Raw genomic sequence first — 115,343 nt, forward strand, 5'->3', positions numbered from 1 at the left:
CCGCGCCAGGACCCGCGCTCGCCCTATGCCGGGGTGATCTCGAAATTCTGCGCCAACCGCCTGGCGGACAGCCCCCATACCGTGTTCGGCGACGGGCGGCAAAGCCGCGACTTCATCTATGTCGCCGATATCGTCGAGGGGCTGGTCCGCGCCCGCGCCCATGCCCGGGATCAGGGCGGCGCCAGCGTCTTCAACCTGTGCACCGGGGCCGGGACGACGCTGACCGGCCTGGCCGCCGAGATCGACAGCGTGGCCGGTCGCGGCACAACCCCGATCCAGCACGCCGAGCCGCGTTCGGGCGATATCCGCATGTCACTGGGCAACCCGTCGCTGGCCGCGCGCGAACTGGGCTTTCACGCCCGGACCGATATCCGCACCGGGCTGGGGATGCTTTGGGCATCGTTGGCCGGTGCGGAATGCGCCTGAGATAAACCGGGCCAATCGGCCCCGCCGAGTTCTTGTTGTTTGCCCCTCGGGTTTTGAGGGTGGTGCGTTGGTTTTCTTTCAATCCCCTCAACGAACAGGAATGCTCCATGCTGACCAGAATTGCCCCCATCGGGACCTATCGTGTCTTCAAGCCGGTCCGCGACCTGCAACAGCGCAACCTTGCCCGGCTGAACGTGGCGCGCAACTATGGCTATGTTCATTCGGCCGCCGAGGCCTTGCAGCAGGCCCGGTTCATGACCGGCGACATTGACAGCATCCCGAAAAAGCTGTTCCCGATGATCGCCACCGTCGACGCCGATGCGCCTCGTCTTGCGGCCCGGCATTTCCGGCCGGACGTCTATCTGGTCGAGATTTCATCGCGCAAGGCGTTCAAGGATGCTTCGGGATGGTATCTTCAGGCCAACCTGCTCAAGGACAAGAAACACGATGCCGAGGTGGTCAATATCACCAACAGGCCGCTGAAGGACTATATGAAGCAGATCACCGACCTGCTGGGTGCGGACCGGGTTTGCTTCGTCACCCATATCAATGCGGTCGGCACGAACGGCGAGACCCTGCCGTTCCGTTCCTCGCTGATCGAGGCGGTCACCAAAATCGCCGCTGATCTTGACGTCCCGGTGATCGACCCGACCGAACTTTTGGAAAGCCACGCTCAGCGCAATCTGCTGGACCGGGATGGCGAGGACCTGAACCACTATCACGCCGATGCCACGGCCATCATCGGCGATTTCTACCTTCAGAAACTGAAGGCTCTTGGCTGGTCCAAGGCCACTGCCGCCTGATCCGTTCCGGCGCCGGCCGCTTTGGACGCCGGCGCCGCCCGCAGGCTTTCGCCGATATGAACTGAACCGGAACTGACTGATGATATTGAATGAATTTCTGGCCGCGACCGATGCTGCCACCAAAAAGCCGTCCACCAACACGGCATCGGAGGAATAAATGGCCAAGCTTGTAATTCTGCTCATGCCCTGGGGGCGCGTCGGCAGCAACATGGTCAATGGCATCGTGCAGCGTTCCAAGGCCATGAAGGTCTGGAACGAACCGCTTACCGGCGTGCAGACCCGCGTCATCGGCGCGGGCGGGACGCTGGCCGATGTCTGGCCGGCGCAAGAGGAATGGTTGATGGAAAACATCCTGACGGCCGAAACCGACATCTTCCTCAACGTCGCGGCCAACTCGGTCGCCGATGCCGCAGCGTTCCGCGAGACCGTGCGTCCGCTGGCCCCGGTCCATCTGGTCCTTGACCGCCGCGACGATCTGGCAACGGCGCTTTCGTCGCTGCGGACCGAAGAATGGGTGCGCGAAGGCATCGCCATGGGGGAACAGCGCAACTGGTCGATCCCCAGCGGACAATCGGTCAATTTCCGTCCGAATATCGACGCATCGAAGCTGAAGGCGGCGATCGCGATCATCCGGCAGGGCCGCGACAATATCGCGACCATTACCGAAGGCTATGATACGGCGCGCTATTCCTATGAGGAACTCGTCTCGGACATGGCGGGTGTGGTCGGCGACATGTTGCAGCGCAGCGGCATTCCGCCCTATCCGTTCAAGGCCGGGACCGAGAAATTCGGCGCAGGGTCGCTTTCCAAGATGGTCAGCAATCCGCAGGAAATCATGGACACCGCCAATGAACTGGGCGTCGAATCCGAACTGACGGTCTGACGCGGCCGCATCCCGGATCGCTTCCGCCGGGTCGAAAAGACTGGCGCAAGGCTGCGGGTCCTGTGGCCCGGCCTTGCGCTATTCCACGCGATCACGATCCTGGCGCCGCAGGCGTTCGCATTCGGCCCGCAGCGCGTCGCGTTCAGCCTCGATGGCGCGCAGGTCGGCAAGGCGGACCGACCGCGCGGCCTGCTCTGCCGCCTTCAGCGCCGCCGCCCGCAAGGGGGCGCCATGGCGATGGCAAGCCAGTTGCGCCAGCGCCAGCGCCCAGGTCCATGCCACGCCCCGCGCCGGTGTTGCCATATGTTCGGCCAAGGCCAGATTGGCCGTCCGGATGCGGGCCCGCGCCTCGGGCTCGTGATACAGCGCCCGCAGCGCCTGACCCAGCGCAGCCGCATCCGGTCGCGCCATGATCAAGGGCTTCTGAATATCCCCCAGCAGCGGCACCAATGGATGCGCAACGGGCAGGATCACCGCCAGCCCGCGACGGATCGCCAGCGCGGCGACGCGGCGTGCCATGCCCGAACCGTCAAGACATAGCAGCGCATCCGTTTCGGCAAGGAAAGCCGCGATCTGCGCCTGCGTCAGACCGGGCGTGATCGGGCAAAGCGCCAGATCCGGCAAGCCCGCCTCTGCCCCAGCCTCTGCCCGCGCGGCGGCAAGCAGCGCCGTGACGGTATCGCTGTCGGTATCATCCGGCATCACCACCCCAACGCGATGCAGCGGGGGGGGAACGGCGGCGGGGGTCTCGGCGTCGAACGCCGTCGGGTCCCAAAGCACAGCCATATTCCCCGCCGCTGTGCGCACATGGCGCAACGCCCCGGCCCGGCCCAAAGCCCCATCGGCAAAAGCCAGATTGTGATCGGACGGCACATGCAGCCCCGGCCGCAGCGTCAGCGTCGCCGCCGACCAGCGCGCCCTGGCGGCGTCGAAATCTTCCTGCGTCAGCGCCGCGCCGCTCACCCAATCAGCCAGCGCATCGAATGCCTGCGGGGTCTCGAAGTGGATATTGTCGAAAACCTGACCATTCAGAACCGCATCCGCCAGCGCCTCGGCCTTGCCGGTCCACGCCACGGCACTGACGTCGTACTTGCCGCGCAGAAGATGGCGCAGCGCCGCGATCTCTTCGGTCGTGACCTCGCTGTCATGCACCAGCGCCATGCGGCGCACCGCCCCTTGCGAAATGTCATCCGAGACGCTGCGCATGTCGTTCAGCCGATGGTCCGAGCCAAAAGGGATTGCGACGCCATATGCGCCGCGAAGCGGCAGGTCCCCCCAGATCCCCAGATAAAACAACGCATTTTCCGGGATCAGGCCCAGCTTGGTCCCGGTCGGAACCGGGGCCATTTCACCGCTCAGCAGCCGCCGCCGCGCAAGCGCGTCCCGGTAATTCCCGGCAGTCACCGCCGCGCTGCCCTGCGGAAACAGGCCAAAGCCGTTCAGCGGCGCGCCGAAGGCCCAGGCCCCCGGACCCAGCACCGTTTCCGCCAGTTCCTTGAACGCGGCAAAGGAATAGCTGGCCAGATGATAGCGGTTCATGGTCTGACCGCCGCCGTAATAATAGGGGTCGTTGGGACAGCTGACGACCAGACTGCCATCGGCAGCCAGTCGCGATCTGCACAATTCAAGAAAGCGGCACGGATCATGCAGATGCTCGATGGTTTCGGCGCTGATAATCAGGTCAAAATCCTCGGCCACCTCCTCAAGGTAGCGGATTGCATCGGCGCAAATGAACTCGACCTGCGCCTTCCCCTGATCCGCCAAACGGGTCCTTGCCGCGGAAATTGCATCCGCCGCGATATCGACCCCGACCACCCGCTCTGCCCCCCAGTTACTGATCAGCGCAGTGCCCAGACCTTCGCCGCAGGCAATGTCAAGGACACGCTTGCCCGCCACCGCACCGCGCAGCGGGAGATATCGCAGGCTGTGAATCGCAAACTCTGTCGGGCTGTAGGGCAGTGAAAGATTGAGACGTTCCAAAATCGTTTCCTATGTCGTGTCGCGTCTGGCAGGGGCGCGCGCTGCATGCAGCGTTCTTATTGGCTTGTCGCGCAACAATCCATTGAAGGCTCCGACCATGCGACCGACGGAAAACAGTTCCCGCACATATTTTCGACCCTCGACCTTGGCCGCATGGCGCCATTCAGCGTCGTCCAGAGCGCGCAGCACGGCGTCGGCCAGCCTGTCCTCTGACTGGTCGCCAACCAGAAAACCGGTGACGCCGTCGATCATCGCCTCGCCGCAACCACCTACGTCAAAGGCCACCGGGACGGCACCGGCCGCCTGTGCCTCGAGAAGGACATTCGGAAGACCCTCTGACCTCGACGACAGAACAAACACATCCAGAAGCGGCAGCCGACGATAAAGATCGTCTACATGACCCGGGAAATGCACCTGCCCATCAATTTCCAGATCCCGACACATCTGGCGCGTCACCTCCAAAAGTGCGCCCTCGCCAAAAAGAACGAAATGAACATCCTGCCTTGTCTCGAATACACGCCGGGCCATTTTAATCCAAATATCCGGACGCTTGACATCTTCGAAGCGAAAGGCGGTGCCGACAATCGGCGAAGCACTGGGGAATTCCAAGATCGGACCTCAAGGCATCGAGGAATTTCCTGTCCCGCCGCATGAGTGGGTTCAGATCGAGACCGTTCCGGATCACTTCGATTTTTCCCGGATCAATGCCGGCCCAACTTGCATAATCCTCGGCTACGGTGGCGCTGACCGCAATCATGCGGACCTCAGGTCGCTCCAGCAAGCTGCGATAGGCCGCCGCCCACCCTTCCATTCCCAATGCTGCATAAACACTGGAGGGTCGCTGGTTGTGACAGTGCAAAATGATGTTCGGAACGCCTGCAAGCACCGCCGCGAAGCCTCCGGCCAGGTTCGGCATATCCAAGGTCAGATAAACCGTGTGGGGACGTCGCTCCACCAGAAAATCGTGAATGGCTTGCGCCTTTCTTGAAAGATTTGGCGGCAGCCATGTGAAAGGTTCGCGCAGGGATGCCGACAGATCCAGGATCTGGATATCTTTCCGATCAAGACCGGTCATCGGCAGATAGAACAGGGGATCCCGGCCAGATTTCCCCTCAACCTCATAGATTGCCATTTCAATCCGCTTTCCCTTGGCCTTCACGCCACGAAAGATCGTGGCGGCGATCCTTTCGGCGCCGCCGCCTGCCAATGAAGGCGCGATCATGACGGCGCCTTCCCGGTTCTCAAGGGACGGCGCAGGAAAGGAGCTCAAAACATGCTGGAACACGGATCCGGGGCTATTCACGCCTGTAAGGCGATCCACATCCATTGGAAAACCCGGTGAATCCGCGCGTGCCTGAAAAAACGTTTCTACGGCCTTCAAGGCTTCTCTTGCCCGTTCGTTATGGGGATAGTCCGACAATGCATGGATCGCCGAAGCACGCTCTCCCCATACGCCGCTGCGGTAGGCAAGCAGGCCGAGTTCGAGACGCCGCTTTTCATCGTCCGGATGATCTTCAACATACCGGGCCAATATTCCATATGCATCGTTCCATCGCCGGTCCAGCTTTGCCTTGTGGAACTTCTTTAGGGCCGCATATCTATCTCGTATATCATTGACGCAGGGCGGCAGCGCAATATCTGGCGATTCATCGGACAGTTCTGCAAGCGCCTCGACAGCCTTCACCTGTAGTCTGACATCCACCTCTGCCCCATCTTCGGACATCTGAAGCAATGAGATGGCCGCACGCTTTCGTATATCGGGATCGGTATTGTCTGACAGCAATCGGCGATAAAAGAATTGACTCGTGCCGAACTGCGGGGCTACAGATAAGGCGAATTCATCGGCGTGCCGGGAGCTTCTGGTTTTCAGATCCTCATATCTTGCCCGGGCTTCCTGAAGGGTCGGTTCCGAAGACAAAACTGTTTCGTCCTTGATGCCATTCATGAGAGCGACATGAGAATGTCGAAGACCGTCAGGGAACCGGCCGCCTCCGCTTCTCGGGCGGTCAAGTCGGTCATCCTATCCCGCGATGCGACGCAAGTGGGAGGCATGAGCAAAAGAGATGCTCCGTGTCTGGCAGGCAGCTTTTCGGCTGCAACCTTACCGCAAGTTCAGTTTCCATGCCACCATTGGTTGCAATCATGACGGTTTTCCGGCGCGACATCCCCGATCCGCGATGTCACCCACAAGGACGGCGCAGATCTGCAATTCGCCCCGGTCGCAGGCGGGCTGGCCGCATGGTTGGCGGGATTCACGGCCTCGGTCACGGCCAAGCCGCAGGAGGCGGGCCATCCTGAAAATCTTCACCTTTCTGCGCAAGATTGCCGGAAAGATGGTCGAACTGGTCCGCGCGCTGAAGCGCGGGATCGATGAGGTTGTCGAAAGCGCCACGGATGTCGTGACGCGTATCGTCCGGCGCTGCGGCAAGAGTTCCTGCAGCAACTGCAAGAGCGGGAAAACGCCATCAACAACAGCGATCTGTCGGGAGCTCTGCGGCGGCGGGAACTGGTCAGGCAGCAGGGAACGGGTGCGCTGAGGGATAGCGCCGCGCGGCAAGATGTCCGGGTAACGTGGATGAAGACATCATGAGCGCGGGGCGTTACGCGTCGCAGGGCATTGGAAATGGCTCCGGCAGAAGCCTCTCAGCTGGATGCCGCGCAGGTGTTGGACATTGTGGCGGGTGGTGATCCATCGGCCATTCCAGGCCCGCAAAACAGGTCTGTCAATCGCTCATTGGGCAGCCAAAGGCGGGCGCCCTTGATGACGCGCTGTCCCGTCACGCCGCCCAAGGTGCCGCCAAGGCAAATGCAAGACGCAGGTCGTGCTGGATCATGACAAACAAGAACATCGACGCAATTCTTTCGTGCAACGGGCCATTTTCCCCGCATGATGACGTCCCGCCCGGACCCGTCATTTTCCCGGGAAACACGCATCTCGCGCGTCATTCGGCGGGCGTTTCATGCATGATCCTGCACGCGCTTGTCGCGGGGATGGGCTGCGCATAGCATGGTGGCGCAGATTTCAGCCAAAGGGACCGCCGCCATGCTGTCACCCAGTGGAAAAACCGTCGCGCGGGTCGGCGACAAGGTCACCTGCCCCTGGCACGGCCCGAATGTCATCGTCGAGGGCGCGCGCAGCACCATCGACGGCCGCCCCATCGCGCGGGTCGGCGACAAATGCGCCTGCGGCTGCATCATCATCGAAGGCGAAACAAGGGCGCTGCTGGACGGCCGCCCGGTGGCTCACATCGGATCGAAACTGATCAGCGGCGGCATGATCGTCGAAAGCATGGGCAGCGCCTCGTTCGGCTAGATGCTCAGCCTTTCAGTTTGCTGACCAGATTGGCCGCACGGCGCAACGCGGTCAGGGCGGCGCCAATGGCGATGACCCACAGCGCGGCGGTCAGGATTTCACCACGCCAGCCCCAGAGCGGCGCCAGCACCGACAGGACCGCCGCCCCGGTGACCAGCGCCATGCGGTGCTGCTTGGCCATCGGCCCGGAAAAATCCGCTCCCACCCCGCAATTCACCCCCAATTCGCGCGTATAGGCGGTCAGAAAGGCAAAGCCGACCGCCGCCCAGCCAAGCGCGGGTTCGCCCACGCCCAATGCCACGCCGATCAGGATCAGCCCGTCCGACACGCGGTCGGGGAATTCGTTCCAGAACGGGCCATCCGGCGCACCGCGCCCGGCCTCGACCGCGACCATGCCGTCGAACAGGTTGCACAGCAGCCGCGCCTGCACGAACAGCGTGGCCAGCAGCAGCAAAATCACCCGCCCCGCCCCGGTGGCGCCACCCGCCGCCCAGAAGGCCAGCCCCGCGACCAGCGCCGCCGCCATACCGATCATGGAAATCTGATTCGGCGTGACCTGCGTCGCGGCCAGCCTGCGCGTCGCCCAAGCCGCCCATCCGGTCTGGCGGCTGGCAAGGGGGCGGCGGTTTTCGGTCGGGTTCATCGGCTTCTCCACAGGGCAAGGCTGTAGCTGGTGGCATAGATCGCGGTGACGGTCAGCGGCAGGGCGATGGTCGCGACGATTTCGGGCGTGCCGGCGATGCGGTGCAGCGTGATCAGCACGACCAGCGACAACAGAACCGCCAGCAGGGGCGGCAGGACCAGCCCCGCCCGACCCGGCAGGCGGGTCGAGAGGGTTTCCATCATGCGCTTCATCACCAGCGTCAGCAGCGCCGACAGCGCGCCCTGCACCAGCCCGGCGACCAGCGGCGCAGGCAGGGCATGGGCGCGGTTGGCAAAGACCGCCCATCCGCCCATGCCCAGAAAGGCCACCGCCATATGCAGCGCGGAACTGCGCAGGGGGCGGGTCGCGCTCATCCCCAGAAATAGCGGGTGATGTGGAAAAAGATCGGCGCTGAATAGACCACCGAATCCAGCCGGTCGATGAAACCGCCATGGCCCGCGATGGCATGGCCCCAGTCCTTGACGCCGCGGTCACGCTTGATCGCGGACATGACCAGCCCGCCGAAAAAGCCCATGATCGTGATGATGAATGCCATCAGCGCCGCCTGAGGGATCGAAAACGGCGTCATCCACCACAGCGCCGCGCCGATCGCCGTGGCCGACAGGCTGCCGCCAACGAACCCCTCGACGGTTTTCGAAGGCGACAGGTTCGGCGCGATCTTGCGTTTGCCGATCAGCTTGCCCCAGACATATTGCAGCACGTCCGACAGTTGCACGACGACGACCAGAAAGGCGATCAGCAAGACATTGCGCCCCTCGAACCCGTCGATCTTCAGCGTCAGCAGGGCGGGGACGTGGGACGCGCAAAAGACGCAGATCATCAGCGCCCATTGCACCTCGGCCACGCGGACAAGGTAGTTGCGGGTTTCGCCGCGCAGCGCCGACACCATCGGCAGCAGCAAAAAGACATAGACCGGGATGAAGATGGCAAACAGCCCATACCATTCGATCCAGATCAGGTAATATTGCACCGGCAGGACGACGAAAAAGGCCGCGACCAGCGACCAGTGATCGGCGCGCACGGCATTGGTCAGGGTCAGGAATTCGCGCAGCGCGGCGAATGAACAGATCCCGAACAGTAGCACCACCCCGGTCTTGCCGCCCAGCAAAGCCAGCGCCAGCAGCAGCACCATCGCCCACCACGACCGGATGCGGTCGTTCAGGTTTTCGATCGTCGCATTCTGCCCGTCCGGCGAATAGCGCCATGCCAGCATCGAGCCGATGGCCGTCGCCACGACCAAAAGCCCCCCGGCGGCCGGGATCACCATCAACAGATCGCCATTCGCCTGATCCATCATCCGGCCTCCGCAGGGTTGGGGCGCAGCGCCAGCAGCGCGTCGCGGGAACGGGCCAGAAAATCGTCCCGACTTTCGCCGGGTTCCAGCCGCAGCGGTGCGCCAAAGATCGTCTTGCACATGATCGGCACGGGAATGATTTCACCCTTGGGCATGACGCGGTTCAGGTTCTCGATCCAGACCGGGACCATATCGATATCGGGGCGCTGCGTGGCCAGATGATACAGGCCCGTCTTGAAGGGCAGCAGGATGTCGTCGGTCAGGTTGCGCGTGCCTTCGGGGAACAGGATCAGCGACTGGCCCTGATCCAGCGCCCCGGCCATCTGGGCAATCGGGTCGGTGTCGCGGTTTTCGCGGTCGCGCTGGATCAGCACGGCGTTGAAGACATCGCGCCCGACAAAGCCCTTGATCCCCCGACCGCCCCAGTAATCGGCCGCAGCGACAGGGCGCGTGCGGCGGCGCTGCTGGTCGGACAGGACCGACCATATCAGGATGAAATCGCCGTTGCTGTTGTGATTGGCGAAATAGATGCGCTGGCCGCCATAGGGTTCGATCCCGCGCCATTCGGCCTGAACGGCCGTGATCAGCCGCGCGAATGTGCGGATCGCCGTGCCGGTGATCCCTGCCGCCAGCCGCCGCAGCGGATTGGCGCGCGCCTGCGTGACTGATGGTCCTGTCGCCTTGTCCATCCCGATCCGATCACCCTGCCCGATTGCGGTTTGCGCGATCATGCAAGGGTTTTTACCGTGGATTCAAGGGCCGGGCGCCGCACAAGGCCCGCGCCGCCGCGTCAGCTACAGCACAGCGCCGATCCGCCATGGCACGAATTCGGCATCGCCATAGCCGAATTCCTCGGATTTGGTGCGTGCGCCCGACGCCGTATCCAGCAGCTTGTGATAGATTTCCTGCCCCATTTCAGGCAGCGATATCGTACCCTCGACCACCTTGCCGCAGTCGATATCCATATCCGCCTGCATCGCGTGCCACAGCGCCGAATTCGACGCGAGTTTCAGCGAAGGCGCGGGATGGGCGCCAAAGCACGACCCCCGCCCCGTGGTGAAGGCGATCAGGTTCGCGCCCGAGGCCACCTGCCCCGTCGCCGCGACCGGATCATAGCCGGGGCTGTCCATATAGACGAAACCGGGTGTGCGGATCGGCTCGCCATAGCCATAAACCCCCGCGACCGGCGCCAACCCGCCCTTGGCCACGGCGCCAAGCGATTTTTCCAGAATGGTGGTGATGCCGCCGCGCTTGTTGCCGGGGCTGGGGTTGTTGTCCAGACTGGCGCCGTTCTGGCTGGTATAGCGTTCCCACCAGCCGATCATCGCCCGCAGCTTGTCGCCGTCGGCATCGCTGGCCCGCGCGATCAGCAGATGTTCGGCGCCATAGATTTCCGGCGTTTCCGACAGGATCGAGGTCCCCCCACCCGCCACCAGCAGGTCCGAGGCAACCCCAAGCGCCGGGTTCGCCGTGATCCCCGAAAACCCGTCCGACCCGCCGCATTGCATCCCGAGCGTCAGGCCCGAAACCGGAACGGTCTGGCGGGTGTCGCGATTGGCGGCTTCGGCGATACCTTCCAGAATCTCCAGCGCACGGGCAACGGCCGCCGCCGAACCGCCGACATCCTGAATGTTGAAACTGGCATGGCGTTCGCGGGTCCAGTCGTCGCGCTGATACAGGGTGAGCTGGTTCACCTCGCAGCCCAGACCGACCAGCATGACACCGCCGAAATTGACGTGATCGCGGTAGCCCTTCAGGACGCGGACCAGCAGCTCGAACCCCTCGCCGCCGGTGGCGATGCCGCAGCCCTGATCATGGACGATGGGCACGAAGCCGTCGACATTCGGAAAACGCGGCAGCAGCCGGTCATTCGCCGCCCGCGCAATCGCGTTGCACACGGTCGAGGAACAGTTGACCGAGGCGATGACCCCGATGAAATTCCGCGTCCCGACCCGGCCATCCTTGCGCAAAATGCCCTGAAAATTGCGGCGATCCGGCGGGGGCGGCAGTTGGCCACGGCTTTGCGCGGGGCCAAGGCCATGCGGGCTCATCCCGGCGTTCTGGGTATGGACATGTTCGCCCGCGCGGATGGGCGCGGTCGCCTGCCCCATCACCTGCCCGTATTTGACGATGGCATCGCCGGGGGCGTGGTCGCGCAGCGCGAATTTATGCCCGGCGGGGATATCGTCCGCCAGCGTCACGCCAAGCTGCGTGTCGCCTGCATTCAGCAGGGTCAGCGCGATGCCGACGCTGTCGGTGTCGCCCAGAAGCAGGGCGGAAGGGGGCTGGCTCATGGCGCGGGATCCTTGGCGCTTTGGCTGATGGCGTGAAGTTTCGGGGCCTGATCGGGCGACAACCCGGCCCAATACAGAAAGGCGGTGATGCGGTGATCGACCTTAGAGGCGTGGTTTTGCGCGATATCCGACAGCCGGTGGTCCAGAAACGGGTTGTCGAACCGTTCCAGCGTCACCGTCAGATAGTCGCGGGCCTGATCGCCCATGCCGCGCCGCGCGAAACCGGGCAGGACCTCGGTTTCCATGATATCCAGCAGCGCCGCGCGCAGCGGGCCGGACATCGCCTGACGCACATAGGTTTCCTGTGCGCCCGCGCGCTGCCACAGGTCGATCAGCGTGCTATGGCCAAGGTTCAGGATATGCAGCTTCAGCCGCTGCACCGGCTCCAGATCGGGGACGATCTGGATGGCCGGATGGGTGACCGGCAGTTCCAGCCCCGGCTGCGCGGCGATGGCCCACAGCCCATAGGGTTCGGCCACGGCACCCGCCGGGCGGATTTCTTCGGAGACGATGCGATCAACCAGCGAATTCGCCCAGATATGGGCGTCCAGAAACGCCGGATCCTCGCCCTGCGCCACGGCGATCTGACGCACACGGGCGCGCAGCTTGTCGCCATTGCCGGGCACGAGTTCCGTGGGCAAGACGACCAGCGGACCGCCACCCGCGACATGGCGCGCGCGCATCAGGTGAAACAGCTTGGCCGGATAGCTTTGCGCCGGGTCGGGATGGGGCAGGTCATCGGCAGGCTGCGGATCAAAGCCGCGATCTGCGGTGTTCGACACGATCCACCGCGCCTCATGCACGAAAATTCGCTGCAATTCCGCGTAATCGCCATCATAGCCAAGGCCGCGCCTGACGACCTGCACCCATTCCTGACGGTCGACGGGCTGGCCGTTTTCGATGCCGCGCACGCGCACCGGATAGCCGCCGGGCGCGGACAACGCATCCAGCCTGCCGCGCCGCGCGGGATCGGATGTCGATTGCACCACCGTCACCGCAGGCGCCGCGCCTACAGGCGTGCCGGTCTGGAAATAGGCAAGGGCATGGGCTTGCAGAAAGCGGCTGGTGCCGAACTGGATGATGGGGGTCTGCATGGCTGAATCCTTGGGGTTGCCCCGCCCGGTCTGCGGGCGAGGCGGTGGGCATCAGGCTTCGATCAGCGCGATCATCCGCTCCAGCCGCTGCATCGCCAGCCAGCCGTCGCGGATCTGCGGCGCCGCATCGCTGTCGCCGCGCATGGTCGCCGCGACATCCAGCAGCAGGGCGTGATAGCCCTTGTGATCCTCGTTCGCGGCGGCGGTGAAGTTCGGCGTCCAAATAAGGCTGTCACAGGCCGGGTCCAGCACCGCGCGGGCGTCATCGGCCTTGAAGGGCGGATTGCGGTGCCATGCGACGTTGATGATGTTTTCAACCTCGACCCGGTTATGGTCTCCCATGATCTGGACATATTCCATCGGCGTGCCGCGCGACTGCACGGTGCCCATGATGATATTGCCGATCACGCCGTTTTCGCATTCGAAATTCATGTGCAGCAGCATCTTGCCCGCATCGGGAACATTCTTGCGTAGCCGCAGATCGGCGAATTCCGAACCCGCGAACCATGTGATCAGGTCCATGTAATGGACGCAGTGGTGCAGGTAGAAACCGGTATAATCGACTTCGCCCGCGAAATAGGTCGGCGCGGTCATATAGCTGCCGTGAATGCCCAGAACCTGCCCGAAATCGCCGCCATCAAGGATATTTTTCGCGATCTTGTTGCCGGTCGAATAGCGTTTCATGAAACCGACGGTGACCGGCACCTTGGCGGCTTCGGATGCCAGCATCAGCTCCTTGGCCTGTGCGGCGGTCGCGGCCGAGGGCTTTTCCATGAAGACGGGCAGACCGCGACGCAGCGACGACAGGGTGGCGCGGAAATGGATTTCCGGGCCGACCGCCATGCCGACCGCGTCGATATCGGCATTGGCGATCATCTCGTCGTAATCCGAATAGACGGCCTTGGCGCCGAACTGGCGCGCGGCATTCTGTGCCGCCGCCTCGTCACGGTCGCAGACCGCCGCGATGTCAAAGCCGCTGCGCGCCAGTTGCGGCATCAGCATCCAGGTTGCGTGGCGGCCGCAGCCGATCCAGCCGATCTTGATCGTCATCAGTGGTTGACCTCTGCAAAGGTAAGAGCCGAGCGGATCAGGGCCAGACCCGCGCGCAGCTTGTCGTCTTCGTCTTCGTGGGGGGCGCGCCAATGCGCGATGGGCAGGGCGATGCGGTCGTCTTCGCGCCGGAACGGTTCCAGCGAGACCGGCCCGGCATAGCCGACATCGGCCAGCGCGCGCATGATCGCGGTCCAGTCCATATTGCCGGTGCCGGGGAAACCGCGATGGTTTTCATTGGCCTGAAAATGCACCAGCCGGTCGCCCGCCGCACGGATGGCGTCGGGGATCGAGCGTTCCTCCATATTCATATGGAAGGTGTCCAGCATGACGCCCAGACCGGGCGAATTCACCGCATCGACGATTTCATTCGCCTGGCTGGTGGTGTTGACGATATCGGTTTCGAACCGGTTCAGCGGCTCCAGCCCGAACACCTGCCCGGCGGATGCGGCCAGAGGCGCGACCTCGGCCAGCCCGTCGATGGTGCGTTTCGCCCGCGTCGCGATCTGATCGGCGGTCCATGGGTAGGGCGGGCGGCCCGCGAAAACCAAAGGTTCGCCATAGAGCGGCCCGCCGATGATTTTCGCGCCGACTTTATCCGCCGCCTCGACGCAGAATTTCAGATAGTCAAGACCGCCCCGACGGTTCGCCACATCCTCGCTGGCGATCGAGCGTTGCAGGTTCACCCGCGCGGCCAGAACCACCTCCAGACCTTCGCCTTCGCAGATGCGACGGACCTCTGCCGGGTCCAGATCATCCTCGGGTTCGGGGACCAGAAGCTCGATGAAATCGAAACCCAACTGCTTGGTTTTCTTCAAACAGGGCAGCGCGGCATTTGTGAAGGGCCGGATATATTGCATCGAAATGATGCCAACAGGATTTTTCACGTTCTTCCCTCGGGGATTGGGGCTGCCGTCCGGGTGGGCGGCAGCGGAAATTGGGTCAGCCCTTGACGGCGCCTTGGGTCAGCCCGCCGACAAGGCGGCGCTGCACGATCAGGAACAGGATGGTTGCAGGCAGCGCGCCGACGATGCCGCCGGCGGTCAGCAGCCCCCATTGCACCTGATATTCGCCGATCATGGTCTGCACGGCGACGGTGATCGGGCGCACGTTCTGCCCGCCCAAGGTCAGCGCATACAGATATTCGTTCCATGCGGTGATGAAGATATAGATGCCCGTCGCAATGATCCCCGGCGCACACAGCGGCAGGATCACCTTGCGCATCGCCTGCAGGCGCGAACAGCCGTCCGTCATCGCCGCCTCGTCCAGCGATTTCGGGATGCCGTTGATATAGCTGGTCATCATCCAGACCGAAAACGGGATTGCGATGGTCGAATTCGCGACGATCAGCGCAAAATGCGTGTCCAGCAGGCCCAACTGCCGCATCAGCACGAACAAGGGCAGGATCAGCAAGACCAGCGGGAACATGTTGATCAGCAGGAATTGCAGCAACAGCACCTTTTTGAAACGGAACTCGAACCGCGAAAAGCTGTAGGCGGCGGTCACCGACAGGGTCAGGCCGACGACCACCGTGCCCGCCGCGATGATGAAGCTGTCCAGCATGTTGCGGGCAAAGCCGACATTGGCGAACAGGCGTTCGTAATTGCTCCACACCAGATCAAAGATCGACGGGCCGCGGGTGAACAGCTCTGATTCCGCGGTCAGAGAGGTCAGCAGCATCCACAGATAGGGCCCGAGCGTGAAGGCCAGAATCGCCAGCATCGGCAGATCGACGGTCAGCACCCGGTTCAGGGTCGATTTGCGTCCCAAGGCCATTATTGCACCGCCTTTGCCGAGCGTTTCAGATACAGGATCACGATGCCCAGCAGCATCAGCGTGAAGGTCATCGCCAAGGCCGAGCCATAGCCGAAATTCAGGTTCGTCCGCGCCTCAAGGAAGGAATAGAGCGGCAGGGTATAGGTCGAATAACCGGGGCCACCGCCGGTCATGACAAAGATCACATCCATCGAATTCGCGACCCAGATGGTGCGCAGCAGGATCGCGGTGAACAGCACCCCGGAAATCCCCGGCAGGGTGATATGCCAGAACTGCCGCCACGGCGTCGCACCATCCAGCGAAGCGGCCTCGTAATAGCTTTGCGGGATGGATTGCAGGCCGGCCAGAATCATCACCGCAAAGAAGGGAAAGCCCTGCCAGGTCAGCGTCAGGATGATCGCGTAAAGCGCGGTATCAGGGTTCGCCAGCCACGGGATCGAGGTTTCCAGAATCCCGATCCGCAACAGCAGGTCGTTCAGGATCCCATAGTTGCTGTCGTAGATCCACGCCCACATCAGCGCGATCACGACCGAGGGCAGCGCCCAGGGGATGATGATCAGCGCCCGCGCCAATGGCCGCCACGGAAAGGACTGGTTCAGCAGCAGCGCGGTCGCCAGCCCCAGCAGCGCCTGCGCGGGCACGGTGATGACGATCCACAGCACCGTGTGGCGCAGGGAAATCCAGAACACCTCATCCTGAAAGATGTTGAAATAGTTCTGCAATCCGACCCAGTCGAAATTCTTGGGGCGGAACAGAACATAGTTGTGCAGGCTCATCCATGCGGTCTGGATCATCGGGAAAAAGACGATGGCCAGCGTGACCAGAACGGCGGGCGACAACAGGGCCAATGGCATGACCTGCCGCCACAGCGCGGCGCGTCTGCCTGAGGTGGGACCCTCTTGCTCGGGGACGGAGGTGGTTGTCATCGGGCAAAACTCTCTTGGCCCTGCGCGGACGCGTCCGACAGGAAATTTCGGTCAAGGCGGGGATGGGCCGGGGTGTGGCGCCCGGCCCGTCAGGGGTCAGTCGTCGGTGAACAGCTTGGCAATCGCCTCGTTCATCTGTTGGGCGGTGATCTGCCCCAGCAGGGCGCGCTGCATGTTCGCGGGCCAGACGGTGTTGACGAATTCCGGCGTGTTCGACGATGCGGGCAGCAGATGCGCGAATGGCAGCGATGCCTGCGTCGCCTCGACAAAGCGCGGCTCATGGCCCTGCCATGCGGCGGTGTCGGATTGCGTTACCGGCAACTGCCCGGTCGCGGTGTTGAACAGCGCGTTGTTTTCCGCCGTGGACAGAAAGGAAATCCATTTCCACGCCGCTTCCTTGTCCGACGCATTCGACAGCACCGCCGTCGATTCATCGCCAAAGGTCGTCCAGCGCCCGCCGCCGCATTCCGGCACGGTGGTCGCCGCAACCTTGTCGCCCAGCACCTCGACCAGATCGTTCGAGGAACCGACATGGTGGATGGTCATCGCGGTCACGCCGGTCTTGAAGGCGCCGATGATTTCCTGAAACCCGTCATTCGGGGCCGAAGGCGGGAACACCTTGTCCGTCTGGAACAGGTCGATGACGAATTGCGTGCCCGCGACACCCGCGTCCGAGGTCAGGCTGGCGTCCAGCGCGACGCCGGTGCGGCCAAGGGTAAAGCTGCCCCAATGTTCATGGCCCGACTTGCCGCCCCGGAAGCCGAAACCATAGGTGTCGATCTTGCCATCGCCATTGGTGTCGCGGGTCAGCTTGATCGCCGCATCGCGGAGTTCATCGCAGGTCTGGGGCGGGTTCAGGCCCAGTTCCTGAAACATATCGGCGCGGTAATACAGATACAGCGCAACATATTGAACCGGCAGGAAATATTGATTTCCATCCTCGGCACGGGTCAGGTCGAACAGGTTCGGCAGGATGTCATCCTTGCCCTGCCATGCGGCGATCCGGTCGTCCAGCGGCTCCAGCGCCTCCATCTCCAGCAGGCGGGGCAGCGCGAACATTTTCAGCATGGCCGCATCAGGGGCATTGCCGCCCACGATCGAGGTATAGAGGTTGTCGTAATAGCTGTTCCACGGCACGTTCATCGCGTCGATCTTGATGCCGGGGTTTTCGGCCTCGAATTTCGCGACCAGATCGCCCATCGGGTTTTCCGGATTGTCGAAGTGATACCAGAACTTCACCGTGCTGTCGGCACTGGCAAGCCCCGGCGCAAGCCCGGCAAGAAGCGCAAGGGCGCTGATCGTTCTTTTCATGTTCTCTCCTCCCTGGATCGAATGGGTCTTGGTCTGTGGCTCAGGTCATGACGCGAAAGGCGTCGCCTGCGCGGCGATAGGCATCGACGGATTGCGGCAGCCACAGGCTCATCTGCATGAAGCCGTGGACGACCCCCGCGATCCGGTCGAAACGGTCCTTGCGGCCCAATGCGTGCAGGCGCGCGGCAAAGCGTTCGCTGTCGGAACACAAGGGGTCGATTTCGGCGGCGTTCAGATACAGCGGCGGCAGGGCCGCCAGCGCCGCATCGGATGCGCGGGCGGGCGTCAGGCAGGGATCGGCCAGCCGGTCGGCATCCGCGCCCGTATAGAAATCCCAGTAACGGCGCATCTTGTCGCGCGTCAGGCCGGGACCATCGGCCACGGCGCGATAGCTGGGGCTGTCGAAATCGGCGTCATAGACGCCGTAAAACAGCAACCCCGATTGCGGCAGGTCGCGCCCGTCCAACCGCAGCATCATCGCGACGGCCAGATTGGCACCCGCGCTGTCGCCCGACACCGACCAGATGCGGCCCGGCAGAATGGCGTCACGCCCCGCCCAGACGGTCAGGCAGTCGTCCAGCCCCGCCGGATAGCGATGTTCCGGGGCCAGACGGTAATCGAATGTCACCACCGCCGCGCCCGTCGCCTGCGCCAGCCAGCGCGCGGCCCCGTCATGCGTCGCGGCCGAACAAAAGCTGAAACCGCCGCCATGCACATAGAGAATCGCCTGCGCACGGCTGTCATCCTGCGGGATATGGACATAGGCGCGGCGCCCGTCAGGGGTTTCTACGATCAACTCGCGCGCCATCGCCGGGCCGCCCCGGTTCCAACGCCGGTTCGCGGCCTCGGCCACGGCACGGCCTTCGGCGGGGGGCAGCAGGGTCGGGTCGGGCTGCGGGCCGTCCTCGGTCGCCAGCCGGTCCAGAACGGCGCGCATTTCGGGGGCCAGTGTCGCGGCGGCGTTCATGGTTCGGAACTTTCACCGGCCGCGAAAACCTCGGGGCCGAAATCGACGATAGTGGCGATATGATGCGACAGCGCCCGCGTCAGCCCATCGGCATCGCGCGCCGCGACCGATTCCAGAATCGACAGGTGGCGGTCGGCGGTGTCCTGCAGATTGCGGCTTTCGGGTTCGCTGTTCAGGATCTTGAAGCGCTGCGTGTGCAGCAGGCAGCGAAACAGCACGGGTTCGACAACCGGGGTCGCGGCGGCTTCGAACAGGCGCAGGTGAAAGCCCCGGTCATATTCCATCAGCGTATATTCATCGCCCTGCAGCGCCGCCAGACGCATCGACTGCATCAGCGTTTCCAGATCGGGCAGCAGGCTGTCGTCGCGCGATTCGATGACGCGAATCGCGGCGCGGCATTCGATATCGCGACGGATGCACAGCAATTCCTGGGCATCATCAGGATTGGCGGCGGCAACATGGGTGTCGCGGCGGGCGCGGCGCGTGACCAGACCGTCTTCGGACAGACGCATCAGCGCCTCGCGAATCGTGCCCTGCGCACAGCTGAAACGCTGCGCCAGATCCAGTTCGCGCAAGGCCGCGCCGGGCGCCAGCGTGCCCAGCACGATATCGCGCCGCAGGGCGTGTTCGGCCGTTTCGCTGCGGCTGCGCTGCCGTCTTGGACCAAGGGTTTCCGCCAGGCTCATCACCACTCCATCATGCGCTGTCATTCGCGCTTGCATTATTGATAATCACTGTATTATTGATAATGTCAAGATTATTGATAATACCAGCGCGCCACCGTTTCAGACAGCGGCGCAGTCACGGGAGGGGGGACGATGGCGCAGATCAGCCTGGACAGGATTTTCAAGCGTTATGGCGCGGTGCAGACCATTCACGGCGTCGACCTGGATATCGGGAATGGCGAATTCGTGGCCTTTGTCGGGCCGTCGGGCTGCGGCAAATCGACGATGCTGCGCATGATCGCGGGGCTGGAGGAAATCAGCGACGGCCGCCTGACCATCGGCGACAGGGTGGTCAACGACATCGAACCCAAGGGCCGCGACGTGGCCATGGTCTTTCAGGATTACGCGCTTTACCCGCATATGACCGTTGCCCAGAATATCGGTTTCGGGCTGAAGATGCGCGGCGAATCCCCCGCCGTCATCGCCGAAAAAGTGGCCGAGGCCGCGCGCATCCTGCAGTTGGACGAGCTGCTGGACCGTCGCCCCGGCCAGTTGTCGGGCGGTCAGCGCCAGCGCGTCGCCATGGGTCGCGCCATCGTCCGCAAGCCCAAGGTTTTCCTGTTCGACGAACCGCTGTCGAACCTCGATGCCAAGCTACGCGTCGAAATGCGCACCCAGATCAAGCGATTGCACCGGATGCTGCGCACCACGACCATCTATGTCACGCACGATCAGGTCGAGGCGATGACGCTGGCCGACCGCGTCGTCGTGCTGCGCAAGGGCGAAATCATCCAGCACGGCAAGCCGCTGGACCTGTATGAACGGCCGAACTGCCGCTTTGTCGCGGAATTCATCGGCTCGCCGCAGATGAACATCCTGACCGGGCGGGCTGTATCCTCGGATCGCGGTGCGGCGGTCGAATTCGACGGCGGGGCGATTGCGCTGAACCAGTTGATCGCCCCCGCAGGCGCCGCGATCGACATCGGGTTGCGCCCCGAACATCTGCTGCCCTGCCCCGAGGATCAGGCCGATTTCATCGTCGATGTCGATGTGCTGGAGGAACTGGGTTCCGACACGCTGGCGATCTGTTTTCTGAACGGGCGCGAACTGACCGTGCGCATCCCGGCCGAAGAAAGCCGCGACCTGCCTGTCCGCCTGCCCCTGCGATCTGAACGCAAACACCTGCATCTGTTCGACGCAGCCAGCGGCGCGCGGCTGGATTTCGTGGCATGAGCCGGATCGCGGGGCTGCAACCCGGCCCCGTCCTTTCTCTGGGCGAGGCGATGCTGGAACTCAGCCCGCGCGGCGACGACCAGTGGCGGATGGGGGTCGCGGGCGACACGCTGAACACCGCATGGTATCTGCGCGCGGCGCTGCCTGCGGCTTGGTCGGTGGGTTACCTGACCCGGCTTGGCAGCGATGCCTTTTCCGACCGGATCGCCGATTTCATCGCCGGTGCGGGCATCGACACCTCCGCGATATCGCGCGATCCGCAGCGCGGTTGTGGGCTTTACGCGATCTCGCTGGTGAATGGCGAACGCAGCTTTACCTATTGGCGCGGCCAGTCGGCGGCGCGCCATCTGGCCGATGACCGCGACAGGCTGGCGCAGGCGCTGGCCCCGGCGCGGGTGATCTATCTGTCCGGCATCACGCTGGCGATCCTGACGGATCAGGGCCGCGAAAACCTGCTGGACCTGCTGCGCGCGCGGCCCAAGCATGTCGTGCTGGGTTTTGATCCGAACATCCGCCCGCGCCTATGGCCCGATCCCGAAACGATGCGCCAGACCCTGACCGCCGTTGCCGCGCTCAGCGATCTGATCCTGCCCAGCTTTGACGACGAATCGGCCCATTTCGGCGACTCCAGCCCCGAAGATACCCTGCACCGCTATCTGGACCACGGCGCGACCGAGGTGGTGGTCAAGAATGCCGGCGGCCCGATTCTGGCCGCCTCCGGCGCGGATCTGTTCCGCCACGACCCCGCGCCCGTCACGCCGATCGACAGCACCGGTGCGGGCGACAGCTTCAACGGCGGCTATCTGGCGGCGCGGCTGCAGGGGCAGACCGTCGATCACGCCCTGCGCGCGAGTGCCGGTCTGGCCGCCCGCGTCATCCGCCATCCCGGCGCGCTGATCCCGCTGGACCAGTTGACCGGCTGACGCCATCCCGCCTGTCTGACGGCCGGATCCGCAGATGGCAGAAAAACACCCGGCCAGAGATCTGACCGGGTGCCTGAAATCGCTTAGCTGCGCGCCTTGGGACGGCGCGGGGCGGCATTGCCGCCGCTGCCACGACGGGGGGCGGGGCCGCGCGATTCGGGCTTTCCCCCCGCAGGTTTCGTCCCGGCAGGTTTGGCGCCCGCGCGCGGCTTGCCCTTGGCGACAAAAGGTTTTCCGTCGCGCGCGGGCGCATCCTTGCGGCTCTTGGCGGCCTTTTCCTCGGCGCTCCACCGCGCTTTCTTGCGCGGGGCATCGCTATCGTCAGGCGTCCAGCCTTTGGCCGGGGCCTCATCCGCCGCGACTGCGGATTTGCGCGGCTTGGGGAACGGCTTGTCGCCAAATCTTGCGCCGAATGTCTCGCCGAATTCCTGCTGCGGCGTTTCGGCGGATTTCCCGGCGTATTTGCGCGGCGATTTCGCCCCGTCTTTCTTTGGGACGTCTTTCCTTGCGCCATCCCTTTTCGGGAATTCGCGCTTGGCAAAGCCCAGTTCCGCCCCATCCTCGGACGCGCGGGCCGGGGATTTCGCGTAAGGTTTCCCGCCCGGTTTCGGGCCACGCGGCGCCGAGGGGCGCGGTCCCGAGGGACGATCCAGCGAGGGCACGCCATTCAGGCGGCGCATCAGCAATTCCGGCTCGATTTCAACCAGATCGCCAAAGCGATGCGCTTCGGCGACAGCGATCTGGACAAAGGTTTCATCCTCGCGGATGCGGATCGCGCCAATGGAATCGCGGGTGATCTGGCCCGCCTCGCAGATCTTGGGCAGCAGCCAGCGCGCCTCTGCCCGGCCGGTATGGCCGACCGACAGGGTGAACCAGACCGATCTGCCGAATTCGCGGGGCGCGCGCGGGGCGGCCTCGGACATGGGGGCGCTGTCGGTCAGTTCCTCGGGGGGCGGGCGGCCTTCGCGCCACAGTTGCACGAATGCGGCGGCGACCTGTTCGGGACCGACGCGCGCCAGCAGGTCCTGCGCGATGGTCATGTCGTCCAGCGCCGTGGTCAGCGCGGGATGGTCCAGCATCCGCACGTCGTCGCGGGCGCTGACCTCTTCCGCCGAAGGGGCCTTGCCCCATTCGGCAACGACCTTGGCGCCTTGCAGCAGGCGCTGCGCCTTTTTGTAGTCGGCAGGTGTGACGATCAGCGCCGAAACGCCCTTGGCCCCGGCGCGGCCCGTGCGGCCCGAACGGTGCAGCAGCGTTTCGTAATTGGTCGGCAGATCGGCATGGATCACCAGTTCCAGCCCCGGCAGGTCGATGCCGCGCGCGGCGACATCGGTCGCGATACAGACCCGCGCGCGCCCGTCGCGCAACGCCTGCAGCGCATGGGTGCGTTCCTGCTGCGACAATTCCCCGGACAGGGCCACGACGCGGAACCCGCGATTGCCCATCCGGGCCAGCAGATGGCTGACATTGGCGCGCGTCTTGCAAAACACGATGGCCGTGCGCGCCTCGTAATAGCGCAGCAGGTTGAAGATCGCATTTTCACGATCGCGCACCGCAATCGACAGGGCGCGATAGGCGATATCGCCATGCTGGCGCGCCTCGCCCATGGCGGCGATGCGCAGGCTGTCGCGCTGGAAATCGCGGGCCAGTTTTTCGATCGCACCCGGCACGGTCGCCGAAAACATCAGCGTGCGGCGCGATTCGGGGGCGGCCTGCAGGATCGCCTCCAGATCCTCGCGGAAACCCAGATCCAGCATCTCATCGGCTTCGTCCAGCACCGCGACGCGCAGCGCCGACAGGTCCAGCGCACCGCGTTCGATATGGTCGCGCAGACGACCGGGCGTGCCCACGACGATATGCGCGCCACGGGCCAGCGCCCGGCGTTCGGTGCGGTAATCCATGCCGCCGACGCAGGTCGCGATCCGCGCCCCGGTCGAGGCATAGAGCCAGCCCAGTTCCGCCGCGACCTGCAGCGCCAGTTCGCGCGTCGGCGCAATCGCCAGCGCCAGCGGCGGGGTGTCGTCGGGCAGCGTGTCGCCATCAGCCAGCAATTCCGGCGCGGCGGCGATGCCAAAGGCCACGGTCTTGCCCGAGCCGGTCTGCGCCGACACCAGCAGGTCGCGCCCAAGCGCATCGGTATTCAGGACCGCCTGCTGAACGGCGGTCAAATTTTCATAGCCACGGGCGGCCAATGCGGCGGCCAGCGGCGCGGCGATCTGGGTGTTGGTCATGTCATTCTGCCTGGAGGGGGCACAGGGCCCGCGTTGACGGCCCGTTCCTGCCAACACGCGAAACCATCACCCGCGCATCCCGAAATAGCCGATTGGTTGCCATAGCGCCCCCTTGTGGCAGAGTCAAAGCGGTTCCTGCGCTGGCAACCTCGCGTCACGGCCGCGCCATCTGGTTGGCCGGATCGTTCCCGCCAACCGGCTTTGGCGCTCGAAGCAGGCCGCACCCCCGGCGCGACCCTGTCAGCCCAGCAGACGGTTCAGCGTCGCCAGCGCCTTTTCGGGGTCTTCCTGATAGCCGATCAGGCCGGAAAAATTCCCCTTGGCATCGAACAGCAGGACCATGGCGGAATGGTCCATGGAATAGCTTTCGCCATCTTCGGACGGGACCTTGCGGGCAAAGATGCGAAAGGCCTTCAGCGCCTTTTGCGTTTCCTCGACCGAACCGGTGACGCCCTGCACACCCGGCACCCAGGACACATAATCCCCAAGGATTTCAGGCGTGTCGCGTTCCGGATCGACGGTGACGAAATAGACGCGCAGGTCCTTGCCGCCTTCTCCCAGTTGTTCCTGCCAGGACAGGATATCGCCAAGCGTCGTCGGGCAGACATCCGGGCAATGGGTAAAGCCGAAGAACACGGCCGAGGGCTGGCCCTTCAGCGTGTCTTCGGTAAAGGCCGCGCCGTCGGTGGTTTGCAGCGCATATTCGCCATGACCCAGATCCATCGGCCCAAAGGCCGCATTCTGTGCCTGCAGGCGCGGCTGGATCAGCGTGAACCATGCCAGCACGGCCAGCGCAATCACGACCAGCCCCCAAAGCGCCAGGCGCAGCCTGACAAGGCTGGGGTTCTTATCCGTGGGTTTCGCCATCTTAATGCGCCCCTTTCTGGTCATGGCCGCCGCGGGCATTCATCGGGCCGACGGTCAGCGGAATTTCGATTTCCCCCGATTTTTCAAAGCTCAGGGTGACGGGGATGGTTTCGCCTTCGGTCAGGGGACCGGTCAGGCCGAAAAACATCAGATGCAGCCCGCCGGGCTTCAGCTCGACCGTTTCCCCCGCGCCGATGGGCAGGCCATCGGGCAGTTCGCGCATCTGCATGACATCGTCCTGCATCGCCATTTCATGGATCTCGACCCGCTCTGCGATGGGCGATGCGGCCGCGACCAGCCGGTCATCCGCGCCCGCATTGGCGATGGTGACAAAGCCGCCCGCCACCGGCGCGCGGGGCGGGGTGGCGCGGGTATAGGCACTGCTGATCGTCAGATCGCCAAGGGTGGCGGCATCCTGATGCGCGGCATGAGGGGTATGTTCGCCATCGTGATCGGCCAGCGCGGGCAGGCCGGGCAGCAGGGTCAGCGCCGCGATCGTCGCGGCAAGATATCGGGTTTTCATGGCATGTCCTGTCTGTCGAAAGATTGAAACGGGGCACGGCCCCGGCTTCGATCAGGCGACAGGCGGGCCACGCGCCAGCGCAATGGGAATATCCGTCTGGCGCGACAGCGCGCCGGGGGCGATCATCCGGCGCAGGGTGATTTCGGCCTGCGCGGGTTGGGGCGGCCAGCCCGCCCGCATCTCGATCAGCGGCTGGCCATGTGCGATCCATTGGCAAAGGTCGGGCGCCTTGCGGCCCGATCCCGGCGCATCCTGCGTCGCCGGCGCGACGCTGCCATCCGCCGCCATCAGCATCGGCACCGGGCTGCCGTCGATGCACAGAACCACCGCCACGCGGTCATCCGGCCCCGCCGTCAGCATGGTCCCCTGCGCAATCAGCGAGGCCATCAGGAAGGGCAGCAGCGCCAGCACACACCACAGCCGACGCCCGCGCAAAGCGCCTGCGCGGCTTATCCTTCTGGTTCTGTTGCGGTGGCGGAAAGCCAAATCCCCTGCCCCATCATGCCCCCTGTATTCTGTTGCAGGGATTGGCCGCAAAGGAAAGGCCCGTGGCCCTGTCGCCATTGTCGCAGGCCCGTGCAAGCGAGCCGCCAGCAAGCGCGCGCAGGCCGATGCCGGGATCAGCAGCCTGTCGTCACGGTTCACCTGCCGGGATCAAAGCCACCCTTGCGGAAAGATCGGCGCCCGGCTGCGCAGACCCGACACCCGACAGCCGGACCCCAAAGGCCCGACCACCGGATTTACCGAAACGCCGGACGACGCGCGCGCCGGCCCCTAGAAGCTGTTGCGTTCGTGATAGGTGCGCAGAAAGCCCTGAATGCGGGGGTCTTCGGGGGAATGCAGGATGCGGGACGGTTCGTCCACCGCGACCAGTTCGCCCTTTTCCATAAAGGCCACGCGGTCGGCGACATGGGCGGCGAAACCCATTTCATGGGTGACGACGACCATGGTCATGCCCTCGGCCGCCAGCGCCTTCATGACGTTCAGGACCTCGCCCACCAGTTCGGGGTCCAGTGCGCTGGTCGGTTCGTCGAACAGCATCAGTTTCGGTTCCATCGCAATCGCGCGGGCAATCGCCACGCGCTGTTGCTGGCCGCCCGACAGGCGCAGCGGGTGGTTGCCCATCTTGTCGGCCAGACCGACCTTGCGCAGCGCCTCGGTCGCGCGGGATTCGGCCTCGGATTTCGACAGGCCACGCACGCGGACCAGACCTTCGGCGACGTTTTGCAGCGCGGTCATATGCGGCCACAGGTTGAACTGCTGGAACACCATGCCGATGGACCGGCGCATCTCGCGCAGCTTGGCGCCGCGCATCTTGCGCCCGCCGGGGGATTCGTAGCCGATCAACTGGTCGTCGATGCGGATTTCGCCCGCGTCATATTCCTCCAGAAAGTTGATGCAGCGCAGCAGGGTCGATTTGCCGGACCCGGACGGGCCGATCAGGCAGGTCACCTTGCCCGGCAGCACATCCATGCTGACCTTTTTCAGCGCGTGGAACGGGCCATAGAACTTGTCGACCTGACGGATCTGGACAGAGGAGGCTTGCACCATGGTTACGGCCTTTCAAGCAGGTGGCGGGTGACGCGGCTTTCCAGCCTGCGCCCCACGCGCGAGATGGTTTCGACCAGCAGCCAGAAGAACAGCGCCAGCACCAGATTGGCTTCCAGATAGCGGAAGGTTTCGGTGGACATGCGATTCACCTGATACATCAGTTCGGGCACGGTGATGATCGACAGGATCACCGTTTCCTTGGTCAGGATGATAGAAAAATTGATCAGCGCGGGCAGCGCCGACACCAGCCCAAGCGGCAGCAGGATGCGGCGGATGATGGTCGGTTCGGACATGCCGATGGCGCGCGCGGCCTCGATCTGGCCAAGCGGCACGGCACGGAAACCGGAACGAAAGATTTCCGCGAAATAGGGGCTGCCATAGACCGTCAGGCCTAGAATGCCCGCCGGCAGCGCGTCCAGCCGCAGCCCGATCAGCGGACCGCCGTAATACAGCACGAAAAGCTGGACCAGAAAGGGCGTGCCGCGGATGATTTCGATATAGATCTGGATCAGCCAGCGCAGCGGGGCCGGGGCGTAACGCTGGATCAGCGCGATGACCAGCCCAAGCGCCATGGAAAACACCGTGCCCAACAGCCAGCACAGCACCGTGACGCCAAAGCCGCGCAGCAGCATCGGGCCGTATTGTTCGAAAATCTGCCACTCCATCACACGGCCATCCTGTTTTCGAGATAGCGGCCAATGGCGGCAAGGGTCAGGTTGATCGCCAGATAGATGCAGGCGGCGGCCAGATAGACCTCCATCGGGCGGAAGGTGGTGGCGGCCTGCGCCTGACTGGCGCGGGTGATTTCCATGATGCCGACGATCGACACCAGCGAGGACGCCTTGACCAGCAGGATCAGTTCGTTGACCAGCGCGGGCAGCGACATGACCACGGCCTGCGGCAGGATCACGCGGGTCCAGACGGTGGTGGGCGCCATGCCGATGGCCTGCGCGGCCTCGGTCTGGCCCTTGGGCAGTGCGGCGATGGCGCCGCGCCAGATTTCGGAAATATAGGCGCTGGCGCAGATGCCGACGCTGATGACGGCGGCGGCAATCGCCGGGACGTTCACCCCGATCACCGGCAGCAGGTAATACATCAAGAGCAGCTGGACCAGCAGCGGCACACCGCGCAGGAAACTGACCCACAACCCGCCAAAACCGCGCAGAACCGGGTTTGACGACATCCGCGCCGCACAGATCAGCGCACCGATCACCAGCCCAAGCGCAATGCCCAGACCCGAGACCAGCAGCGTATAGCGCGCGGCCATGGCCAGCGGCGCGAAGCTGTCAAGAAAGGTCGATACCGAAAACATGTGCCCCCGCATCAGGATGGCTGTGTCGGAACAGCGGGCGAGAGGAACCCCCGCCCGCCGGGGTGTATCAGTTCGTCGGAACTTCGCGCGGCAGTTCGGTGTAGCTGCCCAGCCATTTTTCCTGGATCGCCTGAACCCGGCCGTCATCGGTCATTTTCAGCAGCGCGTCGTTGATCGCGGCGGCAAAGCTGTCGCTGTCGGCGTCCTTGCGCAGAACCCATGCGAAATAGGTCGGCTGGCCGAAGCTGGCGGGTTCGAACAGGGCAAAGCTCTCGCCCCGGTTTTTCACCAGATAGGTCAGGTTCGGCAGCGAACCGGCCACGGCGTCCAGACGGCCCGCCGCCAGATCGGCGTAAGCCTCGTCGGTGGTGCCGTATTCCTTGATATTGATGCCGCCCAGTTCCTGGCCGTAAGCCTCAAGCTGGCGGAATTGCGCGGTGCCCTGCTGGACGCCGACGGTCTTGCCCTTGATATCCTCGGGCTTGTTCAGATCGGCATTGGCAGCGGCCTTGACCAGCGACACGGTCGCGTCGGCAATCGGCAGGGTGAAGGTGTAGCGGTCCAGACGTTCCGGGGTGACCGTCACGGGGGCGATCACGATATCGAATTTCTTGACCTCAAGCCCCGGCAGCTCGGCAGGCCAGGGGATGTCCTGATACAGCGGCTCGACCCCGATTTCCTTGGAAACCTCGTCGAACAGGTCCTTGGTCATGCCTTCGTAGGTGCCGTTGTTCAGCATGTCGAAGGGCGCGTAATGCATATCGGTCGCGGTGACGATCTTGCCCGCCGCCTTGATGTCGGCAAGCTGGTCGGCGGATGCGGCAACGCCCGTCAGACCAAGGGCTGCAAGGCCAAGGGCCGCCGCCTTGAAGGTGTTGTGAAAGCTCATGTCAGTCTCCGTTGTTGGACGATTGCGGGCGCGCCCTGGCACGGGCTGGCGCGCCCTTATGTTTAGAGGATACCGGGCAAGTTCAACCCATGTTCCCGCGCGCAGTCCAGCGCGATCTGGTAACCCGCGTCGGCGTGACGCATCACGCCGGTCGCGGGGTCGTTCCACAGCACGCGGGCCAGCCGCCGGTCGGCATCTTCGGTGCCGTCGCAGCAGATGACCATGCCGGAATGCTGGGAAAAGCCCATGCCGACACCGCCGCCGTGATGCAGGCTGACCCATGTCGCGCCCGATGCCGTATTCAGCAGCGCGTTCAGCAGCGGCCAGTCGCTGACGGCGTCGGAGCCGTCCTGCATCGCCTCGGTCTCGCGGTTGGGGCTGGCGACACTGCCGCTGTCCAGATGGTCGCGGCCGATCACGATGGGCGCCTTCAATTCGCCATTGCGGACCATTTCGTTGAAGGCCAGACCCAGCTTGTGGCGCAGGCCCAGACCGACCCAGCAGATCCGCGCGGGCAGGCCCTGGAACGCGATGCGTTCGCGCGCCATGTCCAGCCAGTTGTGCAGATGCGGGTCATCGACCAGTTCTTTCACCTTCTGGTCGGTCTTGTAGATGTCTTCCGGGTCGCCCGACAGCGCCGCCCAACGGAAGGGGCCGATGCCGCGGCAGAACAGCGGGCGGATATAGGCGGGCACGAAGCCGGGAAAGGCGAATGCGTTTTCCAGCCCCTCCTCCAGCGCCATCTGGCGGATGTTGTTGCCGTAATCCACGGTCGGGATGCCGGATTCGTGGAAGGCCACCATCGCCTGAACCTGAACCCGCATCGACGCCCGCGCAGCTTTCTCGACGCCCTTGGGGTCGGTTTCCTGACGCGCGCGCCATTCGGCGACGGTCCAGCCCATCGGCAGATAGCCATGCACCGGGTCATGGGCGCTGGTCTGGTCGGTGACGATATCGGGACGCACGCCGCGACGCAGCAGTTCGGGATAGACCTCGGCGGCGTTGCCGATCAGGGCCACCGATTTGACCTCTCCGGCTTTGGTCCAGCGATCGATCATCGCAAGGGCTTCGTCCAGCGAATGGGTCTTTTCGTCGCAATAACGGGTGCGGATGCGGAAATCGGCGCGGCTCTCGTCGCATTCGACGGCCAGACAGCAGGCCCCGGCCATGACGGCGGCCAGGGGCTGCGCGCCACCCATCCCGCCCAGACCGGCGGTCAGCACCCATTTGCCTTTCAGATCGCCGTTGTAATGCTGGCGCCCCGCCTCGACAAAGGTTTCATAGGTGCCCTGAACGATGCCCTGCGCGCCGATATAGATCCACGAACCGGCGGTCATCTGGCCATACATCGCCAGACCCTTTTTATCCAATTCGTTGAAATGGTCCCAGTTCGCCCAATGCGGCACAAGGTTCGAGTTGGCGATCAGCACGCGCGGCGCGTCCTTGTGCGTCTGGAACACACCGACCGGCTTGCCCGACTGGACCATCAGGGTCTGATCCTCTTCGAGGTTCTGCAGGGCGTCGACGATCAGGTCGAAATCCTTCCAGGTGCGGGCGGCGCGGCCGATGCCGCCGTAAACCACCAGCTCATGCGGGTTTTCGGCGACGTCGGGATGCAGGTTGTTCATCAGCATCCGCAGGGGCGCCTCGGTCAGCCAGCTTTTCGCCGAAATCTCGGTGCCGGTGGCGGGGTAGATGTCGCGGGTGTTGTGACGGGGATTCTCGGTGCGGTTGTCCATGTTCGTCTCCGATCAGGCCAGCATATTGCCGGAAATGATAATGCGTTGAATTTCACTGGAACCTTCGTAGATGCGCATGATGCGCAGGTCCCGGTTGATGCGTTCGACGGGGAAATCGCGGGTATAGCCATAGCCGCCATGCAGCTGCAGCGCGGTGTCGGCGACGCGGCCAGCCGCCTCGGACGCCGCCAGCTTCGCCATGCTCGAGGCCAGCGAGAACCGCCCCCCGCCGTGATGCGCGGCGTCGCGCTGGCGCGCGGCGTCCTGCGACAGCAGCAGCGCCGACTGATAGGCCACGCCCATGTCGGCGATCATCCAGCGGATGCCCTGACGGTCGGTCAGCGCCTCGCCACCAATCACGCGATCCCTGGCATAGGCAAGCGCCGCATCCATCGCCGCCTTGGCCAGCCCCAGACATTGGGCAGCGACCTCGATCCGGCCATTGTCCAGAACCTGCATGGCGGTGCGAAAACCGCGCCCTTCCTCGCCCAGCAGCGCGTCATGGGGCAGGTGGCAGTCAAGGTTCAGCGTGAACACATGGCCGCCTTTCAGCCCCATGGTCTTTTCCGGCGCGCCCGCATCCAGCCCCGGCGTGCCCTTGGGCAAGATGAATGCCGAAATCCCGCGATGGGCCTTGTCCGGGTCGGTCACCGCATAGACCACGATGAAATCCGCCACGCCCCCGTTCGAGATAAAGCACTTGCTGCCCTTCAGATGCCAGCCGTCACCCGTGCGGCGGGCACGGGTTTTCATGTCGGCGGGGTCGGACCCGGCGGTCGGTTCGGTCAGGGCAAAGGCACCCAAAGCCTCGCCCGTCGCGGCCAGTTGCAGCCAATGCTGTTTCTGCGCCTCGGTCCCGCCGATCAGGATCGAATCCGTCGCCAGATAATGCGCCGTCAGGGCCGAGGCCGTGGACCCGCAGGCCCCCGCCACGATCGCCACGGCGCGCAGCAAGGCAGGCGCGGAAATCCCGCTGCCGCCATATTCCTCGGGCAGGTTCGCGCCCATCATCCCGGCCTCGCCCAGCACCGCCAACTGGTCGTGGACAAAGCTGGCGCGTTCGTCGGTTTCAGCGGCCAGAGGCGCGATCCTGTCCGCGCAGAGACGTTCCAGAACGTCGCAGAACATCGCCTCTTCTTCGGACAGCATGTGCCGTGGGTTTTGCGTGGTCATGCTTTTCTCTCCAGTCCCAGATCCTTCAGCACCGCGTCCAGATCGCCGCCCAGTTGCGGGGCGGGTGACGCGGCCACCGGCTTGCCGCCATCAAAGCGGACGGGCTGGCCGATGACGGCATTGCCGCCCAGTTCGGTGACCAGCCCGCGCGCGGCGGCATGTTCATTGTTCGCGGCCTGCGCGATGTCCCAGATCGGCGCGGCGGGCAGGCCGACACCCGACAGGGCCGCAACCGCCTGATCCGTGGTCAGCCCACGCGACCAGTTTTCGATCAGCGCCCTGACGGCGGGTTCGTGTTCGGTGCGCGACTCGTCGCTGGCGAAACGCGGATCCTGCGCGGCATCGGGCTGGCCGACCAACTGCGCCAGCGTGGTAAACTGCCGGGCATTCAGCACCGCGATCACCACCTGCCCGTCGCTGGTCGCGAAACAGCCGAATGGCGTCGACAAGGGGTGCCGGTTGCCCACGCGCTGCGGCAGTTGCCCTGCAAAGAAATGCAGCGCATGGCTGGTCGTCAGCATCGAAAACAGCGCGTCATACATAGCAACGTCCAAGCTGGCGCCCTGCCCCGTCGTATTGCGCTGAACCAGCGCCGCCATGATCGACCAGCTTGCAAACAGACCCGCCAGCAGATCGGCGATGCTCTCGCCGGTCTTCAGGGGCTGGCCGCCTTCCTCGCCGGTGCCCGCCATCAGCCCGGACATGGCCTGAACGACCAGATCATAGGCGGGCAGGTCGCGGAACGGGCCGTCCTGTCCAAACCCGGAAATCGAACAATAGATCAGCCGAGGGTTCGCCGCGCGCAAGGCATCCGCGCCCAGCCCAAGCCGCGACGCCACGCCGGGACGGAAGTTTTCGACCACGACATCGACACGCGCCGCGATATCCTGCGCCAGTTGCAGGTCATCCGGGTCCTTCAGGTCCAGAACAACGCTGCGCTTGCCGCGATTGTTCAGCGAAAACAACGCGCTTTCACCGTGCTTGAACGGCCCGATATGGCGGTAATCATCGCCTGCGGGCGGCTCGACCTTGATGATCTCCGCCCCCAGATCGGCCAGCAAGGCGGTGCAATACGGCCCCGCCAGGACGCGCGACAGGTCCAACACGCGGATTCCCTGCAACGGCTTCGTCATGGCCGCACCAGATCAAGGGCAACGCGCTCCAGCCGCTGCAAGATCTCTTTCAACGTCACGCGCAGCACCTCGGCCTTGGCCTCGTCATAGGCAAAGGGCGGCGTTTCGGTCGCCAGATGGGTGGATTGCGCCAGTTCCATCTGGATCGCATGCACATTCCCGGCAGGATTGCCGTAATGCCGCGTCGTCCAGCCGCCCTTGAAGCGACCATTGACCACCGCAGGCCGACCCGTCGCGAATGCGACCTCCTGCGCGGCGGCCTCGATGGCCGGCGCGCAGGACGCCCCGCTGTTGGTCCCGATGTTGAAATCCGGCAGCACCCCTTCAAACAGGAACGGGATATGGCTGCGGATCGAATGGCAGTCATACAGAACCGCCACGCCATGCTTCGCCCGCACCCGCGCAATCTCTGCCGCCAGCGCCGCGTGATAGGGCGCGTGGAACCGCTGCTTGCGCGCGGCGATCTCGGCCTCGGTCGGCGCGACCTCCCAGATCGGTTCGCCGTCGAAATCGGTCAGCGGCACCAGCCCGGTGGTGTTCTGGCCGGGATACAAGCTCGCATCATCCGGGCCGCGATTGGCGTCGATGACATAGCGGTGGAACGTCGCGCGCACCGTCGTCGCGCCGGGCAGCAGCCCGTCATACAGCCGTTCGATATGCCAGTCCGTATCGGCCAGCACCCGCCCCCGCCCATTCAGCCGGGCGCGGATATCGTCGGGCAGCCACGTCCCGGTATGGGGCAGGCCCAGAATGACCGGGCTGTCGCCGGAAACGACCTCGACCGGGATCACGGCTGCACCTCGGCCAGGATACCCTCGGGCAGCGCATCCAGCAGGGCCGCATCGCTGACCAGCCCGGCCGCGCGGGCCAGATCGGGCGCCATGTAGCGGTCCTGATCCAGCGCCGGAATATCGGCACGCAACCGCGCCAGCACCGCCTGCAGCGGCCCCGAGGTCACCAGCGGCGCGCGGAATTCCACCCCCGCCGCCGCGCACAGGAATTCGATCCCGATGATATGGGCAAGGTTCGCGTTCATCCGCAGCAACCGCCGCGCGCCATGGGCGGCCATCGACACATGGTCTTCCTGATTGGCGCTGGTCGGCGTCGAATCGGTCGAGCAGGGATTGGCCAGATGCTTGTTTTCGCTCATCAATGCGGCGCTGGTCACTTCCGCGATCATCAGCCCCGAATTCAGGCCGGGATCGGGCGTCAGAAAGGGCGGCAGGTCGTGGCTCAGCGTCGGATCGACCATCAGCGCGATACGGCGTTGCGAAATCGCACCGATTTCGGCGATCGCCAGCGCGATCTGATCGGCGGCAAAAGCCACGGGTTCGGCGTGGAAATTCCCGCCCGAGACGATCTGCCCGGTTTCGACCAGCACCAGCGGGTTGTCGGTCGCGGCATTCGCCTCGATCTCCAGCGTGCGCGCGGCCTGCGCCAGAATGTCGATGCAGGCGCCCGTTACCTGCGGCTGGCAGCGGATGCAATAGGGATCCTGAACCCGCGTGTCGCCGGTCCGGTGGCTTTCGCGGATTTCCGAGCCATCCATCAGCGCGCGAATGGCACGCGCCGCGACGATCTGGCCGCGATGGCCGCGCAACTGGTGGATTTCATCAAGGAAAGGCGCGGTCGAGCCCATGATCGCATCGGTGGACAAGGACGACGACACCAGCGCATTTTTCGCCGCGCGGAACGCCCCCCACAGCCCGACCAGCGCAAAAGCGGTCGAGACCTGCGTGCCATTGATCAGCGCCAGCCCCTCTTTCGCGGCCAGCGTGACCGGCGACAGGCCGGCGGCGGCCAGCGCCTCGGCCGCAGGCAGCTCGCGGCCCTGATATGTCGCGCGGCCTTCGCCCAGCATGGCGGCAGCCATATGCGCCAGCGGTGCCAGATCGCCCGATGCGCCCACCGACCCCTGCGACGGGATCACCGGCAACACGCCTTTGGCCAGCATCGCTTCGATCAGCGCCACAACCTCGGGGCGGGTGCCCGACGCACCGCGACCCAGTGACAGCAGCTTCAGGACCATGATCAGGCGGACGGTTTCCGGCTCGACCGGCTCACCCACACCGCAGCAATGCGACAGGATCAGGTTGCGTTGCAGTACCGCCGTATCCCCCGCCGCGATCTTGATCGAGGCGAGCTTGCCGAACCCCGTATTCACGCCATAGACCGGCACGTCGCCATTGGCGGCGGCGTTGATCCGCGCCGCGCTGTCGGCGATGCGGGGGCGGGCGCTGTCGTCCAGCCGCACGGGCAGACCTTCGCGCCAGACGCGCTCCAACTGGGACAGGGTCGTTTCGCCGGGGGTAAGGATCAGTTCAGACAAAGTCGCCTCCGAAAACGCGGGCATGAAGGGGGTTGAAGCCGATGCGATAGGTCAGTTCCGCCGGATGGGCGGCATCCCAGATCGCCAGATCGGCGCGCTGGCCGGGCGCGATCACGCCGCGATCCGCCAGACCCAGAGCCTTCGCGGCATTGCGGGTCACGGCGGTCAGGCATTCGGCCGGGGTCAGGCGGAACAGCGTCGCGCCCATGTTCATCGTCAAAAGGATCGAGGTCAGCGGCGAAGTGCCGGGGTTCGCATCCGTCGCCAGCGCAATCGGCACACCCGCATCGCGCAGCGCCTGCACCGGCGGGTAAACCGTTTCGCGCAGCGTGTAAAAGGCGCCGGGCAGCAGCACCGCGACCGTCCCGGATGCCGCCATCGCGTCGATGCCGTCCTGTCCCAGCCATTCCAGATGATCGGCCGAGATTGCGCCGTGCCGCGCCGCCATCGCCGCGCCATGCAGGTCCGACAGCTGTTCGGCATGCAGTTTCACCGGCAGGTTCAGTTTCGCCGCGTGATCGAAAATCGCCGACATTTCTTCGGCGCTGAAGGCGATACCTTCGCAGAAGCCATCGACCGCATCGACCAGATCCTCGGCATGGGCGGCGTCCAGACCGGCGATCACCACGTCGCGGATATAGCCCGCGCGGTCGTCCTGATACTCTGGCGGCAGCGCATGGGCCGCCAGCCATGTCGTCACGACATGGACCGGGCGCTGTTCGCCGATCAGCCGGGCAACGCGCAGCATCTTCATTTCGGATCTGATATCCAGCCCATAGCCGGATTTGATTTCAATGGTGGTGACACCTTCGGCGATCAGGTGATCGACGCGGGCCAGCGCCGATTTCAGCAGTTCGGATCTGTCGGCCGCTCGCGTCGCCTTGACGGACGAAATGATACCGCCGCCCGCGCGGGCGATTTCCTCATAGCTGGCGCCTTCCAGCCGCATTTCGAATTCGCGGGCACGGTCACCGCCGTAAACGACATGGGTGTGGCAGTCGATCAGACCCGGCGTGACCAGCCGCCCCGCCAGATCGCGGACCGGCGCATCGCGATATTCGACCGGCAGATCGCTTGCAGGCCCGACCCAGGTGATCTGGCCCCGGTCCAGCACGATCGACGCATCCCCGATCACCCCGTAACCACCTGATTCATCAGTGATCGTCGCGACGTTCGCATGGCTCAGGACTTGCATCTTTACCGCCTTGGAATGGATGTTGCTTCGTGATATGTCTAAACTTATTCATCGACTCGGGCAAGGAGAATGTGGTGACGACAATCTGGGCAGAGCGCGCCTTGCTGCCTGAAGGCTGGGCAGAAAATGTATTGGTGACGGTGGCGGGGGACGGTCGCATCGCATCGGTGGAAACCGGGGCGGAACCTGCCGGGCGGCGCACCGGCCTGCTGCTGCCCGCACTGGCGAACCTGCATTCCCACGCATTCCAGCGCGCCATGGCGGGCCTGTCCGAAGCCAAGGGCGACCTGCCCACCGACAGCTTCTGGACATGGCGCAAGATCATGTATCGCTTTCTGGACCACCTGACGCCCGAGGATGTCGAAACCATCGCCGCGCTGGTCCAGATGGAGATGCTGGAGGCGGGCTATGCCACCAATGTCGAATTCCACTACCTGCACCACCGCCCCGGCGGCGCGCATTATGACGATATCGCGGAAATGTCGGCGCGGATCGCGGCGGCGGCGGAACGGACCGGCATCGGGTTGACGCTGCTGCCGGTGCATTACCAGTTCGGCGGCTGCGACGGCCGCGCGCTTGGCCCCGGCCAACAGCGTTTCGGCACCGACCCCGACGAATTCGCCCGTCCGGTGCAGGGCGCGGAATCGGCGATTGCCGCCCTGCCCGACGCGGGCATCGGCATTGCGCCCCATTCCCTGCGCGCCGTCAGCCGCGAGGCGCTGGCCATTTGCGCCGACCTGCGCCCCGACCGCCCGCTGCACCTGCATATCGCCGAACAGATCCCCGAGGTCGACGAGGTTCAGGCCGCCTATGGCCAGCGCCCGGTCGCATGGCTGCTGGATCATGCCGACGTGTCGCGCCGCTGGACGCTGATCCACGCGACCCAGATGAACGATGACGAAACCCGCCGCCTTGCCGCGACGGGCGCGGTGGCGGGCCTGTGCCCGATCACCGAATCCAGCCTTGGCGACGGGATTTTCAACGGCACGGTCTGGACTGATGCGCAGGGCCGTTACGGCTACGGTTCCGACAGCAATATCCGCATTTCCCTGACCGAGGAATTGCGCACGCTGGAACACAGCCAGCGCCTGCGCGACCGGGGCCGCGCCGTTCTGGCGACCCGCGCGAAATCGACGGGCCGCGTGCTGTACGAGGCGGGCCTTGACGGCGGCGCCACCGCCGCAGGCCGCGATACCGGCGCAATCCGCACGGGGCTTTATGCCGATCTCTGCGCGGTTTCGCTGAAGAACAGCGTCATGGCGGGGCGGCGGGGTGATGAAATGCTCGACAGCCTGATCTTTGCGGGCCATGACGGTCTGATCGACGATGTCTGGTCTGCCGGGCGCCATGTTGTCCGCGATGGATATCATATCGACCACGACCGGATCACCGCCGATTATATCGACTGTATCGAACGGCTTCAGGACCGAATGTGACCGACCGCCCTGCCCCTCTGGCGTCATCCAAGGCGCTGAACATCGCGCAAGAGGTGCGCCGCCGCATCATTGACCGCGAATGGCGGCAGGGCGACCGCATCCCTGACGAGGTCGAGCTGGCCATCGAACTCGGCGTCGCCCGCGCCACAGTGAACAAGGCCCTGCAACTGATCGCCGAAGAGGGCCTGTTGGAACGCCGCCGCCGGGCAGGCACGCATGTCACCGTGAACCCGGTGCGCAAGGCGGTGCTGTCGATCCCGGTCGTGCGCGAACAGGTCGAACAGGCGGGCAGGACCTATTCCCACCGCGTCATCTCGCAACGCCTGCGCCCGGTCCCGGCCAAGGTCGCGGCCCGCATGGACCTGGCCCCCGGCAGCCAGCTCATCCACCTGCGCACCGTCCATCTGGCCGACGACGCCCCCTTTCAGGCCGAGGACCGCTGGCCGAATCCCGCCGCCGTCCCCGAAATGCTGGCCGTCGATTTCCGCCGCGACAATGCCAATGAATGGCTGGTCCGCAACGCCCCCTATACCCGCGCGGATCTGTCCTTTTCCGCCGAAAACGCCAACAAACGCGATGTCTTGTTGCTGGACACCCGGCCCGGTCAGGCGCTTTTGGTGCTGGAACGCACCACCTCGAACGATATGGGCGCGATCACCCATGTCCGGCTGGCCTTTCACCCCGGCTATTCCATGTCGGCGGAATGACCGCCGCCGCTCGGCCGCCCCCGATACCCCGACGTCATCGGGCCGACACAGCCGCTTGCCCAAAGCCCGATCTGTCGACAAGATGGGCCTGTTCGCCGCGACCCTTCGGGGTCAGCGCAAAAGGCGACAGGGGAAAGAGGCGCGATCCGCGCCGTGGGAGGAAACATATGCTGCGTTTTTCACTGGCTGCGGCTTTTGCCGCCGTCGTCGCTACAACCGCCGTCGCCACCTCGGCCTTGGCCAATGACTACACGATCACCGCGCCTGCCGCGCCGGGCGGGGGCTGGGACCAGACCGCGCGCACCATGCAGCAGGTGATGCAACAGGAAGGCATCGCCGGTTCGGTGCAGGTCGTGAACGTGCCGGGCGCGGGCGGCACCATCGGGCTGGCGCAATTCGCCGACCAGAACAAGGGCAATGGCTCGGCGCTGATCGTCGGCGGCTATGTCATGGTCGGCGCGATTCTGACCAACAATTCGCCCGTGTCGCTGGCCGATGTCACGCCCATCGCGCGGCTGACCGGCGAATACGAGGCCATCGTCGTCCCCGCCAATTCGCCCCACCAGACCATGCAGGATCTGGTCGAGGCGCTGAAGGCCGATCCCGGCGCGGTCAGCTGGGCGGGCGGTTCCGCCGGTGGCGCCGACCACATCGCGGCGGGCCTGATCGCCAAGGCGGCGGGCGTCGATCCGACCAAGGTGAACTACATCGCCTATTCCGGCGGTGGCGAGGCACTGGCCGCGATCCTTGGCGGGCAGGTCACCGCAGGGATTTCCGGCTATGGCGAATTCGAGGCGCAGGTCAAGGCGGGCACGCTGCGCCTGCTGGCGATCACCGCGGATGAGCGGGTCGAGGGCATCGACGCCCCCACCCTGAAGGAAGCCGGGCTGGACACCTCGATCCAGAACTGGCGCATGGTCGCCGCCGCGCCGGGCATCAGCGACGAACAAAAGGCCGCCATCACCGCCGATATCGACAAGCTGGTGAATTCTGCCGGATGGCAGGAACAGCTGGCAACCAAGGGCTGGGCCAATACCTATCTGTCGGGCGCTGAATTCGATGCGCAACTGGCGCAGGATATCGCCTCGACCGAAGCGATCCTGAAAGACATCGGTCTGGTGAAATGACCGGACCAAACTCCAACCCGCCGCCCGTCATGGGCGGCGCTTTCGGTGGCGGCCTTTCTGGCCGTCATCGCGGTGGTGATCTTCTGGGACATGGGGCGGCTGTCGGATGCGGCGGGCTATAGCCAGGTCGGCCCCGCGACCATCCCGAAATGGGTCGCGACCGGCCTGCTGGTCCTGTCCGCCTGCACCGCATGGACCGCCTTTCGCGGCAATTTCGAATCCGAACCCATCCGCGCACCCGGCCCGGTCCTGTGGGTCGTCACAGGGCTGATGTTGCAGATCCTGCTGCTGCACCGCACCGGTTTCACCATCGCCACCGGGCTGATGTTCGCCCTTGCCGCGCGCGGCTTTGGCGAAAGACGCTGGCATCTTTCGCTGCCCGTGGGGCTGGCGCTGGCTTCTTTCGTCTATGTCGTCTTTGCCCGCTATCTGCGCCTGTCGCTGCCTTCGGGCTGGCTGGAACACCTGTTTTTCTGAAGGTTCGCCATGACCACATTCGACTTTCTGCTGCAGGGCCTGGGTTCGGCGATGCAGCCGATCAACCTGCTTTACGCGCTGATCGGGGTCACGCTAGGCACGGCGGTCGGCGTCCTGCCCGGCATCGGGCCTGCGCTGACCGTGGCGCTTTTGCTGCCCGTCACCTACCAGCTTGACCCGACCGGCTCGCTGATCATGTTCGCGGGCATCTATTACGGCGGGATGTATGGCGGCTCGACCACCTCGATCCTGCTGAACACGCCCGGCGAAAGCGCATCCATCGTCACCGCGCTGGAGGGCAACAAGATGGCCCGCAAGGGGCGCGGCGGCCCGGCGCTGGCGACAGCCGCCATCGGGTCGTTCGTCGCGGGCCTGCTGGCGACGCTGGCGCTGGCCTTCATCGCGCCGACGGTGGTGAAATACGCGCTGGCCTTCGGTTCGCGCGAATATTTTGCGCTGATGGTGCTGGCCTTCATCACCGTTTCCGCCGCCTTCGGCGACAGCGCGCTGCGCGGGCTGACATCCTCGGCATCGGCCTTGCGCTGGCGCTGATCGGCATCGACCAGTTGACCGGACAGGCGCGGCTGACCTTCGGCCAGCCCCTGCTCCTGGACGGGATCGAGGTCACGACGCTGGCCGTCGCCATGTTCGCCCTCGGCGAGGCGCTGTATGTCGCATCCAAAGGGGCCGAGGGGGCCGAGGACGTCATCCCGGTCAAGGGTTCCGTGATGATGTCGAAACAGGACTGGAAACGGTCGTGGAAGCCATGGCTGCGCGGCACCGCCATCGGCTTTCCCATCGGCTCGATGCCCGCAGGGGGCGCGGATGTCGCCAGCTTCATGTCCTATGCCGTCGAACGCCGCACCGCCGAACGCCCCGAGGAATTCGGCCATGGCGCCATCGAAGGCGTCGCGGGCCCCGAGGCGGCCAACAACGCCGCAGCCGCCGGCACGCTGGTGCCCCTGTTGACGCTCGGCCTGCCGACGACGGCGACGGCGGCCATCATGCTCGCCGGTTTCCAGCAATTCGGCCTGCAACCGGGGCCCTTACTGTTCGCCACCAATCCGGCGCTGGTCTGGGGCCTGATTTCGTCGCTGCTGGTCGCCAACCTGATGCTCCTGGTTCTGAACCTGCCGCTGATCGGGCTGTGGGTGAAACTGCTGACGATCCCGCGCCACTGGCTATATGCCGGGATCATGGTCTTTGCCACGCTTGGCTGTATCGGCGTGAACCCCTCGACCGGTGAATTGTTCATGCTGCTGCTGTTCGGGGTCATGGCATTCGTCATGCGGCTGCTGAACTATCCCATCGCGCCGGTCGTGGTCGGGCTGATCCTTGGCCCGATGGCCGAACAGCACCTGCGCCGCGCGCTGTCGATTTCGCAGGGCGATGTGCTGTATCTGGTCGAAAGCCCGCTGGCTGCCGGTCTGCTGATCTGCGCGGCTGCGGCCCTGCTGGTGCCGATGTATCTGCGCTGGCGCGGCAAGGGGCAGGTCCTGTCCCAGATGGCGGGCGACGAGGACTGACCGCCCCTGCCCCGACCATCCCACAGGCCCCGCCCGCAGCGGGGCCTGTTCAAGTTCACGCAGCTTTCAACAGCCCTGCGACACAAAGTCCGACTGATTTTCTTGGCTACTCTGGACCCCGCCGCGATCCCGCGCTAACCCCGGATCCATTCCGCGACCCCCCGTCGCACCGTCATTCGGAATTCGGAGAAACAGATGCGCCAGATCCTATTCGCCACCGCCGCATGCCTTGGCCTTGCCGCGCCGGTCTGGGCCGGCCCCACCACCCTCGACACCGCACGCGGCCCGGTCGAACTGGCCGACACCCCGGCGCGCGTCGTCGCGATGGACACCGCCGCCATCGACACGCTGCAATCGCTTGGCGTGCCGCTGGTCGGCATCCCCAGCCCGCTGCTGCTGCCCTACATCGACGCCACGGGCACGGCTCCGGTCGGGACGCTGTTCGAACCCGATCTGGAAGCGATCGCGGGCCTTGGTCCCGATCTGATCATCGTCGGCGGCCGTTCCGCCGCGAAAGTACGACGCGGTCGCGCAGATCGCGCCGACCGTCGACATGACCATGACCGCCGACCTGATCCCGCAGGCCGAAGCCCGGCTGGCCGCCTATGGCGAGCTGTTCGACAAGACCGACAAGGCCGCCGAACTCAAGGCCGATCTGGACACCCGTCTGGCCAAACTGCGCGAAGCCGCCGCGGACAAGGGCAACCTGCTGGTCGTCCTGACCAACGGCCCCAAGATGTCGGCCTATGGCAAAGGCTAGCCGCTTTGGCTGGATCCATGACGCGACCGCCATGCCCGAAGCGGCCGAGGCGCTGCCGATCTCTGGCCATGGCGCCGCCGTGACGCATGAATTCATCGCCGAAACCAACCCCGACTGGCTTTTCGTTCTGGACCGCGCCGCGACCATCCAGCTCGAGCGAACAGCGCGCCGAAGACACGCTGAAATCGCCGCTGGTCGAAGGCACCACCGCATGGTCCAAGGGTCAGGTCGCCTATCTGCCCGGCGCCGAGATGTATGTCGGCGGCGGCGGCTATCAGGCGCTGGTGACGGTCATCGACGCGATGACCGCCGCGCTGGAACAGGCCGACGCCGCCCAATGATCCGACCGCTGCCCGTCATGCTGGCAATCCTGTTGTCGCTGTTCGTCACCAGCCTGACGATCGGCGCGGCACAGGTCAGCCTGCGCGCGGCGGGCAGCGACGCATGGGCCGCGCTGGTCCTGATGGAATCCCGCCTGCCGCGCACGCTGGCCGTGGTGCTGACCGGCGCCGCGCTGGCCGTAGCGGGCACCGTCATGCAGCAGATCGTGCGCAACAAATTCGTTGGCCCCGACACCACCGGCACATCCGAAAGCGCGGGGCTGGGGCTGTTGCTGATGACCATCCTTGCCCCCGACAGCCCGGTCTGGGTCAGGATGCTGGTGGCCAGCCTGACCGCGCTGGCCGGTTCCGCCGCCTTTATCCTGCTGATCCGCCGCCTGCCCGCGCGCGAGGTCATGCTGGTTCCCGTCGCGGGCATCATCCTGTCGGGCGTGATCGGCGCGGTCGTGACCTTCATCGCCTGGCGCTACGACCTTGTGCAATATGTCGGCACATGGCTGGCGGCGGGCGGCTCTTCGGGGATCATCGCGGGGCGCTATGAAACCCTGTGGGTGGCGGGCGCCGCCGCCATCGCCGCATGGTTCGCCGCCGACCGTTTCGCCATTCTGGGGCTGGGCGACAATGTCGCCAAGGGGCTGGGGCTGGACCCCGCGCCGGTCATGCGGCTTGGGCTGATGGTCGTGTCGGTCGTGTCCGCGCTGGTCGTCGTCACCGTCGGCATGATCCCCTTTGTCGGGCTGGTCGTGCCGAATATCGTATCGCGGATCATGGGCGACGACCTGCGCCGCTCGATCCCGGTCGTCGCCACGGCGGGCGCGGCGCTGGTCTCGGCCTGCGACATCATCGGGCGGCTGGTGATCTACCCCTACGAGGTCCCCGTCGGCCTGATCATGGGCATCGTCGGATCGGTCATCTTCCTGATCCTGCTCTATCGTCCCACCCGGCCGTCGACATGAGCCAGATCGCCCCAACGACCCGGCTGATCGCCCTGCTGGCGCTGCTGCTGGCGGTGGTTTCGGCGCTGTGGGTCTGGCAGGGCCTGCCGGACAACGGCCGCGCCTTCATCCTGAACCTGCGGCTGACGAAGCTGGTCGGGCTGATCACCGTCGGCGCCGCCGTGGCGGTCAGCACGGTACTGTTCCAGACCGTCGCCGCGAACCGCGTGCTGACACCGTCGATTATGGGCTTTGACGCGCTGTATATGCTGATGCAGACGGTGCTGGTGATCGTGCTGGGCACCACCGCCTATGTCACCCTGCCCGCCTCTGGCAAGTTCCTGACCGAGGTCGGCGTCCTGTGCGCGCTGGCCATCCTGCTGTTCGGCACCCTTCTGGGCAAGGGGGCGCGCGACATCGGGCGCACCATCCTGACCGGCGTCATCCTGGGCATCCTGTTTCGGTCCGCCGACAGCTTTCTGGGCCAACTCCTTGACCCAGACACCTTTGCCACGGTGCAGTCGACGCAGATCGCCAGCTTCAACACCATCGACGCAGATCTCCTGCCCTGGGCGGTGGGCATCAGCCTGGCCGCCATCGCGCTGGCGATCCGGCTTGGCCCGCAGCTCGACGTGCTGGCGCTTGGCCGCAATACCGCCGTGCCGCTTGGGCTGCGCCACAGCGCGCTGGTCATCGGCGCGCTGGCGCTGGTCGGCGTGCTGGTTTCGGTGTCCACCGCGCTGGTCGGGCCGGTGACCTTTTTCGGCCTGATCGTCGCCGGGCTGACGCATGGGCTGGCGGGCACCGCGCGCCACCGCATCCTGCTGCCCGTTGCCGCCCTGATCGCCGCGACCATCCTTGTCGCCGGGCAGTTCCTGTTCGAACGCGCCCTTGGCCTTGGCGGGACGCTGGCCGTGGTCATCGAATTCGCGGGCGGGCTTTTCTTCATCCATCTGCTGCTGAAAGGGCGCGTCAGATGATCCAGATCCGCAATGTCGATTTCCAGATCCACGGCAACCCGATCCTGCACGACATCTCGACCTCGATCCCCAAGGGGCAGTTGACGGCGCTGATCGGCCCGAATGGCGCGGGCAAATCGACCCTGCTGAAGCTGATCGCGCGGCTGGAGAAACTGCAATCGGGCAGCGTCCGGATCGACGGGCTGGACCTGAGCGCGACGCCCACCGAAAAGCTGGCGCTGGTCATGGCGGTGCTGAGCCAGCACACCCATGTATCCAGCCGGTTGCGCCTGTGCGAACTGGTCGGCTTTGGCCGCTGGCCGCATCACCACGGCCGCCCTTCGGCCCATGACCGGGCGGAAATCACCCGCGCGCTGGAACTGTTCGACCTGACCGCGCTGGCCGACCGTTTTCTGGACGAGGTGTCGGGCGGTCAGGCGCAGCGCGCCTTTCTGGCGATGACCTTCGCGCAGGCGACCGACTGGCTGTTGCTGGACGAACCGCTGAACAATCTGGACATGGCCCATGCCCGCGCGCTGATGCGCCATCTGGCCGGGCTGGTCCGCGATCAGGGCAAAAGCATCACCGTCGTCGTCCATGAAATCAACTATGCCGCCGCCTGGGCCGATCATGTCATCGCCATGAAGGACGGCCGGATTCTGGCCGAAGGCCCCCCCGCCGACGTCCTGACCGAGCCGCTTCTGTCCCGGCTTTACGATGTCCCCGTCGCGGTCGGCACCCATCAGGGCCGCCCGCTGATCCTGCATCACGTCTAGCGACATCCTGGCAATCGGGGGTCTGGCCGGCGGCTGAATCCGCGTGTTTCCGCTGCTTTCGGGGTAACCGGCGATATCGCGCGCCGGCGCGGACATGAAATCCGTCAAAAAGCCCGCGCAAGGAAATCAGCCCCCGCCCTTTGCCGGGCGACCCCGGCGGCGCTATGCTGGGCGGGTCGCAGGCCGTCAAAAAGGGGATCGCCAATGTTCAGGATTTTGCTGGTTGCGGGCTGTCTGGCGCTGCCCGCCGTGGCGCAGGCCGATCCGGCCCCAAATCTCGCCCCAGATCTGGCCCCGAAACAGCCAAGTCAGGGGCACATCATGGAGGCGCGGCTGCTCGGCCTTGACCCGCATCTGTTCACCCGCACGGAACTGGCGCAGATCGACGCCGAAAACCTGATGCGCGACCGCCGCGAGCGCGTCCGCTTCATCCTTGAAATGAAGGAACGCCGGGGCGAATTGCCGCGCGGCTTTGCCTTTGGCCCCGAAGGCCAGCGCATCGTCATGTCGGTCCGCCCCTGGTGAGGCAGAAAAAGGCGCCCCGGGGGCGCGCACTTGCGTTCCTGCGACGGCGACCGTCAGGCCATTGCCGCGCCATCCTTGCGGCCGAAGATCCGGTCGACCAGCCCCAGCACAAAGACGAAGAAGACCGGCACGAAAAAGATCGACAGCACCGTCGCCGCGATCATGCCGCCGATCACCCCGGTTCCGATCGCGTTCTGGCTGGCCGCCGACGGGCCGGTGGCGATCGCCAGCGGCACGACGCCCGAGGTAAAGGCCATCGAGGTCATCAGGATCGGGCGGAAACGCAGCCTCGCGGCATGAACGGCGGCCTGGATCAGGTTTTCGCCTTCGGCCCGCAGGTCCTTGGCGAATTCCACGATCAGGATGGCGTTCTTGGCCGACAGCCCGATGATCGCGATCAGGCCGACCTTGAAATAGACGTCATTGGGCATGTCGCGCAGCAGCACCGCCGCCACGCAGCCGATCACCCCCAAGGGCACCACCAGCATCACCGAAAGCGGGATCGACCAGCTTTCATACAGGCCCGACAGCAGCAGGAAGACGAACAGGATGCTCATCCCGTAAAGCAGGGTCGCGGTGTTGCCGGACTGGATTTCCTCCAGCGACTGGCCGGTCCATTCGTAACCGAAGCCCTGCGGCAATTCGCCCGCCAGCCGTTCCATTTCGGCCATCGCGTCACCGGAACTGTAGCCCGGCCCCGCCGCACCCGCGATGCGGATCGACGGGTAGCCGTTATAGCCCACGACCTGCGACGGCCCGGTTTCCCATTCGATGGTCGAAAAGGACGAAAAGGGCACCATGCCGCCATTGGCGTTGCGCACGGTCAGGTCAAGGATGTCCTCGGCCTGCATCCGCGAATCCTGATCTGCCTGCATGACGACGCGCTGCATCCGGCCCTGGTTCGGAAAGTCGTTGACATAGGACGACCCCAGATATTGCGAGATCGTGGCGCTGATATCGGCAAAGGCAACGCCAAAGGCATTGGCCTTTTCGCGGTCGATGCTGACATAGACCTGCGCCGCATTGGGCAGACCCTCGACCCGCAGACCGACGGCGATGCCACCCTGACCGGCCTTTTCCATCAGTTGCGCGGCAGCGGCTTGCAGGGCCTGTTGCCCCAGACCGCCCCGGTCCTGCAGACGGAAGGAAAAGCCGCCGGTCGCGCCAAAGCCGGGAATCGGCGGCGGCGACAGCGAAAATGCCTGCGCGTCCTTCAGCCCGAACAGCTGCATGTTCGCCGCGCCGGCGATGGTATTGGCGTCGCGGTCGCGGTCGCCCCAGTCCTTCAGCGTGGTGAAGGCGATACCCGCATTCGGCCCCTGCCCCGAAAAGCTGAATCCGCGGATGCCGATGACGTTTTCGACCTCGGGCATCTGCTTGTACAGATCGGTGATCGTGGACAGCACTTCGTCGGTGCGGTTCGAGCTGGCCGTCGGCGGGGTCTGCACGTCCGAAATCAGAAAGCCCTGATCCTCGTTCGGCAGAAAGCTGGTCGGCAGCCTGGTAAAGCCATAGCCCAGTGCCGCGACGATCAGCAGATAGATCAGCATCATGACGCCGGTGTTCCGCACCAGCTTTTCGACGACGCCGGAATAGCCCGTCGTCATCCTGTCGAAATTGCGGTTGAACCAGCCGAAAAAGCCCTTGCGTTCGTGGTGCCCCGAAATCGGTTTCAGGAAGGTCGCGCACAGCGCGGGCGTCAGGGACAGCGCAAGGAAGGCCGAAAACAGGATCGACACCACCATGGTCAGCGCGAACTGCCGGTAGATGATGCCCGTCGCGCCCGGAAAGAAGGCCATCGGGATGAACACGGCGGCCAGAACCAGCGTGATGCCGACAATGGCGCCCTGAATCTGGCCCATCGCCTTTTGCGCGGCTCGCCGCGGGCCCAGACCTTCCTGGGCCATGATCCTTTCGACGTTTTCCACGACCACGATGGCGTCATCGACCAGAATCCCGATGGCCAGCACCATCGCGAACATGGTCAGCACGTTGATCGAGAACCCGGCGACCAGCATCACCGCCACCGTGCCCATCAGGGCGATCGGCACGACGATGGTCGGGATCAGCGTATAGCGGATGTTCTGCAGGAAGATGAACATCACGATAAAGACCAGCCCCACGGCCTCGACCAGCGTGTGCAGCACCTTTTCGATGGATGCCGCGACAAAGGGCGAGGTGTCGTAGGGGATCTGATAGGCCACGCCATCGGGAAAGAACTGCGACAGTTCTTCCATCTTTTCGTTGATCAGTTCCGAGGTGCGCAGCGCGTTGCCCGTCGTCGAAAGCTGGATCCCCGCCGCTGCCGAAGGCTGGTTGTTCAGCATCGAGGTGAAATCATAGGTCGAGGCGCCGACCTCGACCGTGGCGACATCCGACAGCCGCACCAGCGAACCGTCCGGGTTGGCGCGCAGCACGATGTTTTCGAATTCCTCGACCGTCGTCAGCTGGCCCTTCATCAGGACGGTGGCGGTCAGCTGCTGGCTGATGGGGTTGGGATCGGCCCCGACCTTGCCCGCCGAAACCTGCGCGTTCTGCGCCCGGATCGCGGTCGCGACATCGGCCGAGGTCAGGTTGAAGCCGGTCATCTTTTCGGGGTTCAGCCAGATCCGCATGGCGCGTTCCGAACTGAAGACCTGCGCGCGTCCGACCCCCTCGATCCGGGAAATCTCGCCCACGACGTTGCGGTTCAGATAGTCGCCAAGCGCGATCCCGTCCATCTGCCCGTCCGACGAGGTCAGCGAGACGACCATCAGAAAGCCTGCGCTGGCCTCTTCGACGCGAACGCCCTGATCCTTGACGGATTGGGGCAGCAGCGCCTCGACCCGGCGGACGGCGTTCTGCACGTCGACCTGTGCAATGCCGATATCGGTGCCGGGAACAAAGGTCGCGGTGATCCCCGTGGCGCCGGAACTGTCGGCGGTGGATTCGTAATAGATCAGGTTGTTGACGCTGTTCAGCTGGTTTTCGATGGGCTGGGCAACGGATTCATAGATCTCGTTCGGCGAGGCGCCGGTATAGGTCGCGCTGATCGACACCTGCGGCGGTGCGACCTGCGGATATTGCGCGATGGGGATGCTGGGCAGCGAAATCAGCCCGGCGATCACGATGAAGATCGAGATCACCCAAGCCAGCACCGGACGCAGGATGAAAAATTGGGACATGAACCTTTATCCTATTCGGTCGGGCTTTGGGCGGGCGCATCGCCCCCCGATTGCGCGTCCGCTGCCGGTTCGGCGGCGGGCTGTTCTGCGGCGGGTTCTGCGGCTGGATCTGCGGCCGGTTCTGCGGGCTGGCCGGCCGCCTCGACAGCGGCGGCATCGGCGGCGGCATCGGCCTGATCGCCTGCTGCGGCTTCGGCCAGAGCGGCAGCGGCGGCGTCCGCGTCATCCCACGGCTCGGGCGCGACGGGGGCGCCGGGGAACAGTTTCTGCGCGCCTTCGGCGACGACCTTGTCGCCCGCGTCCAGCCCCTCCATCACCATCCAGCGCGGGCCAAGGGTGCGGCCCAGCTTGACGTTGCGACGCTCGGCCTGATTTTCGGCATTGACGATATAGACAAAGGAATTGCCCTGCTGGTCGCGCTGAACCGCCATCTGCGGCACGGCCAGCGCATCGTTGCGCACCGCCTGTTCGATGCTGATGCGGACGTAAAGGCCCGGCAGCAGGTCGTCATCGGGGTTCGGGAATTCGCCGCGCATCGTGACCTGCCCGGTCAGCGGATCAACCGTCGCTTCGGAAAACAGCAGCTTGCCGGGATGTTCGTAAAGCGTGCCATCGTCATAGATCAGCCGCACCCGCGCCTCGCCCGGGGCGGTGGCGACCAGCTGGCCCGCCTGCATGGCGCGGCGCAGCGCCAGCACGTCCGACGAGGATTGCGTGAAATCGGCATAGATCGGATCAAGCTGCTGGACGGTGGCCATGATATCGGTCTGCGCGCTGACCAGCGCGCCTTCGGTGACCAGCGCGCGGCCGATCACGCCCGAAATCGGGGCGGTCACTTCGGTATAGTTCAGGTTCAGCTGCGCCTGATCCAGCGCGGCCTGGGCGATCGCCACCTCGGCATCGGCAACGGCAAGATTGGTAACCGCATTTTCCAGATCCACGCCCGAGGTGACGCGGCGTTCGCGCAGCGCCTCGGCGCGGGCCTGCTGGTCACGGGCGTTCATCTGGTTCGCCTTGGCGCGTGCCAGCGTGGCCTGCGCGCTGGCCATGGCAACGGCATATTGCGCGGGGTCGATGCGATACAGGACATCGCCTTCCTGAACCAGGCTGCCCTGTTCAAACACCCGTTCCAGAACGATGCCGCCGACGCGCGGGCGCACCTCGGCGGTGCGGGTCGCGGACACGCGGCCCGGCAGTTCGTTCACGACCGGCAGGGGCTGGGGCACCATTTCGACCACGGCGACGGGGGTCGGCGGCATTTCCTGCTGCTGCGCGCCCGCCGTTGTGACAGGCAGGGCGGACAGTGCCAGCACAAGAGGCAGGGCGGTGCTGAGTGACCTGAAACGGGACATGGATGTTGCTCTCCGGGATGACTGGCGTGCTGAGACGTTCTCAGGCAGGCAAGGGGTCGGTGTCGTGTTCGGCATCGGATTTCCGTGTGTCGGGCATCGGCGCGTCAAGAAGGCTGGCGATGTCCTTGACGAGTTCCTGACGGATCTGGGGATCCAATCTGACGAAGCTGAAATATTCCAGACATTGCAGCCCGTGCAGCGCGACGAATGCAAGCCGCGTTGCGCGTTCATTCGCCGCGTCCTGCTGGGCCATTTCCATGAAACCGGCGATCTCGCGGCCCAGGACGTTGTGGCATTCGTCCGAGGAACGGGCCGCCGCCGCCAGCATCAGGGCGCCGGCCAGTTCCTCTTCGCTTTTGTTGATGCCGCATTCATGCAGGACCGCGCGCATGAAGGCATCGGGGCCCTGCAGCGTCGCCCGCCGGGCCATGATCTGTTCGCGGTGCGCATCCATGCGGTTTTGCATGAAAGCCGCCAACAACCCCGCCTTGTTGCGGAAATCATAGACGACGCTGGACTTGCTGATCCCCGCCTCGCGCGCGACGGCGTCGATGGACAGCCCGCCCGCGCCATCGCGCAGGATGACGGCCTCGATGGCGGTCATGGTGGCTTCGCGGTCGATAGTGCGTTTACGGCCCATTGGCTTTCCGGTCAGGGTGCGGTTGCAGGACGGTCGGGATCGCCACAAGGGTATCCGGGGGATCTCCGGGCCGGACAGCCCGAACACATAATAACAGAACGTGCGTTCTGCTATTCTGACCAGCGGGTCGTGTCAAGAACCCGCCGCCCGAATTCCCCATCCGAATTGATCCCTGCCGCAATTTCCGGCACGGCGCGGGAACATCGCGGCTGCGCGATTTATTGCCTGCGCCACCACCCCGCCGGCGCGGCAAGGGGCTTAACCTTCTCGACCTGCGCGAAAATTGACCCTAAGACTTGCAGGACAGTTGCAAGATGACCGGGTTCGCGCCGCCAAGATGACTTCTGCCGAGGAAAACGACAAGACCACGCCGCCTCGACGCTCGACGCGCTACGACACGCCGGCCGAGCTTTATGCGCGGATTCCGCAGGTGCTGGACCTGACCCAGTTCCGGCCCCGCCCGGACGAGGACAATCTGCATTACCTGTCGCGCCTGCGCGGCTCGACCACCCCGGAAGAGGCCGTGACCTTTACCGCATTCGCCGCGTTGCCGACGGCGGCGGCGGGGTGGGGTTACGAATGCCTGCGCCAGATGGCCGAACATCTGAACCCGGTCGAACGCCCGATGATGCAGGATATCGCGGCCTGGATTTCCAATCCCACCACATCCATGCGCTACAAGCTGATGAAGGACGCGCTATGGGCGCCGTCGCGCTCGCCCTCGGTCCTGCTGGGGCTGGCGGTGGGCTGGTCGACGGGCGGGCCTGCGCCGAACGACCCCCTGCGGCCGCCGCCCTGGCGCACGCCGCAGGCGGTCAACAGCGCGGTGCTGTCCTGCCTTGCCCGCGCCGAACTGTCGCGGCGCCCGATCTTTCTGGCGCGGATCATCGACATGGCCGAATCGCTTCTGAGGGCTTATTGAGCGCGCAATGGCACTGACGCTGCTCATAGAAAACTATCAGGTGCTGGACGATGGCGGTCCGGCCAGCATCAACGTCCCCGAGACCGGGCTGCAGGTCGGGCGGCGCGCCGGGATGGGCTGGGTCCTGCCCGATGCCAGCCGCCATATCTCGGGGCATCATTTCGACGTCTATTTTCAGGGCGGCGACTGGTGGCTGCGCGACATGTCCACCAACGGCACCTTTCTGCACGGGCTGCGCCACCGGCTGGACGGGCCGCACCGGCTGGAACATGGCGACCGCTTTCAGGTCGGGCAATATACGATCGTCGCCCTGATGGATGCGCCGATGATGGTCGGGGGCATGAACCCGGCCTCTTTGCCGTCGCATGACGGGCCGGTGTTTCCGCAGGAACGCAATGACGATCCCCAGGCGCTGGATGGCGGGGCGGGACTGCTGCCCGTCGATCCGTTGCCACGAGAGGCCGCCCCCCACCAGCCGGATTTCGCGCAGGATTTCATGGCCTTTCCGCGCCATGATGCCGCCCCCGCACCGGCAGCGCCGTCCCCGCAGCAGATGACCGAAGGGTCGGGATCGCCCTTTGCCGCGCCCAACGCACCCTCGGGCGGCCAGTCCGCGCCCGCTCAACCGCAGAATCATCCGGCGCAGGGCCATCCAACACAGGCAGCCCCTTCGCAGCAGCCCCAGACCATCGGCCCCGGCACACAGCCCGCACCCGCGACCGGGGCGGCGCCCTTGGCCACGCCGCCCGGCCAAGGCGCCGATTTCATCCGCGCCTTTTGCGAAGGCGCCGGCATCCCGCCCGAGATGGCGCAGGGCGCCGCGCCCGAGGTGCTGGGCCACGCGCTTGGGCAGGCCATGCGTTCGGCGGTGGGTGAAATCATGCTGGCCCTGCGCGACCGGGCATCCGCCAAGCAGTTCGTCAAGGTCGGCACCCGCACGATGCGCGCCGCCACCGACAACAACCCGATGAAATTCCTGCCCGATCCCGATCAGGCGCTGGAGGCGATGTTCCTGCGCCCCCGCGCCGGATTCCTGAACGGCGCCGACAGTTTCGACGAAGCCCTGCGCGATCTGCGCCAGCATCAGGCCGCGCTGTTCGCCGCGCTGCAACCGGCGCTGATGAAGCTGGTGGGCGATCTGGTCCCCGATGCGATCGAATCCGAAACCGACGGCGGGCGCTTTGGGTCGAACCGCAAGGCACGGGCATGGGACAGCTATGTCCAGCGGTGGGATGCCAAGGTCGCCCCGCATGAAAACGGGATTCTGGACGAATTCATCACGCATTTCGCATCCGCCTATCGCGATGCCCTTGCGGCAAGCGCGCCGAAACGCGGTTGACGCGACGTCCCCGTCCCGCCTCTAATATGCCCGACTGCAATATGGCGGTGAAATTCAGGAGTATGGCCGAACATGGCATTGGACTGGCTGCTTGATCCGGTCACCGCGGACCGGCCCTGCGGGCCCGATCTGGAAAAGACCGACGATCCGGAATTCCTCGATTATTATTTCGAGGCCGAAAGCCGCCTGCCCGAACGCTATTTCACCCCCGGCAACCCCAATGTCCTGGGCGGGACCGAGGATCGCATCTTTGATCCCCGCTCGGTCGACCTGAAGCGCGAAACCGAAGCGATCACCGCGCTGCTGCGCCGCTCGCGCGATCTGCGGCTGCTCAGCCTGCTGGCGCGGTTCCAGATCCTTGCGGGCCGCCCCGGCGATTTCGCCGATACGCTGGAGGCGATGGCGCTGCTGCTGCAACACCGCACCGAAGCGGTGCATCCGCAGATCGTCGGTTCCGCCTCGGACCGGCGGGGGGCGCTGGATGCGCTGTCGGAACAGGCGACGGTGATCATGCCGCTGGTCTATCTGCAGGTGCCCGCGAATTCCGATGTGTCATGGCGGCAATACATGATCGCGACGGGCGCGATGCAGCCCCGCGCCGCCGAGGCGGACAGCCTGCCCGACACTGGCAACCTGCTGGGCACGATCCGCACGCAGGCCAAGGCGGTGGCCGTGACCCATGACGCCCTGACCCGCGCCGCCCATGCGCTGAACCGGATCGCGGCGACCTGTCGCGGCAATGGCGCGGCGGCCTTTACCCCGGTTTTCGCGGCGACGCTGGATGCGATCGGCGATGTCCAGCGCATGATCGCCGAAGCCCTGCCCGAACTGCCGATCTGGTCCAGCCAGCCCGACGCGGCGGCGCTGCCCGAAACCCCCGCCACCGGAAACGCCGCCGAAAACGCCACCGACCAAGCCGCAACCGCCCCGCTGGCCCCTGCCGTCGCCCCGGCGCCGATCAGCGAAACAGCGGTGCATATTCCCGACCACGCCAGCGCCACGGCCGCGATTGCGGCGGCGGAACGATATCTGGCCATGCAAGAGCCGTCATCGCTGTCGCTGCTGCTGGTGGTGCAGGCGCGGCTGCTGGTCGGCAAGTCGATCATCGACGCGATCGAGCTGCTGATGCCGCAGGATGCGGGCCGCGCCGAAGTGACGTTGGGTCAGGCAGCGGGGCAGGGTCCGGGCTTTACCCTGGACATGGCGCGGCTGAAGTCGCTGGCCCAATCGGCCGCGCCGAAAGCCCCTGATTCCACTGATTCTATTGACGTAGCGGCAACTAAACCGATGACCATCGCGGACCGCAACCAGCTCGCCGGATACTTGCGCGCGGTCGAGGAGTTTTATCTGCGAAACGAACCCGCAAGTCCCATCCCCGTCCTGCTTGGAGGCGCCAGAAACATGCTGACAAAGACATTTCATGCTATTCTCGGCGAAATCCTGCCCCCGAAACCTGCACAAGGTTAGGCATATCGAACCAATGCAAGTTGACATACCTGAATTATTGACGTTCTTGTTCACCAAGATTGAGGATCCTGAAAATGGCATCGGATAAATCCACCGACTTCATCAAGCGCAACCGCCCTCCGCGCGTGAACATTTCGTATGAAGACCCTTATGACAGCGAAAAGATGGTCGAGCTGCCGTTTGTCATGGGTGTCATGGCGGATCTGTCGGGCAATGCCTCGACCGTCGAAAAGGTCGGCATGGAAGAACGCGATTTTGTTGACGTTACGGCAGCCACGCTGGACGAATACATCGAAAGCGTGAAGCCGGGCATCACCTACAACGTCGATAACAAGCTGGGTGACGGTCAGGGGCGCATGGGCGTGTCGCTGGAATTCAACTCGATGGACGATTTCAACCCGGCGAATGTCGCGCGTCAGATCCCGGCCCTGAAAAAACTGCTGGAGGCGCGGGAACATCTGGCCAACCTGCAGCGCTATATGAATTCCAAGCCGAAGGCTCAGGAACAGATCCGGCAATTGCTGAACGATCCTGAACTGATGGCCGCTCTGGCCGAGCGCGACAAGGCCACCAAGGGTGAGGACGAATAATGGCGCAAGAAGCCCAGATCCAATCCGAAGGCCGTGGCCTGACCGAGCTTGACGAATTCTCGGACATCCTGCGCCAGACGATCAAGCCGCGCACCGATGTCGCGGCCAAGGAAGTCGACAATGCCGTCGTGGCGCTGGTCCGCGAGGCGCTGGACGATCAGACCCTGATCGCCGAAGACGTGATCGACACCATCGACGCGATGCTGGCCAAGCTGGACCAGAAGCTGACCGAACAGCTCAATCAGGTCATGCATCACAAGGAATTCCAGGAGCTGGAATCCTCGTGGCGCGGTCTGGCCTATACGATCAACAATTCGGAAACCGACAGCAGCCTGCGCGTCAAGGTGATGAACGTTTCCAAGAAAGAGCTGCAGCAGATGTTCCGCCGCTATCCCGGCGCGAAATGGGACAAGTCGCCCCTGCATCAGCGCATCTACGAGGCCGAATTCGGCACCCTGGGCGGCAAACCGTTCGGCGCGCTGATCGGCGATTTCTATTTCGACCATTCGACCCCGGATGTCGCGCTGCTGCGCGACATGGGCAAGATCGCGGCGGCGGCACATGCGCCGTTCATTTCATCCGCCGCGCCCGAACTCTTGGGTATGGACAGCTGGACCGAAATCGGCACGCCGCCGGATCTGTCGGAAATCTTCGACACGCCCGACTATGCCGCATGGAACAGCCTGCGCGATTCCGAAAACTCGCGCTACGTCGCGCTGACCCTGCCGCGCGTGCTGTCGCGCGAACCCTATGGCCAGAATTCGAATTCCGTGGTCGAGGAATTCAACTACGAAGAAGAAACCGATGGCCGCGCGGGCGTCAAATACGCTTGGATGAACGCGGCCCATGCGATGGCCGTGAACATCAACCGCGCCCATAAGGAACATGGCTGGACCGTCCAGATCCGTGGCGTCCAGTCGGGCGGCGAGGTTCTGAACCTGCCCACCCATACCTTTGAAACCGGCGACGGTTCCAAGGAACTGAAATGCCCGACCGAGGTGTCGATCACCGACCGTCGCGAAGGCGAACTGTCAAAGGCAGGCCTGATCGGCCTGATCCATCGCAAGCACACCGACAAGGCGGCATTCATCGGCGCGCAATCGCTCTACCGCCCCAAGAAATATGTGGATGATCTGGCGACGGCCTCGGACAATCTGTCCTCGCGGCTGCCTTATATGTTCGCCGTGTCACGTTTCAGTCACTATCTGAAATGTATGGTCCGCGACAAGATCGGCCAAAGCCCGGACCGCATCCAGCTGCAGTCACAGCTGCAGACCTGGGTGAACAAATATGTATCGGGCAATCCCGAAAGCGCAAGCGAACGGGAAAAGGCCAAGAAGCCTTTGGCCGGTGCCAAAGTGGAAGTGATCGAGGACGAGGAAAACCCCGGCTACTACATGGGAAAATTCTACCTCAAGCCGCACTTCCAGCTTGAAGGAATGGATGTCGGGATGTCTCTCGTCTCCAAACTGCCGAAAGGCAAGTAATTCGAATTACCACCCACTTCCGCAAAGGAACGCATAAATGGCTGTTGATATCTTTCTGAAGTTTTCGAACAATATCAAAGGTGAAGCGCAGGACTCGACCTACAAGGACGACATCGACGTTCTGGCATGGAACTGGGGCATGACCCAGTCCGGCACGACCCATATCGGCAAGGGCGGCGGCGGCGGCAAGGTCAACGTCGGCGACATCACCCTGACCAAATACGTCGACCGCGCCACCAATGAGCTGGTCAAGCGCTGCACCACCGGCGAACATATCGAACGCGCCGAACTGATCGTCCGCAAGGCTTCGGGCGGCACCCCGCTGCCCTATTTCAAGCTGACGCTGGAAAACGTGATGATCACCAGCTACACCACCGGCGGGTCGAAAGACGGTCTGGATCGCATCCAGGAAACCGTCACCCTGAACTTCCGTAAGTTCGAAGTGACCTATACCGGCCAGGAAGACGACGGCAACCCCGGCCCCGAGTCGACCTCGGGCTACGACGTCGCCGAAAACGTCGAGTGGGGCGCCTGATCGGCGCATCCACCCTGTTTGCGGAACCCCCAAAACGCAGAGCCGGCGCGACTTGTCGCCGGCTCTCTTCTTGCATAGACCTGTGACATATAAGGCCCCGGCGGTTATTTTGCCGGTCGGGGTTCGGACAAGGCTCGGACAAGGCGATGGTTTCAAAACCTGATTCCGATCGGGGCCCCCGCGGCAGGGGTCTTTACGAATTCGCCGAGCGCAGCGGATTGCGCCAGATGTCGCTGATGCATGTCTTTCGCGCCACCGCCGAACAAAAGGACAGCCGCGACCCCGGCCGCCATTACCACGAAGGCGACCGCGACGTGACCCTGCGCAGCCAGAAACGCCGCGAGGGCGCATCCGACGCCGCCCTGCGCCGCGATCTGGCCCGCGACATCGCCAGCCTGATGAACACGATCCGGCTGGATACTGTCACCGATCTGGAAGACGCGCCATTCGTGCGCGAATCCGTGGTGAATTTCGGCTTTCAGGATCTGGAAAGCATCTGGCGGGCGAATACGACGATGAACCAGATCGCCGATGCGATCCGCACCGCGCTGATCCGCAACGAACCGCGCCTGCGCCCCGAAACGCTGGAGGTCCGCGTCCGCGAGGACGACCCCAGCCCCGACCAGCGCGTCACCTTTGAAATTCAGGCCGAGATGATTTCCAGCCCCACCGATATCGCCATGGAGTTCCTGGCCGAGGTCGACCCCTCGCTTGGCAAGATCCAGATGAAACGCATGCAGGCCGAGACATGAGAAAGGCCTTTCGCGACGCCTATAACCGCGAATTGGCGCTGCTTTACGAACGCTCCGCCGAATTCGCAGCGGAATATCCGGGGCTGGCCGACCGGCTTGGCGGGTTGCTGCGCGAAAACACTGACCCGTGGATTGCCGGCCTGCTGGAAGGCACGGCCTTTCTGGCCGCCCGCGTGCAGTTGAAACTGGACGAGGAATTCGCCGGTTTCACCCGCGAGCTTCTGGAACAGATCTTTCCCGAAGCCCTGTCGCCGATCCCGTCGCTGATGCTGGTGTCGGCCAATGTCCCCGTCGAACGGCGCGATCTGGACAATGGCATCCGGTTCCAGCCCGGCGAATATATGGATGCGCGATTCCGGGATGCCGATCAGCGGGTGTCGTGCCAGTTCAGCCTGTGTGCGCCACTGGAAATCTGGCCGCTGGAACGCACCAATGTCACCTATCACGACCGCCCCGCCGTGATCGGATCACTGGGTCAGGACCCGCTGGAAAAAACCCGCGCGGGATTGCAGATCGACTTTCGCCACATGACCGGCGCCCCTGCGGCGGATCTGAAACTGGACGACCTGACCCTGCATCTGACCGGCGACCTGCCCCATGCGGTGGCGCTGTATGAACAGATCCATTGCGACAACCTGCGCATGCAGATCCGCTATCTGTCGCCGCAGGGCGATCCGGTTTTCCTGCGGCTGCAGCCCGATCAACTGGAACAGATCGGCTTTGCCGATGATGAAAACCTGTTCCGCATCGACCGGCGCCTGTTCAAGGGCTTTGGCCTCTTGCGCGACGGTTTCGTCTTTCCGCGCAAGTTTCTGGGCTTTCGCCTGACCGGGCTGCGCAAGATCCTGAAACGCATCAAGACCCCGGATTTCCAACTTATCATCGAATTCGGCCGGGCCGATGACATGCTGACCAAGCATGTCGATGCCCGCCATATCCGCCTGTTCTGCGCCCCCGCCGTGAACCTGTTCGAGGAAAGCTCGAATCAGGTGCGGCTGGACGACCGGCGGCACGAATATGTGGTGACGCCCGACAGCTCGCCCCTGACCCATTACGAGGTGCAGCGCATCCTGCGCGTCCATGCCAGCTACGGCACCGCGAAAGCCAAGGTCGAGGCGCATCCACTGTATGGCCTGCCGCCGGGCCAGAGCGCGCAGCGCAACCTGATGTATTACACCACCCGCCGCCGTCCGCGTCGCCTGACCGATGCCGAACGCCAGACCGGGATGCGCCACGATTATCGCGGCACGGAAACCTTCATCGCGATCTATGAGCCGCCGGAAACCGATGCGAATTCGCGCGCGCAGCGGTTGCAGATCAAGACGCTGTGTTCCAACCGCCACCTGCCCTCTTATCTGCCGATTGCCGGGTCGAATGATTTCCACATGACCAATGACGTGGGGATTTCGCTGGATTGCGTCGCAGGCCCGACCCGGCCCCGCGAACCCCTGACCGAAGTCGACCGCGAAGGCCCGCATCGCATGACGCAGGGCGATGTGCAGTGGCGGCTGATTTCCTATCTGGGCCTGAACCATTTCGGGCTGGATGACCGCGGATCAGGCGACGGGGCATCTGCCTTGCGCGAATGTCTGAGCCTGTTCAGCGACCCGTCCGACAACGTCGCCGATGCGCAGATCGGGGGCATCCGCGACCTGACCACGCGCCCCGTCGTCCGGTCGATCCGGCGCGAGGATGGCTATTTCCCGGCGCGCGGTCTGGAAATCACCGTGACGCTGGACGAGGCGGCATTCGAAGGCAGCGGCATCATCCTGCTGGGCGCGGTGCTGGATCGGTTCTTTGCCGAATATGCCAGCATCAACAGCTTTACCCAGACCGTGATTGTCAGCCAGCAGCGCGGCGTGGTGCGCAAATGGCCGCCGCGCAATGGCCGGGGCCTGCTGATATGACGATTGCCTCTGACGCCGGTTTTCTGGCGATCCTGCGCCGGATCGAACGCAACAACCCCGACAAGCCCCCGATCGGGCGGTCGCGGCGCTTGCGCGACGAGGTGGTGCGCATCGGTCAGGATCCGGGGCTGGCCTTTCCCGATACCGAATTCGCCGCGACCGACCGCGAAACCGGCGGCGTGCCCGATCTGCGCGCGCAGTTCATCGGCTTTTTCGGCCCGAACGGCGCCCTGCCCCTGAACACCACCGAAGAGGTGATGCGTTGGGTCGATGACGGCGAGGGCGCATTCGTCAAGTTCACCGATATCTTTGCCGCGCGGTTCTATCAGCTTTTCTTTCGCGCATGGTCCGACAATCACGCGATCACGCAATTCGACCACCCGCAGGGCGACCGTTTCGGCGATTATGTCGCGGCACTGGCCGGGATCGGATCGCCCGCCTATCGCGACCACGACCGTTTCCCCGATATCGCGCGGCTGCCGCTGGTGTCGATCTTTGGCGGGCGGGTGCGCAGCCCGGTGCGTTTGCAGCAGATGCTGGGCCATTATTTCGGCTTGCCCGTCGAGGTCGAGGAACATGTGCCGTCATGGATGGAATTCGACGCCGAAGACATCAGTGCGCTTGGCCTGAACGGCGGGTCACTGGGCCGTAACGCCTATCTGGGCGCGCGGGTGCGTTCGGTCGGCGAAAAGGTCCGGCTGCATCTGAAGACGCGCACGCTGGCCGAATACCGCGCCTTTCTGCCCGGCGCTAAAAGCTATGAACAACTGGCCAATCTGGTCTTTTGGTATATCGGCAAGACCCATGAGGTCGAACTGGCGCTTGCCCTGCCCCTGACAGAGGTGCCGCAGGCGAAACTGGGCGAAAGCGCCGAACTGGGCTGGATGGCCGCCATGCCGGGCAAGGCGATGAAGGCCGACAGGCAAGGATATGTTCAGGCCGCGCGTTTCGCGCTGGAACTGGACTCGGGGATCAAAAGCGCCGCGTAAAGCCGGCCAAATGCAGGAGGTCTCATGACCGCGATCAGCATCGAAAAATTCGCCGGCAAGATGAACCGGGTCGGCTATGACGCCTTTTTGCAGGCGATGCGCCATGCCCGCGGCGAAGGCAATCGCAATGTCGAACTGTGCCACTGGCTGTTCTACGCGGTCTCGAACCAGAATTGCGACATCTCGGTTACCTTGCGGGAACTGAAGCTGGACCGGGGCCGGGTCCTCAAGGATCTGGACCGCGCGATGGCCGATTTGCGCAAGAACGTGACCGAGGTTCCGGGCATCGCCGACAGTCTGGGTGACGGGCTGAACCACGCATGGACCTATGCGACGCTGTTTTTCGGCGAAACCCAGATCCGCACCGGGCATCTGCTGGTCTCGCTGCTGAACGATGGTAATCTGCGCCGCGAATTGTCGGTCTATTCGCCGGTCTTTGCGGAAATTTCCGTCGATCAGCTTGGGAAAGAGGCGCGACAGCTATGGTCCTCGTCCGAAGAGGAAACCATGCGCCCGATGGACGGCTCGGGGCTGACGGCCGCCGGGACGGGGGATCGCGCGGATGCGGCGACGACGGCGCTTGGCCGGTTCTCGGTCGATATGACGGCGGATGCGGCGGCGGGGAAAATGGACCCGGTGCATGGCCGCGACGATGAAATCCGCCAGATCATCGACGTGCTGATGCGCCGCCGCCAGAACAATCCCATCCTGACCGGAGAGGCGGGCGTGGGCAAGACCGCCGTGGTCGAAGGGTTTGCACAGCGGCTGGCGGCGGGCGATGTGCCGCCCGCGCTGAAAGGCATGCGGCTGCATATGCTGGACATGGGCGCGATGCAGGCCGGCGCCAGCATGAAGGGCGAATTCGAACAGCGCCTGCGCTCGGTGATCGACGAGGTGCAATCCAGCCCCGTCCCGATCATCCTGTTCATCGACGAGGCGCATACGCTGGTCGGCGCGGGCGGTGCGGCGGGCACGGGCGATGCCGCGAACCTGCTGAAACCGGCGCTGGCGCGTGGCACGCTGCGCACCATCGGCGCGACGACCTGGGCCGAATATCGCAACTACTTTGAAAAGGACCCGGCCCTGACCCGGCGTTTCCAGCCGGTTCAGGTCGACGAACCCGATGTTGAAAAATGCTGCTATATGATCCGGGGCGTCTTGGGTCCGATGCAGGATCACCACAAGGTTCGCATTTCCGATGAGGCGGTGGTCGCGGCGGTCAAGCTGTCGGCGCGCTATATCCCGGCGCGGCAACTGCCGGACAAGGCGGTGTCGCTGCTGGATACGGCCTGTGCGCGGGTGGCGGTCAGCCAGTCGTCCACGCCCGCGCGGATCGCCGATCTGCGCGATGCGATCAACGCGCTGGACACGGAAATCGCGGCGAAGGTTGCGGCTGAGGATCTGGGCGAACGCGCCGATGACCGTCTGGCCGAGGCGCGGGCGGATCGCGATGCCAAGGCCGGCGAACTGGTCGGGATCGAGGCGCAATTCGGTGCGGAAAAGGCCGTGGTCGATGACATCGTCGCCCTGCGCCAGCGTTTGGCCGAAGCGGCGGGCGAGGATTTCGACGCCGATGCCACCCGCGCCGAGATGACCGCGAAAATGACCGAACTGGCCGCCACCCACCTGGACGAACGCATGGTCTATGCCCATGTCGATGAACAGGCGGTGGCCAGCGTCATCAGCGACTGGACCGGCATTCCGGCCGGGCGCATGGTCGCCGATGAATTGCAGGCGATCCTTGGGTTGGCGGATCATCTGCGCGAGCGGGTGATCGGGCAGGATCATGGCTTGCAGATGATCGCGAAACGGGTCGAAACCAGCCGCGCGGGATTGTCGAACCCGAACAAACCGATTGGCGTGTTCATGCTGGCCGGGCCTTCGGGGGTTGGTAAAACCGAAACCGCGCTGGCCCTGGCCGAACAGCTTTACGGTGGCGAACAGAACATCATCACCATCAACATGTCCGAATTCCAGGAGGCGCATTCCGTCAGCCTCCTGAAAGGCGCCCCCCCCGGCTATGTCGGTTACGGCGAAGGCGGCAGGCTGACCGAGGCCGTGCGCCGCAAGCCCTATTCGGTCGTCCTGCTGGACGAAATCGAAAAGGCCCATCCCGATGTGCATGAGCTGTTCTTTCAGGTCTTTGACAAGGGCATGATGGAAGACGGCAACGGCCGCCCCATCAACTTTCGCAACACGCTGATCCTGCTGACCTCGAACGTCGGCACCGATGTCATCATGCAGATGGCGGACGGCGGCGAAACCACGCCCGCGCTGGACGTTCTGGATGCGCGGCTGAAGCCCGAACTGCTGCGGGTCTTTCCCCCCGCTCTGCTGGGCCGGATCGTCACGATCCCCTATTTCCCGCTTGGCCGCGAGGTGCTGGAGGGCATTACCCGGCTGAAACTGGGCGCCATCGTCAAGCGGATGCGCGATGCGCATGGCGCGCGCCTTGGCTGGTCGGATGCGGTCATCGCCCATATCGTCGACCAATGCCGCGACCCCGACAGCGGCGGTCGGATGGTCGACAACATCATCACCAACTCGATCCTGCCGGACCTGTCGCGCGAGGTGCTGGGGCGGATGGTCTCGGGCGCGGCGATGGGCGATGTGACCATCGTGCTGAAGGACGGCAAGTTCGCCTATGAGTTCGATCCGCAGCCCGAGGCCGGGGCCGGGGTCGGGCCGAAAAAGGCGCGGACAAGGAAAAAGGCCGAAGCGGACGAATAATCCCGCCGCAGCCGGTTTTCCGCCCGTGATCCGCGTCAGCCCGCCCCGCTTCGGCGGGCCTGCGGCATTTGTTCTTGCGCATTTTCGGATGCAAGACCGGTATCCATTTTTGCTGAAAACGCTTTAGCGCACATAGACGCTGCTGACGCCGATCAGGACGTTGTCGCCCAGTTCGGCGATCAGTTCGGGAAAGAAATCGGCGGCCAGACGGCCCGCGTTGCGGGTCACGCTGTCGATCCGGCCGGGCGTCGCGATGGCGATCAGCAACTGGTTGGTGTCGCGCGCGGCGCCCGCGCGCGACATGGGCACGTCGAAACCGACCTCTCCGCCCTGAACGGTCAGGAAACGGCGCAGGTCCTGAACCACGCCATTGTCATCGACCAAAAGCAGCGTGTTGTAATGGCCCGCGCCATTGGCGATGCGCCCGGTGACGGAATTGCCGCTGTCGATATCGGCGGCATCCAGTTGCATTTGCAGGCCGAACAGCGGGTAATCCTCCGTCCGCCGGGCAAAGGTCAGGCCGGGGCATTGGCGCTGGTCCAGCAGCACGCGCCGGTCGGGGATCTCGCCCAGACCCTCGGTGATCTCATCGACGAAGGCGCCGATCTGGCGGTCGGCGGCGGCCAGAACCGCGATGCGGACCTGCCCGTCCGCCGTCAGTTGCGGCAGGGCCAGCAGGCAGGATTCGTCCAGCTTGTCCCGGATGCGCTGGATCATGCCCTCCAGCCGCGGATCCAGCGGCTCGCCCACGGGTTCGGCGGGCAAGGCGGGCTCGGGGGCTTCGGGCGGGGCATCGTCCAACCCCGAAAGCGGCACATCGGGCGGCAGCGCGGGAATCGCGGGCTGGACCACCGCCCACATCTCGCCCCCCGTGGTGACGATGGCGGAATCCATCGGCGCTTGCGCGGGGCTGTCGGCCGGGATGCGCGCGGGCGGTGCCTGCGTCGGCGCGGACAGGGCGGCGATGTCCTGCGGCTGCGGCATCTCAGGCGGCACCTCGGGGACAACGGGGGTCAGGACCGGGGCCGCTGGCACCGCGCCCTGAGACAGCAGCGTATCGACGGTGATGACGGGGGGCGTTGCGGTGCTGGTCGGGGCAGCGGGCGCGCGCTCATACAGGATGCCGCCGATCGCCGCGCCATGCAGCACCAGCGACATGGCCACCGCCTGCAGCCACTGATTGCGGTGACTGATCCGCGCCGCGCCGATCATTCCGCACCATCGCCGTGCAGGGTGACCAGCCGGATATCGAAACCGGCCAGCTCCTGCCGGTTCAGGGCGGCGATCAACTGGCTGGCGGGGGCGGCGCGGTCGATGATCAGATACAGCTGATCCTGCGCGCCCTGCCGTTCCAGCGCCACGGGCAGCAGATCGGGGGTGATCGGCGCGCCGTCCAGCGCCCATTCCCCCTGCCGGTCGATGACCAGAATGGGCGAGGGCAGCCGATCCAGCGGCAGGTGCCGGGTTTCCGACAGGTCGAGTTCGTCCGACTGCCGCGCGTCCTGCCCGGTCACGACAAAGAAAAAGATCAGCAGCAGCACGATATTGACGATGGCCAGCGACACATCCATCGCCAGCAGCCGGTTGCGATGGGGCAGGCGCAGCGTCATGCGGGCGCCCCGTCGGCCACGCGCACCGCCGAAATCCCGCTGTCCGCCAGAATTTCCAGAATCGAGACCAGCATCTGCACCGTCGCCCCCCTTTGCGAAACCAGCAGCACCTCGGGCGTGTCCTGCAACTGCAAGGCGCGGGCCAGATCGGGGATGCGTTCCAGCGCGAAACGCTGGCCGTTGGCCACGATGCTGTCGGCACCGACCGACCAGACGGCGGTGGTCATCGGGTTTGACACGCGCACCTGCCCGTCGCCGCCATCGGGTTGGGGAACCGCTGCCGGGCCGCTGCCCGCCAGCGCGCCGTTGCGGATGGTCAGCAGCGAATAGCTGGCCATATTCGCCGAAAGCATGAAGAACACCAGCAGCTGGAACATCGTATCCGCCAGCGGCACCAGCGAAAACCGATAGCGCCGGGTCGAGCGGGGCATTTCCAGCTTGCGGATCGGCGCGGTCATGCCCGGCCCCTAGCCGACCTGCCCGGTCGCGCCGACGCGGCCGTGGATCGCGGCGGAAATGGCGATTTCGATGCTTTGGCGTTCGTCCTCGATCCGGCCTTCCAGCCAGTTGGCAAAGAAATAGGCGACCAGCGCGATCGCCAGACCAAGCGCGGTGGTGGTCAGCGCGGTCCAGATGCCACTGGCCAGCATGCGCGGATCGGCCATCTGCTGGCTCAGCGCAAGGTTGCCGAAGGCGTCGATCATCCCCATCACCGTGCCAAGCAGCCCCAGCATCGGCGCGCCCTGCACGACCGCCTCCAGAATGCGCATGCGGGCGCCCATTTCGGACAGTTCGAACAGCGCGGTCTGGCGGCCCAGTTCCTCGCCATAGCTGGCATCGCCGGGGCAGGCGCGCAGGCCCGACATCACCGCGCCCAGCACCCGCGACAGGGCGGAACGGTCGCTGCCCGCCTTGCGCACGGCCTCGTTCGGGCGGCCGTTCAGCCAGTCGTCCAGAATTTCCTCGGCCACGGCATGACGGCCGATGCCCATGCGCCGGAACTGCGCCAGCTTGAAGATCGTGACGGTCGCGGTCAGCACCGACAGCAAGCCAAGAGCCGCAAAGACGACAAGCGCGGGAATCGGCAGGTTCTGAAAATTCTCTGGCAAAAACATGGGCGACCGTGGCTGAGATCAGATACCGAAAGCAATATCACCACGGGCGCGGGTGGAAAGACGGCCAAGGCAGATATCGGGCTGCGATTCCCCCTGAACCCGGCATTCCGCAACGTCATTCACCACGATCCGCGCAATTTCCCCGCAGGGACGGCCCGGCAGTTCAAAGACGGCGACGCGGGTCTTGCCCGGCACCAGCGCGCCGAAATCCAGAACCGGCAGCGCCCGCACGACGCCATCGCGGTCAAAGATCGCGACCTGCCATGCCGCGCGGTCCAGCGCCTGCCCCGTCGCGTTTTCGGCCACCAGCGTCAACTGGCAGGTCCCGGCCTGCGTGTCCTGGGTATTGTTCAGCTCCAGCAGCAGCTGGCCCGGTTCGGCGGCAACCTCCTGCGCGGCAAGCGGCAGGGCGGTCAGGCACAGCAAGGCAGCAAGGGGGGCGCGAAGGAACAAGGCCGGTTCTCCTGCTTGGGCCGCGCGGGCATCTTGGGCGTATGGGGCGCGCAGCCTTTTGGGGCGACATAGCACGGCTTTCCTGTTACCTCAATTCGCACGATTTCCGGGTCCGGGCCATGAGACTTTCAGGAGACTTTCAGCTTGTCAACATTCTGGCGGGCGCCGTGCTGGCGGCGGGGGTGCTGACATGCGCCGCCCCTGCGCAGGCGGCGCTGCGGGTCTGCAACCAAAGCTTTGACGTGCTGAACATCGCGGTCGGCCAGCCCGCCCGCGGCGCGACCGAGCCTGACCAGTTCGTGACGCGGGGCTGGTGGCGGGTGGCGCCGAATCAATGCGCGACCCTGCTGCGCGAAAGCCTGCAATCACGGTATTTTTATGTCTTTGCCGCCGATGTCTTTGGCAGGAAGTCCCTGTCCGGTTCCATCCGCTTTGCGTCGGCGAGCGGCGTTTCGTCATAGATACGCAGGGCAATTGTCTGGTCCGGGGCTATCTGGACGCGCGTTTCATCGAGGTCGATACCAAGGATCAGGATGACTGGACGGTTTTCGTCTCTGCGCGTCCGGGCTAGGCTGGGGCGGTATTTCAAGGTGCGATTTCCGGGGATGTCGTTTCTGCGGTGCTGTTTCTGGGGCGTGAGTTTTCGAGGTCGGATCCGGATGGGCGTGACATGCCAGCGATCAGGCAGATGAGCCGGGGCGGGGCCATGCGGTGGCCGTGCCGCCGGGCGTTGAGCACCGCGCTGGCGCTGGCCCTGTCGGCGCTGGTTGCCTCTGCCCAGGAAACGCTGGTCGTGCAGAACCGCAGCGACGGGGCCGACGCGGCGCGGGTGGCCGCTGCATGGGGCGTCGCGCCGCAGGGGCCAGAGGCGCTGGCGGCGGCCGGTTCCGGCCCCCTCTATTACACCGGCCCGGTCGGCCGCGCGGCGCATGGGCTGGTCCTGCCCGGCGGCAATGCCCGGATCGCGCTGAACGACTGGCTGGCGGCGCGTCAGGGTGGCGATCTGGGGGAAACCCGGGGGCGCAGCATCGTCATCCTGAACACCTGCGGCACGAATATGGGCGTGGCGGCCCATGATCTGGATGCGCCGGGCAACTGGCTGGTGGCCTATCCGCTGGCGGGCGGTCGCTGCCAGCCGCAGGATTTCGCGCAGCAGGTCATCGCCGCGACACAAGGCCCGGCGGCGGAGTGGCCGGTCGCCCTGCGTCAGGCAGGCATTGGCGTCGCCCAATCCGAAGCGGCGCCCGCAAATACGCCCGCATCCGCACCCGTGACCGGGATCGGCGGCCTGCGCGCGGTTGAAAACGACAGCATCGTCATCATCACCACGCTGCGCCCCACCAATGCGCTCGGCCCCCGCCTGCAGGCCCGGCCCGCCGCCGCCCCGCGCGAAATGCCGCGCCCCGAACCGGCGGTGGCCGCCCTGGTCGATGGCACGGGTCAAGTCGAAGGCATGGACAACCGCGCGGTGCTGCCGCAGGCGGCGGGACTGCCCGCGCCCTCGATCATCGTCGGCGAACAGGCGATCCCCCGCCCGCAGGTCCAGCGCGGCCCGATGGGCGTGGATTTTGCCGAACGCGCAAGGCTGCGCGCCGAGGATGCCCGGATGTTCGAGCGCATGGTCGCCGAGGGCGCCTATGATCCCGAACCCGCCCAGCTAGCCGCCGCGCTCCAGACCGAACTTGCCCGGATGCAATGCTACGCGGCGGGCATCGACGGGGTCTGGGGCGGCGACTCGAACGCGGCGGTGCAGCGCTATTTCGCCAAGGCGGGCGGCACGGCGGCGGCCAGCGGCGCGGATATCGCGCTGTATCGCCAGCTGATCCTGAACCCGGACGTGACCTGCGACCCGGTGCCGGTCGCGGCCCCTGCGACACCAGCCGCGACGCCGCGCGGCAACAGCCGCCCCGCCGCCACGCAGACCGGGCCGCGCCTGCGCGCGACGACGCAGCAACCCCCGAGCGCGGCCCGGCAACCGGCAGCCCGCCAACCGACGGCGACCGCACCCGCCACGACCACGCCGCGCATCTCGCCGAACCTGTCGGGCGCGGGTATGTTCCGGTAGGCGGCCATGCTGGAAATCGACCCGCAATTCCGCCGCATGGGACAGGGCGCACGCCGCCGCAGGCGGCGCATCGGACTGTTGCGCGGGGCGGCGCTGGTGCTGGTTCTGGGGGTCGCGGCGGGCCTTGGCTGGCGCTACGCGGGGCCGGACATCGGCGCGCGTCTGGCGGGCGACGACAGCGACGAAACGCTGGTGCCGCTGGAACAGGATGTCGCCATTGCGCCGGTCGTGCGCGGCGACACCTTTACCGATATCCCCGGCGATCCGATGATCATCCAGACCGGCGACAGCGGCGAACGCAGCGGCACGAGGCTGGAAGGCCCGCCGGATCTGGCCGCCGCCCGCGTCGGCCCCCCCGGACCCGAGCGCCTGACCATGGTGCGCGAAAACCTGCATGTCCGCGAACGCCGCCTGATCGCCGCCCTGCCCACCACGCGAGAGGATTTCGCCCTGTTTCAGGCCGAACGCTCGCGCGAGCGGCTGATGAACGCCTCGGCCGATGGCAGCAGCGCAGAGACCGGCGCGGGCCTGTCCATCCCCGAGGCGGAACGCATGACCTCCAGCCTTGCCTTTACCCGCGCCGCCGCGATCCGGCCCGCGCTGTGGCAGGATCTGATCCTGCAGATCCGCCTGCCCACCGATATGACCGAACTGCTGCGTGACAACGGTTTCGACGCGGGCACCGCCGCACGCACCGCCACCCGGATCGCCGAGGTCATGCAGATCGGTCCGGAACTGCCGCGCGGCCTGCTGCTGGCGCTGCGTTACCGGATGCAGGCGGGGCAGCGTCAGGTGCTGCAACTGTCGATCTACCGCTCGGGCGAATATGTGGGGTCCATGGCGATGTCGGGCAGCGGGCGGCTGGTCGGCGCCGCCGACCCTCAGGCCGACCAACCGCTGCTGGACCAGTCGGCGGATGAGGCGGTCGAAGGCGACAGCCCGCAGTTCCGCCTGCTGGATGTGATCTACAGCGCCGCCTTGCGTCAGGGCGTGCCGGGCGATGTCATCGGCGAAGGCATCGCGCTGATGTCCGAGGTCCACGACCTTGACGGTTTCGCGGCCGAAGGCGACCGGCTGCAACTGCTTTACGCCAACAACCCCGGCGCGGGCGCGGATGGCGCGGGGCAGATCCTGTTCATCGGCGTCACCGGCCCGTCGGGGGACAGGCCCTGCTATGTAGTGCCCGCCCGCGAAGGCGGCTATGAACGCCACGCGCCCGGTGCGCGGGTCGTCGCGCTGACCGACCAGCCCGCAATGAGCGCGCCGGTCGCGGGCGTGCTGTCGCGCCGCTTCGTCGCGCCGACCGGGGGCGACGCCGAGCAGCGGCACGGTTGCCTGGCAGGCGGCGCAGGGCAGCCCGGTCGCCGCCGTCGCCGCCGGCCGCGTGACCGATGTGGACGCCGGCGCGGGCACCCTGTCCATCGCCCATGACGGCGGTCTGGCCAGCAGCTATCGCGGCCTTGAAACCCTGCCCGCCAGCCTTGTGCGCGGCGCCGATGTGAAACGCGGCGCGGTGATCGGCCGCATCGCGGGCAAGGGCGAGGACGACCGTTCCGGGCTGGTGTTCCAACTGCTGAAGGACGGCCAGCCGGTCGATCCGATCCCCTATCTGGCGGGCGGGAACGAGGTCCTTGCCTCGAACGCGGTCGAGGCGCTGATCAGCCGCATCATCCATGTCGAAAGCGGCGGCAATGCGGCGGCGCGCAACCCTTGTCCACCGCGACGGGGCTGGGCCAGTTCATCGAAAGCACATGGCTGCGGATGATGCGCAGCTATCGCCCCGATCTGGTCGCGACGCTGGATCGCCAGCAATTGCTGGACCTGCGGCTGGAACCCGGCCTGTCGCGCCAGATGGTCCGCCATCTGGCACAGGAAAACGAAGCCTTCCTGCGCGCGCGCGGCATCAATGCCACGGCGGGCAATCTGTATCTGGCGCATTTTCTGGGACCGATGGGCGCCGCGCAGGCGCTGAGCGCCGATCCCGCCGCCCCGGTCGGGGCGGTGATGGGCGCGAATGTCGTCAACGCCAACCCCTTTCTGCGCAATTACACGATCGCCGACCTGCGGGCATGGTCGGACCGCAAGATGAATGCGCAATCGGTCGCGGCGGCGACATCCATGCCCGCGACGATCCCGGTCCGCGCCTCGCCCGAGGTGGAAAGATTCGTGGCGCTGATGGATCGCGTCCTGTCCACGAACCGGAACTGATCCCGCACCGCGCGTTTCGGCGATATAGCGCGCGACCACCCGTGCCGCGGCTGGCAAGGACGCAACGGCGCCGCGATTAATCGCCCTTATGTCCGCCGCGATGTCTCGAATCTTTGGAAAATTGATGCTAGGCACGGCGCAGGTTTACCTAATTTGGAGCCGAGTTGGCTGATGTCCTGCATTGACCCCATTGCCCGGAAATCCCTTGTTTCGCCAAAGGCGCATTTTTTGCTTTCGACATCATTGCTGACCCTTGGCCTGGCATTGATCGGCCTGCCGGGCACGGCGCTGAGCGATGATCTGTATCTGAACAACGGGCCTGCCGGGACGGTCGTCAGCGGGGACTGGGACCAGGATTCCGAAATCTGGACCGAAACGCCGACGGCCGACGACACCACCCCGCGCCAGACTCTGGGTGGCGGCAATCGCGACACGGCGGTTCTGGTGGCCGATCCGGCCGATCCGACGCGGACGATCACGCTGACCCTGTCCGGCCCGGAAACCGGACCGAATGCGGCGCGGCTGATCCTGTCCGGTTTCCGGGTCGAAGGCGATGGCTATTCGCTGCGCAGCGCGCAGGAGGATTTCACACTGGGCGGCGCGGGTCCGGACGACACGCCCCTGCGCTTTGACATGCGCGACGGCGGCACCTTGACGCTGCAAGGCATCCGGCTGAGCGGGCGCATCCTGGTGGCAGGCAACGGCACCCTGACCCATGACGGCGATTCCACCGGCACGATGACCGAACTGGAGGTGGAAACGGGGGCCGGCTTTACCTCGACCGGGACGACGGCGGGCAGGGTCTCGAACAGCGGCACGACCGTTCTGGCCGAGCATGTGGGCAATGTCGACAACGAAGAAAACGGCATCTTTACCCTGACCGACCGGATCGGCGGACAGTTCGAGAACAGGCAGAACGCCACCGCCCATCTGACCGGCCAGATCGAGGGTCAGCTGCGCAACCGCGGCGGCACGGTGAATGTCACCGGCCCCTTGACCACCCGGCCCATCGCCAACAGCCACGGCGGCATCCTGAACGTCAACGACACCGGCGGCACGGGTTTCGATCTGACCGTCCAGGCAGGCGACCCGGCCAATCCGTCGAGCGGGTTGCTCAACAATACCGCGACGGTGAACCTTCGGGGTGACATCTCGGCCAATATGTTCAATGGCGGCGACAGCGGCGACGGCACGCTGAACATTCGCGGCGGCACCGTGGCGGGCAATATCATCAACCGCGACGGATCCGACATCAACGGCACCGGGACGATCACCGGCAGCCTGAACAACTGGGGCACATTGCATGTCACCAACGGCGCGCTGAGTTCCAGGGCGCTGACCATGACGAACCTGAACAACCACGATTCCGGTCATGTCATCGTCGATACGGGCCATGAATTGCAGGTTGCAAACAACATCAACAGCGGGGGCGCCATCGACCTGTCGGGGGCCCTGCGCATCGGCAGCGGCGCCGGCACCCTGACCACCAACGACAATTCCGTGACGGTTGCCGGCACCGGCCAGATCATCGGCAATGTCGTCAACAACGGCGCGACCGTGAATTCTGACGGGCGCATCCGGGGGAATCTGACCAACAACGATGCGGCACGGGCCAATGTCTCGGGCACGATCACCGGCACGGTGCGCAACAGCGGCAACAGCCGGATGGCGCTGACCGGCGACCTGACCGTGGGCGGGTTGTCGAATACCGCGCGTTCGCTGCTGACGGTCGGGCAGGACAGCGCCCTGACCATCGGGACCGGCAACGGGACGCTGGTGAACAGCGCGATGAACGGCAACAATCCCAATGCCGGGCTGAATCTGTCGGGCACGCTGAACGGGTCGCTGAACAACAGCGGCAGGACCGTTCTGGGCAGTCTCGGCAGTGCCACGACGGCGACGGTCAACGGCTCTGTCACCAATACGGGGATAACGCTGCTTCGCAACAATTCGCTGGTGACGGGCAATTTCACGAATGACGGCAGGCTGTCCTCGGCGGGCTTCAGCGGGGCGCAGCTGAATGTCTCGGGGATTTTCAGCAACCTTGCGGGTGCGGTGATCAACGGCCTGCTGGGGCCGATCGTGATTTCGGCGGATCGCGTCTATCTGAACGAAGGCGGCCAGGTTCTGGGCGATGTCGATATCCGGGGCACGGTGGTCAATGCGGGCATTCTGCTGCTGAATACCGACCGGACCCGCAGCAACGATCTGATCAACGAGGAAACCGGTGTCGTCCAGGTTTCGGCCGATATCGACGCCGGCGGCTATCGCACGGACAACAACGGCACATTCACCATCCAGAACGATGGCGAATACACCAATGTCTCGACCTTTGAAAACAACCGCGACCTGACCGTCCAGAACGGCGGCGTGCTGGAGGCCGGGCAGGTCATCAACGGCGCCGACGGCATTACCGAGAACCGCGGCCGGATCAACGGCACGGTCACCAACCGCGGCAACCTGATCAACAACGGCCGGATCAACGGCGATGTCACCAACAGCCTCAACCTGACCAGCAATGGCGCGATCCAGGGCAATCTGATCAACACCGGCAATGCCCAGATGCGCGGCACGGTCAGCGGCACCGTCGAAAACCGCCGCAACCTGACGACCACGGGCAACCTGACCGTCGGCACGCTGACCAACCGGGGCGCCACCACGGTCGAAAGCAACCACAACCTGAATTCGGGCGATGCCGTGGCCAACAGCGCCACCCTGACCGTGCGCGGCACCGTCAACACCGCCGTCCAGAACAACCAGCCCAACGCACGCCTGGTCATGCAGGGCGGCCGCGTGGCCGATACGGTCACCAACGCGGGCGTGGTCACGGGCTCGGGCACGATCACCGGCAATCTGGCCAATACCACCACCGGGCGCGTGAATCTGCTGGACGGGCAGGTGCTGAGGCTGAACGGCGGCTTGCGCAATGCGGGCACGGCGACTTTGGGCGGCACCATCATCGGGGGCGTCAACAACCTTGCGGGCGCGACCACCAACCTGCGCAACAACGGCGGCATTCAGGGGCTGGTGACCAACCGCGGCACGCTGGCCGGGAACGGCCAGATCACCGGCAATGTCAACAATATCGACGACGGCGCCCTGTCGCTGAGCGGGCGGATCACCGGCACGCTGACGCAGAATTCATCGACCGCGTTGCAGACGGTGCGCAACCTGCGCGTCGGCACGCTGGTCAACGAACGCACGACCGAAGTGGTGCGCGGCACCAGCCTGCACACCGATCGGGGGGTGCGGAACAACAACCTGCTGCAGGTGCGCGGCACGCTGGCCAGCACGGCGCAGAACGGCACCGCGCTGTTCAACAACGCGGACAGCCGGACGGCGCTGCAAAGCGGCGTGATCGCTGGCAATGTCGACAACAACGGCTTTCTCCGTGGCAATGGCCGGATCGAGGGCAATGTCACCAACCGCGCCAGCGGTCGTTTCAGCATGGCGGGCACGGTCACCGGCACGTTCCGCAACAACGGCACGCTGGACCAGTTCCGCAATCTCAGCCTTGGCGGGCTGGTCAACAACAGCGCGCTGTCGCTGACCAACGGCACGGTCCTGTCGGTGGGCAGCGGCAGGGCGCGCAACACCGCGACGCTGAGCGTTACCAATGGCGCCACCCTGCGCGGCACGCTGGTCAATCGCGGGCCTTCGGCCAATGTCGATGCGGTCACCACCATCGCCAGCGGCGGGCGTCTGGAAGGCGCGATCGACAATTACGACACGCTGCGCAGCGACGGCACCGTCATCGGCGATGTCGTGACCAGACAGGGCGGCACGACGCGGCTGTCGGGCCGCGTCGACGGGGTTGTCTTCAACCACGGGCTGACCGAAACCACCGGCAACCTGACCGTTGACGGGCTGGTCAACACCGCCCGCGCCGTCGTCGGCAGCGGCCATACCCTGTTCACCGAAACCGAGGTGCAGAACAGCAGCGATTTCATCGTCGATGGCCGCGTCGTCGTGACCGGCCCGACCAATGCGCAGCCCGCAGCGGCGACTGCCGCCGCCGCTGGAAATGTCGTCAACGAAGAAGGCGGCCGGCTGACCGGATCCGGGGTTCTGGACGCCAATGTCATCAACCGCGGCACCATGACCACCACCGGCGAAATCACCGGCCATGTCCTGAACGAAGACAATGGCATCGCCCGGCTGCGCGGCGAAATCGGCGGCACGCTGCAAAACGAATCCCGTTTCCTGACCTCCGGCGCGCTGAGCGTCAACGGCCTGATGAACCGGGGCAATGCCACCATCGGCGAAGGCCACCAGCTGACCGCGGCCACGGCGGGGGCGAACTATGGCACGTTGCGGGTGCTGGGCGATTTTTCGGGCGATTTGCTGAACCAGGATCGCGCCACGCTGAATTTCGGCGGCGGTGTCGTCACCGGCGATGTCGAGAACCTGGGCGGCATCAGCGGTTCGGGCCGGATCACGGGCCGGTTGATCAATCGCGCGACGGATCTGACGCTTGGTCTGGATAACCAGCACCTGACCGTCGCGGGCGGTCTGGTGAACCAGTCCGGCCTGCATCTGGTCGGCCGTCCGCTGACCGGAAATCTGATCAACAACCGGGACGCGGTGCTGACCGCCAACCGCGCCCGCATCAACGGGCAGCTGACCAACAACGGTCTGGTCGATCTGTCGGGCAATGGCACAAACAGCCTGCTGACCGTCAGCGGCCTTGCCGGCAACGGCAACTATCTGCTGGATCTGGATCTGCAAAACCTGCGCGGCGACCGTATCGTCGTCGATGGCGGCGCGGCGACCGGACATTACTATTTCCGGTTCAACCAGTTGACCAGCGACCTCGTCGGCGATCTGGGCCGCTCTGTCACCGTGCTGGAGGTCGACCAGACGGCGGCCAACAACTTCACCTTCGACTTCGAACCGATGGAAAGCGCCGACTGGATCGACTATGGCGTCGGGCGCCTGGACAACGGCGATCTGGCCGTGGTCAGCCAGCTCAGCAACGATATCGGCGCGATCTTTGGCAATATCACGCTGGTTCATTCGCTGATCGGTTCGGTCATCAACCGGCCGACCAGCCCCTATGTCGTCGGCATGGCCTATGAAGATACCGCAAAGCCCTGTGGCATCGGGTCCTGGGGCCGGGGCGTCGGCGGGAATGCCAAGGTGACGGGCGCGACCAGCAACCAGCTGGGTTCCGTCGACAGCAGCGTGCAGGCCAGCTATTACGGCATGCAGGTCGGCACCGATCTGGCCTGTTTCGACGGCCATTTCGGCGGCTGGAACATGACCTTCGGCGGGGTTCTGGGGGTCAACCAGGGCGATACGGATCAGCCGATCTACACGCTGCGCGCCGATGGCGCGGGCGGCACGGCACGGATCCTGTCCAGCGTCACCACCTCGGATTTCGACCAGCTTTACGGCGGGGTCTATCTGACCGCCTCCAGGGACCGCTGGTCCTTTGACGTGCAATACCGCCGCGAACGGACCGAGTTCGAAATCACCAACCGCGCCGTCGCGGGCCGCGACATCGGCCTGCAGGATGCCAAGCTGAAAAGCAACGCCCATACGGTCAGCGGCGCACTCAGCTATACGATGCCGGTGGCCCGGACCCAGTGGCAATTCGTGCCGACCGCCGGTTTCGCCTGGTCGAAATACGACATCGACAACCTGCGTTTCAACGACGGCTATGAAATCCAGTTCGGCGATGTGCAAAGCAAGGTCGGCTTTGTCGGCGGCACGCTGACGCGCACCTATGTCCGGGCACAGCAGAATTCCGCGCTGAACATCTTTGCCACCGGCACCGTCTACAAGGATTTCGCCGACAAGACCCGTTCGGTCTTTGTCATGGGCGAGGGCGCGGAATCCTCGAGCCAGCAGCTCGAATCCGATCACCTTGACACCTATACCGAGCTTAGTGTCGGGGCGAACTGGGTCAAGGTGCTGCAGGGCGGGCCCCGGCGTCCGCGCCAGCTCAGCGCCGGGACGCGCATCGACGCGCGCTTTGGCGACAACATCGACAGCGTCGGCGTGACCGGACAGATCCGCCTGCAGTTCTGATTTGCACAGTTCTGATTGCATCGGGGCGCCGACGCCATATTGTGAACCGTCCCATCCGGCGCAGGAAAAATCCCGCGCCGGATGTCGCCAGACGCAGAATTGATTGAAAGAATAAGGCCGCAATGTCCTGGTTCAGCAAAGTCGCATGGAAAGAGGGCCTGTTTCTTCAGCCCCAGCACCTTCAGCAATCCGACCGCTATGTCGAAAACCTGATCCAGTCGCGGACCCGCGCGATCACCCCCTATCCCTGGGGCGTCGTGGAAATGGTGATGGACCGCGATCAGGCGCAGCAGGGGCGGATCGCGCTGCGCTCGATTTCCGGGCTGATGCCGGACGGCATCCCTTTTGAGGCGCCGGGCACCGCCCCCCTGCCCCTGCCGATCGAGGTGCCGGATGATGCGGCGGGCATGTATATCTGGCTGACCCTGCCCGATGTGTCGCCGAACAACCGCGATACGGCCCCCTATGACGACGAGGGTTCGGCCACGCGATGGGGGATCGTCGCGGAAACCGTGGGCGACAGCGCGTCATCGGCGCGCAGCGAACAGGTGCTGGAACTGGCCGTGCCCCGGCTGGAACTCGCGGTGCGCAAGACGGCGCGTCCCGGCTATCAGAACCTGCGCCTTGCCCGCATCGCCGAGGTCCGCGACGGCGTTGTCACCATCGACGAAACCGTGCCACCGCCCGCGCTGGTCATCAGCGCCCATGCGCAGGTGCTGGGCTATCTGACCCGCGTGATCGGTTGGGTCGAGGCGCGGCTGGAATCGCTGGCACGCTATGCCGCCGATCCGTCGTCAGGCGGGGGTTGCAGGCCTCGGATTACCTGATGCTGATGACCTTGAACCGCGAAATCGGCGCGCTGCGCCACATGTCGCGCACCCATGCCATCCACCCCGAACGCCTGTTCGAGCGGCTGGTGGGCCTTGCGGGCGAGCTTGCGACATTCGACAGCGGCAACCGCCAGGCACCGGATTACGAAGGCTACGACCATGGCGATCTGAAAACCTGTTTCAGCCCGGTTGTGTCCGACATCCAGCGCCTGCTGTCGCGCGATATCGGCCGTGCGATCCGGCTGCTGCTGCGCCAGGTTCGCCAGAACTCCTATCTGGCCGAGGTCAAGGACCGCAACCTGTTCCGCGAGGCGACATTCATCGTCGAGGTGGAATCGGCCAAGCCGCTGACGCAGGTTCAGGCGCAGTTCCCCGAGCTGTGCAAGGTCGGGCCGAACACCCGCATGTCGGAAATCGTCAACAACAACCTGCCCGGCATCGGGTTGCAGCACCTGCCGAACCCGCCGCGCCAGATCCGCGTTCTGTCCTCGAACGTGTATTTCCGGCTGGAAAAGAACTCTCCGCTGTGGCGCGAATTTTCGACGGCTCCGGCCATCGGCATGCATTTCGCGGGCGACTGGCCGGAGCTGAAACTTGAACTGTGGGCGATACCGGAGAAAGCCTGATGAGCGGCGGACGGGACGATCACGACAAGACGGTCTTTGGCGGCAAGCTGCCGCAAGGACAGCCAAGTTCGGACAGCCCCTTCAGTGGCGGGCAGCAGAACCCGGCCCAGCAAAATCCGGCCCAGCAAAACCCCGCATGGCCACGCACCGACATTGGCGCGGCGCCGGGCAGCGGCGACCGCACCATGATCGGGGGCAGCGCGCCCTGGCAGCAGGGCGGCGGCATCGGTCAGCCTGCGGGTGGCCAATCGGCAGGTCAGTCGGGCGGCGGCTTTGGCGCGCCCCCGGCCAGCAGCCACGAGGATACATGGATCGGTGCGGGCGCACCACGCCACACACCACCCCAGGGCCAGCCCGCGCAAGGTTACGGCCATCACGGATATGGGCAGGGCGGCTATCCGGGACAGAGCTATCCGGGGCAGGGCAATCCGCAACAGGGTTATGGCCAGACGCCGGGCTTCAGCGGCGGCATCGGCCGCCCGACCGGCAGCGACAACGGCTTTTTCCCCGATTATCACCGCGACCGGCCCGCCGCGCCGATGCGCACGACCGCCAAGATCTCTCTGGATAACGCCCTGCGCACCAGCGAGATCGGCGGGGGGTCGTCGACGAACCCGCTGCTGGCCTCGGCCGCCAGCCTGCTGATCCTGCTGGGGCGGCTGCGCACCGGCATGGTCGATCTGCAGGTCGCGCCGCTGATGGAACATGTCACCATCGAAATCGACCGTTTCGAACGCAATGCGCTGGCCGCCGGCGTCGATCCGCACGAGGCGCTGGTCGCCAAATACGCGCTGTCGGGCACGGCGGATGACATCGTCCAGAACCTGCCCGGTTCCGATCGCGGAAGCTGGCAGCAATATTCGATGGTCGCGCGGTTTTTCCACAAGCGCGATTCCGGCGTGGGTTTCTTTCAAGAGGCCGAAAAGGCCATGCAGGCCCCGGCGCAACGCTACAACCTGCTGGAACTGATGCTGGTCTGCATGTCGCTTGGGTTCGAGGGGCAGTTTCGCACCGCGCCGAACGGCGCGGTCGAACTGGCCCGGATCCGCAAGGCGATCTATGAAACCCTGCGCCGCGTCAACCCGCGCCCGGACGAAGACGTTTCCGTCATCTGGGAACCCGTCGTGCAGGATCAGTCCCGCCGCTTTGCCGCGATCCCGGTGCCGGTGGTCTTTGGCGTCGCGGCGCTGGCGGTCGTCGCGCTGTTTGCCGCGCTGACCACCATCGTCAACCGCGACGGCGCGCAGGCCGCCGAAACCCTGCGCAACCTGCATCAGGGCGCGCCCGTCCTGTCGATCCAGCGCAACCCCGGCGCGGCCTATGTCGCCCCGCCCCCCGCGCAACTGGAACGCATCCGCAGCGCGCTGGCGGGCGAAATCGACGCGGGCGCCGTCACGGTCGAGGCGCGCGGCGATTACATCGCGATCCGCGTCGGCAACCTGCAACTGTTCGATCTGGGCAGCGTCGAGGTCAAGGAAGGCTTTGTCCCCATGGCCGCCCGCATCACCGAGGTGCTGAATACCGAAGGCGGCCCGGTTCTGGTTCAGGGCTTTACCGACAACCTGCCCCTGTCGGGCCGTGGCCGGTTCAAGGACAATTACCAGCTTTCCGAAGCCCGTGCCGAGGCCGTGCGCACGGTTCTGGTCCAGACCATCGACGACGCGGCCCGCATCCGCGTCGAAGGCCAGGGCGAGGATGAACCCGTGGGCGACAATGCGACCGAGGAAGGCCGCGCCCAGAACCGCCGCGTCGAAATCCTGCTGGCGAAAGAGGGCACCTATGACGCCCTCGCGACCACGCAGACGACCAGCCAACCCACCGAACAAGCGCCCGAGGAGGCAGCCGAGTGACCTTCACGGGACTAAGATTGCCGCGCACCCGCAACCGGCCGTGGCTGCGCTGGACCTTCATCATCCTTGGCCTGCTGGCCTTTTCGCTGGCGGTCTGGTTCGGCGGCCCGATGACGGGCTGGGGGCCGCTGGTTTCGGTCCTGTGGCGCTGCGTGATCATCGGCGTGGTTCTGGGCGCGGTCGCACTGTTCCAGATCATCCGCTGGCGCCGCCGCGTCCGCGCCGCGCGCGAAATCGAAGACGCGCTGATCCCCACGGAGCCCGAAGGCGACGGCAAGGTTCTGGCCGAAAAGATGTCGGAGGCCATGGCGGTCCTGAAAAAGACCGGCGGCGCGTCCTATCTGTATGACCTGCCGTGGTATGTCATCATCGGCCCGCCCGGCGCGGGGAAAACCACGGCGCTGGCGAATTCCGGCATCGAATTCCCGCTGGCACAGGATCAGGCGATTTCCGGTTTCGGCGGCACGCGCTATGTCGATTTCTGGTTTTCCGAAGAAGCCGTGATGATCGACACGGCGGGCCGCTATACCACGCAGGACAGCGACGCCGTGGCCGACAAGGCCAGTTGGGCCGCCCTGCTGGAACAGTTGAAAAAGACCCGCCCCAACCGTCCGATCAACGGCGTCATCCTGTCATTTTCCGTCGAGGACATGATGAAGGGCGACGACCTGTCGCTGAAACATCACGCCGAAACCGTCCGCGCCCGGCTGGCCGAAATCCACGAGGTGCTGAAAATCGACTTTCCGGTCTATGTGATGTTCACCAAGGCCGACCTGATCGCCGGTTTCCGGGAATATTTCGCCTCCTTCAGCCTGAACCGGCGCAAACTGGTCTGGGGCGTCACGTTCCAGAACAAGGACCGCAAGGCGATCACCGTCGAATCCGTGCCCGCCGAATTCGACCGGCTGGTGCGGCGGCTGTCGGATGAAATCATCGACCGCATGTCCGAGGAACCGGACGGCATTTCCCGCATCGCGATCTTTGGCCTGCCGGGGCAGATGGCGCTGTTGCGGGGCAATGTCTCGAATTTCCTGCGCCGGGTGTTCGAGCCGACGCGATACAAGACGAATGCCATTCTGCGCGGCTTCTATTTCACATCCGGCACGCAGGAAGGCACGCCGATCGATCAGGTGCTGGGCGCGATGAACCGCGCCGACGAAGGCATGTCGTTCCAGCCGTCCTTCATGTCGGGCAAGGGCAAGAGCTTTTTCATCCACGACCTGCTGCGCCGGGTCATCTTTCCCGAACAGGACTGGGTGTCGTTTGACCGCAAGGCCGTGCGCCGCGCCACCGTGCTGCGGGTATCGGCGCTGACCGCGATTCTGGCGGCGACGCTAGGGGCGGCGGGGGCCTTTGGCTACAGCTTCTGGAAAAACCGCAATCTGGTCGATACCGCGCAGAAAGACACCGCCGCCTATGCCCGCGCCGGGATCGAGGAACTGAACCGAGAGGTCATCGACGACCCCGATCTGCGCCCGGTCCTGTCCCTGCTGAACCATCTGGAAATGATGCCCGCAGGTTACGGCGACAGCCAGCAGGACGGTTTCTTCGAAGGGCTTGGCCTTGGCCAGCGCGACCGGGTGAACCGCGCGGCGACGGTCGCCTATTCCGACGCGCTGGAACGGATGATGCGGCCCCGGCTGGTGCTGGATGTCGAACGCAAGATGCCCGAAATCATCCGCAGCGGCGAAATGACCGATATCTACCGCGCGCTGAAGGTCTATCTGTTGCTGGGCGGCGAAGGCGAATCGACCGATGATGCCGCGATCCGCAGCTGGTTCGAACAGGAATGGCGGTCCGAATATACCGACCGCGAAGGCGTCGACACCCGCGCCCAGCTTGGCCGCCATCTGGATGCGATGCTGAAACTGGACGCCGACCGCAGCACGCTGCTGGTGACGCTGGACCAGACCACGGTCGAGGCCGCCCGCGCCGCCATCGCCCAACTGCCGCTGGACGAACAGGCCTATGCGCTGATCGAGGACGGCATCGCCGCGACCGGCATCCCCGAATGGCAGTTGGCGCAAGCGGTGCCGAATGCCGCGCAGGTCTTTGCCACCCGCGACGGCAGCGACGTGAACGCGCTGGCCGTGCCCGCGATCTATACCTATGAAGGGTTCTGGGCCTATTTCTACGACCAGCTTGCCGTGGTCGAGGAACAGCTGCGCAAAGACCAGTGGGTCTTGGGCGATCTGGCCAGCAGCAACGAAATCGAAGGGCGCCTGCAGCGTCTGGAACGCGACCTGATGGAACGCTACCGCAACGATTTCATCGCCGCCTGGAACAAGGTCCTGAACAATCTGGCCATGGCCTCGATGGTCGCCGACAAACCGCGCTATGCGGCGCTGGCGACGGCCTCGGCCGCGCAGAACTCGCCCCTGCTGGAACTGGTCAAGGCGGTCGATCAGCAGACATGGCTGGTCCGCGAACTGGAAGGGCTGGAGGGGCTGACCCCCGAGGCGCTGGCCAGTGGCGGGTCGGGCGGCGACGCGGCGCAGGGCGCGGCGGGCGATGTCGGCAATGCACTGATCAGCCGCGTGCAAAGCCGGTCCGGCGGCATCCAGCGGATGCTGATCGACGCGGCGCAGAACCAGCGCGGCAAGGGCCAGAGCCGCGTCACCACGGGCGGCGGCAGCGATACCGAAACCTATAGCGTGACGCGCCCCATCGAACAGATTTCCGACGCCTTCCTGCGCTGGCACGAACTGGTGCTGGGCGATGTCGGGCAGCGCCCCATCGACACCGTCATCGGCAATTTCGGCGCGGTTTACGACAACCTGAAACTGGCCGAACACAACCCGGACCAGTCGGCGGCGGCGATGCCTACGCTGCTGAATTCGTTGACCCGCTACAATTCGCAACTGCCCGAACAGATGGCGCAGCTTGTCGATGATGCCGAAGGCGATTTCCGCAGCGGCGCATCGGACGCCAGTATCGAGACGATGAACCGTGCCCTGACCAATCAGATCACGTTCTTTTGCCGCGAGAACATCACCTCGGCCTATCCGTTCGGCAGCAAGCAGCGCAGCCTGTCCATCGACAATTTCGCGCGGTTTTTCGGTCCGGGCGGCGAAATGGACCGCTATTTCACCGAATATCTGGAGCCTTACGTCGAACGCACCGATCAGGGCCTGACCTATCTGGCCGACAAGGACATCACCAAACGCTTCAACCCGCAGACGCTGAAACAGTTCGAACGCGCCGAACGCATCCGCCGCGCCTATTTCGCGGGCGGGGGCAGCCAGCCGCAGGTCGAAATCACCGTGGCGCAGGTCGATGCCCATCCGACGGTGCAAAGCGCGTTCCTGTCGATCAATGACGAACCCATCGAATCGATCACCGGCTCGTTGCCGCGCACGATCACCTGGCCCGGCGCGGGGAAATCGACGATCCTGCAGATCAGCCCGTCGCTGAACCGTCCCTCAACCATGCGGATCGAGGGCAGTTCATGGACCTTCATCGAATTCCTCGGGGCCGCCGCCGCACGCGAACAGCGCGGCGACACCCTGCGCGCGACCTTCAATCTGGGCGGGCGCAACATCACCTATGATTTCACCATCAACGCGCTGGCCAACCCCTTTACCATGCCCGAGATCAGGGATTTCGAATGCCCTCAGAGCATAGATTGACCGCCTTTTTCGGCAAACACCCCGGCCACGGCGATTTCATCGGCGCGGGCCTGCCCGATCTGGTGGAACGCGGGTTGTCGGACTGGCTGGGCGCGACATTGGGCGAGGTGCGCGACATTCTGGGCGAAAGCTGGGACCAGATCCAGCACAGCCCGGTCGCCCTGCGGTTCTGGATGGGCGCGGGACTGGGTCAGGGGCAGGCGTGGCGCGGCGTCCTGCGCATGTCGGGCGACAAGGTCGGGCGGCGCTATCCGCTGCTGGTCCTGCAGGCGACCGGCCCCGACACCCTGCCCGTCGTGCAGGTCCGGCAGGATTTCTATCAGGAGGCCGAAACCGCGCTGGCGGACCTGCTGGATCAGGCGGTTCTGATCCCCGGCGAGGTGCAGGCGACGCTGGACCGGCAACTGGCCCGCCATGCGCCGCAGGCCGCCGCCATGTCCGATCACATGTTCTGGGCCGTCAAGCAAAGCCCTGATATCGAACAGCTTTGTAACGAGGTCGCGCTGACCGATCTGATTTCAGCCGCCAGCGGCCGCAGCTATTGGTGGTTCGCCCGGCCCAACCTGTCCGGCATTCTGGGCGGCCATGGCCTGCCCGATGCGCAGGCGCTTGCATGGCTGGTCGGCGGTGGTCGGCAGGACGGTGCCGACGCGGAAAGTTAAGGTTAGGGGGGATCGCCATGACCGATGAGAGCCAGGAATTCCTGTTCGAAACCGGTGCGGCCACGCATCGCGGCGTCGTTCGTGATCACAACGAAGACAGCTTTGCCGCGCTGCCCGATATCGGCATCTGGGCGGTCGCCGACGGGATGGGCGGCCATCAGGCCGGCGACGTCGCCAGCCGCATGATCGTCGAAGAGGTTTCCTCGGTCGGGATCGCGGTTTCGGCGCAGGACCAGCGCGCCCGTTTTCTGGAACGCATCAAGCGCGCCAACCAGCGGATTCTGGTCCATACCAGAGAAAAACAACTGGCGACGGTCGGCTCGACCCTGGCCGCCATGCTGGTCTATGGCAACGCGCTGTCCTGCATCTGGGCGGGCGACAGCCGCGTCTACCTGTTGCGCAAGGGCATCCTGACCCGCCTGACCACCGACCATAGCGAGGTGGCGCGGCTGGTCTCGACCGGCGAAATGACCGAGGAAGAGGCGCGCAACTCGCCCGCGCGGAATGTGATCACACGCGCCATCGGCATCCAGTTGCAGCCTGAACCCGAAACCGCGACCGGCGTGGCCGAGGCGCATGACGTGCTGCTGCTGTGTTCGGACGGGCTGACCGAACATAACAGCGACGAAGATCTGCGCCAGGTCCTGCTGGGCACCGGTCCCGCCCAGATGCTGGCCGAGCGGCTGATCGCCATGACACTGGACCGCGGTGCGCGCGACAACGTCACCGCCATCGTCGTGCGCTGCCTGCCCATCCCCGACAAGGAAACGGTCGAGGAATGAACGAAAAGGACCAGCCCCCGCACAGCCAGCCCCCCGAGGATCGCACCCGCATCGCCCGGCCCGACGCCCCGCCGCCCGCCGCGCCGCCGCCCGCCGCGTCCGATGACCGCACCCGCATTGCCCAGCCCGATACCCCGCCAGTCGACGGCACGCGCCTGTCCGACGCGCCCGCACCCAGATCGGCCATGCCCGCCGAAACGGCGCAACTGGTCGAACCGGGCGTGCTGATCAACGACAATTACCGCATCCTGAAACTGGTCAGCGCCGGAGGCATGGGCGAGGTCTATCGCGCTGAAAACATCTTTACCGGCGATCCGGTCGCGGTGAAAATCATCCTGCCGAACCTTGCCCGCGATGAATCGATCATCGACCTGTTCCGGCGAGAGGCGCGGATTCTGGTCCAGATGCGCGACGACGCCATCGTGCGCTATCACAATTTCGTCCGCGACAAGGGCCTGAACCGCTACTGCCTGATCATGGAATTCGTCGAGGGCGGCATCTTTGGGACCATATCCAGAATGTCGCGCCCCTGGACGCCGATCAGGCGCTGGTGCTGCTGCGCCGTCTGGCGCGGGGTCTGGCACAGGCCCATGCGCGCGGCGTCACCCACCGCGACCTGTCGCCCGATAACGTGATCCTGCGCGACAACCGCGTGGACGAAGCCGTGCTGATCGATTTCGGCATCGCCCGCTCGACCGAGCTGGGGGATGGGCTGAATGGGCGTTTTGCTGGTAAATTCAAATATATAGCCCCGGAACAACTGGGCCATGCCGGGGGCGAGATCGGCCCCCCCGCCGATGTCTACGGCCTTGCGCTGATGATCGCGGCGGCAATGCGCGGCCGCCCGCTGGACATGGGGGCGTCGATCGTCGAGGCCTCCGAGGCGCGGCGGCGCATTCCGGATCTGTCGGGCATTTCCTATCGCGTCTACCCGCTGCTGCAGCACATGCTGGAACCCGACCCGCGCGCGCGACCGCATGACATGGATGCGCTGCTGCGCATTCTGGACGATCCGAACCACCTGCCCGCGCGCTATCGCCTGCCGCTGTGGAACATGGACCATCCGACCGACGCGGACGGGACGGCGCGCGGCGATGGCACGGGCATCAGCCTGACGCCAAACGACCTGACCCCCGCCGAGGCGCTGACCGATCCCGCCAGCCCCTTTGGCGCGAGCTTCGCGCCGCCTGCCGCGGATGCCGATCAGCCGACGCAGCCGCGCAACAGCCGGATGCGGCTTTATGCCGGGGCGGCGCTGGCCGCGCTGGCTGTCGGGGGCTGGGCGATGTTCGGGCAGCAGACGGAAACGCCCGGCCCCCCCCGACGCTCCCCCGGCCACGGCGACGGATCCGCAGCCGGATTCCCGCGCCGCGACGCTGGCCGCCCTGCCCGCCCGCGATATCGAAACGCGCGACGGTTTTCTGGCCAGCCAGCCCCTGCCGGACTGTTCGGTGGCGCGGCGGTTTTCCTCGGGGCCGAACGCGGGCAAGATCGGGGTTCTGGCGGATGGGCCGCGCGATCTTTCGACGCTGCAATCGGCCTATGCCATGGCGTTTTCGTCCAGCCCGGCGATTGTTGCGACCGAAATCCGCACGGCCCAATGCCCGGCGCTGGATTTTATCGCCGACCTGTCGGGCCGCGCGGCCGAGCCTCCGGCGCTGTCGCTGGACGGCGCGACGACAGCCAGCGGCGGCAATGTGTCGGGGCGGATCCGCGATTTGCGCGGGCGCAGCCTGTGGCTGTTCGTGGTGTCGCCAAAGGGGGCGATTTACGATCTGTCATCGACCGCGCAGCCGCAGGCGGATAGTTCGTTCACCTTTGATTTCGGGATTTCGCTGGCCGCAGACGAAAACGGCCCGCAACCGCAACTGATCGTCGCACTGGCCAGCGCGACACCGCTGGCGACGGTCGCAGCCGCGCCATCGGCGACCGGCGCCGATCTGTTGCTGCCGCTTGTGCTGGATGAAATCGCATCGAACGGGACCCAGGCCGCGCTGGATATCGCCATCCTGACCGTCACCCCCGCCGAGGAATCGACGATGCCCGGGATCGCCCCCGATCCGGCAGAGGACGAGGACGAATGATCGCCGCTCAGGCCCGCGCGCCGACCCGCGCGGGGGCGTGTTCGACAAGGCGGATCGCATCCAGAATCAGGCGCGAGAGATAGCCCGCGACCGTATCGGCGGGCATCGATTTTTTCGTTTCCGGCCACAGGAAGCTGTTGAAATACATCCCCAGAATGGCCCGCAGTTCGATGCTGTGGACCGGGCGGAACAGCCCCTGTTCGACCCCGGTCACCACGGCGCTTTCCCAGATCGCCTGATAGTCGGCATATTGTTTCTGCAATGTTTTCTGGTTCGCGGCGCCCAGCAGATGATGTTCGCGAAAGCAGACGATCATTTCATCCTGATCTGAAATGCTCATCCGCACGAAAGCCGCGCTGAGGCGTTCGATGGTGGTATCGGCGCGCAATCCCTGATCCAGGATCGCCTGTGCCTCTGCAATCAGCAGGTCCATGTATCCTTTTGATATTTCAAAAAGAATGCTGTCCTTGCTGTCCGCGTGATAATAAAAGGCGCCGCGCCCCAACCCGGTCGCATTGCACAGTTCGGGCACGCCCACCGCCTCATACCCGTGCTGGGCGAAAAGCCGGGCGGAAATCCTGTGGATCTGATTGCGCTTCGAATCTTCTTCGGTGTCGTCAGCGACAGGGAATCGGGTAACGGTCCCGCGGCCTTGCGCGTTATTCTGGTGAAGAGAGTTGGGCATTCCGCGCTCCGTTCAAGAAATCAGCCTTGGACCGTTGCTTCAATCAATAGGGTCAGATCGTTAAGAAATCATACCATTTACAGCTTCAATTTTATCGACCCGAACCGCTGGTCCAACCGTGTCGCGCTGTGATCGCGACGCGGGACGACTGGATCGTGACACCGGGATTCGCTGCGCCACCCCGGGATTACGGGGCAAATGGCGCTGGCCGTCCGTCGGATTTCGGTCGGCAACCTAAATGAGCTTGGGCGGATGCGCCACAAAAATTACACAATCCGCGCGTTTTGACGCGGCGTCCATGTCGCATGACCGTCGAAAATTGTCACAAAATTACCGACCGGCCTCGGCCGCCCTCGGGCCTTGCCGAACCGGCCCCGCCGCCCGCATAGTCGGAACCGGACAGGTTCGGCCAAAAGGGCGGGGATGGGAATCGATCTGAATTCCGATCTGGGCGAAGGTTTCGGCCCCTGGCGCATGGGCGATGATGCGGCCATGCTGGATATCGTGTCCAGCGCGAACATCGCCTGCGGGGGCCATGCGGGCGATCCCGATACCATGCTGGAAACGCTGCGCCTTGCCGTGGCGCGCGGCGTCACCATCGGGGCGCATCCGGGCTATGCGGACCCTTTGGGCTTTGGTCGGCGCATCATCCCGATGGCTGCGGAATCGATTGGCGCGATGGTTGCCGCGCAGACCGGGGCGCTGCAGGGCGTTGCCGCGCTGGCGGGCGGGCGGGTTGCCTATGTCAAGCCGCATGGCGCCACGGCCAATCTGGCCGCCGATGACGACGATGTCGCGCAAGCCATCGCGCGGGCGGTCGCGGCGCTGCCCGGCGGTCCGGGCCTGCTGGCGATTTCCGGCACCGCGCTGGAGATTGCCGCCCGCCGCCTTGGCATCCCCGTCTGGTCCGAGATCTTTGCCGACCGCGCCTATCTGGCGAATGGCCGGCTGGTGCCGCGCAACCGTCCCGATGCCGTGCTGCATGATCCCGATGCCGTGGCCGACCGACTGCTGCGCTTTCTGGAAACCGGGTTGATGCCGGTCGTCGACGGACCGCCGGTCGCACTGGCGGCGCAGTCGGTCTGCATCCATGGCGACACACCCGGCGCGGTCCGCATGGCTGCGCAACTGCGCCAGCGGCTGGAACAGGACGGCGTGTCCATAGCGCCGTTCGCGGCCCCCGCATGACCGCGCTGCACCCCATCGCCGAACATGCGCTGCTGGTCGAGTTCGGCCGTCAGGCGACCGATCAGGCGCATGATCAGGTGCTGGCGCTGGATGCGGCGCTGACCGGCACGCCGCCTGTCGGGATCCGGCAGACCATCCCCGCCCATGCCAGCCTGATGATCGAATTCGACCCCGCCCAAACCGATCACAACCGGATCGGCGCGGCGGTCCAAGACCTGCTGTCGGCGCCCGCAGGCCCGCGCCCTACCCCTGCCGAGCATCTGATCGACATCTGTTATGACGGGCCTTGCGCGCCCGATCTGGATGCGGTCGCCCGCGCCAGCGGCCTTGACCGCGAACAGGCCGCCGCCTGCCATCTGTCGGGCGAATACCGGGTCAGGATCTATGGTTTCGCGCCGGGCTATGCCTATCTGTCGGGCGTCCCCGAGCCTCTGCGCCTGCCCCGCAAGCCCAAGGCCCTGCGCGACGTCCCGGCGGGCAGCGTGCTGATCGCGGGCGGGCAGTGCATCATCTCGACCCTGACCATGCCGACCGGCTGGTGGATCGTCGGGCGGTCCCCGGCGCGCATCCTGACGGGCGATCCGGCGCGGCCCTTTCTGTTCGACATCGGCGATATCATCCGCTTTCGCCGCATCCCGGAAAGCGCGTTGCGATGACGGATGCCGTGATCAGGGTCGTCGCCGCCGGGCCGCATGTCTCTGTTCAGGATGGCGGCCGGCCGGGGCTGGCGCGCTTTGGCGTGCCGCATTCCGGGCCGATGGACCGCATCGCCCTGGCTGCGGGCAACACCGTTCTGGGCAATGATCCAGGGCAGGCCGGGATCGAGGTTTCGCTTGGCGGCCTGATGCTGGAATGCCTGCACGGAGAACTGGGCTTCGCCGTCGCCGGGGGCGGTTTCGTCATCGACCACGCGGGACAGCGCCATCACGGCTGGTTCGGATCGACCCTGCGGGCGGGGGAAAAGCTGGTGATCCGGCCGGGTTTCTGGGGCACATGGGCCTGTCTGGCGCTGGCGGGGCGGGTCGAGGCGGACGCATGGCTGGGCAGCCGCGCGACCCATGTGCCCTCGGGTCTGGGCGGGGGCAAGGTGGTCGCGGGGCAGGTGCTGCGGGTCAGCGACACCCGCGCCCTGCCGCAGGATGTCGCGATTCCGGTGCCGGTCTTTGCCCTGCCGCGCCACAAGCTGCATGTGACGCTTGGGCCGCAGGATGACCTGTTTCCCGATCACGCGATGCAGGATTTCCTGCATGGCCAGTTCCGCCTTGGCAGCGCCTATGACCGGATGGGCGTGCGGCTGACCGGGCCTGCGCTGGTGCCGGAAAGCGCGCTGGACATCGCCTCGGGACCGATTGCGCGGGGATCGGTGCAGGTGGATGGGCAGGGGGTCGCGACGGTCCTGCTGGCCGATCACCAGACCACCGGGGGCTATCCGCGCATCGCGACCGTTCTGGACGCGGATCTGGACGCCTTTGTCCAGTTGCGCCCCGGCGATCAGCTACGCTTCCGCGCGGTCTCTGCCGATGAGGCAACGGCCATCGCCCGGACCAAACGCCAGACGACCGCCCGCTATCTGGACGCCTTGCGCCGCCGGGGTTAGCGCGGACGCCGCCGTCATTGTCGGGGGTGATGGTCGCGGCCGATGCCCGCGACCCGATTCATCGGCCCTGACAGGCCCGGTCCCGTGCGCCGGTTTCCGGCACCAGTTTCGGGCACCCGTTTCCTGCGGCAATGATCGGCTGCCGCGTTGATCCGCGCCGCATATCCCCGATTCGAAGCCAACCGGAGATGTCAGCGGTGCCGCCTGCCCTAATCCCCCGAGGCGGGCACGATCGCACCCGCCCCGCCGCAGGGATCGGGCGGCAGGACCAGCCCGGCGCCAAAGATCTCATCATGGCCCTGCGCGCCCAAATCGCGGGCCGAAAGACGCAGTTGCCGACGCACATCCTCGGTCGTCATGGCGGGATTGCCCTGCCGCATCAGCGCCACCGCCGCCGTGACGAAAGGCGCGGCAAAGGAGGTGCCGGTCTTGGTCCGCGCCCCGGAAATCGAGGCCGCCGTCCAGACATCCACCCCCGGAGCGGCAATGTCGATATGGGGGCCACGCACCGCGCGGCGATAAACCTCGCCGCGACGATCCACGGCGGTCACGGCAATCACGCTGTCGTAGCCCGCGGGATAGGCGGGCTTGGCGCGCGGGCCGTTGTTGCCTGCGGCGGCGACGACGATGATGCCCTGACGTTCCAGATCCTGCATCTGGAATTTCAGCGGCTCGTTATCCGGCCCGGCAAGGCTGAGGTTGATGATGCTGACATCCGACTGCGCCAGCAGGTCCAGGGCCTCGATCAGGGCAAAGGCATCGGTGCGTTCGTCATTGCCGACCTTGTGGAAGGCATCGACCGCGACCAGCGTGGCATCCCGGATCAGCCCCGGCGAACGGCTGTCGCCACGCCCGACCAGCAGCGCCGCGACCGCCGTGCCGTGGATCTTGTCCGAGGGGGTGCCGATATCGTCGATCCCCAGAACCTCGATCGAGGCGCCCTGAAACACCGCATGATCGGGGTTCAGCCCGGTATCGACCATGCCGATGCGCGGCAGGGCACCGCAACCCGCCTGCATCACCGGCCAATTCAGCATGTCGCGGGCGGGACAATCGGCGCCCCTGCAGCCCGCGTTGCGGTCCTGTTCGGCGCGGTAGTAATGGTTGAAATCCGCCGCCTGCGCCGAGGCTCGCATGCGGACGATGCGCCGCGCCTCGGGCATGGTCAGGCTGGCGGGTTTGTGCAGGCGGGTGATGCGCGTCCCGTTCGACAGCGTGGTGCTGTTCAGGACGCGAAAGCCCTGATTTTCCAGATCGGCCAGATCGGCATCGTCCAGACCCCGCGCCAGAATTTCATTCGGCGCCCGCGCGGGCAAAGGCGCGGCGGCAGGCGCCGGCCGGCGCTGGACGCGCGGCGGGGCGGGGGCGGGCGTGATGCGGATGATCCGCCGCAGGCTGCGCGGGGCATCGTCATCGTCATCGTCATCCGCCAGCGCACGCGAGATCCAGCCACCGTTTTCCGGGCCGCCGTTCCCGGGGCCGGGCGGGGTGATGGTCAGGGTCAGGACGGCGATCAGCAGGAAAACGAAGATCTGTGGCATTTCTTTGCCTTTGCTGGCGGGGCTTTCTGGACAATTACGCGGCCTGTTTCCTATTATTCCAATAATTTTCATTTTTCCTAGTGATCGGGGCTGTGGCATGGATCCGGCATTTGGCGATGCGCTTGTCCGTCTGCTGCCAAACCTGAAGCGTTTCGGGCTTTCACTGTCGCGGCGCGGCGATATCGCCGATGATCTGGTGCAGATCACGGTGGAAAAGGCGATTCTGAACCATGCCGGTTTCGACGGCAGTTCGCGGCTTGAACCCTGGCTGTTCCGAATCATGCGCAATGCCTGGATCGACATGATCCGGCGCACGAGGACCCAGGGCCAGCAGGTCGATGTCTTTGAAATCCCCGAATCCCTGCCCACCGACAGTTCTGCCCAGATCGAGGCGCGGCTGATGCTGCAATCCGTGCAGGAGGCCATGACCACCCTGCCCGACGAACAGCGCGAGATCCTGCATCTGGTCTGTATCGAAGACATGAGCTACGCCGAAGCCGCCGAGATCCTGGGCATCCCCAAGGGCACGGTGATGAGCCGCCTGTCCCGCGCCCGGCTGGCACTTTCGGAAAAACTGGGAATAAAATGATCGCCGAGACGTTGGTTTCAGTGACGCTCACCCCTTGAACACGGATTTGCGATGCAGATCGACGATGACATCCTGATGGCCCTTGCCGACGGCGAACTGGCCCCCGACCTTGCCGACAAGGTCGCGCATGCCGTGGCCGGGGACCCGGAATTGCAGCAGCGGCTGGAGCGGTTTACCCGCACACGCGATCTGCTGGCCGGTCTGGCCAAGGCTGCGCCCAGCCCCGGGATCGACCCGGCGCTGGTCGCGCGCATCCGCGCAGCCAGCGCACCGGCAGAAAGCGCACCGACCGAAAGCACACCGGCAGCCAGGATACCGACGGACAGCACACCGACGGACAGCGCAGCCTTACAGGTCGCGCCGGATACGACCGTCACCGCGACACCGACGCCGACACCGGCCAACCTGAACCGCGCGCCCCTGGCCGCGATCGCGGCAGCCTTTGCGCTGGCGATAGTGGGCTTCGGCTGGTACGGGATGAACATGGACCCGACGCCCGCCGGGCCGGGTGCCACCGTCAGCGCCGCGCTGGACAGTGTCAGCTCCGGCGCGGGGGCGCAACTGGACGCGGGACAAGAGCTGACCATCATCGCATCCTATCGCAATGGCGCGGGCGAGCTGTGCCGCGAGTACGAAATCTTTGGCGGCGACCTGATCCCGGAATTGCGTGTGGCCTGCCACGAAGGGGCGGCGGGGTGGAACACCCGCTTCAGCCTGACCACGGGCGCGCCGGGATCGGCCTATCAGCCCGCCTCGGGCGAGGACGAGGCGCTGGACAGTTTCCTGAGCAGATCCGGTGCCATGGCGCCGATGACGCTGGAGGAAGAGGCCGCAGCCCTGTCGGCCTTGGCGGATGGTGGCGGCCGGGGCTAGCAGGTTATCGGGGGCAGGTCATCGCGGGACAGGCATGCGCCACCGCACCACGATGTCGGCCAGACCTGCCGCCGCGATGCCCGGCCTATGCCGGGTGGCGCGGCTTCACACGGGCCGAATGCCTCATGACCCTGCCTGCGGTCAATCGACCACGCGCCGCCGCAATCGGGCCACCGCTGTTTCATTGTCGCCCTGACCGCGCCACCTGACGGGCTGTTCAAAAGCGGCAAACTGCTTCGTGAGCGTCCCGAAGAACGCATTTTCGCAGTGCTTTCCGCCTTTGCGGGGGATGATCTGCGCCGCACGGCAGGCCAGAAAGCACGGCAGGCCAGACATACGTGTTCCGCAGCCTGCTAGCGCACGGCGTCCAGCCCGCCCTGCCGCAGACGCGACAATTCGGCCATTTCCTCGGCCGTCAGGCGGATGCCATCGGCCAGGGACTGGCGGCGCGCGGCAAAGCGGCGTTGCGAGGGCAGGCGGGCGCCCTGACCGGCAATCGCCTCGATCAGCAATTCGCCACGGACCAGCGGGTCGCCGCGACCGCCGGACAGGCGGGCGGGGTCGAAGGCGATGATCAGCTCGCCGTGGCGGAGGGCGATGGTGGTCGTGCCCAGAAATTCCAACGCCTGCGGGCTGGTGAAATCGCCGATCATCGCGCCCGCCAGCAGTTCGATCATGGTCGAAATCGCCGAGCCCTTATGCCCGCCAAAGGGCAGCATCGCACCGTCCAGCGCCTGCGCCGGGTCGGTCGTGGGGTTGCCGTCGCGGTCGATGGCCCAGCCTTCGGGCAGTTGCTTGCCTGCGCGGCGGTAAAGCTCGATCTCGCCGCGCGCGGCGACGCTGGTCGCAAAATCGAAGACATAGGGGAACTCGCCCGGACGCGGCCAGCCGAAGGCAAAGGGGTTGGTGCCCAGCAAGGGCTGGCTGCCCCCGACCGGCGCCACCGTCGCATAGCTGGGGCACATGGCGATGCTGGCCAGACCATGGCCGGCCAGCGCCTCGACCTCGGGCCAGAGCGCGGCGAAATGGGTGCAGTCATTGATGACCAGCGCCGCCACGCCAAGCGCGCGCGTGCGCTCGACCAGCGCGGGCAGGCCGGTTTCCAAGGCCAGATTGGCAAAGCCGCCGCCCGCCTCGACCCGGACCACGGCGCTGTCGTCGCGGTGCAGGACCGGGACGGCATCGGGCACCGTCTTGCCCATTTTCAGCGTGCGCAGGCAGCCTTCGATCCGGTAGACGCCATGGGATTTGCAGGCATCGCGTTCGCCCGCGACGATGGTGCGCGCAATCGCCCCGGCATGGTCCGGGCCAAAGCCCGCATTGGCCAGAATTCCGGCGACCAGCGCGGTCAGTTCATCGACCCCGATCACGGTGACATCGCTCATCTGGTGGTTCCTTTCCGGTTCGCTGTTTCGGCGCAGGGCGCGTTCATCCTGCATAATCCCCGCATCCCGCACGGGCAATCGCAGCGGATTGTGAAAATGACGCGACGGGCATCGTGCATACAAAGAATATTTTGGTTGAACGGGGCATTTAGGCGGCAGATAGTCAAGCGATAAGGAATCAATCCAACGACGACAGGGAAAAAGATGAAAACCTCATATCTGACCGGGGCCTTGGTGGCTGCCACGATGATCGCCGGTGCCGCGCAGGCGAACAAGCTGGACGACATCATCGCATCGGGCACGCTGCGCTGCGCGGTGACGCTGGACTTTCCGCCCATGGGGATGCGCGACGAAAGCAACAACCCCGTGGGCCTTGACGTCGATTACTGCAACGATCTGGCGGCGGCCCTTGGCGTCAAGGCCGAAATCGTGGAAACGCCCTTTCCCGAACGCATCCCCGCGCTGATGTCGGGCCGCGTCGATGTCGGCGTCGCCTCGACCTCGGACACGCTGGAACGCGCCAAGACGGTCGGCATGTCCATCCCCTATTACGCCTTTGAAAACGCGGTGACGGCGAATGAACAGGCGGGCATCAGCGATTGGGAAGGCATGAAGGGCAAGACCGTCGGCGCCACCGCCGGCACCTATGAGGCGATCTGGCTGGAAAATCAGGTCAAGGAATGGGGCGAAGGCACCTTCCGCCCCTATCAGACGCAGGCCGATGTCTTTCTTGCGCTGAGCCAGGGCCAGCTGGACGCCACCGTGTCCACGGTCGAGGTCGCGAATGCCAATGTCGCATCGGGCAACTATCCCGGCATCGCGGTCGTCGACAAGGCGCCGATGGTCCCGGATTACGTCGCGCTGTTCACCATGCGCAATGAATACGGGCTGCTGAACTATCTGAACCTGTTCGTGAACCAGCAGGTCCGCACCGGCCGCTACGCCGAGCTTTACACCAAATGGATCGGCGAGGGCGAACCCGCCAGCCTGACCATCCCCGGCGTCTACCGCTGATCCGAAAGCCCGGTTCGGGCACAACCGTCCGGCGGCGCCGGTCCACCTGCGCCGCCGTTTCGCCTTCAGTCGCAGCGAGACGGCCATGTTCAGCTATACATTTCAATGGAATCAGGCGCTTGCGCGGCTGCCCCGTATGCTTGACGGGGCGCTGGTCACCATGCAGATCGCCATCCTGTCGATGGTCATCGGCGTGGTTCTGGCAATCATCCTGACGATGTTCCGACGCTCGGGCAACCGGGCCTTGTCGGGTTTTGCCACCACCTGGGTCGAGATCGCGCGCAATACGCCCGCGCTGTTCCAGATCTATATGGCGCATTTCGGCATCGCCAGTTTCGGCATCCACCTGTCACCCTATATGTCGCTGCTGATCGGCATCACCTTCAACAATGCGGGCTATCTGGCGGAAAATTTCCGGGGCGCGCTGAAGGCGATCCCGGACACGCAGACCCGCGCGGGCCGGTCGCTTGGCATGTCGGAAATCGGCGCCTTCCGTTATATCATCCTGCCGCAGATGCTGCGGATTTCGTTCCTGCCGATGACCAACCAGATGGTCTGGGCGATCCTGATGACCTCTCTGGGGGTGACGGTGGGCATGAACACCGACCTGTATGGCGTCACGCAGGACCTGAACGCGCTGACCTTCCGCACGTTTGAACTGTTCGCGATTGCCGCGGTGATTTTCTACCTCATCACCAAGGCCATCACCCTGTCGGCCCGGCTGATCGCCGCGCGCCTGTTCCGGTATTGAGAGGGCGGTCATGTTCGATACGGCACTGACCACCAACGACCTGATCTTTCTGGCGAAAGGCGCGGGCATCACGATTCTGGTCACGGCGATTTCGGTGGTGATCGGCACGGTTCTTGGCATCATCTTCGGCGTGTTCCGCTATCAGGTCGGCGCGATCTGGGCGGCACCGCTGACCTTCGTGCTGGATATCTTCCGCTCGATCCCGCTGCTGATCCAGCTTGTGCTGGCCAATGCCTTTCTGGGCACGGTCCTGCAACTGCGGTTTTCGGGCTTTACCATCGCCTGCATGGTGCTGTCGCTGTATACCGCCGCCTATTGCGCGGAAATCGTGCGCGGCGCCATCGACGCCGTGCCCGTGACAACGCGCCGCGCCGCACGCTCACTGGGGATGAGCTGGTGGCAGGACATGGGCAATATCGTCCTGCCGCTGGCCACCCGCGTCGCCTTGCCCAGCTGGATCGGCCTTGCGCTTGGCGTGATGAAGGATTCCGCGCTGGTCTATGTCGTGCAGGTCACCGAACTGCTGAAATCCACGCAGATCCTGATCACCCGGCTGCAGGAACCGCTGTTCCTGCTGATGATCTGCGGGGCGTTCTATTTCCTGATTTCCTTTCCGCTGGCGCGTTTCGGCGGCTACCTTGAAAGGCGGTGGTCCAATGATTGAGATCGAAAACGTCCGCAAATCCTTTGGCCAGCTCGAAGTGCTGAAGGGCATCGACCTGACCGTGCAAAAGGGCGAGGTGGTGACGATCATCGGCGGTTCCGGTTCCGGGAAATCGACCCTGCTGACCTGCATCAACGGGCTGGAGCCGATCGACAGCGGCCGCATCCTTGTCGACGGCACCGAAGTTCACGCCAAGACCACCGACCTGAACAAGCTGCGCCAGAAAATCGGCATCGTGTTCCAGCAATGGAACGCATTCCCCCATCTGACGGTGCTGGAAAACGTCACGCTGGCGCCGCGCAAGGTGCTGGGCATGCCCGAGGATCAGGCCGAGGCGATTGCCGTCAGGCAGTTGACCCATGTCGGGCTTGGCGACAAGCTGAAGGTCTATCCCGCGCGCCTGTCGGGCGGCCAGCAGCAGCGCATGGCGATTGCCCGCGCGCTGGCGATGTCGCCCAAATACATGCTGTTCGACGAGGTGACATCCGCGCTTGACCCGCAACTGGTGGGCGAGGTTCTGGACACATTGAAAATGCTGGCCGAAGAAGGCATGACGATGATCTGCGTCACGCATGAAATGGCCTTTGCCCGCGACGTGTCGAACCGGGTGGCCTTTTTTCATCAGGGCGTCATGGCGGAAATCGGGCCGCCGGACCAGATTTTCGGCAACCCGCAAAACCCGGAAACACAGAAGTTCCTTTCGAGCGCAAGATAGATGGATGAACAGATCATTGTGATTGGCGCGGGGGTCATCGGCCTCAGCATCGCATTGGCCGCGCAAGAGCGCGGCCTTTCCGTCCGCGTCATCGACCGCGAAGGCCCGGCGGCGGGCGCATCCGCCGGAAATGCCGGGGCCTTCGCCTTTACCGACATCTTTCCGCTGGCCTCGCCCCGGATCATCCGGCAGGCGCCGAAATGGCTGCTGGACCCGCTTGGCCCGCTGTCGGTGCCGCCCCGCTACGCGCTGAAGATCGCGCCGTGGATGCTGCGCTTCTGGCGGGCAAGCTGGCCCGGCCGGGTCCGCGCCTCGACCCTTGCGCAGACGGCGCTGATGCGGCTGTCGCGCGATGCGCTGGAACCCGCGCTGCAGCGCGACGGGCTGGCCCATATGCTGCGCCGCGACGGCCAGTTGCAGGTCTATGAGGGCGAGGGCGAATTCAACGCATCCCTGCCCGGCTGGCAGGCCAGCGCCGAACAGGGCATCAGTTTCGAACATCTGCGGGGCGAGGAAATCAACGAGATCCAGCCCGGCATCGCCGCGCGCTTTACCCATGCGACATTCACCCCCGGCTGGTATTCGATCAGCGATCCGCACGATTACACGCTGGCCTTGGCCGAACGGTTTCGCGCGGGAGGCGCCACCCTGACGATTGCCGATGTCACGGCGCTGACGGATCGCGGCGTCGTCACCGATGCCGGCCCGGTCACGGGGCGGGTGGTGCTGGCGGCGGGGGCGTTTTCGCATCTGCTGGCGCGGACGCTTGGGGTGCGCATCCCGCTGGAAACAGAACGTGGCTATAACACGACCCTGCCCGCCGATGCCTTTGACCTGCGCACGCAGATCACCTTTGGCGGCCATGGTTTCGTCGTGTCGCGGCTGTCCTCGGGCATCCGCGTCGGTGGGGCGGTGGAACTGGGCGGGCTGAAGCTGCCGCCGAATTTCGACCGGGCCGATGCCATGCTGCGCAAGGCCGCGATGTTCCTGCCGGGGCTGAGAAAGACCGGCGGCACGCAATGGATGGGCTTCCGCCCGTCCCTGCCCGACAACCTGCCCGCCATCGGCCCCTTGCCGGGCCATCCGAATATCCTGTGCGCCTTCGGTCACGGCCATCTGGGCCTGACCCAATCGGCGGGCACCGCCCGCATCATCGCCGATCTGCTGACCGGACAGGCGCCGGGCATTGATCTTGCGCCCTTCTCTGCGTCGCGCTTTTGAGGCAATCATGACCCAATATATTTTCCCCTGCATCGACGGCCACACCTGCGGCAACCCGGTCCGCCTTGTCGCGGGCGGCGCACCCCGGCTGGAAGGCGCCAACATGCTGGAAAAGTCGCGGCCCATTTCCTTGCGCGAATTCGACTGGATCCGCACCGGCCTGATGTTCGAGCCGCGCGGCCATGACATGATGTCCGGCTCGATCCTCTATCCGCCGACGCGGGCCGATTGCGATGTGGCGGTGCTGTATATCGAAACCTCGGGCTGTTTGCCGATGTGCGGCCACGGCACCATCGGCACCATCACCATGGGTATCGAAAACGGGCTGATCCTGCCCCGCGAACCGGGCCGCCTGTCCATCGAAACCCCGGCGGGCAAGGTCGATATCGAATACCGTCAGGAAGGCCGCTACGTCGAGGAAGTCCGCCTGACCAATGTCCCCGGTTTCCTGTATGCCGAGGGGCTGACGGCCGAGGTCGAAGGCCTGGGCGAAATCGCCGTGGACGTGGCCTATGGCGGTAATTTCTACGCTATCGTCGAACCGCAGCGGAATTTCCGCGACATGGCCGACCACAGCGCGGGCGAACTGATCGGCTGGTCACAGACGCTGCGCGCGGCGCTGAATGCGAAATATGAATTCATCCATCCCGAACATCCCGAAATCAACGGGCTGAGCCACATCCAATGGACCGGCGCGCCGACCGTGCCGAGGGCGCATGCCCGCAACGCGGTATTCTACGGCGACAAGGCGATCGACCGCAGCCCCTGCGGCACCGGCACCTCGGCCCGGATGGCGCAGCTTGCGGCCAGGGGCAAGCTGGCGGTGGGCGATGAATTCCACCATGAATCGATCATCGGGTCCATCTTCAAGGGCCGGGTCGAGGCGGCGGCGACCGTGGCGGGCAAGCCCGCGATCATCCCGTCCATCGCCGGTTGGGCGCGTCAGACCGGGCTGAACACGATCTATATCGACACCGAACGCGACCCCTTTGCCCATGGTTTCGTGGTGAAATAAATGGCGACCAGCGTGCTACAGGGCTGCGCCAGCGGCGCGGTCCTTGCCAGCAAGGAAGGCTTGAGCTTCTGGAGCGGGGTCGATCCCACCTCGGGGCGTGTGATCGACGCGCATCACCCCTGGCACGGGCAAAGCCTTCAGGGACGGGTGGTGATGATGCCGACCTCGCGCGGGTCCTGCACGGGGTCGGGGGTGCTGCTGGACATGGCGCTGAACGGCACCGCCCCGGCGGCGCTGATCTTTTCCGGGGCCGAGGATATCCTGACCCTTGGCGCGCTGATCGCGGACCGGCTGTTCGGCCATGCCATCCCGGTCTTGCGCCTGCCCACGCAGGATTGGGCGGCGCTGGCCGCGCAACCCGATGCGCGGGTGACGCCGGATGCGGTGACATCCGGCGCGCTGACGATCCCGCTGAGGCCCCTGCCCGTCGCCGATCTGGCGCTGACCGACGCCGACCGCGCCATGCGGGACGATCCCGGCCCGGTGGGTCTGGCCATGCAGGTCATTCTGGCAATGGCGGCGATTCAGGGGGCGCGGGATCTGGTCGATGTCACGCAGGTCCATATCGACGGCTGCATCTATGCCAGCGACGCCAACCGCATCTTTGCCGAGAAAATGGCCGATATGGGCGCGCGGGTGCGGGTGCCGACGACCATGAACGCGATATCCGTCGACCGCCGGAACTGGCAGGCCCATGGCGTGCCGCCGGTCTTTGGCGACCCGGCCAGCCGTCTGGCCGACGCCTATACCCGCATGGGCGCGCGCCCGACCTTCACTTGCGCGCCCTATCTGCTGGACACCGCGCCCGCGCGGGATGAAAACATCGCATGGGCCGAATCCAACGCGGTGATCTTTGCCAATTCGGTGATCGGCGCGCGCACGGTCAAGCATCCCGATTTTCTGGACCTGCTGATCGCCATGACCGGCCGGGCGCCGCGTTCGGGCGTCTATCTGGACGACAACCGCCGCCCCGCCCGCATCATCCGCATCACCCCGCCGGCGGGGGTGGATGATGCCTTCTGGCCGATGCTGGGCTATCTGGCCGGGCAGTTGTCGCCCGACCGCATCCCGCTGATCCGGGGGGTTCAGGCGCTGCCCGCCAGCCGCGACGACCTCAAGGCGCTGTGCGGGGCCTTCGGCACCACCTCGGCCGCGCCGATGCTGCATGTCGCGGGCCACACCCCCGAGGCGGAACTGCCGCCCCTGCCGGGCGCCGATACGCTGCAAGCAGGCCCCGACGACCTGCACCGGATCTGGCAGGAACTGAACCAGGGTCCTGAACATATCCAGCTTGTGGCCTTTGGCAGCCCGCATTTTTCCGCCAGCGAAAGCCGCGCGCTGCTGGCCGGGCTGGCGGGGCGACAACCCGCGCCGGACGTCCATGTCATCGTGACGGTCGGCCCCGATGTGCTGGGCGAATTGCGGCGGGACGGCACCATCGCGGGGCTGGAGGCGCTTGGCGTGCGGGTCGTGTCCGACATCTGCTGGTGTTCGATTTCCGAGCCGGTCTTTCCCCCCGAAACCCGCACCCTGATCACCAATTCCGGCAAATATGCCCATTACGGACCGGGCCTGTCGGGGCGTCAGGTGCGTTTCGGCAGCCTGTCCGATTGCATTAACGCCGTGCATAGCGGCCACGCGCCCAAAGCCCTGCCGCGCTGGCTGGCCTGACGCAGCACCGCGACAGGTCGGGCAACCCGCCCCCGGACCCGCAAGGTCGGGATACAGACCCGCAAGACGGGTTCCCCATATACCCGGGCACATACCGCGATTGGCGAGATGACGCAAAGAACAGAAGCCACATGGTCCGCGCGGCAACCGCACGAGTCCCGGCCCATCGGGACCTGCCGAACGCCCCGACCAGACAGGGCCGGGAATGAAAAACGGCCCGCGGGTCTTGCCGCGGGCCGGATGGGCTGGATGGGCCGGGCGTCAGGCGCCCGCTTCACCCGTCATCCTCACCAGATGAAATCGTCGCGATCCAGTTGGTTCAGGCGGGTATCCTCGATCACCAGCTGGTTGTTGCCGACGGTCAGGACAACATCCGTGCCGACCTGACGCGCGGCCCCGCGCACATCGGCCCAGCTGTCCAACTGGTTGAAAAAGCGCACGTCGATCACATCGTCATCCAGTTCGAAATCGGTGATCCGGTCGCGACCGCCGTTAAAGACGAAGCGGTCCGGAACCCTCACCCCCGGTCATGATGTCATTGCCCAGACCACCGTTGAGGATATCGTCGCCCTCGCCGGCGATGATGGTGTCACTGCCCATACCGCCGTTCAGCGTGTCATTGCCCTCGCCGCCCGTCAGGCGGTCATTGCCCGCACCGGCATTGATGATGTCGTCGCCTTCGCCGCCGATGATCGTGTCATGACCGGCACCCGAATTGATGGTGTCATTGCCTTCGCCCGCGTTGATGTAATCGCGGCCCATGCCGGTGGTGACGCGGTCGTTGCCTTCGCCTGCGGTGACGCGGTTGTTGCCATTCCCGGCGTTGATGACGTCATTGCCTTCGCCGCCGTCGATGGTGTCATTGCCCGCACCGGCGGTCACGACATCATTGCCCGACCCCGCCAGAACGCGGTTGTGGCCTGCGCCAGCGTCGATGCGGTCATTGCCCTCGCCGCCGTGGACGGTGTCATTGCCGCCACCGGCCAGGATCGTGTCATCACCCGACATCCCGTAAATCAGGTCCGGAGAACCCGTGCCGACCAGGCGATTGTCACCGTCATTTCCGCGAATTACTGCCATCTGATTTCTCCTTCGAATGGCTCATGTCCAGCCGTTGCGCCCCAGAGCGGTGCCAGCGGCGTTCACCTGCCAGACCCAGGGCTGACAGGGCGTGATATGGTTGCGACCGGCTTTTCTTCAACCCCGGGATCGGGGCCAGCAGGCGCGGCGAATGGAAGCAGGCGACAGGGCGCTTTGCCGTGCTGAAATCTCTTGCTGCCTGAGCATCCCTTTCCTCTGCTTCTGCGGTGATTACGGCGGGAAAGACGGTTTATTCCCACATCAAGGTGAAAGTTTTGTGAAATTATTCATCGTATTGAAAGCAGTAGATAATTCGAAACAAGCTCCTCATCCGCACCGGAACCTGCCCCATATCGCCCACCGGCACGGCAGGGTAATCCGCACCAATCCTGCCATGGTGCAACTGGCGCAACGCCCCGGCTTGTGCTTATGCAGGCGCAGCATTGCCAATGGGGACATGATGGAACGCCTGATCGAACGCAGCCTTTTCGCCAGCCGCTGGCTGATGGCACCGATGTATCTGGGGCTGGTCGGCGCGCTGGCCATTCTGGTCTGGATCTTCGTAATCGAGATATGGACATTCGCCCTGACCATCCCGACGATGACCGTCAATGACGCCATTCTGGGTGTTCTGGCGCTGATCGACCTCAGCCTTGCCGCCAACCTGCTGATGATCGTCATCTTTTCCGGCTATGAAAACTTTGTCAGCCGGTTGGAGATCGCGGATCACAAGGACCGCCCCGAATGGCAGGGCGAAGTCGATTTCGCCGGGCTGAAGCTGAAACTGGTCGCCTCGATCGTGGCGATTTCGGGGATCCACCTGCTGAAGGTCTTTATGGATGTCGGCAAATACACCCCGGATCACATCCGCTGGATGATTACGATCCATCTGGTCTTTGTCGCATCCGGCGTCCTGCTGGCCGCGATGGACTGGATCGCCAATCACGGCAAGACGCTGAAAAAGCCGCGATACGCCAAGGAATAGGGGCCGGGCCCGCCGTCGCGCGGCAGGCCGCCGCACATGCCCGCAGGGCCCCACCGCCACAACAGGCTTGATCCGCGGCCAGCGCCCGCCTATCCAATGTGTCGACAAAAAGGATGCGTGATGAGCCAGAACGCCCAGCAACATTCGCAAGACCGCAAGCGCGGGTCGGGCGTCCGGCTGGTCTATGACGTGCTGCGCGACGAAATCATCAGCCTGTCGCTGCCGCCGGGCAGCCCGGTCGACGAAAACCAGTTGGCCGAACGCTTCCAGATGTCGCGCACCCCCATCCGCGAGGCGTTGGTGCGGCTGGCGGGCGACGGTCTGGTCACGACCCTGCCCAACCGCTCGACCGTGGTGTCGAATATCGACTTTCTCAGCCTGCCCGCCTTTTTCGACGCGATCACGCTGATGTATCGCGTAACGACGCGGGGTGCGGCGCGCCACCGTTCGGATCAGGACCTGGAACGGATCCGCGAACATCAGGCAGCTTTCGCCGAAGCCGTGAAGTCGCAGGACGCCATGGCGATGATCGCCACCAACCGCGACTTCCACGCCGCCATCGCCGAGGCGGGCCGCAACCCCTATTACGCAACCCTGTTCAGCCGCCTGCTGGACGAGGGGCGGCGGCTCCTGCGGCTGTATTACTCATCCTACGCCGACCAGTTGCCCCAGGAATTCGTGACCGAACACGAACAGATGATCGACGCCATCGCCCGCCGCGACCTGGACGCCGCCGACCGCATCGCCGCAATCCACGCCGACCAGATCGTCCGCCAGATCCAGACCCTGATCTCCGAAGACCGCCGCGACCAGATTGGCCTGTAGCCAGGGCCGGGCCCATTTTTCCACTTGCAATCACGCGGCCCACAAGCTACCTGCCAGCCCAATGGTCGGAGCGTAGCGCAGCCTGGTAGCGCACCTGCTTCGGGAGCAGGGGGTCGGAGGTTCGAATCCTCTCGCTCCGACCAATTTCCCGATGTTGTCGTTCGACATCGAAACACCGACTTTTCGACAAAAGTTGGTTTTTTGATTTACGAACCAAATAGCTTATAGCTCTGCGCAGACTGGCATGAGGGCAGCTCAGGCGTCGTTTGGCCGAAGAATCGGCTCGACGTGCCGGCGTTCATAGAGCGGACCAAATTCCTGGCCATCTGCCGTAAACGGCGTTACACCCGCTTTGCGCAACTGCGCCATACACTTCTGCCAGCTCACTCCGAACTCGGCCTGCATCGTCATGGGCGTCATGAAGCGCGCGTGAAACGCTGCGATATCTGCGTCGGTCAGGTAGAGAACCTCTGTGCCATTGGTCGGATGAGGGACCCACCGGGCCGAGACATGTCCGGCGGTGAAGAGTTTTTGAAACCACGCCTTTACCGAGATGCCCAGCTTCACGGCATAGCTCGAAGCAAGCTCTCCGGCAGGTAGCGTCTCATCGCGCCGACGACGACGGGGCTGCTGGCCTGTGAGCCGGTCGATTTCGTCTTTCAGGACCATGTAGCTTCGATAGCCCTCAAGGCCGGTGTCGCGGCCAAGCTGCAATTGCTCGCTGCGGATGGCTGCGACCAGGTCTCCAACGCTCAGGCCCGAGCGCCGGCTTGCCAGCTGGAGTTGCTCCCAACTCTTCGTGGGTGGGCTCAAGGGAATTGCCAAAGCATCAAGCTCGGCCAGCAGCGCCAAGCCATCGGAAAGCCGCCAAGGCGATCTCACCTTCGGGTGGCGGATGAAGGGGCGAAGTATTCCGGCGTCGGATAAGGCCTGGAGCTGGATAGCTGTTGCGCCAATGGCGTCTCTCATCTCGGGCGCGCCAACCAGAGACGGAATCTCCTTCAGGAAGCTGTCATATTCCGGCGCGCTGAAGGTTTGCAACGCAGGTGGCCTTGGATCATTTTCCGGGACGGCGCCCACGTCAATCAGGCACATCTCCACCAGCTTCTTGTCTGTCCCGATTTCGATGGCAGCAGAGGCAGGGGTGTGAAGGAGCCGCGTCGACAGGGTTTGGCCCAACACCGCATCCCCAGCTGCGAACGGCCAGGTCTCCAGAATGCAGTCGCGCAGGATGCTCCGGAATGGCTCGAAGCCATCGTCTTTGAGGTAATCGACGAGCCCGTCGTAAAGCCTGCCATAGGTCCCACGGAGCGAGACCCACTTTGACGTGGCCGAGGCAGCCAAAGCCTTGAATGCCGCCCGAAGCGCGGACTCTCCTTTGGATAGCACCTCGAATCCGGCCGCCTGAGCGCGTGCCTGAAGATCGGTCGGGCTTTCTGTTTGCGCCACATCGTCGCGGACCAGCAGCTCCCCAAGTAGGTTGCACATCGTCGTAGCGACAAAGAGGCCATGATTAGCAAGCCATGTGGGGTCTTTTCCCGTCGCCAAACGCGCATCGAGCCAGAGATCATATGGTGAGGGCGCCCTTCGAGGCTGGTCCAACTCCCCGGCAATGATCCTGGACGCGAGATCGTGGAGATGGGCCGCGCTGTCGAAACGCTTCTCCGGCTTTCCTGCCTGCCAAAGCGGCACCAGCTCGTGCTCGTGATGGCAACAGACGGCAACATCGCGCAATAACCAGTCGCCGCGCATCACCATTGCTGAGACTGGGTCGTTCGGATTGGCTTCTGCATCCTCGCGAAGGCAAATCGGGCAGCCGCGCATGACGGGGCTGCGCACCGCCTTCGAGGGGAAGCTCTCTTGCCGGAACTCCATCCAGGCATCGCCCACGGGCGTCCCTGTCCAGGACTTCAGATTATGTAGAGCGTGACGGTCCAGCGCGGCCGTTTCACACAGCCGGACGAGCGCAGCTTGCTCGAACTGAACGAACCGCTTCATCCCGAAGCTGAGATCGACAGAGAAATCTGTCGCCGTCGCCGCGTTCACTGCGGCGAACCGAGACAAGAATGAGAAAATTGTCTCCCGCGGAACTGGAACCGGGCGAAGGGGAAGTGCGGGCATCACGGTGAATCTCGGTCAATCAGAAAGACGACCATGCCCATCGCCTCAGCGACTGTCCATCTGGATATGCGTTCCTGGGCAACGGACTCGTGTCAGCCGCGACCTCGCTGGCGCCGGGTGAATGGCGCTATCGGGCGGAAAGCCGTCATTCAGGAAGTGGGTCCACCCGGGTGGTCAGCGAACAAAGCTGCCACTCGGTTTCAATGTCGACCACCTTAAAGCATTGAGACTGCATTTCCGCCATTCACTCAGCCCGCACGCCGGCGCCGCAGTTCTGACAGGCGGGGATCGGCCCGGGTTTCGCGCGCCTCGGCGAGGGCTTCAAGAACCTCCTCGATGTTGTAAGGCCAGAGCATCGCATCCTCGGCGAGGATCGCCCAGAGAAGGTTGAGCATGACGGCAGGATAGATCGTCACCAGATTGTTTTCGGCCCCTGAGTGGACTTGCAGTCCACGCAGCACTCCCCCCCGCACAGGCACCAATCGCGGCAGGATCACTTCCACAATCTGCGGAAACAAGTCGCCGCTCGCCAAAGCAAGATGTACGAGGCGGGCGGACATTTCCGGCGTCCGCATCGCCCGGTGCCTCGGCCAGACATCCGTGAGGAATGGCACCAGGCGTGCGCGCCACTTGGCTTCCGGCTCCGTCGACCAACGCTCCAGATGCCACAGAATCTGCCCGCGCAGGTCATCATCACTCTCGACGAGAATCTCGCGAAACTCGGCACTTGTAACGAGTTGCTCGGGCGGATCGGCGTCGAGACTCCCGCCCCAGCCGCTCAGCAGGAAGCCACTGATGACATTGGCTTCGGCGCGACGCCGCTTGGGCGACATCGCACGCGAAAGAAGCCCCGGCTTCAGGCGCTCGTATAGCGTCCGGCTCGGCACTCGCGCCGCCCAAAGGATGCCATCCCATAGGGCGTCGCCGTCGTCGCCCTCGTCATTCACCACGGTCAGCAGGTTTGCCGTGGTCCAATCGGGCGCGATGGCGAACAGCCAGTTGATTTGAAACCCCAGCATCACGAGCGAGTGGCGGCGCATGTCGCCTGGCAGCGCAAGCAGTTGCTCCTGACGACGCGTCCAATCTTCGGGGAAACCCTGGCCAAGTTCGCGACCCTTGGTCGACGGATCCTGCATGAGCAGGCTGGAGAGCTTGCCGGCCGGCGCGTTCAACGCGTCGTTCGCCCAACTACTGTCGACGCGGTGCTTGCGGTCGTCATTGCGCAAAGGAAGTGCGGCCATCAAGGGGTCCCACAAGCGCTCCAGCACAGTTGCGAGTTCGACGAAAAGGCGCTCGCCTAGGCCATGCAGCCATTCGGTCACCGGATAGGCGACGGTGCTGAGTTCGGCCGGTTGTAAGGACGCGAGGCGACCGCCGATTGTCCGTGCGAGCCGCGCGGGATCGGACTTGCGCTTCTCGGCATGGAGGAAGGCAGACCAGAAGGAGAGCGGGACGTCGCCCTTGCGCGCGGCATCGGTGAGGGCTGCGAGCGCGCGGGCGGGTTTCTCCTCTGCGAGGCCAATGAATGGACGGCGCCCGACATTGTCGAAGAAGTCAGATTCGCCTGCTTGCCGGGCACGGTCTAGGATCTCACCAATCGGCACATGGTCAAGCACGCGCGGGTTGGCATCAGTGTCGATGCTGCGGACGACCGGCGCATTCGAGTTCGCCGCCTCCTCGCCAGAGCGCTCGGACCACGTTTCCGCTATCGGACGAAGCGCTGCCATTTCTGCCTCGACGTCGAACGAGAAGACCAGTCCTTGGCGGGACAGCCAATGCAGGCGATCGAGCCGACGATAGGCTTCTGCGCGTGCCTTGCCTCCGGGTATGCTGTCTGGCCAAGGGAAGGTTGTGGTGAGGATGCGCTGTTCGAGGCGAGCTCGATCCTCGGCCGAGAAGTTGCGCCAGCGGTCGCGAATCGCATAGAGAAGGTCGCGCTGATGCTCCGAGCCCCAGAATAAATTGTCGGGGAAGCCGAGCAGGATGTTCGCCGCTTCCGCTGCCGGGACGATCCTATTGCTCGCAGCCCAAATGCGCAGGCGGCCAAAAATATAGTGGTCGTCTCCGGGCCATTGGGCAATCTCGCTAAGCGCACGCTCGGGCGCAAAGTCAACCAACCGTTCCATCAGTTGGAGGAACAGCGCGATCGGGCCTGTGATGCCATAGCTATCATGGGCGATCGGAGGTCCGCCGTCGTCTGGCCGTGTCGTCTGCATATAGACATAGTCGTGGCCAGATATTTCGGCCTCAAGGGAACGTGCCAGGTCGAGGTTCTCGCGAAAGCGCGTGACCGCATAAGCGAGCCGTTCGTCGGGGATCGGCAACAGCTCGTAGGGATGCGGATAGTCGACATCATATGAGACCAACGGACTCGGTCGGCTACTGTCGGTCCAGGAAAGCGGATGCGGCACGTCGAACTTGCGGTCGACCCGCAGCCGGGGCCGGAACAGCGCCGCATAGTCGCGCACGCGCGCTTCCGACCAGCCTTCGCGTGCGACCCGCGAGACAAGCTCGAAATAGCCCTGATTGGGTTCCACCCGGCTATCGGACCAACTTTCGAACAGGAAGCGCCAGCCGCGCCGAATGTCATCCGGCCAGCGGCTCGGGTCCTGACGGAGCCAGGCTTCGATCATCGCGACGATGCGCGGATGGAGGGGGCCACGTGCCGCCGCCCACCACAGGGCAACAGGCTGATGAGCGACGCGGTGGAACCAGATGCCGAGGTGGTCGAGGCGCGTGTTGAGCGGACCGGTTAGGTTGGCTTGGTCGCCGCAGAAGGCGCCGAAGCCGGCTTCCTGCCCATCCTCCTGATCGAAGCGGGTCGGCACGAACGCACTCCACGAGCCTTCGGGCACATGGCGCTTTTGAAGGGCATTGTCCTCGTCGATCGGCTGCGGCGGTGTGTCAAAGTCGAGCGACAGACTCTCATAGGGATCGATCCGCTCGCTGGATTCGCCATAGGGATCGATGGGAGCCGGCTTATCGAAGCGCTGGCGCGGATCGAGCGCCAGCAACCATGATGCCGGAAGTGGCGTGTCGGCGGTGCTGATGCGCCGGGCGCCCTCTCGGGTCGAAAGCACATGGGCGATTTGGCCGCGCACATGCGGATCGAGTGCGGCGGGTCCCGTAGACGCGGATTCGAGTAGACTGGCGTACCAACCATCGACGTCGCGCGCACGCTCGGCCCAAGCCGCAAGACTATCCCATAGCGGATCATAGCCCTGACTATTGTCGAACGGGATCGCTCGCACGCCGCGATGCTCCCAAAGCGCGGCATCGTCGGTATTGCTTCCTGGCTGGAATGCGAACAGCCGGCTGCGATTGCCGGCGTGGAGATTGAGCGCTTCCAGCAAATACTGGATAGGCGGATCGTCGGCACCGTAGCCGACGAAGACAATCTGAAAGCGCGTAAGCAGCGACTGCATAAAATGAGTCGCCCAGCCGTCGGACAGATAGGCACGACCGAAGTCGGCGCTGGAGACAATGAACTCTTCATCGCCCGGACCTGAATATTCGACATTCACGCGTCCGTGGAGATGCACAATGCCGCCAAAGCCAGCACCGCGAGGATTGGGCAGGTCCGGTGGCCCGGAGCAGTGTATGGTGGGGGCTGCCGCCTCGAACAGCAGGTCAAAATTGGTGGTGACCAAGCGGACCGTGCCGTCGCGGCCCCGGGACAGGTCAATCAGGGTCCGGTGCGCGCTGAGGTCTGGATTGCCCGGGGGCCTGATGGCGCACGCGACGGCATTCCGGACATCTCGCTGCTCGAACTCGCGTTCGAGCAGGCTGAAGATGCGATCAGTGGCAATGAGTCCGCCCACGCCGTCGATCGGATCGAGCTCCTTGATCCGGCGGAATAGCTTACGGGCGAGGCTTTCCTCGCCGGCTCCGAGGAGATCGATGACATCGCCGCCCAGCTTGAGAAAGTCGGGTAGACCAGCGCGGTGGCGGGACACGCCTGCGCCGCAGAAGAAGATGACATCGCCCGCGTCGCGCGCGATCAGAAGATCATCTGGGATAGAGGGACCGTTGGCGAAGAAGCGCATAGAGCAATGTCTAACCCGGATCGGTCAGTGTTGTCGAATGACTGCTACGGGGAACCCTACCATGTGGTATCCAGTAGGCGCGAGCGTCAGCTTTGGGCCGACCAGCGCGGAATGCGCCGGTCGGATTAGTTTTCTAAAGGTCGATCCCCTCAGAGAGCGTCAAAGCATCCTCGATGTCGACACCGAGATAGCGCACCGTGCTGTCCATCTTCGTATGGCCAAGCAGCAACTGGACCGCCCGTAGGTTTCCGGTCTTCTTGTAGATCTGCGCCACCTTGGTTCGCCGCATCGAATGTGTACCGTAGGCGCTAGGCTCCAGTCCGACCGATACAACCCATCCCCGGACGATCCGGGCATACTGTCGCGTCGACAGATGCGGACTGCCATGGATTCGGCTGGGCCAAAGGAACTCCAGGCCGATCATTTCGGGGTCGTGGATCCAGCGCTCGAGAGACAGCCGCGTCGTCTCGGTGATTTCGAACCGGACCGGCTTCGCGGTCTTGCTCTGGATCATCGACGCTCGTTCCTTGACACGCCCAGCAGCGAATACATCCCGGACCCTGAGACTGACGAGATCGCAACCACGCAACTTGCTGTCCACGGCCATGTTGAACAGCGCTAGGTCACGTAAATTGCCTGCCATCTCGAGGCGAACGCGTATGGACCAGACATGCCGGGGTAGAAGCGGGCGTTTCTGGCCAACAATACGTCCCTTGTTCCAAGGCGCACGGACGGGACGAAGGATAGGAAGAAAATCAACGGGCATGGGACTACCTCCAGTCCACCGGCCCCACCCTTCTTCGGTCATGCCGACCACGAGACTGTATCACGTTTCGGGCCAAGACGGGCATCGTCGGCCTGAGTGCGCATGGATGCAGGTGCGAACGCCTGCTCGCGACAAATGGCCGACGAGGTCCGTCATGCCAATGCGGATCGCACCTACTGTAGCGTGCGTTGGCGCAAAGAGTCCTTTGCGGTCATTTGTATCCGATGCTGGAAGCTGATCAGCCAAGCACAACACATATCGGTCAGGCTGGCCTTCAGCGCCGTAATTTGTTCCATGCCCAGCTGGCGCTCAAAGGCGTTGCGCACGGCTCCGTAGACCACGGTGGTCAGGGTCAGGTTGATCTCTGCGGCATGCTCCGGCGGCAGATCCGAAGCCTGACGAAACATCTTCGTCGTTGCCCCATCGACCCGCGTTGCGAAAGCCTGCATCAACTCACTGTTGTCGAGCGCCGCAACTGAACGATAAAGGGCTTGCGTCAGATCGGCCCGCTCGGTCTTGGTGGTCCAATAGGTCTCAATCAGCGCAGAGACCATTTTTGATGCGGGTTGGCCCGCCATGAGGGAGCAGGTTCCTTCAACACGTTCTGCCAAGGTGTTGAGGTAACGCCTGTTCAACGCGATGATCAGCGCCTGCTTGTTCGGGAAATACTGATACATCGTCCCGACCGATACGCCCGCGCGCTCGGACACGCGCGTTGTCGTGAGGCGCGCCAGACCCTCGGCCAGCAAAACCTGAATGGTCGCCTCGAAAATCGCGTCCACGGTCACGCGCGAGCGGCGTTGCACGGGTGTTTTACGGGGCTTGGACCATTGCGATACTTGGGGTGGCATATGCGAATCCAAAACCTGAAAACTCCTTCATATATTGTTCGCAGAGCTATGAAGGGAACACAAAAATGGCAGAGAACCGCATTGCGCTCGTGACCGGCGCCAACAAGGGCATCGGGTTGGAGATATCCCGCAAGCTGGCGCAAGCCGGTGTTCATGTGCTGATTGGCAGCCGTGACAAAGCACGTGGAGACGAGGCCGCCGCCGTTCTGGCGCGGGATGGGCTGACCGCAAAGGCGGTTTTGCTGGACCTCGACAGGCCAGAGACCATTGCCGACACGGCCGAAGCCATCGCTGCCGATTACGGCCGTCTGGATATTCTGGTCAACAACGCGGGCATCTTCGATTTTGCTGACGCGACACCCAGCAAAGCCTCAATAGACGCCGTGCGGCGCGTGATGGAGGTCAACTTCATCGGCGCACTGGCTGTCACGCAAGCGATGCTCCCGTTGCTGCGCGCCGCGCCTGAAGCGCGGATCGTGAACCTATCGAGCGCTCTTGGGTCGCTGACGATGAACGCCGATCCCACCTCGCCCTACTATTCACAGCAGTTCATCGGTTACAACGCCTCGAAGGCGGCACTGAACATGTTGACGATCCAGCTGCATGAAGAGTTGCGGGGCACGAAGATCAAAGTGAACTCGATCAGCCCCGGTTTCGTGAAAACCGACCTGACCGGCTATGGCACGATGACCCCCGAAGAAGGCGCGAGGCTTCCGGCGGAATATGCGCTGAACGCTAAAAGCAGCGGTGGCTTTGTAGAGCCGGACGGAAGATCGCCGTGGTAATGGGAGTGGGACGGGGCGGAGTGACTGCTTCGTCCCGTATAGCCGACGGTGGCGGCGTGCTCAGGCCGCATCAAGCCTAAGCGTCAGCTTTCGGGAATGCTGCATTGCAGTAGCCGCAGGCGCCGACTGGCAGGTAAGGGCCGTTCGTACGTCGACAGGCGCTGTCAGCGCCGCTCGTCATCGTCCCCGAAACCGGATGACATTATCACCGCGCATGAAGGCGACGGCGCCTTCTTCCTCGATTGCCTGGATAGCGGCGTTTCTTGCCTCCTTGTCGGAGGCGAACTGATCGTCCCAAACGTGGCTGGTGCCATCCTGGTCGACGACCTCAAGCATCCAGTTCTGATCCGTTTCAGCACGGTAGATTTCGATGGAGAAAGGATGGCCGTCGATGATGACACGCTGGCTTTTGCCCGACGTGACTATGTTCGGTTCTTCTTCGATCATCTGGTGGATCCCGGCTTGTCGGTATCTGTCCAGTATGCGCCTACCGTCAGCCGGGTCAATCGCCTGCAGCGACGCGGTCTCGCCGCCGTTTCCCCATGCAGCCCGTTTTTGTTGAGTTGGTGTTGAGTCGTCGGGGAACGGCAAAAAGCCCCGCGATTGTGCGAGGCTTAACGTGCTGATTTTATTGAGGATTTTGGTTGCGGGGGCAGGATTTGAACCTGCGGCCTTCAGGTTATGAGCCTGACGAGCTACCGGGCTGCTCTACCCCGCGCCATTTGCGCTGATCGGTTTTGATGAGCGCGGTGTTTTGATCGTATCAGAGAGGTTTTCGCTTCTTTTCAGGTCTGGCGGTGACCTACTCTCCCACGTCTTGGGACGCAGTACCATTGGCGCGACGGCGCTTAACGGCCGAGTTCGGGATGGGATCGGGTGTTTCGCTCGTGCTGTAGCCACCAGACCGGAAAAGAAGCGAATTATCGGCGTTTCATGCTGTCCAAGGATGCTTTTCGAAAGAAGGTCTGCCTTCTTCCGGATCAAATCAAGCCTATCGAGCCATTAGTACCAGTCAGCTGAACGCATTGCTGCGCTTACACC

General features: G+C 64.7%; 105 protein-coding genes, 2 tRNA genes, 2 rRNA genes and 3 pseudogenes (2 of these 112 only partly in view). 59 read left to right on the plus strand and 53 right to left on the minus strand.

Annotated features, from left to right (window positions below; translation table 11 throughout):
- The 3 genes from PE067_RS01720 to PE067_RS01730 form a co-directional block, all read left to right on the plus strand.
- Positions 1–426, plus strand: the 3' end of a protein-coding gene (locus tag PE067_RS01720) for an NAD-dependent epimerase/dehydratase family protein (protein WP_276187544.1). The gene continues 525 nt to the left of window position 1, outside the view; the window shows 426 of its 951 coding nt (coding positions 526–951); its start codon lies off the left edge, out of view; it ends in the stop codon at positions 424–426.
- A gap of 107 nt (positions 427–533) precedes the next feature.
- The gene (locus PE067_RS01725) at positions 534–1,229 is read left to right on the plus strand and encodes a hypothetical protein (RefSeq protein WP_276187545.1); all 696 of its coding nucleotides are present in this window, start codon (positions 534–536) and stop codon (positions 1,227–1,229) included.
- Between the two features lie 157 nt (positions 1,230–1,386).
- Complete coding sequence (locus PE067_RS01730) at positions 1,387–2,112, plus strand: hypothetical protein (RefSeq protein ID WP_276187546.1); 726 nt, start codon at positions 1,387–1,389, stop codon at positions 2,110–2,112.
- Between the two features lie 78 nt (positions 2,113–2,190).
- On the opposite strand, the gene PE067_RS01735 is transcribed toward PE067_RS01730, so the two are convergent.
- From PE067_RS01735 to PE067_RS01745, 3 genes are read right to left on the minus strand one after another with little or no spacing between them, the layout of a single operon-like run.
- Positions 2,191–4,092 carry a methyltransferase domain-containing protein gene (locus PE067_RS01735; protein WP_276187547.1) on the minus strand — a complete coding sequence of 634 codons (1,902 nt, stop codon included), beginning with the start codon at positions 4,090–4,092 and terminating at the stop codon, positions 2,191–2,193.
- Positions 4,093–4,101: 9 nt separating this feature from the next.
- Entirely contained in the window at positions 4,102–4,701 is a 600-nt protein-coding gene (locus PE067_RS01740; protein ID WP_276187548.1) for a glycosyltransferase, read from the minus strand.
- Positions 4,622–6,037 (minus strand): glycosyltransferase family 4 protein, encoded by a 1,416-nt coding sequence (locus tag PE067_RS01745; RefSeq protein WP_276187549.1) that lies wholly within the window; start codon positions 6,035–6,037, stop codon positions 4,622–4,624. The genes PE067_RS01740 and PE067_RS01745 overlap by 80 nt, the downstream gene beginning before the upstream one ends.
- Positions 6,038–6,425: 388 nt before the next feature.
- Between PE067_RS01745 and PE067_RS01750 the strand changes: the two genes are divergently transcribed.
- Together PE067_RS01750 and PE067_RS01755 are read left to right on the plus strand one after the other, a co-directional pair.
- Positions 6,426–6,629 (plus strand): hypothetical protein, encoded by a 204-nt coding sequence (locus tag PE067_RS01750; RefSeq protein ID WP_276187550.1) that lies wholly within the window; start codon positions 6,426–6,428, stop codon positions 6,627–6,629.
- A gap of 506 nt (positions 6,630–7,135) precedes the next feature.
- Positions 7,136–7,405 (plus strand): PAAR domain-containing protein, encoded by a 270-nt coding sequence (locus PE067_RS01755; protein ID WP_276187551.1) that lies wholly within the window; start codon positions 7,136–7,138, stop codon positions 7,403–7,405.
- A 4-nt stretch (positions 7,406–7,409) separates the two neighbouring features.
- On the opposite strand, the gene PE067_RS01760 is transcribed toward PE067_RS01755, so the two are convergent.
- The 13 genes from PE067_RS01760 to PE067_RS01820 all read right to left on the minus strand — a co-directional run bounded on the left by PE067_RS01760 (position 7,410) and on the right by PE067_RS01820 (position 19,467).
- A complete protein-coding gene (locus tag PE067_RS01760; RefSeq protein ID WP_276187552.1) occupies positions 7,410–8,048 on the minus strand; it encodes a CDP-alcohol phosphatidyltransferase family protein in 639 nt (212 codons plus the stop codon).
- A complete protein-coding gene (locus PE067_RS01765) occupies positions 8,045–8,422 on the minus strand; it encodes a hypothetical protein (RefSeq protein ID WP_276187553.1) in 378 nt (125 codons plus the stop codon). Before PE067_RS01765 ends, PE067_RS01760 begins: the two co-directional genes overlap by 4 nt.
- Positions 8,419–9,363 carry a phosphatidate cytidylyltransferase gene (locus PE067_RS01770; protein ID WP_276187554.1) on the minus strand — a complete coding sequence of 315 codons (945 nt, stop codon included), beginning with the start codon at positions 9,361–9,363 and terminating at the stop codon, positions 8,419–8,421. Before PE067_RS01770 ends, PE067_RS01765 begins: the two co-directional genes overlap by 4 nt.
- Positions 9,363–10,094: a lysophospholipid acyltransferase family protein gene (locus tag PE067_RS01775; protein ID WP_276187555.1), complete on the minus strand. Its 732-nt coding sequence runs from the start codon at positions 10,092–10,094 to the stop codon at positions 9,363–9,365. The genes PE067_RS01770 and PE067_RS01775 overlap by 1 nt, the downstream gene beginning before the upstream one ends.
- Positions 10,095–10,157: 63 nt before the next feature.
- Complete coding sequence (locus PE067_RS01780) at positions 10,158–11,657, minus strand: altronate dehydratase family protein (protein WP_276187556.1); 1,500 nt, start codon at positions 11,655–11,657, stop codon at positions 10,158–10,160.
- Positions 11,654–12,751, minus strand: coding sequence for a mannitol dehydrogenase family protein (locus PE067_RS01785; protein ID WP_276187557.1), 1,098 nt, complete (start codon positions 12,749–12,751; stop codon positions 11,654–11,656). Before PE067_RS01785 ends, PE067_RS01780 begins: the two co-directional genes overlap by 4 nt.
- 51 nt (positions 12,752–12,802) lie before the next feature.
- Positions 12,803–13,801, minus strand: a complete 999-nt coding sequence (locus PE067_RS01790) for a Gfo/Idh/MocA family oxidoreductase (RefSeq protein ID WP_276187558.1) — start codon at positions 13,799–13,801, stop codon at positions 12,803–12,805.
- Positions 13,801–14,688, minus strand: coding sequence for a sugar phosphate isomerase/epimerase (locus tag PE067_RS01795; RefSeq protein WP_276187559.1), 888 nt, complete (start codon positions 14,686–14,688; stop codon positions 13,801–13,803). The genes PE067_RS01790 and PE067_RS01795 overlap by 1 nt, the downstream gene beginning before the upstream one ends.
- Positions 14,689–14,743: 55 nt before the next feature.
- On the minus strand, positions 14,744–15,577 hold the full coding sequence (locus PE067_RS01800; protein WP_276187560.1) for a carbohydrate ABC transporter permease: 834 nt from the start codon (positions 15,575–15,577) through the stop codon (positions 14,744–14,746).
- Entirely contained in the window at positions 15,577–16,503 is a 927-nt protein-coding gene (locus tag PE067_RS01805) for a sugar ABC transporter permease (protein WP_276187561.1), read from the minus strand. The genes PE067_RS01800 and PE067_RS01805 overlap by 1 nt, the downstream gene beginning before the upstream one ends.
- Before the next feature lie 96 nt (positions 16,504–16,599).
- The gene (locus PE067_RS01810; protein ID WP_276187562.1) at positions 16,600–17,814 is read right to left on the minus strand and encodes a sugar ABC transporter substrate-binding protein; all 1,215 of its coding nucleotides are present in this window, start codon (positions 17,812–17,814) and stop codon (positions 16,600–16,602) included.
- Between the two features lie 40 nt (positions 17,815–17,854).
- Positions 17,855–18,781: an alpha/beta hydrolase gene (locus PE067_RS01815; RefSeq protein WP_276187563.1), complete on the minus strand. Its 927-nt coding sequence runs from the start codon at positions 18,779–18,781 to the stop codon at positions 17,855–17,857.
- Positions 18,778–19,467 carry a GntR family transcriptional regulator gene (locus PE067_RS01820; RefSeq protein ID WP_276187564.1) on the minus strand — a complete coding sequence of 230 codons (690 nt, stop codon included), beginning with the start codon at positions 19,465–19,467 and terminating at the stop codon, positions 18,778–18,780. The genes PE067_RS01815 and PE067_RS01820 overlap by 4 nt, the downstream gene beginning before the upstream one ends.
- Before the next feature lie 132 nt (positions 19,468–19,599).
- On the opposite strand from PE067_RS01820, the gene ugpC reads away from it, so the two are divergent.
- Positions 19,600–20,679 carry a sn-glycerol-3-phosphate ABC transporter ATP-binding protein UgpC gene (ugpC, locus tag PE067_RS01825; protein WP_276187565.1) on the plus strand — a complete coding sequence of 360 codons (1,080 nt, stop codon included), beginning with the start codon at positions 19,600–19,602 and terminating at the stop codon, positions 20,677–20,679.
- Entirely contained in the window at positions 20,676–21,602 is a 927-nt protein-coding gene (locus PE067_RS01830; RefSeq protein ID WP_276187566.1) for a sugar kinase, read from the plus strand. Before ugpC ends, PE067_RS01830 begins: the two co-directional genes overlap by 4 nt.
- 83 nt (positions 21,603–21,685) lie before the next feature.
- Here the strand turns inward: PE067_RS01830 and PE067_RS01835 are convergent, their stop codons facing one another.
- The 14 genes from PE067_RS01835 to hutI all read right to left on the minus strand — a co-directional run bounded on the left by PE067_RS01835 (position 21,686) and on the right by hutI (position 36,544).
- Complete coding sequence (locus PE067_RS01835; RefSeq protein WP_276187567.1) at positions 21,686–23,833, minus strand: DEAD/DEAH box helicase; 2,148 nt, start codon at positions 23,831–23,833, stop codon at positions 21,686–21,688.
- Positions 23,834–24,073: 240 nt separating this feature from the next.
- Entirely contained in the window at positions 24,074–24,700 is a 627-nt protein-coding gene (locus PE067_RS01840; protein ID WP_276187568.1) for an SCO family protein, read from the minus strand.
- Position 24,701: 1 nt separating this feature from the next.
- A complete protein-coding gene (locus PE067_RS01845) occupies positions 24,702–25,223 on the minus strand; it encodes a copper chaperone PCu(A)C (protein WP_276187569.1) in 522 nt (173 codons plus the stop codon).
- Between the two features lie 51 nt (positions 25,224–25,274).
- Positions 25,275–25,634 (minus strand): hypothetical protein, encoded by a 360-nt coding sequence (locus tag PE067_RS01850; protein ID WP_276187570.1) that lies wholly within the window; start codon positions 25,632–25,634, stop codon positions 25,275–25,277.
- Positions 25,635–25,997: 363 nt separating this feature from the next.
- Entirely contained in the window at positions 25,998–26,771 is a 774-nt protein-coding gene (locus tag PE067_RS01855; protein ID WP_276187817.1) for an amino acid ABC transporter ATP-binding protein, read from the minus strand.
- Positions 26,772–26,776: 5 nt separating this feature from the next.
- Positions 26,777–27,439 carry an amino acid ABC transporter permease gene (locus PE067_RS01860; RefSeq protein ID WP_276187571.1) on the minus strand — a complete coding sequence of 221 codons (663 nt, stop codon included), beginning with the start codon at positions 27,437–27,439 and terminating at the stop codon, positions 26,777–26,779.
- Positions 27,439–28,098: an amino acid ABC transporter permease gene (locus PE067_RS01865; protein ID WP_276187572.1), complete on the minus strand. Its 660-nt coding sequence runs from the start codon at positions 28,096–28,098 to the stop codon at positions 27,439–27,441. Before PE067_RS01865 ends, PE067_RS01860 begins: the two co-directional genes overlap by 1 nt.
- 55 nt (positions 28,099–28,153) lie before the next feature.
- Positions 28,154–28,975, minus strand: a complete 822-nt coding sequence (locus PE067_RS01870; protein ID WP_276187573.1) for a transporter substrate-binding domain-containing protein — start codon at positions 28,973–28,975, stop codon at positions 28,154–28,156.
- A 62-nt stretch (positions 28,976–29,037) separates the two neighbouring features.
- Complete coding sequence (hutU, locus tag PE067_RS01875) at positions 29,038–30,714, minus strand: urocanate hydratase (protein WP_276187574.1); 1,677 nt, start codon at positions 30,712–30,714, stop codon at positions 29,038–29,040.
- A 12-nt stretch (positions 30,715–30,726) separates the two neighbouring features.
- Entirely contained in the window at positions 30,727–31,887 is a 1,161-nt protein-coding gene (locus PE067_RS01880) for an acyl-CoA dehydrogenase family protein (protein ID WP_276187575.1), read from the minus strand.
- A complete protein-coding gene (locus PE067_RS01885; protein WP_276187576.1) occupies positions 31,884–33,020 on the minus strand; it encodes a CoA transferase in 1,137 nt (378 codons plus the stop codon). The genes PE067_RS01880 and PE067_RS01885 overlap by 4 nt, the downstream gene beginning before the upstream one ends.
- A complete protein-coding gene (gene hutG, locus PE067_RS01890; protein ID WP_276187577.1) occupies positions 33,017–33,811 on the minus strand; it encodes an N-formylglutamate deformylase in 795 nt (264 codons plus the stop codon). The genes PE067_RS01885 and hutG overlap by 4 nt, the downstream gene beginning before the upstream one ends.
- On the minus strand, positions 33,808–35,349 hold the full coding sequence (gene hutH / locus PE067_RS01895; RefSeq protein ID WP_276187578.1) for a histidine ammonia-lyase: 1,542 nt from the start codon (positions 35,347–35,349) through the stop codon (positions 33,808–33,810). The genes hutG and hutH overlap by 4 nt, the downstream gene beginning before the upstream one ends.
- Positions 35,342–36,544, minus strand: coding sequence for an imidazolonepropionase (gene hutI / locus PE067_RS01900; RefSeq protein ID WP_276187579.1), 1,203 nt, complete (start codon positions 36,542–36,544; stop codon positions 35,342–35,344). The genes hutH and hutI overlap by 8 nt, the downstream gene beginning before the upstream one ends.
- Positions 36,545–36,618: 74 nt before the next feature.
- Between hutI and PE067_RS01905 the strand changes: the two genes are divergently transcribed.
- From PE067_RS01905 to PE067_RS01925, 5 genes and pseudogenes are all read left to right on the plus strand, one after another.
- On the plus strand, positions 36,619–37,980 hold the full coding sequence (locus tag PE067_RS01905) for a formimidoylglutamate deiminase (protein WP_276187580.1): 1,362 nt from the start codon (positions 36,619–36,621) through the stop codon (positions 37,978–37,980).
- Complete coding sequence (locus PE067_RS01910) at positions 37,977–38,687, plus strand: GntR family transcriptional regulator (protein ID WP_276187581.1); 711 nt, start codon at positions 37,977–37,979, stop codon at positions 38,685–38,687. Before PE067_RS01905 ends, PE067_RS01910 begins: the two co-directional genes overlap by 4 nt.
- Positions 38,688–38,854: 167 nt before the next feature.
- Positions 38,855–39,814, plus strand: coding sequence for a tripartite tricarboxylate transporter substrate binding protein (locus tag PE067_RS01915; RefSeq protein ID WP_276187582.1), 960 nt, complete (start codon positions 38,855–38,857; stop codon positions 39,812–39,814).
- A gap of 45 nt (positions 39,815–39,859) precedes the next feature.
- On the plus strand, positions 39,860–40,291 hold the full coding sequence (locus PE067_RS01920) for a tripartite tricarboxylate transporter TctB family protein (RefSeq protein ID WP_276187583.1): 432 nt from the start codon (positions 39,860–39,862) through the stop codon (positions 40,289–40,291).
- 9 nt (positions 40,292–40,300) lie between these two features.
- Positions 40,301–41,817 (plus strand): annotated as a pseudogene (locus PE067_RS01925) (tripartite tricarboxylate transporter permease).
- Positions 41,818–42,024: 207 nt separating this feature from the next.
- On the opposite strand, the gene PE067_RS01930 reads toward PE067_RS01925, so the two are convergent.
- A complete protein-coding gene (locus PE067_RS01930; protein ID WP_276187584.1) occupies positions 42,025–42,378 on the minus strand; it encodes a hypothetical protein in 354 nt (117 codons plus the stop codon).
- Between PE067_RS01930 and PE067_RS01935 the strand changes: the two genes are divergently transcribed.
- The 6 genes from PE067_RS01935 to PE067_RS01960 all read left to right on the plus strand — a co-directional run bounded on the left by PE067_RS01935 (position 42,371) and on the right by PE067_RS01960 (position 46,113).
- Positions 42,371–42,577 (plus strand): hypothetical protein, encoded by a 207-nt coding sequence (locus PE067_RS01935; RefSeq protein ID WP_276187585.1) that lies wholly within the window; start codon positions 42,371–42,373, stop codon positions 42,575–42,577. The two genes, PE067_RS01930 and PE067_RS01935, sit on opposite strands and share 8 nt — an antisense overlap.
- An 86-nt stretch (positions 42,578–42,663) precedes the next feature.
- Positions 42,664–42,918, plus strand: coding sequence for a hypothetical protein (locus PE067_RS01940; RefSeq protein ID WP_276187586.1), 255 nt, complete (start codon positions 42,664–42,666; stop codon positions 42,916–42,918).
- Positions 42,915–43,874 (plus strand): iron chelate uptake ABC transporter family permease subunit, encoded by a 960-nt coding sequence (locus tag PE067_RS01945; protein WP_276187587.1) that lies wholly within the window; start codon positions 42,915–42,917, stop codon positions 43,872–43,874. Before PE067_RS01940 ends, PE067_RS01945 begins: the two co-directional genes overlap by 4 nt.
- Positions 43,871–44,833: an iron chelate uptake ABC transporter family permease subunit gene (locus PE067_RS01950; RefSeq protein ID WP_276187588.1), complete on the plus strand. Its 963-nt coding sequence runs from the start codon at positions 43,871–43,873 to the stop codon at positions 44,831–44,833. Before PE067_RS01945 ends, PE067_RS01950 begins: the two co-directional genes overlap by 4 nt.
- Positions 44,830–45,588: an ATP-binding cassette domain-containing protein gene (locus PE067_RS01955; protein ID WP_276187589.1), complete on the plus strand. Its 759-nt coding sequence runs from the start codon at positions 44,830–44,832 to the stop codon at positions 45,586–45,588. The genes PE067_RS01950 and PE067_RS01955 overlap by 4 nt, the downstream gene beginning before the upstream one ends.
- Positions 45,589–45,792: 204 nt before the next feature.
- Positions 45,793–46,113 (plus strand): hypothetical protein, encoded by a 321-nt coding sequence (locus tag PE067_RS01960; protein WP_276187590.1) that lies wholly within the window; start codon positions 45,793–45,795, stop codon positions 46,111–46,113.
- Positions 46,114–46,166: 53 nt separating this feature from the next.
- Here PE067_RS01960 and PE067_RS01965 read toward each other — a convergent pair whose 3' ends face one another.
- Genes PE067_RS01965 through PE067_RS01975 form a run of 3 tightly spaced genes read right to left on the minus strand, consistent with a single transcriptional unit; the run spans position 46,167 to position 51,269 of the window.
- Positions 46,167–49,277, minus strand: coding sequence for an efflux RND transporter permease subunit (locus PE067_RS01965; protein ID WP_276187591.1), 3,111 nt, complete (start codon positions 49,275–49,277; stop codon positions 46,167–46,169).
- An 11-nt stretch (positions 49,278–49,288) separates the two neighbouring features.
- Entirely contained in the window at positions 49,289–50,629 is a 1,341-nt protein-coding gene (locus PE067_RS01970) for an efflux RND transporter periplasmic adaptor subunit (RefSeq protein WP_276187592.1), read from the minus strand.
- A gap of 40 nt (positions 50,630–50,669) precedes the next feature.
- Positions 50,670–51,269 (minus strand): TetR/AcrR family transcriptional regulator, encoded by a 600-nt coding sequence (locus PE067_RS01975; RefSeq protein ID WP_276187593.1) that lies wholly within the window; start codon positions 51,267–51,269, stop codon positions 50,670–50,672.
- 337 nt (positions 51,270–51,606) lie between these two features.
- On the opposite strand from PE067_RS01975, the gene PE067_RS01980 reads away from it, so the two are divergent.
- The 10 genes from PE067_RS01980 (at position 51,607) to tssH (ending at position 63,987) form a co-directional block, all read left to right on the plus strand.
- Positions 51,607–52,191 (plus strand): hypothetical protein, encoded by a 585-nt coding sequence (locus PE067_RS01980; RefSeq protein ID WP_276187594.1) that lies wholly within the window; start codon positions 51,607–51,609, stop codon positions 52,189–52,191.
- Positions 52,192–52,198: 7 nt separating this feature from the next.
- A complete protein-coding gene (tagH, locus tag PE067_RS01985) occupies positions 52,199–53,530 on the plus strand; it encodes a type VI secretion system-associated FHA domain protein TagH (RefSeq protein WP_276187595.1) in 1,332 nt (443 codons plus the stop codon).
- A 72-nt stretch (positions 53,531–53,602) separates the two neighbouring features.
- Positions 53,603–54,997, plus strand: a complete 1,395-nt coding sequence (locus tag PE067_RS01990) for a type VI secretion system ImpA family N-terminal domain-containing protein (RefSeq protein ID WP_276187596.1) — start codon at positions 53,603–53,605, stop codon at positions 54,995–54,997.
- Positions 54,998–55,071: 74 nt separating this feature from the next.
- Positions 55,072–55,587: a type VI secretion system contractile sheath small subunit gene (gene tssB, locus PE067_RS01995; RefSeq protein ID WP_276187597.1), complete on the plus strand. Its 516-nt coding sequence runs from the start codon at positions 55,072–55,074 to the stop codon at positions 55,585–55,587.
- Positions 55,587–57,074 carry a type VI secretion system contractile sheath large subunit gene (gene tssC / locus PE067_RS02000; RefSeq protein ID WP_276187598.1) on the plus strand — a complete coding sequence of 496 codons (1,488 nt, stop codon included), beginning with the start codon at positions 55,587–55,589 and terminating at the stop codon, positions 57,072–57,074. The genes tssB and tssC overlap by 1 nt, the downstream gene beginning before the upstream one ends.
- Positions 57,075–57,111: 37 nt before the next feature.
- Positions 57,112–57,609, plus strand: coding sequence for a type VI secretion system tube protein Hcp (locus PE067_RS02005; protein ID WP_276187599.1), 498 nt, complete (start codon positions 57,112–57,114; stop codon positions 57,607–57,609).
- Between the two features lie 227 nt (positions 57,610–57,836).
- Complete coding sequence (tssE, locus tag PE067_RS02010) at positions 57,837–58,361, plus strand: type VI secretion system baseplate subunit TssE (RefSeq protein WP_276187600.1); 525 nt, start codon at positions 57,837–57,839, stop codon at positions 58,359–58,361.
- Positions 58,358–60,268 carry a type VI secretion system baseplate subunit TssF gene (gene tssF / locus PE067_RS02015; RefSeq protein ID WP_276187601.1) on the plus strand — a complete coding sequence of 637 codons (1,911 nt, stop codon included), beginning with the start codon at positions 58,358–58,360 and terminating at the stop codon, positions 60,266–60,268. Before tssE ends, tssF begins: the two co-directional genes overlap by 4 nt.
- On the plus strand, positions 60,265–61,257 hold the full coding sequence (gene tssG, locus PE067_RS02020) for a type VI secretion system baseplate subunit TssG (protein WP_276187602.1): 993 nt from the start codon (positions 60,265–60,267) through the stop codon (positions 61,255–61,257). Before tssF ends, tssG begins: the two co-directional genes overlap by 4 nt.
- A gap of 24 nt (positions 61,258–61,281) precedes the next feature.
- Positions 61,282–63,987: a type VI secretion system ATPase TssH gene (tssH, locus tag PE067_RS02025; protein ID WP_276187603.1), complete on the plus strand. Its 2,706-nt coding sequence runs from the start codon at positions 61,282–61,284 to the stop codon at positions 63,985–63,987.
- A 123-nt stretch (positions 63,988–64,110) separates the two neighbouring features.
- Here tssH and PE067_RS02030 read toward each other — a convergent pair whose 3' ends face one another.
- From PE067_RS02030 to PE067_RS02050, 5 genes are read right to left on the minus strand one after another with little or no spacing between them, the layout of a single operon-like run.
- The gene (locus PE067_RS02030; protein ID WP_276187604.1) at positions 64,111–65,199 is read right to left on the minus strand and encodes a hypothetical protein; all 1,089 of its coding nucleotides are present in this window, start codon (positions 65,197–65,199) and stop codon (positions 64,111–64,113) included.
- A complete protein-coding gene (locus PE067_RS02035; RefSeq protein WP_276187605.1) occupies positions 65,196–65,597 on the minus strand; it encodes a biopolymer transporter ExbD in 402 nt (133 codons plus the stop codon). Before PE067_RS02035 ends, PE067_RS02030 begins: the two co-directional genes overlap by 4 nt.
- Entirely contained in the window at positions 65,594–66,055 is a 462-nt protein-coding gene (locus PE067_RS02040) for a biopolymer transporter ExbD (RefSeq protein ID WP_276187606.1), read from the minus strand. Before PE067_RS02040 ends, PE067_RS02035 begins: the two co-directional genes overlap by 4 nt.
- A 9-nt stretch (positions 66,056–66,064) precedes the next feature.
- A complete protein-coding gene (locus tag PE067_RS02045; RefSeq protein ID WP_276187607.1) occupies positions 66,065–66,712 on the minus strand; it encodes a MotA/TolQ/ExbB proton channel family protein in 648 nt (215 codons plus the stop codon).
- An 18-nt stretch (positions 66,713–66,730) separates the two neighbouring features.
- A complete protein-coding gene (locus PE067_RS02050) occupies positions 66,731–67,165 on the minus strand; it encodes a hypothetical protein (RefSeq protein WP_276187608.1) in 435 nt (144 codons plus the stop codon).
- A gap of 119 nt (positions 67,166–67,284) precedes the next feature.
- On the opposite strand from PE067_RS02050, the pseudogene PE067_RS02055 reads away from it, so the two are divergent.
- The 15 genes and pseudogenes from PE067_RS02055 (at position 67,285) to PE067_RS02125 (ending at position 87,934) form a co-directional block, all read left to right on the plus strand.
- Positions 67,285–67,736 (plus strand): annotated as a pseudogene (locus PE067_RS02055) (DUF1036 domain-containing protein).
- Positions 67,737–67,835: 99 nt separating this feature from the next.
- A complete protein-coding gene (locus tag PE067_RS02060; RefSeq protein WP_276187609.1) occupies positions 67,836–69,230 on the plus strand; it encodes a hypothetical protein in 1,395 nt (464 codons plus the stop codon).
- 6 nt (positions 69,231–69,236) lie between these two features.
- The gene (locus tag PE067_RS02065) at positions 69,237–70,661 is read left to right on the plus strand and encodes a hypothetical protein (protein ID WP_276187610.1); all 1,425 of its coding nucleotides are present in this window, start codon (positions 69,237–69,239) and stop codon (positions 70,659–70,661) included.
- On the plus strand, positions 70,615–70,995 hold the full coding sequence (locus PE067_RS02070) for a peptidoglycan DD-metalloendopeptidase family protein (protein ID WP_276187611.1): 381 nt from the start codon (positions 70,615–70,617) through the stop codon (positions 70,993–70,995). Before PE067_RS02065 ends, PE067_RS02070 begins: the two co-directional genes overlap by 47 nt.
- Positions 70,941–71,438 (plus strand): hypothetical protein, encoded by a 498-nt coding sequence (locus PE067_RS02075; RefSeq protein WP_276187612.1) that lies wholly within the window; start codon positions 70,941–70,943, stop codon positions 71,436–71,438. The genes PE067_RS02070 and PE067_RS02075 overlap by 55 nt, the downstream gene beginning before the upstream one ends.
- A gap of 228 nt (positions 71,439–71,666) precedes the next feature.
- Entirely contained in the window at positions 71,667–77,471 is a 5,805-nt protein-coding gene (locus PE067_RS02080; RefSeq protein WP_276187613.1) for a hypothetical protein, read from the plus strand.
- Positions 77,472–77,593: 122 nt separating this feature from the next.
- The gene (tssK, locus tag PE067_RS02085) at positions 77,594–78,298 is read left to right on the plus strand and encodes a type VI secretion system baseplate subunit TssK (RefSeq protein WP_276187614.1); all 705 of its coding nucleotides are present in this window, start codon (positions 77,594–77,596) and stop codon (positions 78,296–78,298) included.
- A complete protein-coding gene (tssK, locus tag PE067_RS02090; RefSeq protein ID WP_276187615.1) occupies positions 78,298–78,927 on the plus strand; it encodes a type VI secretion system baseplate subunit TssK in 630 nt (209 codons plus the stop codon). The genes tssK (PE067_RS02085) and tssK (PE067_RS02090) overlap by 1 nt, the downstream gene beginning before the upstream one ends.
- The gene (gene tssL / locus PE067_RS02095; RefSeq protein WP_276187616.1) at positions 78,927–80,777 is read left to right on the plus strand and encodes a type VI secretion system protein TssL, long form; all 1,851 of its coding nucleotides are present in this window, start codon (positions 78,927–78,929) and stop codon (positions 80,775–80,777) included. Before tssK (PE067_RS02090) ends, tssL begins: the two co-directional genes overlap by 1 nt.
- Positions 80,774–84,406, plus strand: coding sequence for a type VI secretion system membrane subunit TssM (tssM, locus tag PE067_RS02100; RefSeq protein WP_276187617.1), 3,633 nt, complete (start codon positions 80,774–80,776; stop codon positions 84,404–84,406). The genes tssL and tssM overlap by 4 nt, the downstream gene beginning before the upstream one ends.
- A complete protein-coding gene (gene tagF, locus PE067_RS02105; RefSeq protein ID WP_276187618.1) occupies positions 84,403–85,068 on the plus strand; it encodes a type VI secretion system-associated protein TagF in 666 nt (221 codons plus the stop codon). The genes tssM and tagF overlap by 4 nt, the downstream gene beginning before the upstream one ends.
- A gap of 17 nt (positions 85,069–85,085) precedes the next feature.
- Positions 85,086–85,850 (plus strand): protein phosphatase 2C domain-containing protein, encoded by a 765-nt coding sequence (locus PE067_RS02110; RefSeq protein WP_276187619.1) that lies wholly within the window; start codon positions 85,086–85,088, stop codon positions 85,848–85,850.
- Between the two features lie 185 nt (positions 85,851–86,035).
- Positions 86,036–86,341 (plus strand): annotated as a pseudogene (locus tag PE067_RS02115) (protein kinase); the annotation flags it as partial.
- On the plus strand, positions 86,317–87,657 hold the full coding sequence (locus tag PE067_RS02120; RefSeq protein WP_276187818.1) for a protein kinase: 1,341 nt from the start codon (positions 86,317–86,319) through the stop codon (positions 87,655–87,657). The pseudogene PE067_RS02115 and the gene PE067_RS02120, both read left to right, overlap by 25 nt.
- On the plus strand, positions 87,599–87,934 hold the full coding sequence (locus PE067_RS02125; protein WP_276187620.1) for a hypothetical protein: 336 nt from the start codon (positions 87,599–87,601) through the stop codon (positions 87,932–87,934). Before PE067_RS02120 ends, PE067_RS02125 begins: the two co-directional genes overlap by 59 nt.
- Positions 87,935–87,941: 7 nt before the next feature.
- Here PE067_RS02125 and PE067_RS02130 read toward each other — a convergent pair whose 3' ends face one another.
- On the minus strand, positions 87,942–88,619 hold the full coding sequence (locus PE067_RS02130; RefSeq protein WP_276187621.1) for a TetR/AcrR family transcriptional regulator: 678 nt from the start codon (positions 88,617–88,619) through the stop codon (positions 87,942–87,944).
- Between the two features lie 423 nt (positions 88,620–89,042).
- Here PE067_RS02130 and PE067_RS02135 point away from each other — a divergent pair, with 423 nt between their 5' ends.
- From PE067_RS02135 to PE067_RS02145, 3 genes are read left to right on the plus strand one after another with little or no spacing between them, the layout of a single operon-like run.
- Positions 89,043–89,807, plus strand: a complete 765-nt coding sequence (locus PE067_RS02135) for a LamB/YcsF family protein (RefSeq protein ID WP_276187622.1) — start codon at positions 89,043–89,045, stop codon at positions 89,805–89,807.
- Positions 89,804–90,463, plus strand: coding sequence for an allophanate hydrolase subunit 1 (locus tag PE067_RS02140; protein ID WP_276187623.1), 660 nt, complete (start codon positions 89,804–89,806; stop codon positions 90,461–90,463). Before PE067_RS02135 ends, PE067_RS02140 begins: the two co-directional genes overlap by 4 nt.
- Complete coding sequence (locus PE067_RS02145) at positions 90,460–91,404, plus strand: biotin-dependent carboxyltransferase family protein (RefSeq protein ID WP_276187624.1); 945 nt, start codon at positions 90,460–90,462, stop codon at positions 91,402–91,404. Before PE067_RS02140 ends, PE067_RS02145 begins: the two co-directional genes overlap by 4 nt.
- A 209-nt stretch (positions 91,405–91,613) precedes the next feature.
- Here the strand turns inward: PE067_RS02145 and PE067_RS02150 are convergent, their stop codons facing one another.
- Positions 91,614–92,945 carry a S8 family serine peptidase gene (locus PE067_RS02150; RefSeq protein WP_276187625.1) on the minus strand — a complete coding sequence of 444 codons (1,332 nt, stop codon included), beginning with the start codon at positions 92,943–92,945 and terminating at the stop codon, positions 91,614–91,616.
- Between the two features lie 97 nt (positions 92,946–93,042).
- Here PE067_RS02150 and PE067_RS02155 point away from each other — a divergent pair, with 97 nt between their 5' ends.
- Positions 93,043–93,534, plus strand: a complete 492-nt coding sequence (locus PE067_RS02155; RefSeq protein ID WP_276187626.1) for an RNA polymerase sigma factor — start codon at positions 93,043–93,045, stop codon at positions 93,532–93,534.
- Positions 93,535–93,585: 51 nt separating this feature from the next.
- A complete protein-coding gene (locus PE067_RS02160) occupies positions 93,586–94,407 on the plus strand; it encodes a hypothetical protein (RefSeq protein ID WP_276187627.1) in 822 nt (273 codons plus the stop codon).
- Between the two features lie 141 nt (positions 94,408–94,548).
- On the opposite strand, the gene PE067_RS02165 is transcribed toward PE067_RS02160, so the two are convergent.
- Entirely contained in the window at positions 94,549–94,743 is a 195-nt protein-coding gene (locus tag PE067_RS02165; protein WP_276187628.1) for a hypothetical protein, read from the minus strand.
- Between the two features lie 17 nt (positions 94,744–94,760).
- Positions 94,761–95,792 (minus strand): Ldh family oxidoreductase, encoded by a 1,032-nt coding sequence (locus PE067_RS02170; protein WP_276187629.1) that lies wholly within the window; start codon positions 95,790–95,792, stop codon positions 94,761–94,763.
- Between the two features lie 204 nt (positions 95,793–95,996).
- Between PE067_RS02170 and PE067_RS02175 the strand changes: the two genes are divergently transcribed.
- The 7 genes from PE067_RS02175 (at position 95,997) to PE067_RS02205 (ending at position 102,843) form a co-directional block, all read left to right on the plus strand.
- Positions 95,997–96,806: a transporter substrate-binding domain-containing protein gene (locus PE067_RS02175; protein WP_276187630.1), complete on the plus strand. Its 810-nt coding sequence runs from the start codon at positions 95,997–95,999 to the stop codon at positions 96,804–96,806.
- 85 nt (positions 96,807–96,891) lie between these two features.
- A complete protein-coding gene (locus PE067_RS02180; protein WP_276187631.1) occupies positions 96,892–97,557 on the plus strand; it encodes an amino acid ABC transporter permease in 666 nt (221 codons plus the stop codon).
- A gap of 10 nt (positions 97,558–97,567) precedes the next feature.
- Complete coding sequence (locus tag PE067_RS02185) at positions 97,568–98,221, plus strand: amino acid ABC transporter permease (protein WP_276187632.1); 654 nt, start codon at positions 97,568–97,570, stop codon at positions 98,219–98,221.
- A complete protein-coding gene (locus tag PE067_RS02190; RefSeq protein ID WP_276187633.1) occupies positions 98,214–98,936 on the plus strand; it encodes an amino acid ABC transporter ATP-binding protein in 723 nt (240 codons plus the stop codon). The genes PE067_RS02185 and PE067_RS02190 overlap by 8 nt, the downstream gene beginning before the upstream one ends.
- Positions 98,937–100,157 carry an FAD-binding oxidoreductase gene (locus PE067_RS02195; protein ID WP_276187634.1) on the plus strand — a complete coding sequence of 407 codons (1,221 nt, stop codon included), beginning with the start codon at positions 98,937–98,939 and terminating at the stop codon, positions 100,155–100,157.
- Positions 100,158–100,164: 7 nt separating this feature from the next.
- Entirely contained in the window at positions 100,165–101,172 is a 1,008-nt protein-coding gene (locus PE067_RS02200; protein WP_276187635.1) for a 4-hydroxyproline epimerase, read from the plus strand.
- Entirely contained in the window at positions 101,173–102,843 is a 1,671-nt protein-coding gene (locus PE067_RS02205; protein WP_276187636.1) for an aconitase family protein, read from the plus strand.
- Positions 102,844–103,130: 287 nt separating this feature from the next.
- On the opposite strand, the gene PE067_RS02210 is transcribed toward PE067_RS02205, so the two are convergent.
- Both PE067_RS02210 and PE067_RS02215 read right to left on the minus strand, forming a co-directional pair.
- A complete protein-coding gene (locus PE067_RS02210) occupies positions 103,131–103,364 on the minus strand; it encodes a hypothetical protein (RefSeq protein WP_276187637.1) in 234 nt (77 codons plus the stop codon).
- Complete coding sequence (locus tag PE067_RS02215; RefSeq protein ID WP_276187638.1) at positions 103,336–103,923, minus strand: calcium-binding protein; 588 nt, start codon at positions 103,921–103,923, stop codon at positions 103,336–103,338. The genes PE067_RS02210 and PE067_RS02215 overlap by 29 nt, the downstream gene beginning before the upstream one ends.
- Before the next feature lie 460 nt (positions 103,924–104,383).
- On the opposite strand from PE067_RS02215, the gene PE067_RS02220 reads away from it, so the two are divergent.
- The 3 genes from PE067_RS02220 to PE067_RS02230 all read left to right on the plus strand — a co-directional run bounded on the left by PE067_RS02220 (position 104,384) and on the right by PE067_RS02230 (position 105,876).
- Positions 104,384–104,908 (plus strand): TIGR00645 family protein, encoded by a 525-nt coding sequence (locus PE067_RS02220; protein WP_276187639.1) that lies wholly within the window; start codon positions 104,384–104,386, stop codon positions 104,906–104,908.
- A gap of 120 nt (positions 104,909–105,028) precedes the next feature.
- A complete protein-coding gene (locus tag PE067_RS02225) occupies positions 105,029–105,733 on the plus strand; it encodes a GntR family transcriptional regulator (RefSeq protein ID WP_276187640.1) in 705 nt (234 codons plus the stop codon).
- Between the two features lie 66 nt (positions 105,734–105,799).
- Positions 105,800–105,876: transfer RNA gene (locus PE067_RS02230), tRNA-Pro, on the plus strand.
- 112 nt (positions 105,877–105,988) lie between these two features.
- Here PE067_RS02230 and PE067_RS02235 read toward each other — a convergent pair.
- The 4 genes from PE067_RS02235 to PE067_RS02250 all read right to left on the minus strand — a co-directional run bounded on the left by PE067_RS02235 (position 105,989) and on the right by PE067_RS02250 (position 113,454).
- Positions 105,989–107,854: a TniQ family protein gene (locus tag PE067_RS02235; RefSeq protein WP_276187641.1), complete on the minus strand. Its 1,866-nt coding sequence runs from the start codon at positions 107,852–107,854 to the stop codon at positions 105,989–105,991.
- A 248-nt stretch (positions 107,855–108,102) separates the two neighbouring features.
- A complete protein-coding gene (locus tag PE067_RS02240) occupies positions 108,103–111,900 on the minus strand; it encodes an SIR2 family protein (protein WP_276187642.1) in 3,798 nt (1,265 codons plus the stop codon).
- 133 nt (positions 111,901–112,033) lie between these two features.
- Entirely contained in the window at positions 112,034–112,666 is a 633-nt protein-coding gene (locus PE067_RS02245; protein ID WP_058099359.1) for a tyrosine-type recombinase/integrase, read from the minus strand.
- Between the two features lie 173 nt (positions 112,667–112,839).
- Positions 112,840–113,454 (minus strand): TetR/AcrR family transcriptional regulator, encoded by a 615-nt coding sequence (locus PE067_RS02250; RefSeq protein WP_276187643.1) that lies wholly within the window; start codon positions 113,452–113,454, stop codon positions 112,840–112,842.
- 128 nt (positions 113,455–113,582) lie between these two features.
- Between PE067_RS02250 and PE067_RS02255 the strand changes: the two genes are divergently transcribed.
- Positions 113,583–114,302, plus strand: a complete 720-nt coding sequence (locus PE067_RS02255; protein ID WP_058099361.1) for an SDR family oxidoreductase — start codon at positions 113,583–113,585, stop codon at positions 114,300–114,302.
- A 177-nt stretch (positions 114,303–114,479) separates the two neighbouring features.
- On the opposite strand, the gene PE067_RS02260 is transcribed toward PE067_RS02255, so the two are convergent.
- From PE067_RS02260 to PE067_RS02275, 4 genes are all read right to left on the minus strand, one after another.
- Positions 114,480–114,749, minus strand: a complete 270-nt coding sequence (locus PE067_RS02260) for a hypothetical protein (protein WP_074971067.1) — start codon at positions 114,747–114,749, stop codon at positions 114,480–114,482.
- Between the two features lie 194 nt (positions 114,750–114,943).
- A tRNA-Met gene (locus PE067_RS02265) sits at positions 114,944–115,020 on the minus strand.
- A gap of 71 nt (positions 115,021–115,091) precedes the next feature.
- Positions 115,092–115,206: ribosomal RNA gene (gene rrf, locus PE067_RS02270) — 5S ribosomal RNA — on the minus strand.
- Between the two features lie 77 nt (positions 115,207–115,283).
- A 23S ribosomal RNA gene (locus tag PE067_RS02275) occupies positions 115,284–115,343 on the minus strand; it runs 2,770 nt beyond the window's last position.

The sequence above is a fragment of the Paracoccus sp. DMF-8 genome, assembly GCF_029309835.1.
Lineage (GTDB): Bacteria > Pseudomonadota > Alphaproteobacteria > Rhodobacterales > Rhodobacteraceae > Paracoccus.

What these genes read in the sequence shown, in the direction of transcription:
- PE067_RS01725 (WP_276187545.1), top strand. Translation starts at nt 534, where the DNA reads ATGCTGACCAGAATTGCCCCCATCGGGACCTATCGTGTCTTCAAGCCG.
- PE067_RS01730 (WP_276187546.1), top strand. Translation starts at nt 1,387, where the DNA reads ATGGCCAAGCTTGTAATTCTGCTCATGCCCTGGGGGCGCGTCGGCAGC.
- PE067_RS01745 (WP_276187549.1), bottom strand. Translation starts at nt 6,037, where the DNA reads ATGAATGGCATCAAGGACGAAACAGTTTTGTCTTCGGAACCGACCCTT.
- PE067_RS01750 (WP_276187550.1), top strand. Translation starts at nt 6,426, where the DNA reads ATGGTCGAACTGGTCCGCGCGCTGAAGCGCGGGATCGATGAGGTTGTC.
- PE067_RS01755 (WP_276187551.1), top strand. Translation starts at nt 7,136, where the DNA reads ATGCTGTCACCCAGTGGAAAAACCGTCGCGCGGGTCGGCGACAAGGTC.
- PE067_RS01760 (WP_276187552.1), bottom strand. Translation starts at nt 8,048, where the DNA reads ATGAACCCGACCGAAAACCGCCGCCCCCTTGCCAGCCGCCAGACCGGA.
- PE067_RS01765 (WP_276187553.1), bottom strand. Translation starts at nt 8,422, where the DNA reads ATGAGCGCGACCCGCCCCCTGCGCAGTTCCGCGCTGCATATGGCGGTG.
- PE067_RS01770 (WP_276187554.1), bottom strand. Translation starts at nt 9,363, where the DNA reads ATGGATCAGGCGAATGGCGATCTGTTGATGGTGATCCCGGCCGCCGGG.
- PE067_RS01775 (WP_276187555.1), bottom strand. Translation starts at nt 10,094, where the DNA reads ATGATCGCGCAAACCGCAATCGGGCAGGGTGATCGGATCGGGATGGAC.
- PE067_RS01780 (WP_276187556.1), bottom strand. Translation starts at nt 11,657, where the DNA reads ATGAGCCAGCCCCCTTCCGCCCTGCTTCTGGGCGACACCGACAGCGTC.
- PE067_RS01785 (WP_276187557.1), bottom strand. Translation starts at nt 12,751, where the DNA reads ATGCAGACCCCCATCATCCAGTTCGGCACCAGCCGCTTTCTGCAAGCC.
- PE067_RS01790 (WP_276187558.1), bottom strand. Translation starts at nt 13,801, where the DNA reads ATGACGATCAAGATCGGCTGGATCGGCTGCGGCCGCCACGCAACCTGG.
- PE067_RS01800 (WP_276187560.1), bottom strand. Translation starts at nt 15,577, where the DNA reads ATGGCCTTGGGACGCAAATCGACCCTGAACCGGGTGCTGACCGTCGAT.
- PE067_RS01805 (WP_276187561.1), bottom strand. Translation starts at nt 16,503, where the DNA reads ATGACAACCACCTCCGTCCCCGAGCAAGAGGGTCCCACCTCAGGCAGA.
- PE067_RS01810 (WP_276187562.1), bottom strand. Translation starts at nt 17,814, where the DNA reads ATGAAAAGAACGATCAGCGCCCTTGCGCTTCTTGCCGGGCTTGCGCCG.
- PE067_RS01815 (WP_276187563.1), bottom strand. Translation starts at nt 18,781, where the DNA reads ATGAACGCCGCCGCGACACTGGCCCCCGAAATGCGCGCCGTTCTGGAC.
- PE067_RS01820 (WP_276187564.1), bottom strand. Translation starts at nt 19,467, where the DNA reads ATGAGCCTGGCGGAAACCCTTGGTCCAAGACGGCAGCGCAGCCGCAGC.
- ugpC (WP_276187565.1), top strand. Translation starts at nt 19,600, where the DNA reads ATGGCGCAGATCAGCCTGGACAGGATTTTCAAGCGTTATGGCGCGGTG.
- PE067_RS01830 (WP_276187566.1), top strand. Translation starts at nt 20,676, where the DNA reads ATGAGCCGGATCGCGGGGCTGCAACCCGGCCCCGTCCTTTCTCTGGGC.
- PE067_RS01835 (WP_276187567.1), bottom strand. Translation starts at nt 23,833, where the DNA reads ATGACCAACACCCAGATCGCCGCGCCGCTGGCCGCCGCATTGGCCGCC.
- PE067_RS01840 (WP_276187568.1), bottom strand. Translation starts at nt 24,700, where the DNA reads ATGGCGAAACCCACGGATAAGAACCCCAGCCTTGTCAGGCTGCGCCTG.
- PE067_RS01845 (WP_276187569.1), bottom strand. Translation starts at nt 25,223, where the DNA reads ATGAAAACCCGATATCTTGCCGCGACGATCGCGGCGCTGACCCTGCTG.
- PE067_RS01860 (WP_276187571.1), bottom strand. Translation starts at nt 27,439, where the DNA reads ATGGAGTGGCAGATTTTCGAACAATACGGCCCGATGCTGCTGCGCGGC.
- PE067_RS01865 (WP_276187572.1), bottom strand. Translation starts at nt 28,098, where the DNA reads ATGCGGGGGCACATGTTTTCGGTATCGACCTTTCTTGACAGCTTCGCG.
- PE067_RS01870 (WP_276187573.1), bottom strand. Translation starts at nt 28,975, where the DNA reads ATGAGCTTTCACAACACCTTCAAGGCGGCGGCCCTTGGCCTTGCAGCC.
- hutU (WP_276187574.1), bottom strand. Translation starts at nt 30,714, where the DNA reads ATGGACAACCGCACCGAGAATCCCCGTCACAACACCCGCGACATCTAC.
- PE067_RS01880 (WP_276187575.1), bottom strand. Translation starts at nt 31,887, where the DNA reads ATGACCACGCAAAACCCACGGCACATGCTGTCCGAAGAAGAGGCGATG.
- PE067_RS01885 (WP_276187576.1), bottom strand. Translation starts at nt 33,020, where the DNA reads ATGACGAAGCCGTTGCAGGGAATCCGCGTGTTGGACCTGTCGCGCGTC.
- hutI (WP_276187579.1), bottom strand. Translation starts at nt 36,544, where the DNA reads ATGCAAGTCCTGAGCCATGCGAACGTCGCGACGATCACTGATGAATCA.
- PE067_RS01915 (WP_276187582.1), top strand. Translation starts at nt 38,855, where the DNA reads ATGCTGCGTTTTTCACTGGCTGCGGCTTTTGCCGCCGTCGTCGCTACA.
- PE067_RS01935 (WP_276187585.1), top strand. Translation starts at nt 42,371, where the DNA reads ATGACCATGACCGCCGACCTGATCCCGCAGGCCGAAGCCCGGCTGGCC.
- PE067_RS01930 (WP_276187584.1), bottom strand. Translation starts at nt 42,378, where the DNA reads ATGGTCATGTCGACGGTCGGCGCGATCTGCGCGACCGCGTCGTACTTT.
- PE067_RS01940 (WP_276187586.1), top strand. Translation starts at nt 42,664, where the DNA reads ATGAATTCATCGCCGAAACCAACCCCGACTGGCTTTTCGTTCTGGACC.
- PE067_RS01945 (WP_276187587.1), top strand. Translation starts at nt 42,915, where the DNA reads ATGATCCGACCGCTGCCCGTCATGCTGGCAATCCTGTTGTCGCTGTTC.
- PE067_RS01950 (WP_276187588.1), top strand. Translation starts at nt 43,871, where the DNA reads ATGAGCCAGATCGCCCCAACGACCCGGCTGATCGCCCTGCTGGCGCTG.
- PE067_RS01955 (WP_276187589.1), top strand. Translation starts at nt 44,830, where the DNA reads ATGATCCAGATCCGCAATGTCGATTTCCAGATCCACGGCAACCCGATC.
- PE067_RS01960 (WP_276187590.1), top strand. Translation starts at nt 45,793, where the DNA reads ATGTTCAGGATTTTGCTGGTTGCGGGCTGTCTGGCGCTGCCCGCCGTG.
- PE067_RS01965 (WP_276187591.1), bottom strand. Translation starts at nt 49,277, where the DNA reads ATGTCCCAATTTTTCATCCTGCGTCCGGTGCTGGCTTGGGTGATCTCG.
- PE067_RS01970 (WP_276187592.1), bottom strand. Translation starts at nt 50,629, where the DNA reads ATGTCCCGTTTCAGGTCACTCAGCACCGCCCTGCCTCTTGTGCTGGCA.
- PE067_RS01975 (WP_276187593.1), bottom strand. Translation starts at nt 51,269, where the DNA reads ATGGGCCGTAAACGCACTATCGACCGCGAAGCCACCATGACCGCCATC.
- PE067_RS01980 (WP_276187594.1), top strand. Translation starts at nt 51,607, where the DNA reads ATGACTTCTGCCGAGGAAAACGACAAGACCACGCCGCCTCGACGCTCG.
- tagH (WP_276187595.1), top strand. Translation starts at nt 52,199, where the DNA reads ATGGCACTGACGCTGCTCATAGAAAACTATCAGGTGCTGGACGATGGC.
- PE067_RS01990 (WP_276187596.1), top strand. Translation starts at nt 53,603, where the DNA reads ATGGCATTGGACTGGCTGCTTGATCCGGTCACCGCGGACCGGCCCTGC.
- tssB (WP_276187597.1), top strand. Translation starts at nt 55,072, where the DNA reads ATGGCATCGGATAAATCCACCGACTTCATCAAGCGCAACCGCCCTCCG.
- tssC (WP_276187598.1), top strand. Translation starts at nt 55,587, where the DNA reads ATGGCGCAAGAAGCCCAGATCCAATCCGAAGGCCGTGGCCTGACCGAG.
- PE067_RS02005 (WP_276187599.1), top strand. Translation starts at nt 57,112, where the DNA reads ATGGCTGTTGATATCTTTCTGAAGTTTTCGAACAATATCAAAGGTGAA.
- tssE (WP_276187600.1), top strand. Translation starts at nt 57,837, where the DNA reads ATGTCGCTGATGCATGTCTTTCGCGCCACCGCCGAACAAAAGGACAGC.
- tssF (WP_276187601.1), top strand. Translation starts at nt 58,358, where the DNA reads ATGAGAAAGGCCTTTCGCGACGCCTATAACCGCGAATTGGCGCTGCTT.
- tssG (WP_276187602.1), top strand. Translation starts at nt 60,265, where the DNA reads ATGACGATTGCCTCTGACGCCGGTTTTCTGGCGATCCTGCGCCGGATC.
- tssH (WP_276187603.1), top strand. Translation starts at nt 61,282, where the DNA reads ATGACCGCGATCAGCATCGAAAAATTCGCCGGCAAGATGAACCGGGTC.
- PE067_RS02030 (WP_276187604.1), bottom strand. Translation starts at nt 65,199, where the DNA reads ATGATCGGCGCGGCGCGGATCAGTCACCGCAATCAGTGGCTGCAGGCG.
- PE067_RS02035 (WP_276187605.1), bottom strand. Translation starts at nt 65,597, where the DNA reads ATGACGCTGCGCCTGCCCCATCGCAACCGGCTGCTGGCGATGGATGTG.
- PE067_RS02040 (WP_276187606.1), bottom strand. Translation starts at nt 66,055, where the DNA reads ATGACCGCGCCGATCCGCAAGCTGGAAATGCCCCGCTCGACCCGGCGC.
- PE067_RS02045 (WP_276187607.1), bottom strand. Translation starts at nt 66,712, where the DNA reads ATGTTTTTGCCAGAGAATTTTCAGAACCTGCCGATTCCCGCGCTTGTC.
- PE067_RS02060 (WP_276187609.1), top strand. Translation starts at nt 67,836, where the DNA reads ATGCCAGCGATCAGGCAGATGAGCCGGGGCGGGGCCATGCGGTGGCCG.
- PE067_RS02065 (WP_276187610.1), top strand. Translation starts at nt 69,237, where the DNA reads ATGCTGGAAATCGACCCGCAATTCCGCCGCATGGGACAGGGCGCACGC.
- tssK (WP_276187614.1), top strand. Translation starts at nt 77,594, where the DNA reads ATGTCCTGGTTCAGCAAAGTCGCATGGAAAGAGGGCCTGTTTCTTCAG.
- tssK (WP_276187615.1), top strand. Translation starts at nt 78,298, where the DNA reads ATGCTGATGACCTTGAACCGCGAAATCGGCGCGCTGCGCCACATGTCG.
- tssL (WP_276187616.1), top strand. Translation starts at nt 78,927, where the DNA reads ATGAGCGGCGGACGGGACGATCACGACAAGACGGTCTTTGGCGGCAAG.
- PE067_RS02110 (WP_276187619.1), top strand. Translation starts at nt 85,086, where the DNA reads ATGACCGATGAGAGCCAGGAATTCCTGTTCGAAACCGGTGCGGCCACG.
- PE067_RS02130 (WP_276187621.1), bottom strand. Translation starts at nt 88,619, where the DNA reads ATGCCCAACTCTCTTCACCAGAATAACGCGCAAGGCCGCGGGACCGTT.
- PE067_RS02135 (WP_276187622.1), top strand. Translation starts at nt 89,043, where the DNA reads ATGGGAATCGATCTGAATTCCGATCTGGGCGAAGGTTTCGGCCCCTGG.
- PE067_RS02140 (WP_276187623.1), top strand. Translation starts at nt 89,804, where the DNA reads ATGACCGCGCTGCACCCCATCGCCGAACATGCGCTGCTGGTCGAGTTC.
- PE067_RS02145 (WP_276187624.1), top strand. Translation starts at nt 90,460, where the DNA reads ATGACGGATGCCGTGATCAGGGTCGTCGCCGCCGGGCCGCATGTCTCT.
- PE067_RS02150 (WP_276187625.1), bottom strand. Translation starts at nt 92,945, where the DNA reads ATGCCACAGATCTTCGTTTTCCTGCTGATCGCCGTCCTGACCCTGACC.
- PE067_RS02155 (WP_276187626.1), top strand. Translation starts at nt 93,043, where the DNA reads ATGGATCCGGCATTTGGCGATGCGCTTGTCCGTCTGCTGCCAAACCTG.
- PE067_RS02160 (WP_276187627.1), top strand. Translation starts at nt 93,586, where the DNA reads ATGCAGATCGACGATGACATCCTGATGGCCCTTGCCGACGGCGAACTG.
- PE067_RS02165 (WP_276187628.1), bottom strand. Translation starts at nt 94,743, where the DNA reads ATGTCTGGCCTGCCGTGCTTTCTGGCCTGCCGTGCGGCGCAGATCATC.
- PE067_RS02170 (WP_276187629.1), bottom strand. Translation starts at nt 95,792, where the DNA reads ATGAGCGATGTCACCGTGATCGGGGTCGATGAACTGACCGCGCTGGTC.
- PE067_RS02175 (WP_276187630.1), top strand. Translation starts at nt 95,997, where the DNA reads ATGAAAACCTCATATCTGACCGGGGCCTTGGTGGCTGCCACGATGATC.
- PE067_RS02180 (WP_276187631.1), top strand. Translation starts at nt 96,892, where the DNA reads ATGTTCAGCTATACATTTCAATGGAATCAGGCGCTTGCGCGGCTGCCC.
- PE067_RS02185 (WP_276187632.1), top strand. Translation starts at nt 97,568, where the DNA reads ATGTTCGATACGGCACTGACCACCAACGACCTGATCTTTCTGGCGAAA.
- PE067_RS02190 (WP_276187633.1), top strand. Translation starts at nt 98,214, where the DNA reads ATGATTGAGATCGAAAACGTCCGCAAATCCTTTGGCCAGCTCGAAGTG.
- PE067_RS02195 (WP_276187634.1), top strand. Translation starts at nt 98,937, where the DNA reads ATGGATGAACAGATCATTGTGATTGGCGCGGGGGTCATCGGCCTCAGC.
- PE067_RS02200 (WP_276187635.1), top strand. Translation starts at nt 100,165, where the DNA reads ATGACCCAATATATTTTCCCCTGCATCGACGGCCACACCTGCGGCAAC.
- PE067_RS02205 (WP_276187636.1), top strand. Translation starts at nt 101,173, where the DNA reads ATGGCGACCAGCGTGCTACAGGGCTGCGCCAGCGGCGCGGTCCTTGCC.
- PE067_RS02215 (WP_276187638.1), bottom strand. Translation starts at nt 103,923, where the DNA reads ATGGCAGTAATTCGCGGAAATGACGGTGACAATCGCCTGGTCGGCACG.
- PE067_RS02220 (WP_276187639.1), top strand. Translation starts at nt 104,384, where the DNA reads ATGGAACGCCTGATCGAACGCAGCCTTTTCGCCAGCCGCTGGCTGATG.
- PE067_RS02225 (WP_276187640.1), top strand. Translation starts at nt 105,029, where the DNA reads ATGAGCCAGAACGCCCAGCAACATTCGCAAGACCGCAAGCGCGGGTCG.
- PE067_RS02235 (WP_276187641.1), bottom strand. Translation starts at nt 107,854, where the DNA reads ATGCCCGCACTTCCCCTTCGCCCGGTTCCAGTTCCGCGGGAGACAATT.
- PE067_RS02240 (WP_276187642.1), bottom strand. Translation starts at nt 111,900, where the DNA reads ATGCGCTTCTTCGCCAACGGTCCCTCTATCCCAGATGATCTTCTGATC.
- PE067_RS02245 (WP_058099359.1), bottom strand. Translation starts at nt 112,666, where the DNA reads ATGCCCGTTGATTTTCTTCCTATCCTTCGTCCCGTCCGTGCGCCTTGG.
- PE067_RS02255 (WP_058099361.1), top strand. Translation starts at nt 113,583, where the DNA reads ATGGCAGAGAACCGCATTGCGCTCGTGACCGGCGCCAACAAGGGCATC.
- PE067_RS02260 (WP_074971067.1), bottom strand. Translation starts at nt 114,749, where the DNA reads ATGATCGAAGAAGAACCGAACATAGTCACGTCGGGCAAAAGCCAGCGT.